Consider the following 115,343-nt stretch of genomic DNA (forward strand, 5'->3'; position numbering starts at 1 on the left):
GCGTTCTGGCCGAAGTTGGTGGGTGTCGGCCCGGGGCAGACGTAGAGCACGCGGATGTGTTTGGAGGCGAACTCAATGGCCAGAGCCTCGCTCAGGCTGGAAACGTAGGACTTCGTGGCGGCGTACACCGCCAGATCTGGGACAGGCACGGTGCTGGCCAGGGAGCTGACGTTGAGCACGGCGGCAGGTTTGTCCGCCGTGGCCTTGGCCCGGTAGGCGAAGTCGCGGGTGAGCAGGGTGAGGCCGATGATGTTCACCTCGATCTGCTGGCGGATGCGCGGCTCATCGGCATCGGCAAAGGCCCCGTAGTCACCCAGGCCGGCATTGTTGATGAGCAGGGTGGGCTGGAGGCCCAGGCCATCCACCTTTTCCCACAGGGCGATTCGGCCGGCATCCGTGGAGAGGTCACAGGCGCAGGGGATGATGCGCACGCCGGGGTGGATGGCGTTGAGTTCCTCCGCGAGCTGTTGCATGGCCTCGAAGCGACGGGCGGCCAGCACGAGCACGGAGACGTGCCGGTAGAGTTGCCGTGCAAACTCCACGCCCAGACCGGAGGACGCTCCAGTGATGATGACGGTGCCGCCCTGGTAGAACTGCAGGGCTTCATCGCTCAACAGGGGTGGGGCAGGGGTCGCCGGGCTGGAGGAGGGAGGGGCGGTGTCCATGTGGGAGAATTGAGGTGGATCCGGCTTGCAGCGGGGCGCGGTAGGCGAAAGGATGGCGCACCCGCCCATGACAATCAACCGCCTTTCCGACCAGCCGCCTTTCACCACAAAAGACGGTTCCACCATCCGCAGCATCCTGGACCGGACCAATGCGCCGGTGCAGAACCAGAGCCTGGCGGAGGCCTCCCTGCCCGTGGGCCGGGCCACGGACCGGCACTATCACAAACTGAGCGAGGAGTTTTACTTCATTCTGGAAGGGTCAGGTCGTATGGAGATAGATGGCGAAACCCGCGAGGTGGGACCGGGCGACGCGATCTTGATCCCCGCCAACGCATGGCATCAAATCACGGCCACGGTGGATCTGCGGTTCCTGTGCTGCTGTGCGCCGCCGTATGCGCATGAGGATACGTATTTTGAGTGAGTGAGGCTGCTGCCTCAGTGCACGCTGTCCCGGTAGCCGGTGGGGCTGAGGCCGACGCGTTCGCGGAACTGCTCGGCGAAGCTGCTGCCGTCCACGAAGCCGCAGCGGGTGGCGATCTCGGCGGCGGAGCGGTTGGTTTCCTCAAGCAGTTTCATGGCGGCGGCGACCCGGGTTCTCATGAGGAACTCCTGCGGGCTGAAGCCGAAGGCCTGCTGGAAGCGGCGCTGGAAGTGACGCATGGAGAGGCCGCACTTGCGGGCGACATCGGCGAGCACAATGGGGCCGGCGAACTCGCGCCGGATGATCTCGACTGCACGGGCGACGCTCTGGAGCATGGGGAGCTGCATCTCATGCTCAGCGGCGGGCCGGACCACGCCGGCGGTGCCGCAGATACGGCCGGTGTGGTCCCTGAGGGGCACCTTGCTGACGAAGACCCAGTCCGGCGTGCCCTGCTTGTCATACCACAGCTCCACGCGTTCGATGCAGCGTGACTGGCCGGAAAGGAGCCGGGCGTCATCATGCACATAGCCGGCGGCCATCGTATGCGGCACGACATCGAAATCCGTCAGGCCGATGAGCTCGCTCTCATGGCGCATTTGATGGTGCTGGAGAAAGCTGCGGCTCACGAGCATGAAGCGGCCTTGGGCGTCCTTGCAGTAGAAGCAGACCCCTGGGAGATGGTCGAAGAGCGTGTGGAAGTGGGCCGCGGGATGCACCTGGCTCAGCCATGCGTCGCGCTCCTGCTCCACCCGCTGGACGGGCGTCCGTTCGGGCGATTGCTTGGTGCGGCGTGGCGCATTTGGCATAGGCTTTGTCGTCACGGTGCGCTTCATCGTGGGATACTATCACCGCGTCAACGGCTGTCTCAATGCCCATTTCCGCCGGTCGGAAACCCATTCAACCGTCATCAGCAGTTCACCCGCAATCCTCATGTCAACGCACTTCCCCTCCATCTCCCGGATCGCCTATGAGGGTCCGAAATCGAAGAATCCGCTGGCCTTCAAGCACTACAACCCTGACGAGATCGTCGAAGGCAAGACGATGCGCGATCATCTGCGCTTCTCGATCGTGTACTGGCACACGATGTGTGGCCAGGGCGGCGACATGTTTGGCGCACCGACGGCGATCCGCCCGTGGGATGCTGGCAAGAGCGGCATTGAGCTGGCCAAGGCCCGCGTGCCGGTGTTCTTCGAGATCGCGGAGAAGCTGGGCATGCCCTACTACGCGTTTCATGATCGCGATGTCGCCCCACACGGGCAGACCCTGCGCGAGAGCAATGAGTACCTCGACACGATCGTGGCTCTCTTGAAAGAGCAGCAGCAGCGCACGGGCATCAAGCTCCTGTGGGGCACGGCGCAGCTCTTTGTGCACCCCCGTTTCATGCACGGTGCCGCCACCTCCCCCAGCGCGGAGGTCTTTGCCTTCTCCGCCGCCCAGGTGAAAAAGGCGCTCGAAGTCACCCACGAACTGGGTGGTGAAGGCTACACCTTCTGGGGGGGGCGCGAGGGGTACATGACCCTTTGGAACACGGACATGAAGCGCGAGCTGGATCACCTCGCCAAGTTCCTGCACATGGCGGTGGACTATGCAAAACAGATCGGGTTCAAGGGGCAGTTCTACATCGAACCCAAGCCCAAGGAGCCGACGAAGCACCAGTACGACAGCGACGCCGCTGCGTGCCTGAACTTCCTGCGCGAGTATGACCTGCTCCCCTACTTCAAGCTCAACCTGGAGACCAACCATGCGACGCTCGCTGGCCACTCCATGCAGCATGAGATGGAAGTCGCCGGTGCGGCCGGGGCTCTCGGCTCGCTGGACGCCAACACGGGCGATCTCCTGCTCGGTTGGGATACGGACCAGTTCCTCACGGATGCCTCTACGGCCACGCAGATGATGCTCACCGCCTTGAAGTATGGCGGCCTGACCACCGGGGGCGTGAACTTCGATGCGAAGGTGCGTCGTGAGAGCGTGGATCCGGAGGATCTCTTCTACTCGCACATCGGCGGGATGGACACGTTTGCCCGTGGTCTGAAGAACGCCGCTGCCATCCGGGCGGATGGTCGTCTGGGTGACTTCGTGAAGCAGCGCTACTCCACCTGGGACACGGGTCTGGGGGCCAGCATCGAGGCGGGGAAGGAATCCTTCTCCTCCCTGGAAGCCTTCGCCCTGGAGAAAGGCGAAGCCACGCAGGTCCCCAGCGGTCGCCAGGAATACCTCGAGAACCTGGTCAACGAGTTCATCTGAGTGCTGGGCCGGGGCTTTTTCTAGCATCCCGGGCTGAATGATCTGGGTGCCTGCCAGTGCGGCGGGCACCCCTTTTTATGCAATGGCCATGGCCGGGAACGGTGGCATTGCCGGATGGAGGCAGATGGGGGGGATGGATTTGCCCCGGTTTGTCCCAAGAGGAGCCCCCAACCCGTTGGAGAGGGGTGGGAGAGCGGCCGGAAAGTTGCTGAATGGGAATAACCTGCTTTCTTGCGCGCCCCTCACCCACGGCGCGCCAGGAATCCGAACCTGGTGCGCTCAGATTTATCTCCCCCAACCCTCCCGACATGAAATCCCCCTGGTCGCTTTGGATTCTCCCTGTGCTCCTGGTCGCAATGGCACCTGCTGCAGAACGCAGTTGGGATGGGGGCGCGATCGGGGGCGATAACAATTGGGGCACGGTCGCCAACTGGAATGGTGATACCGCGATCACTGCGGGAGACCTGCTCAGCTTCCAGAACGGTGTGGGGACCGGTACCACGACGGTGAACAACAACCTGACTGCGGGGATCTCCTACGGGCTGATCTACTTCATGAACAGCGCCAACAACCGCGCCTGGACGCTGACGGGGAACAGCATCACGCTCGGGGGGGACGTGGTGAACTCCATTGCTGCCACTCAGACTCTCAATCTGGACCTCATTCTGAGCGGCAACCGTACGTTTTACGCCAGCTCTGGAAATGTGGTGGTGGGCGGCGTGATCAGTGAGACGGGTGGAGCCCGGACGCTGACCAAGGACGGGAGCTTCACTCTGACACTGCAGAATGCCAACACCTACACGGGCACCACGACGGTGCGGGCGGGGACCCTGCAGCTGGATTTCTCCGGAACCTCCGCCCCGGCCACCAACATGATCTCCACCGCGGCACTGACGTTGGGTGGCACTGGCACCTACACGAGCGGGGCAACGCTGAACCTGCAGGGCAAGAGCGGGGCGACGAACAGCCAGACCTTCGCCAGCATGACGCTGAACGCAGGCAATCACGCGGTGACGCTGACCCAGAACGGCGCGGCCTCCCTGAGCGTCAACCTGGGGGCGATCACCCGCAATGTTGGGGCGCTGCTGGATTTCACCCTGCCCACCACCGGCACCGTCACCACCTCCGCCGGCACGGCCAATACGGTGCTGAAGGACAGCGGTGGCGTGACCTATGCCACCGTGGGGGGCAATGACTGGGCCGCACGCGGGGCAGCGGGAAACAACATTGTCGGCCTGTCCACGATCTCCGGTGGTTACACCGCAGCTACAAGCTCCACGCTGGCGGGCAATGCGGATGCCTCGACGGCGGGGGTGAACACCTCCCTGGGGGCGAACACGACCAATGACAGCGTGCGTTTCAGCGCGGCGGAGGCCCGGACGCTGAACCTCAACAACAAGACGCTGACGACAGGTGGCATCCTGGTCAGCACCACGGCGGCTCCGGCCGCGGGCTGGAACATGATCACCGGCGGCACGCTGCGGGCTCCGACCGGGCGCGACCTCGTGGTGATCCAGAACAGCACGACGGATCTGGTCATCAGTGCGAACATTGTAAGCAGCGGACTGACGAAGAACGGCAATGGCAACCTGGTGCTGAGTGGCAACAACACGATCATTGGGGCGGCAATCATCAACAGCGGCACGCTCAAGCTGGGATCATCCACGGCACTTAACGGGGTGACCACGATGACGCTGGGCAACACGGCGGTGGGTAACACCGCGAACCTGGACCTGGGCTCGAGCAGCGCCACGATCGGGGGGCTCACCATCAAGAGCCGTGCCTCGACCAGCGGTGTGGTGACCTCCACGGTGAGCATCATGGCCGGCCAGAGCCTGACGGTGAATGGCGACCTGCGCGTGGGCGCGGATCAGGGCGGCAATGATATGTACACCTCCGCCACCTTCACGGGCGGCGGCAGCATGAGTGTGACCGGCACCACGCTCCAGGTGGGGAACAACCCGATCAATACTGCCAGCGCGGCGAGCGGCAGCAGCGCCACTTTGAACCTCTCCGGTCTGAGCTCCTTCACCGCCAGTGTGACGACGCTGCGCATCGGTGACGCCACGGGGGGGGTGGGCACGGGCTCCTCCACCCTGACGCTGGCGGCCAACAACGACATCACGGCCACGAACCTGCAACTGGGCACCGGCCGCGGCGGTACGGAGACGCTCAATCTGGGTACGGGAAATAACGTGATGAAGGTGGATACGTTCAACATCGGCTTCCTGGACGGACGGTCCAGCGGGGTGGTGCAGTTCTCCAATGCGCTGGGCACACTCACCCTGGGCGGCAGGTCGGGTCAGCGGGTGAACCTGGAGGTGGGCTACGGTGTCACGGGTACCGGCGGGTCTCCCACTGGCTCCTTTGACGTGCGAAACCACGAGGTGAGCCTGATGGTGGACACTCTCACCGTGGGTGGCAGAACCACGGGTGTGGGCGGTGTGACTGGCACCTTCCAGTTCAACAAAGGGGTGCTGGACGCGAACAAAATTCTCATTGCGCAGAAGGGTGCGGCCAGCACCACCACGGCCGCCTTCACTGGCACCGTGAACCTCGGCGGTGGCACCACGGTGGTGGGCACGGGGGGCATCGCGGTCTCCACCAGTGCCTCCACCAGCGGCAACGCCTCGGGCGCGCTGAACATTTCCGGTGGCAGCGTGACGGTGGGCAAGACGGGCAACACCAGCATCACTCTCACCTCGGCCACGGCGGCGGGCGGGACCTCCACCGGGGTGCTCACCCTCACGGGTGGACTGCTGAGTGTGGCGGGCGATATCATCGATGCCGGTGGTCTGGGCACGACGGCCAGCACCTTCACGCTCAATGGTGGCACCGTGAACCTCAACGGCAACCAACTCGGCACGGTGGCGGGTGTCATTGACACCATCAACCTCCAGTCCGGCGCGATCCAGAACATCGGGGCGATCAACGGGACCAACACCGGGACCGGGCTGACGAAGACGACCACCGGCACGCTGGTGGTTTCTGGAGCCAATACCTACACCGGGCCCACGACGATCAACGGCGGCACGGTGAGTGTGGCTTCGATCGGCAATGGCGGGCAGGCCGGCACCCTGGGGAACTCTGCCAGTACGGCGGACAATCTGGTGCTCAACGGGGGCACTCTCAAGCACACGGGCGCGGCGGAAACGTCTGACCGTCTCTTCTCGCTGGGCGCGTCAAACGGGACGATCGACGCCTCCGGCAGCGGGGCGCTGAACTTGAACAACACGGGGGCGGTGGGCTTCGCCGGCGGCACCGGCACCCGGACGCTCACCCTCACAGGCACCAATGCGGCGACCAACGTGCTGGCGGCGGTTCTTGCCAATAACGGTGCGGCGGTGAATCTCCTCAAGAACGGCTCCAACACGTGGCGCATCACCTCCTCGCAAGGCTACACCGGGGCCACCACCGTGAATGCCGGGGCGCTGGAAGTGGACTTCGGCACCTCCAACACAGGCACGAGCCGGCTTGACGCCACCTCCAACCTGGCGCTGGGCGGCGGCACCTTTCGCATCCTGGGCACGAGCCAGTCTGGCCAGACGACGGGCCAGACAGTGGCAGGTACGACCTTGAACCCCGGGGCCTCGACAATCGAAGTGGTGGCCAACGGGGGCAATGCTGCCTCACTGGCGCTGGGCGGCATCACCCGGAACAAGGGCGCGACGGTGAACTTCATCCTGCCCGCGAGCGGTGCCATCAGCACCACACAGGCCAATGCCAATATCTCGGGTGGCTCGCAGACCATCCTGGGCGGCCATGCCACGGTTGGAGGAAACACCTGGGCGGTGAGCGGATCCGGGGCCACGGCGGGTGCCATCTCGGGATTGTCCGCATACAGCGCCACCTTCACGGCGGGGACGGATGTGGACGCGCCTGCTGGCACTTCCGCTCCGGGAGCCATGACGATCAATTCACTGCGGTTCAACCAAGCGGCGGGTGCGGCGGTAAACACCGGCGGCAACTTGACGGTTGCCACCGGCGGCATCCTCATGACCTCGGCCGTGACGTCGGCCGTGAGCATCAACAACAACAACCTGACTTCTGGCAACGGGCAGGACCTCATCGTGCATCAGAACAGCACGGCGGCGAATCTCACCATCGCCTCTGCCATCACGGGGAGCATCGGCCTGACCAAGTCGGGAGCGGGGAATCTGATTCTGACGGGCACGAATACGTACACAGGTGGCACGTATGTGAATGGCGGACAGCTTACGATCACGAAAGCCGGAGCACTTGGCACAGGGGCGACGGTGCTCAACGGGGGCACCCTCGCAGTTTCGACTGCTGCGGTGGACCTGGCGAACACCTATACCATGCAGATCGGTGCCAATGGCGGCACCCTGCGGCATGAAGGGTTTAGGTTTTACATTCGCGGAGTTATTTCCGATGTCGCGGGCCAGTCTGGCGTACTCACCATCACAGGAAATGGCACGGGTGATGTGGTGCTGGATGTGGCAAACACCTACACCGGTGGAACGATCCTGGCGGCGGGCAGTACCACTCTGGTGCTGAACAGTTCGGCCTTCGGGACCGGGACCGTGACGTTTGCAGGCGGGAACATCCGGACGGGCAGTGCAATCGCCACCCTGGCCAATGCCATCAACTTTGCGGCGGACACGATCATTCCCGCCACGGGCACCCAGGTGCTCACGTTCAGCGGCAAGGTGACGCTGACAGGCGGCAACCGGGTGCTGACATCGAATGCGACGGTGGACACGACCTTCTCTGGTAGCATCGGTGAGGAGGGTGGATCCTACTCCTTCACGAAGGCGGGCTCGGGACGGGTGATCCTGACTGGGACCAACACCTACTCTGGCGGAACGATCCTGAGCGGAGGCACCCTGAACATCAACAGCGATGCCAACCTGGGTGCGGTGCCCTCCACAGCGACGACGAACATCACCTTCGCGGGCGGTGCCAGCTTGCAGACAAACTATTCCACGAATGTGGAACTCGCCGCGACCCGCAACATCCAGATCAACAGCGGGGTGACCGGCAACTTCCATGCGCATGGACTGGCGAGCTTCCTTGTCGTCAATGGCCAGATCTCTGGTGCTGGCAACCTGGGTGTGGTGACCAGTGATGGTGGCATCCTGGTGCTGAACGGCAGCAACAGCTACTCCGGTGCCACGACGCTCTTTGGCGGGGCCAATACGGGGGCGTATCTGCGCCTGGGGCATGCCATTGCGCTGGGGAACACCAGCCTTGTCACCATCGGCTCCGGGACCACCACGGAGCTCAGCCGTCTGGAGCTGGCCATCGCGGGCGGGGCCACCATCGACCGGAACTTCTCCGTGTACTCCCGCAGCAACGCGAGCGCAAGTTTCCTGAACCTCAATGGAACGAACACGCTCACTGGCGGCTTCACGACGGCGGGCACGGGCACCACGCATACGATCCAGTCTGATGGCGGGCGTTTGAACCTCTCCTTCTCCAGTGTGAGCAACACGAAGGACCTGGTGCTGCAGGGGGCGGGCGATGGCTCCGTGAATGTCTCCATGTTCACCGCAGGCAGCAGCGCCACGATCACGAAGTCCGGTGCCGGCACCTGGACGGTGACGGCGGGGCAGAACACCAGTGGCGCGGTCTCCATCACAGCGGGCACGTACCTGGCCAACAATGCCACCGGCTCCGCCACGGGCTCCGGGGTGGTGACGGTGAGCGGCGGCACCCTGGGCGGCACGGGGAGAGTTCAAGGTAACACCACGATCGGCTCCGTGTATGGTCTGCGTCCCGGGGAGGTGAACAGCACGGGCAGGCTGACGTTCGGCGGAGACCTGACGCTGGCCGGGAGTGCCAGCCCGGTGACGCGTCTGGAACTGCAGCTCGGGGCCACGGGGGCCACGACGTACAATGACGCGGCGGGCATCGCGACTGCGATGGGGCTGCCGGGCGGCTTGGGCGATGCCACCACGGGCTACTATGCCACGGTGCTGGCGACGTATGAGGCCGAGACGGGCGACCATGACCGCCTTGATATCGCCGGTGTGTTGAAGCTGGACGCCAACGGCCGCATCACTGTGGGCAGCCTGGGGTACAGCCCGCAGTTCGGCGATGTGTTTGACCTGATGGACTGGGTTGGCACCTTGAACCTGGATGCGGACGCCTCTGGCGGGCAGGGGTTCAATCTCCTGACGGACCTGGAGCTGCCGACCCTTGCGGATGGCATGACCTGGGACACCACCTTGTTCGCCAGCAACGGCATCCTCGTCGCCGTGCCCGAGCCGGGGCGGGCGGTGCTGATGATGCTGGGGGTGGTGGTGCTGGGACTGCGGAGAAGGAGAAGGTAAGGGAAGCGGGGGGAGCTTCAGTCGCGCGTCTCCTCCGCGACAGAGGCCGCTTGGTGTTGTTATTACCTATTGCGTCCTCCACCTGATCCCGCTTGCGGGATTTTTGGGCTGCGGCAAGCATTGCCGCTATGGGGAGTCCAGTGCCGGTCTGGTGACGGTATGACGGGAGCGGAGGGAGGTGGGCTCCGGAGGTGCGTGTGCGGGGCTCGAACCTCACCTGGGGGGGCGAAAGCGGTGATGCACTCCGCAGCCCCAAAGCGGCTGCGCCGCCAGGTGCTGGACGCGGTGAGAGGGATGGGGTGACTTTCCGGCTTGCCATGTCGCCTGCCCTCCGACAACCCCTATCCTTCCCAATCCTCTGTGTTCTCTGTGACTCTGTGGTTAAACAGAACTCACGCCTCCAGGCTGGCCCGCAGCACATCCATCATACGCTTCATGCGGTCATCCGCCACGGCCTTGCCTTTGAGCGCCTTGGCTTTCGCAGCCGCCGGGTCGTTCACGATGGCCAGCACGGCGGGGGTGAGCCCTTTTTCGGCTTCGTCGAAGTCGTGGTCAAACAGCCATTCGCTGAGGCCGATGTCCTTCCACATGAATCCCTTGCTGGTTTGTTCCTTGTACCTGCAGACGATGGCGGGGATGCCGTGGCCGATGCACATGATGGGGCTGTGCTGCTCGTTCCCGAACAGGCCTGCGCTGCGGTTGTACACGCTCTGGGCGAAGTCGGTGAGCCAGTAGTCCTGCCGCCAGACGACCTTCTTCTTCACGTCTTCCGGAAGCTTGTCGTAGATCATCTCCTTGTTGAGCTTCATCTGGCTGGCGTCCTCTGGGCAGAGCAGCACCTTCATGGGCGTCTGCTGGACCACGGCGATCACGGCATTGCGCAGCGGGGCGATGTCGTGCTCTTTCATCTCCTCATTCCGGGCGTTTTTCTTCTCGTCGAACTTCACGCCTTTCTTGATCTCCCAGTAGGGGGTGTTCCGCAGCTTCGGGATGCAGCAGACGAACTTGCCGTCCTCCAGGCCGACCTCTTGGAGCCAGGCGGTGGCGGGTTCATCGTTTACCAGATCGCAGGCGAAGGTGGCATCCGGGCCGAACTCCATGATGGGGCAGGTGGCGCCTTTGGACTTGGCCAGCTCCAGGGAGACGGAGTCGCGGAAGAAGGCGAACTTGCCGCCGCTGATGACCTTGATGGCTTCGCCATTGTCCTTGCCGCCGTTCCAGGTGACGCCGCCAATGCCGTAGGGTTTGCCGGTCTTTTCTGCCCACTCGACAAGGGACTTCTGCCCGACAATGCCGGGGCCAGAGCCGTGCAGGAGGAAGTCGTGTGTCTCGAACGCTGTCTTCTTCGCCTCTGCGGTGGGGGTGAGGATTTTGAGCTTGGGGAATCGCTTGGTGAGCATCTCGGCCACGCCGTTTTCCACGCTGCTGGGCCAGAGGGTGACATCGTATTCTGGCAGGTGCTTTTCCAGCAGGTGCAGCATGCCCGGGGTGTGGGCAATGTCGCCAATGTTGACGGTCTGCCAGGAGGAGCGCAGAAGGATGCGCTTCTTGGCCTTTGCGTCCTGGGCTGGAACAAGGGACGGAAGGGCGGCGGTGGCCAGCGTGGTGCGAAGGAAATGACGGCGGTCCATGAACATTTGTGGGCGAGTTCGCGGCGCTTGTCCAGCATGCACCTCGCAGGTGCCGCCATCGACCGCCCCCAAACGGTGCCCGTGCACAGGTCTTGGGTTGTTCTTCGCCTGCACCCGCAATCCACGACCCCGGGCTGTAGGGCGACCGCCTAGCTCGCCACAGTGAGGAGCCGGGCGTGGCAAGCCGAGAGCTTGCCCTATCGGGTGTTGGGAAATGGAAAACCCAAGGTGGACCCGCGCGCGTCTTGCGGCTGGTCAACCTTGGGTCAGCGGGAGAGGGTGAGTTATTTCCAATTTCCGTTCCCTGCCTTACAAACGCTCGCCGGGAGGGCCGTCATTGCGGGGCCCTTCTTGACGAGGACCATCGGGGCCTGGGCCTTCATGACGAGGGCCATCACCGCGGGGGCCTTCAGGGCGGCGGTCGTCACCGCGGGGGCCTTCAGCACGAGGTCCGTCATCACGACGATCATTGCCACGGGGCTGTTCGCGGCGCGACTGGTCCTGCCGGTCAAATTCCGGGCGGTGATGGCGGTCGGGGCCGGGGCCGTCGGCGCGGTTGTCGCGGTTGTCGCGGTTGGGGAGGGAGCGGCGCAGTTCTTCCACGGCGCGCTTGAGTTGTTGCACCTCGGCGCGGAGATCGGCATCACCGGGAGCGCCGGGATTGCCGCGACGGGCGGGGCGTTGTGCCTCGAACCCGTGTTGGGGGCGCTCACCGCGAGCCTGGAAATCTGGCCGGCCGAAGGGGCCGGGCTGGCCGTCGCGGCCGGAGCCAAATCCGAAGCCTGGGCCGTAAGGAAGATGGGGGTGGTGGAAGCGGCGCGGGCCGGCATGGGACTGCCAGGGGGCTTCACGGCGGCGATCAAGGTTGCGCGGACCGCGGCGGAAGTCCTGGCGATTTTGCGGGTCCTGCGGACCTTGCGGGTTGTCCTTCAGGGCTTGCTGGATGCGTTCGGCCATGTGGCCAAGACCGGCGGCACGGAGGTGTTTGAGCGCTTCTTCAATGTGCTCGCGTTTTTCCGTTGAATCACCGGGGCGCTGTTGCGGGTTGCGGTGGGGGCCGTGGTCGTGACGGGGGCCGGGGCTCTGGTCTCCGCGCTCACCCGGGACTTCATTGTTCCTGGGTTGCGGAGGCGGGCCGGGTGGTTGATCGGCACCGGGCCCAGGGCTCTGGGAGAACGCGGCGGTGGTGAAACTGAGGGCGGCGAGAAGCGAGACGATGTGTGGTGTCTTCATGCACGAGTTGAAAACCGCCCCCGTGCATTGGTTGCAAAGTTTTTTGGAGCAACCCCTCTCACCGTCTGGAAGCCCGCCTAAGTTATTTCTGGAACCATGCTGCTGTCGTGGGTGCGGGGAAAGGCTAAACTTCGTTCAGACGATTCAGGTGGCCCCAGAGTCCGGAGATGGTCTTCTGGGCGGCGAGGATGAGTTCCTCTGCGCTTTTGTCAGGAGGGAGCGTGTCATCCACCACGGGATCCCCCGCCAGGGAGCTGAGCAGCGTGGTGGCGTCTGCACTGGTGGGGTAGAGGTAGTGCTCCTCCTGCTCGGCGTCGCTCAGCACATAGACTGCCAGGCTCAGGACCCAGGTGCCATCCTTGCGCAGGAAGTAGCGCATCTGATCCAGCGTCATGCTGCCGGGGGCGGAACCCTGCTGCCGGATGAGAAAGGGGCCGCGCCCCTGGGGCCCGACGCCAAGGTTCAGAAGCTGGCAACAATCGTAGCTGTTGGACAGGGTCGGCATGACTGCAGGGGTTGGGAGGGTGATGGGGGATGGGTGGACTTCTGGCGTCGCAGGAACCATGCGCTACTTTTTCAGCAATTCCAGCACCCAATCCAGGGTTTCCTGTTTTTGGAGGATCTCGGTGTGTTCGTGAAGCAGATGCCGGAAGGAGGTGGTGCTTTCCTTGACTCTCAGGTCGGTCTCGCTGACGACCGTGACCACGCCGTCGTTCTCACCCTTCAAGGAGAACGGACCTTTCTCAATGGCGCCGTAGATGAGATGGTGAACGGTGCCCTTGGGCAGAGGGGTGGCGTAGATGTTCAGGAGGAAGTCGCTGCCCTCGTCCTTGACGGCGTCGGTGATGGCGGTGCGGGAGACGAGGCCGCCCATGCTGTGGGCCACCACGTAGCAGACGGGGAAGTGATGACACTCACGAAGGCTGCGGAGGCCGGTGGTCAGTACCCCGGACACGCGGTCCAGGCGCATGCCGCTGGGGTGGTGAAAGTACCAGAGCTGGTAGCGTTTGCGGTCAAAGTGATCAATGAAATAACGCCAGTCCTGGGGCCGCCGCCGATGCCGTAAACGAACACCACCGGGATTCGCCCGGGATCGTAGGGTTCCGTGAAATAAAGTCCAAGGGTGTTGCCGCTGAGGAAGCCGAGAGGCCGCCAGAGGCCGCTGCCGCCCACCTCCGGGGCGGAGCGCGGCTCATCGAGGGAGGGCGATGTCGCCCAGGGCCACCTGGGTGACGCCGCCCAGCGTCTTGTTCTCCACGGGCATCTCAACGACCGTGCCTGGCGGCAGGTTGTGGTCGCGACGCAGGGTGAGCCTCCAGATCTTGATGCGTGCTTTCGGGTCACTCAGGGAGATGGGTCGCACATCCTTGACGAAGTCGAGCGGTTCACCCGCGTCGTCTTGTCTGCTGCCTGGGCCGGGGCGATGGCGCTCAACAGCGCCGCGCCGACTGTTGGCAATGACAAGCCGTAACGGGGTAGATCTTGGGTGCTTGGGGGATTCACCTCCGAGGTGGAGGGCTGGTTACCTTGCTGGCGTGTACCAAATGGGCGAGGTGTAGGCGCGCTCAGTGAGCGTCATGGCGGTCCCTGGGAGCGGCTTGACAGCGAATCGTTTCGCATCATAGGCAGTCCAGCGCGGAGTGGGGATCTCAATGACACGCACGTAGTAGAAGGCGCGCAGTTTCGCGTCGAAGTCCGGGTCCTTCCACACGGTGATGAGCTCGGATGCGCCGATGGTGTTGGTCCAGGTCGCGTTCTCCACATCCACGGTGCTGCCCACGCTGGGGAGCTTGCCCGTGGCATCCGGCTTGCGGTCGCCGCTCCACACGACGTCATAGACCTTCTCCTGCACCTCGCCCTTCGCATCGACCCATCCTTTGATGACCTGGATGCGGTCGAGGTTTGCGCCGATGGGATCCTTCATGGCTGCGATGAGGAAGTTGGGTGACCGGCCTTCGGGTGCGTTGGTCAGGTCTCCTCCCATGGGCACGCCCTTGGTGTAGCCCGTGATGGCGGGGCTGCGGGTGTCCGCATCAGCCTTCTCAAAATCCCAGCCACCGAAGAAACGCACCACGAGACGGGTGCCGGTGGTGGCATAGGTTTCCTTGCGCTGCATGGCATCCCAGAGGGAAGCGCGGGTGTTTTCCTCTGCCCACACGGCGGCATAGCCCGAGGAGCAGACCTCCCAGTCCATGATTTTCACACCGGTCTTTGCATTGTTCATGAAGGTGGCATGCAAGCGTTCGGGAGTGGGCTCACCGGGTGTGGTTTTGCCGAAGAAGTTGTCCTCCTCCATGGCAGCGAGGGCGGTGTGAGCATCACTGCTGCCGACCATGCCGAACTTATAGGGGTTCACGCCGAGCTTTTCTTCGAGCTTGAGGCCGTTTTTGAGGGCGGCACGAGCATACTCGAACTCCAGCATTTCTTTCTTCTTGGCCTCGCTGCCATCGAGATTGCCCTTGTCCCAGCGTTCCTGGTCGGCGAATTCATCATTGGGCGAAAGGAAGGGGTGGGTCTCCCCATCGCCCTTGGTCTGAGTGGCCTCGTAGAGCCGCTCCCACTTGGCGCGGGCCTCGGCATACTCGCGGTCGATGGCCTTGCCGAAGGCCTCCACGATGGGGAACATGGTGCCGTTGCTCAGGTTGCCATTATGAGCGATGGCCAGCACGCTGCCGCCGGTTTTCTTTTCATAGGCGTCCATCCATTTCCAGAGCTCGATGGGATTGGTGCTGCCCAAGGGGGGCACACAGGTGAAAGGCTCCACGAGGCTGGCTCGATCCGCATTGTCACGGAAGATGACGTTGCGGTGCAGGTTGTTGCCCTTGTCGAGCGAAGTCCACTCGTAGCCGATGAATGCGGTGAAGTGACCCGGTTCGTTGTAGGTCTCCGCAGCCGCAATGGTTTCCTGCCAGGCACCGCGGTAGGCGCGTGTGCCGGGGAGATACATCAGTTTCTCGGGAAACTGGCCTTGGGAAAACGCACCGATGATCTCCATGGCGGCCTGCCCGCCCTTGCCTGCCTGGATCAGGTCGTACCAGCGGCGACCCGACGGATCGGCGAGGATCTCAGGCTTGCCTGCGAAGAGATCGGGGAAGAAACCCATGTTGTCTGAATGATCAGCCACCACCAGGAAGTCGAGGGGGCGGGAGAGCTTGGCGGGCTGTCCGCTCGAGGCCATGACCTGCTCGCCCCGCGCAAACCGGAGTGCATCGCGGGGATTGAGCCGGCAGCCAAAGGCACCAGCGTCCATGGAGAAGGCGGTGTGCAGGTGGGTATCGCCAAAATAAGGGCGCGTGGGAAACTTGCGGTCCGCATAAGGCGAATAGGGACGCTTCTTGTGCACGGCGTCAGCAGCGGCCTTGTTGAGTGTGCCGGCATCGCTGGCGGGCGCGGCCTCCTGGGCGGAACTGGAGATGCGTGACACCCCCAGGAGGGCGAGCGCAGTGGCGGTGAGACAAAGGCGTGTTTTCATAGGGAGGGGAGCGAGGTGGAGCTGGACAGGTTAAAGAAAGGTGATGCGCTGGATGATCCAGAACATGGCGATGGAGCCAATGGCGTAGGGAGGAACCAGGGGGGCCCAACGCGGAAGCGCGGGCCTGATGCGGACTGCCAAGGCACCTGCCGCAAGTGCTGCAGCGACGAACGCAAGCTGGCCGGCCTCGACTCCGACATTGAAGAGCAACAGCGCCAGCGGAATGTCACTTTGCGGCAGACCCACTTCACTCAGCGCTCCGGCAAATCCAAATCCGTGAAGCAATCCAAAAGTGAAGGCAACGATCCACGGTGCTTTGGCCGTGAGGCCCTGCCGACCGCGCATGAATTGAATCACTTCGGAAGCGACGAATACAATGCTCAGTGCGATGACCGCCTCCACGGGGGCGGAGGGCACGTGGACGACTCCGAGTGTGGCGAGCGCGAGCGTGATGCTGTGGGCGATGGTGAAGGCGGTGATGGTCTTTACCAACAATCCAACCCCACGTACAATGAGCACCAGAGCGAGCACAAAAAGCAGGTGATCGATACCGAACAGGATGTGCTCGACACCGAGGACGAAGTACTCCTGGATGGCGGGGCCCGTATCGTGTTTTTCAATCACGAAGGAAGGATCATCCGGCCGCAGCAGGCGGGTGATCACGCGTCCGTCGGAGAATTGAATCCGCACCAGTGTGTCCACCAGGGTTGCCTGCAGGCCGTGAACGGTGATCTGCTGTCCCTCCAGACCCTGCGAGTCACTGCGAATGCCCCACCGCTTGATCTCCGCGCCCTGGAGGCGTTCGAAGCGCGGAAAGGAGGTGATTTCGACGTTCGCAGGGAGGGACGGGTGAATCGGCAGTACGCCCTGGGTAAGCTGTGCCGCCGTGGGCACGGGGCAGCCGCAGGGCATGTTCTTGGGCGCATTGGCGGCATCGGGCAGCGGCACCGGACGTTCATGAGGGATCTCCTCGCCAGCCAAGGGGATGCCACCCGGCGCAGGCACTTTCCACAGTACGTCAAATTCGCCCTTCGCGCGTTCGGTCAGCTCGAGGTAGGCAGGGCGCACCTCATGCGCAGAGGCAACGGAGCAACTCAGCACGAGGCAGACAAGGCTGAACAAAGTGGTGCGCTCGTGAGTCATGGGCTTGCGTGGGCAGTTTTCTCCGCATCGGGTGTCGCGTTCCTGAGCGCCGCGTCGTCGATGACGATCTCGTAGTTCTTCTTCATCTGTTGAAGCACTTCCTCGTTTGCGGTCCTGCGACGTTCGTCCACCAGATCGCGCAGCACTTGTTCACGCACTTTTCCGAGTTCGGTGGGTGGGGAAGCGTGACTGCCTGTGATGCGAACCAGATGCACGCCGTAGGTCGAAGCCACGGGCCCCAGCCACGTGGACTCCGGAGACTTCATCAGCGCTGCGGCAAACTCTCTTCCAAAGATGCCAGCAATGTCCGCCTCCGACTGGTTGCTGTACTCAAAGGGTTGAAGGAACGCATCTCCAAAGTCTTCGTCGGATGCATTCCCGTCTTGCAGTGCCGCTAGCGCCTCTTTGGCATTCGCGTCCAGTTTTTCGCCACGCTTTTCCCGGCTAAAATACACATGCCGGAAACTGACCCGCGCGGGCGGTGCGTAGCGGCCGGCGTTCTTTTTGAAGAATGCGTTGATCGAGGCCTCGTCGGGCGGTGCTGAAGTGGCGATGTCCTGTGTGAGGAACTCCATCTTCTGTGCCAGTCGCCGGCGCACGATGGTGTCATCACGATCCAGGCCTATGGCCAGCGCCTCGCGGCAAAGCACCTCCTCACGGATGTGGGCCTCCACCATGCCGCGCATGTCATCGGCATCTGGCGCGCGCTGGAACTGCCGCGTCCAGCCCTCCTTGAGGCGGGTGACGGTGGCGGCATTCACGGTGATGAGGTGGGTGTTGGCGCTGTCATTCTCTCCCGTGCGGCGGGTCTCCCGCCACTTGTGAATCGCGAAGATGGCCGCACCAAGCAGCAGAAAATGGAGGAGGGGTTCCTTGAGCAGTCTCTTCATGAATGGGGAACACGGAAGGTGAGGATGTGAGCCAGGGAGCCTGCCGGAAGGGATCGAGGAAATCAATACGGCCGTGCGGGCACCACCGGCACGCCATTCACGACGGTCGTGCGCACGTAAACGGTTTCGCCGTTGATGTAGTAGGGATAGTAGTAGGTGCCGCTGCAGTAGTAATACCTCACCCCGCCAAAGACCCGCGCCGTGTAGGCAGTAGGCAGACGATACATGTAGCGCATGGGATTCCTGGGATCGAAGGGGCCCCGGGGATCAAACACGCCGCGAGGGTCGGCGATGCCGCGAGGGTCGGCGATGCCGCGAGGGTCGGCGATGCCGCGAGGGTCGGCGATGCCGCGAGGGTCGGCGACGCCGCGAGGGTCAAGGGCACCACGGGGATCCGCGACGCCGCGAGGGTTCCCCGGGTTGTGCCTGGGACCTGCCATGCTGACAGGAGCCAGTGCCACCGTGCAAAGGGCGGCAAGCAGCGGCAGCAGCATTTTGCTTTGGGTCGTGAGTTTCATGGTTGAAAGAGAATGAAGTTTGAAAGAGGGGCGTGGGCGATGCGACGCGGGACGGCCTTTGTCTCAGCGGCTCTTGAGCATTTGGAGCCGCTGGGAATCCGCCGCCGGGCGTTTGGAGAACAAGCGTTCATCCACCGCTCCGTTGAGCTCCCACTTCGTGAGCCGGACATCCCAGGTGGGGCTTCCTGGAACGCTGGTGAAGGTCAGCAGATAGCGGCGGGGCAGCCGGTCCTTCTTCCCGATCCACAAGTCACCGGTGATGCCTTCCTGTTCATAGTGGAGGCGTTCACACCGCGTCCAGCCGACCCACTCCTCGCCGGAGACTTTGGCCGAGGTGACGTTGAGGAAGATCTGGGTGTCGAAGTCACTGGCGAGCAGCTCCGCCACCGGCGGGCGGAATCCGAAACGTTCGTCCACGCGGTCAGCGAACTGGCTGATGGAGCCGGCCTTGAGCGGCTCCAGGGCGTGGTGTTTCGGGCGTGGATGCATCACGCAGAGGGTGCGCCCGTCAAAGGCAATCTCCCGAGTCTCGTTGTCTGCTTGTTGCACGGCATAGAACTGATTCGGTCGTTTGACGGTGATCCCGATGGGGCCTCTTTCCAGCTTTGCGCCGACCCCCAGCCTGGGATCCAGCTTGTGTTTGGCGGTGAGCCGGATGGTCTGGGCGCTGCCGAGTTTGGCTGTGACGGCTTTGGCCAGTGCAGAGGCGGCGGGGTCGATGCCTGTTGCCTGGCCCGGGGCGGCCATGGCGGTGGTGATCCAGCCCAGCAGAACCAGAGGGACCAGGTGGCGGAGAGCAGGGGAGTCGCTTTTCATGATTGGCATTTTGGGTTGGGGATAAATGGGGGAAGAGCGAATCAAGGCGACGGGGTAGGTCGCCCCATGAAGAGAGGGGCCACCTGGTCGCGAATGAAGTCCTCCTTCACGTTGTCGAAGTGGTGGCCTTTGTCCTCATCCTTCCGGAACTCCTGGCTGTAGGGGATGGCGACGATTTTTTCCGCGTACAGGCGACGAGTGGCGGGCGAGGCTCCGGTTGGCAGTACGAATCCTTTGATGCCTGCACCAGGATCGTGGAACTTCCGGTCCGCTGTGCCGGAGAGGGGCATGAGGATCTTGAGCATGCGGTCGTGCGTGGAGGTGATGATGTAGAGGCGCTTCACGTGCTTGAGGGCCTGGGTCATGTCATAATCTCGACTGATGGATGCCCCCAGAAGCACAACATGGTCCACCTGCACGGAATCAGGCAGGGCCTCCAGAGCGAAGACCGCCTCGGCGGTGCCAGCGGAGAAGCCGAGGATGCCCACCTGGGCGTCGGGGTAGCTGGACTTGTACTTCAGGATGCTGGCTGCAGCCTGGGAGGCCTTGGCCCGCTTGTACTCTACACTCGCATCCTGGTCTGCGATGAGTCCTTTGCCGGTCTCCCAGGTGACGAGTTCCCCGGCTCCGTTGTACCCGGCATCCAGCATGCCGGCCACCACCCCCGCAGCGTAGTTGGATTTGTCCGTGCCGCCACCGGCACCGTCCATGTAGAAGATGCAGCCCCGGGTGAGACGCTGCTTGTAGTCGGGCCGGTGCTGCGGCTTCCAGACGGGCTTGGTCTGGCAGGCGGGGACGGCAAGGAACAGAGCGAGGAGCAAGACCAGGCGGGCGGACAGCGGGAGGGCGTTGTTCATGGGACCAGAGAGGGATGCCAGTGATCGGTGGGCCGCAACGAAGGGGAAGCGGATGTCCCGTGCAGTATCAACAATAAGGGCGGGTAATGGAAGGTTTTTTTTCAATGGGGTGTGGGGGTGGGTAAGAGGTGGGCAGTGGGCAGTGGGCAGTGGGCAGTGGGCAGTGGGCAGCCGGAGAAAGTAGAAGAGCCGTCCCGGCTCTTGGCAGCGGGGGGAGTGAAGGAGATGTCGTATGAAGGGCGGTGGAGCGAGTTGGGCCGGGCGCGATGAGCCGGTCCGGCGTCCCTCCGGGACGGGAGGGTAAGGGGGGGGGCAATCCGGTGGTTGTCACCACCCGCTAACGGCCGATGTCCCTTCGGGACGGGGGCGAATGTCACGCGCGTCATTCAGCGAAGTCGCCGGGTTAATGTGTGCATGCCTCGCAGTGATGGTTCGGCCCATGACGTGCTTCGCGATGGTCCCGGAGGGGCCGTGGATGCCAGCCGGTGGTGAAGGCCTGTAATCAGGCCGGGAACCACCGGATCAATAGGGAGGAATTGGTTCCGTCCCGGATGGGACGGCGGAAGTGTGCCCAACGGCACGACGGTGCTATATCGCCAGTTGTCAGGCCATTGACGAGATGAGACCGGGCGTGGACAATGCTGCGATGGCCATCGAGAATAGGTTCACGCTGCAATTCGTCTCTGTGGAGGAGTGGATGGAAGTGGCCCAGCGCTACCAGCATGAACATCCTGCGACTCCATCGACAGCCAGAATAGAGGTGGAAACTGAGCAGCGGATCTATGAGCAGTTGTGCCAGAAGTGGGTGAATGGATGGGATTTCTGTACCGCTATTGAGTTGCGCGATGGACTGGCAGGGTCTTTGGAACTGGCTTAGGGCAGAGCACGCATCGATGCCTGAGGGCGTGATGATTCAATTCGAAGTTTGGGATATCATCAGCGATGGAGCGATGACTGGCGGCGAGATGCTTCACCGGAGATTGATCTTGTCGGACGGAACCTATGCCGAGCGGATTGATGGCGGGTTGAGTGTATGAGCGATGACGTACGATCTGATGCTTGATCCCTGAAGGCCGGGCACTACAGGATGACCTCCATGAAAACCCAGTATTATACCGCGACCAGTCTTGATGGTTTCATTGCCACAGAAGACAACTCCCTTGAATGGTTGTTTCCCTTGGGCGAACTGAACGAGTCCAGCTATCCGGCGTTCATTGCAGAGGTGGGGGCGCTGGCCATGGGATCCACCACGTATGAGTGGATGCTGCGCAACGAGGAGAAGGTCGTGGCAGAGGTCGGCTCGGCGTGGCCGTACACGCAGCCGACCTGGGTCTTTACGAGCCGGGAGTTGCCCGGGATCACAGGGGCGGACATCCGCTTTGTGAAAGGGGATGTGCGCCCGGTGCATGAGGAGATGAAGGCGGCTGCCGATGGCAAGAATCTCTGGGTGGTGGGCGGCGGGGATCTGGCGGGGCAGTTCTATGATGAGGGGCTGCTGGACGAGCTGATCCTGCAGGTGGGATCGGTGACCCTGGGCAAGGGCAAGTCGCTCTTTCCTCGTACCGTGCTGAGCCCGGCGCTGCGTCTCACGGCGGTGCGCCAGATGGGGCCGAGCATGGTGGAGCTGCGGTATGAGGTGAAGAAGGGGTGAAAGTTCGAAGCTTCAAAATACAAACTTCAATCTTCAAACTCCCTGACACTGCGATGAAGAACGGACTGGCGAGATATTTTCCCAGTGCGTTCTTTATTGCCATCACATGGTTGCCAGCACTGTTGGTATTTTGGATGATCTCAGCGACACCCGACCCGACCGCTTCTGAGGGGTGGCTTGTGGTGGCAATGTTGGTCGGTGTGCATGTGATCGGGGGAGGCTTGGGCTTGATCGGGAAGCCGGAATCACAAAGCGCCCATCTGTGGGTCTTGCTGGCTCCCATCGTGTCTTTTCTCGTTTGGATCGTGATCGCAAGCGGGTGCGGAGTATTTGTCAGGGGGAGTTCCGCGGGAGATGTGCTGAGGGGGGTGGTGGTGACCTCCATCGCTGTAGCCCTCCTTTGTGCGCCCGCCGCAGGCATGGCACGGATGGTTCAGATAGTGCGGGGGCATTGTGGGCACGTGAAGGGGTAAGTGGAAGATCGCGGACAATGCTGTTCGTATTTGCGAGCTTTCCGTCCCGGATGGGACGGTGGGTCGGTGATGTGCGTCTGAGGTGGACCGTGTTCTTGCCCGGTTGCATCGCGCCATGCCGTTCCGGCGTCCCTCCGGGACGCAAGGGAAGTGGGATGGTGTGATCCGGTGGTTGTCACCACCGGCTAGAGTCCAGCGTCCCTCCGGGACGAGAAGAAGCCTCCTCATCGTGCTGCTCGATTGAGCATCTGGCATTTCGCGTGGTTTTCCAATCTTGACTTGAGCGTCCGGATTGGAGAGACTCCTGACGTTGTCGGTTGGGGAGGGCATCATGGGCGGCTTGTAGAGTGAGCCGCGTAAACGCGGTACTCCAACCCTGTTTGTGGAGCTTGTGGGGATGAGAGCGGTCGCTTTGCTTTTGAGGGGCTCCTCCGCCGAGAGCCGGAGAACCCGGTGCTTCCACCTCGAATGCATTCTTTCCTAAAACCTCTGTGCCCTCTGCGTCTCTGTGGTTAAACCTGAATCCGCAAAACAGAAAAGCATGCCCTCTTGCGAAGGCATGCTTTGGGGTGTGATTCCTGAACTGAACCAAACCGGAGTCGGCTCGTGGCCGGGGCTTATTTGTCGGCGGTTTTCGGGGCGTCGGTTTCGGCGGGGAGGGACTTGTCCTTGAGCCAGACGTATTCCTTCCAGGCGCCTTCGTAGAGTCGGACGTTGGGGTAGCCGGCCACGTGCTTGAGGTAGAAGCGCAGGAGGCTGCCTTCGCGGGAGGTGCCGCAGTAGCACATGATCTCCTTGTCCTTGGTGATGCCGGCGGCTTCGAGGTCGGCCTTCACTTCGGAGAAGGGTTTGAACTTGTGGGTGTTGTCCTTCTCGGTGAGGCGGGCCCAGTGGAAGCTTACTGCGCCAGGGATGTGGCCTTTGCGCAGCCAGACTTCGTCCTGGCCGAGGTATTCGTTGATGGGACGGGCATCGACGAGGATGACGCCTTTTTTGTCCTTTTTGGCGATCACTTCATCTGCGGTGAGGGCGACTTCGGGGTTGCCTTTCTCCGGGAGTTTCCCGGCAGGGTTGCCGAAGTATTCCTGGGTGGGCTTGAACCCGGCTGCCTTCCAGGCGGGGAGGCCACCGTCGAGGATGCGGATGTTCTGAATGCCTGCCTTCTCAAGCACGTGCACCACCATGGTGGCGCTGAGGATTTCGTCGTTGGGGAGGGCCTCACCGGTGGCGTACACGATGTGGAGGCGGTCCTTGTCGGCACCGGCGCGCACGAGGAGGGCCTTGTTCAGGTCCTCGGGCAGGTACTGCACGGGCACGGCGTGGTCGGTGCCGCGCAGGGTGTCGAAGTTGATGTGGTGGGCGGTAGGCAGGTGGCCGCGGAAGTAGTCCTTGTAGCCGCCGCGGGTGTCGAGCACGATCGGGCGCTGGGCGGGATCCGGGTTTTCGATGAGGGCCTTGGCGTCGGCGGGGCTGATGAGGCCGATCTCGGCCTGGGCCATGCCGGTGAGGAGAGTGGTGACGCAGACGAGGGCGGCAACGAATGAGGTGGGTTTCAGGGCAGGGCAGAGAGCAGCCAGGAGTTGTGTGTTCATTGTGGAGGTGTGATGCCTGTGTCAGGGATGTGATCTTATGCGCCTATATGCGCATAAGCGCACGTGAACAAACAAGCCGCTCCCTGGAAATCTTGCAATCCCTTTTCTGATCGTTCCGTTTGGAGGTGCCCCCGCAATTTTGGGGGTTGCGCCTGCGCGACAGCCGCCTTTGTTCCAACGCAGTGAGCCAAAATCCCCCCGCACGTACCAAACCCGCGCGCATCCTCGTGGTTGAAGATGCCAATATCATCGCGCTTGCCATGAGCTACGCCTTGGAGGGGGCGGGTTTTCATGTGGAACTGGCGGCGGATGGTGAGGAGTGTATCGTAAAGGTGCGTGAGGATCTGCCGGACCTGATTTTGCTGGATATCATGATGCCGAAGATGAATGGCATCGAGGCGCTGAAGATCCTGCGTGCGGACGAGAAGACGAAGGACCTGCCCGTGATCGTGTGCAGTGCGAAGGACTTCAAGACCGAGCGCCAGGCGGCGGCGGAGCTGGGGGCGCTGGACTACCTGATCAAGCCCTTCAACCCCGCGGATCTGGTGCGGAAAGTGTCTGCTGCCCTGGGCGGCACCATGGTGGCCGATGCCCGGGTGGCGGGAGCGGGTGTGCTGTCGGCCTCGGCTGTACCCATCAGCTACCAGCCGGTGCTGGATACGCGGCGCACACACTTCACCCTGTGGGGTACGCGTGGCTCCACGCCCACGGTGGGGCATCGGTTCCAGAGGTATGGCGGGAATACGTCCTGCATGTCGTTCTCGGTGGGGAATGACCTGCTCATCTTTGATGCCGGGAGCGGCATTCGCGAGCTGGGGAACCACATCCTGGAGGGCGGGCCCCGCAAGTTGCACCTCTTCATCACCCACACGCACTGGGATCACATTCAGGGTTTCCCGTTTTTCACTCCGGCGTATCTGCCGGGCTTCGACATCACCGTGTACGGTTCCACTGGTTTTGGAAAGAATCTGGAGGCACTCTTCCGGGGGCAGCTGGACCGGGACTATTTCCCCGTGCAGATGGAGGACATGCGCTCCAACCTGCGCTTCCAGCACATCTCCGACAAACCGGTGGAGATCGGCAATGTGCGGGTGACCTGGGAGTTCTCCCACCATCCGCTGCCGACGGTGGGCTACAAGGTGGAGACCGGGGAACAGTCCGTGGTGTGGATGCCAGATGACGAGTTCCTCCAGGGCTACACTGGGGCACCCCACGCCCTGAGCCGGTATCACCCCCAGGTGGCACCTTTTGAAAAGATCGTCTCCTTCCTCAATGGGGTGGACGTGGTGCTGCACGAGGCCCAGTACATGGCGGACGAGTACCCTTCCCGGATCGGCTGGGGCCACTGCTCCCTGCCCAATGCCTGCGCCCTGATGAAGCTGGCCCGGGTGCAGCGCTGGATTGTGACCCATCACGACCCCATGCATGATGACGTGTTCCTGGACCGGAAGCTGTGCCTCACCCGCCAGATTCTGGAGGACATCGGGCATGCCATCCCGGTCTCGCACGGGTTTGACGGGATGACGGAGTTTCTCTGAGGCACCCGCGGAGAGACCAGCATGAGGGGGGAGACATGAGGCCCGGTCAGGCAGGCCGGGCTTGCATCTGGCCTGAACTGGCTGCAAGAGGTGTGTGACACCCCGCCCGCTTAGACTCCGCTCCGATTCGTTATCCATGAAAGTAAAACTCCACTCCCAGACCCATGAATGGCATGAGCGGGATGAAGAACGCCGCCGTCTGCACTTCCGCGCCTGTTGGGATGCGCGGAACTGGCACTTCTTCCACACGACAAATGAGATGGAGGAATGGGAGCCTCTGCCGGAGCCCAAGCTGGAACATTATGAGGCGCTGCGGGATGTGCTGTGGCGCAAGTATCAGCGCAAGCGTCTGCCCTGGCGTTTTGTGGAGGAGATGGATACCCGTCTGGCGGAGATGCGGTTGCAGTTGGGATTGCCGCCCAAAGGGGCTGAGGAGGAGGAGGATCGGTAGGTCAGTGCGTCAGTGCGTCAGTGCGTCAGTGCGTCAGTGCGTCAGTGCGTCAGTGCGTCAGTGCGTCAGTGCGTCAGTGCGTCAGTGCGTCAGTGCGTCAGTGCGTCAGTGCGTCAGTGCGTCAGTGCGTCAGTGCGTCATTTGGGGTTCGAGGGTATTGCTAGCGTCACGAGTTCCTTACTTCCGCCCTTTTACCTCGGCGGCGGTGCCTCCGCCAAAGGGGGCTCCCAGGCGCAGGCCGACGTGGACGTTGGGGAACAGGTAGGTTTCCTCTTGAACGGCGCGTTTGTGCCGGATGCGGCGGGAGAACCACAGGGAGGCGCAGCCGAGCAGGGCAAGCACCACGATGACCACGGTGGCGAGCTGGCGGTCGTTTTTGGTGAAGACCTTCAGCCGCTGGCGGCGGATCGTTTCCAGACTGGCGATTTGCTGGGCGGAGGTCTCGATTGCGGCGACCATGCGCTCGTCCGGAATGGGGTTGCCCTGGGTGAAGACGGTGCTGTTGCGCAGGACCATGATGGTGATGTCATCCGCCGGGTAGGTGTTCCAGAGTCCGGCAGAGACGGCGATGGCGGGTTGGGAGGAGCCCCGGTCAAAGGCGAAGACGAGGCCAGGCTCCTTATCCAACCAGGCGGTGGCCAGCCGCTGAGCGCGCTGGCTGACGGTGATGCCGCTGGTGTAGGTGAAGGTGGCGACGGTGATCCGGACGCCGGTCTGTTGCTGGGTGGAGGCCAGCAGAGCGGTGAGTTTCGCGGTCTGCTCCGGGTTGAAGAGCCGGGCGTCGTCGTGGATGTTGGAAGGTGGCCGCGGTGGGATCGCCTCCTCAGCCGCGTGGCTGGGCACGGCCAGAAGCCATGCGAACAGCAGCAGGAGGATGGGGGTGCGCATGGCGCAATTGTCTCTCGTTTCTGATGGGGAGCAAGGGGGAAGTCAGTGTGTCAGTGTGTCAGTGCGGCAGTGCGTCAGTGGGCAGTGGGCAGTGGGCAGTGGGCAGTGGGCAGTGGGCAGTGGGCAGTGGGCAGTCAAGGTGTTGGGAGTGGGTTGTTTAGAGGGCGGGCCTGAGCTTGCGGGGATTGGGGCTTCGTTTGGGGGTGGAGAGAAAGCGCTGGGTGGCTTGGGACCCACCGCGTTTTTACAAACGCAGCCACTTCTGAGCTGAGGGGTGCGGTGGAGGCTGCTGGTGAATGCATTCGTGAGAATGCGTGAGGGTTGCTGGGCAGGAGTAGGTTGCGGGACGATGAATTGCAGCAGGGACGAAGAGCGCACCGCGTTTTTACAAACGCAGCCACTTCTGAGCTGAGGGGCGCGGTGGGGCAGTTATGTCATCGGTCCTGGCTTGCCGGTCCAAAAAAATGCTCCATCACCGGCGGGCGGTGATGGAGCGAGGAGTTACGGTTTAGGCAGCGGGTGGAAGGGGCCTCAGGGCTTGGCGGGGGCGGCTTGGGCCGGGGCTGGGGCGGCCGCAGGGGCGGGCTTCCACTGCCAGGCTTCGTTGAAGAAGCCGGCGTCGGTGATCTTGCCGGGCGACACCACGTTGGGGGCTTCGCTGAAGTTCACCACGGCCCAGTCGGGCAGCTTGGGCACCTGGCGGGCGTTGTTGAGGTAGTCGTACTCACGATACGTGAAGCTGCTGTTGATCACCACGTAGCGGGCGGGGTTGAGCGGGTTCGGGTAAACAAGCACGGGGGCGTTTTCACCTGCTGCATGTTTCTTGCCGTTCACTTCCAGACCTTCGGCGGTCCACTTGATGGGCAGCTTGTCGGCGATCTTCTTGAGCACGGCGTTGCTGGAGGGGTCACCCCAGAGGATGAGGTTGTGGCGGGCGATGTCCTCGTCCTTCACCTCGGTGTCCTTCTTCTGCGGGGCGTCGCCGCGGAACTGCTTCTGCCACTCGACCACAGCGTGGTTGAGCTCGCTGCCCACCCATTTTTCCACGGCGGGATTCAGGGCCGGTCCGGTGGGGGTGACAAAGAGGAACGCGTCCATGAAGGCATCGTCCACCGGGCCGCTCAGACCGTGGCGCTTGGCCAGCACCCCAGCCGGGGCGGAGGCTGTTGTTTCCGCGATCTGCCACTTGCCGTCCTTCTTCTGGAAGGCGGCGGTGAAGGAGCGGTCCAGCCTGGTCGTGCTGGTGGTGAACGGCGTGCCATCCAGCGTGACGGTTACTTTCTTCTGGAGATGGAAGGGGCTGTGCCCGGCGTCGAAGTTGAGCGTGAGCGCGGTGATCTTGCTGGTCTTCACCTCCACAGAGGCGTCGCCTTTCACCACGGCATCCACGCGGCCTTTTTCCCAGTGCTCTTCCAGTCCGTCCACCGTCACCCAGTTAATCCGGTTGTAGCGGAGCGTCTTGGTGGCGAAGTGCACCTCAGCCGGCGTGCGGTTGCGACCCAGCGCGACGATGTCGGCCAGGCGGCGCTCGATCTCGACAAGGCTGTCCGGGTGGATCTTGTGCGCGGTCTGCGGCCCGATGATGTGGGTGAGGTCCAGGCCCTCCGCTTTCAGGAAGCGGTCCATGATGTCGGCCGCCTGCTTCTGTTTATCGATCTCGCCGCTGTAGGCGACGGTGGGGCACTGCATGAGGTTCAGGGCATAATCCGTGGCGTCATACCAGCCCCAGAGCTTCTTGTGCCACCAGGGGACGGTGTTCACATCCTCTGTCTGAAAGACCTTCAGGAACTCCGCTGTCTCCGCGAAGCCGGCCCCTGGATTGGCGGCGCACCACTGGTCGGAAAAGTGGGTGGCGAACTGCCAGGCGGCCGCGCCGCCCATGCTGAAGCCGCGCATGACGATGCGGTCTTCATCGATGCGGTAGAACTTCTTCGCATGCTCCAGCGCCTCAAAGAGGTCCACCTCACCGGCGAACTTGTTGGCGCAGCAGTAGCGGCCGTAGGGATGCAGGACGATGGCGTCCTTCGGCAGGATTTGACCCTTCTGTTTCATGCGTTGGTCCACGAAGCTGAGCTCGCTGAGCGTCTCGCCGCGGCCGTGGATCCAGAAGTCGAGGCGCACCGGGGCTCCACCGCTGGTGTCGTAGCTGTCTGGAATGACCAGGCCGTAGGGCTGCACAGAGCCATCGATCCTGGAGCGATAGGCTCGAACCACGAGCCCCTTTTGACGGGTCCAGGGGGCGTCGCCTTTCTTCAGGGCTTCAGCGCGGGACTTTCCTTCAGTCAGTTGCTCAAAGGCGAGCTTGATCTCGGGGGGCTTGCTGAAGAGCTGGTAGCGCAGGGCCCAGTCCACGGCCTTGTGGAAGACTTCCACATCAGGCAACAGGTCGGCCAGTTGCGGGTTCTTGGCCTGGGCCTTCTTCGCGTCCTCGATGGCGGCCTTGAGCTCCTGCAGCCCTTTTTCAATGGCCTCGCGGTCGGCCTGCGGGACCTCGACGCCCACGGGCGGGATGGGGCGGACGTTGGTGATGATGTTGTCTTTAGGGCCGTCGGCAAAGGCAGAGCCAGCCGAGAGGGTGGCCAGCGCCAGGGCGAGGAGGATCGAGGCAGATGGTTTCATGAGTGGGAGGTAGAACGGCGCGCGCCTGGGTCCACCAAGCGCGGAGCAGTCTAACGTCCCGGCTCCGGGGTCCCTATCTGCCGCTTCGCACGTAACGGCGGAACTCAAAGCCCTCTCCGTGGCCCAAGACCTCCCGCAGGGAGAAATCCCCTTCAAACGCAGGGAAAAACGCATCGCCCTCGTAGGGTTGGTCGATCCACGTGAGCAAAAGTTCATCACAGACGGGCAGGAGCGCTTCATAGAGCTGGGCTCCTCCGATGAGGTACACGGGTGAGGTCAGGGCAGACAGTTGGGAAAGGCTGGCGAGGTGTGGGATGACCTCGACGCCTTCCTGCGGTGCCAGGGTGCTGCTGAGGACGATGTTGCGCCGGTTGGGGAGGGGCTTGCCCAGGGCGGCCACGATGGATTCGAAAGTCTTCCTCCCCATGAGCACCGGGTGGCCAGCGGTCGTTTTTTTGAAGAACTTCAGATCCTCCGGCAGATGCCAGGGCAGGGTGCCGTCCCGGCCGATCACACGGTTGGAAGCCATGGCGGCGATGGCGATGAGCTGGATGTCCGGGGCGAGCGGGGAGGGCATGGACCAATCTAGGAGGCGGGGCGTGTGGCGCAATGTCGGGTTTCCAGTGGTTGCGTGGGGCGGGACTTGCTCCAGAGTGGCTCCAGATGATTGCCACCCGTTTGGCCTTTGTGCTGTTTCTTTTAGCTATTCAAGGCTGTCGGGAGGAGCGTGTGCCCGGTGCGGAGCTGCAAGTGCTGGGAGAGCGCACGGCAGTTTCCAAGGCCAAGAAACCCATGGATGTGGTGCCCTATGATGACGCGCTGGTCTGGCATGAGTATGAGGTGAAGAGGGTCTGGTTTGGCGACTGCAAGGCGGAGAAGATCCGCGTGGCTCACTGGAGTGTGGCCGGGGCCAAAGAGGTGCCGGTGGACGAGGAGCTGGGTGGCGAACTGGCCCTGAGTCTGCGGCCTTTCGAGGCCAACTCGGCCCTCCAGGAAGTGGCGCAGAGCGATGACCTTGCCTTTGACGAGGAGGTGCCGCGCTTCATCGACCTGGGGCAGACCCTGCGCGTGGACAAGACCCCCAAGTCTCTGCGGCTGGACTACAGCGGCCTGTTTTCTGAGCAGATGACGCTCTACTGGAAGCTGCGTAGCCAGCTCCGGCTGGTGGCGATGGGGAACTCCCTGGTGACAAAGGGAATTGAAACCCGGCAGTTCTTTTCGCCTGAGAACGAGCGTACTCCGGTGGCTCTGAACCTGGCTCCGGCGGGAGCCAACAACACGCTGCAGTGCCTGATCGTGCGGGAGTATGTGCTGCCGCTGCCCAAGGTGGAGTGGGTGGTCTGGGGGGTGAGCCCCCGGGCCTTCAATGCAGAGCGGGAGGACACCATGAAGCTGGAAGTCTTCCTGGCCAGTCCCGGCTGGAACTATGATCAGGAGAATGAGAACAAGCTCTGGCCAGCCCCAGCAACCGCTCCCGTGACGGTGGAGGACCTGGCCTCGCTCAAAGTGACCCGGTTTGACGCCTGGGGATGGGAGGGGCGTGATCAAATCGCCCTGCCCAGCACCAGTGATGCGGAGACGCGCCGCGCCTTTATCACAAAGGAGTTCAAGGAGCCTGACTTCTCGTGGGAGGAAGACCGCTGGCGCGAGTTCGTGGAAACCGTACGGGCCCTGAATGCCAAAGGGGTGAAAGTGCTGCTGCTGACCACGCCCATGCACCCGGTGGTGAAGGAGACGGCGGCCGCCGACCCAGACTGGACGAGCCACGAAGGCATGGCGCAGCTCGTGAAGCGGCTGGAGGGCCTGGACCAGGAGCTCTCCCGGAGCTGGTACCGGGACTACAACCTGGCGGGCCACCATGCATTCACGCCTGACGAGTTTTATGACGCTGACCACATGAACCGGGCAGGTGCGGTGAGGCTGACCCAGCAGATCGCTGCTTGGATGGCCACCTGCGAGGGGAAGTGAGCCTACGGCCGTTTGACCGGGCTTGAATGCGGGGCGATTTGCTTCAAATTGCCCTTCAATGACTTCCCGCTTGCTCTGTTCCCTCTGGCTGCTGGCCCTGCTGATGGGGTGTCGCGAGAAAAAAAGTGTGGAGAGGGTGCCGGGGGCGGATCTTCAGGTGGTCGCTACCCGGGTGGCTCTCTCCAAGAAGAAACTGCCTGCCGACATCCTGCCATATGATGATGCACTGGTGTGGCACGAGTACGCGGTGAAAAAAGTGATCTACGGTGTGTGCGATGTGCCAAAGATCCGGGTGGCCCACTGGTGTGTGGTGGCGGCCAAGGAGGTGCCGGTGAATGAGAAGCTGGAGGAGGAGGTGACGCTGAATCTCCGGCCGTTTGCGGACAAACAGGAGCTGCAAGATGTCAGCCAGAGTGACGACCTCGACGTGACCGAGGACCTGCCCCAGTACCTGGACATGACACCGCTGCCGAAGGGGAAGGAGGCTCCCCTGGTGCTGAGGGAGGACTACGGCGGCTTCTTCTCGGAGCAGATGCGGCTCTACTGGAAGCTGCGCCCCCAGTTGCGGGTGGTGGCCATGGGGAACTCGCTGGTGACCAAGGGCATCTCCACGCGCATGTTCTACCGGCAGATCAATCAGGGTACTCCCGTGGCGCTGAATCTGGCACCGGCCGGTGCGAACAATGCCATGCAGTGCCTGGTGGTGCGGGAGTATGTGTTGCCGCTGCCCAAGCTGGAATGGGTGGTGTGGGGCGTGAGCCCGCGCAGCTTCAATGGGAAGCGGGAGGATCCGCGAAAGCTGTCGGAGTTTCTGGCCAGTCCGGGCTGGCACTATGATCAGGAGAACAAGTCCAAGCTCTGGCCCGTGCCGCCAGCCGCGAGCCCCGTGACTGTGGATGAGGTGCGCCAGCTGGAAGTGCACAACTTTGACGACTGGGGCTGGGAAGGGCGCAAACGCGGAGGCATGCCGGATGCGACGGAACCCGAGAAACTGCGGACCTACATCAACGAGACGTTCAAAACCACGAACTTCGAATGGAGCGAGGAGCGCTGGACGGAGTTCGTGGAAACGGTGAAGGCGCTCAATGCCAAAGGCGTGAAGGTCCTCCTGCTGGTGACCCCCATGCACCCCTGGGTGAAGGACGCACCGGCCGCAGATCCGGACTGGAGCACGCACGAGGCCATGGCGCAGATGGTGAAACGGCTGGAGGCGCTGGACAAGGACCTGCCCCTGAGCTGGTTTCACGACTTCAACCAAGGGGGGAATCATGACTATCCACCCGACGAGTTTTATGATGCGGATCACGTGAACCGTACAGGCTCGTTCAAGCTCACCGGGCGTGTGGTGGAGTGGATGGGGGCGGTGAGCGGTGATTCGGTGATTCGGTAATTCAGTAAACCGGTGAGTCAGTGGGCAGTGGCGAGCGGAGGGGAGGCGGACAATCCTTACACGAAGGCACAAAGGCACGGAGGTTTGATGGAGTGGGCTTCGTTGGGAGTGGTGAGGGGCTCGAACCTCACCAGGCGTCGCCAAAGCGGTGGGTTTTGGGAGAGAGTCGAGGGGCTGGTGAGGTGGGAGGGACGTTTGACTGATGGTTCTGCAAGATGCAGAAGCCGGCACGCTGGAAGCGCGCGGTCCCCACTGACCTGGGGGCAACGCAGAGGGGAAGCTTGGGGGGCGTGGGCCGCGTGCTGTTACAAGCCCAGCGCCTTCCGGGGATTTTCCACAGTGAGGGTGTGCAACTCTTCTGCGCTCAGGCCGAGGTGTTTCTCGTTGTTCTCCTGAATGCGGGGCCAGGTGACGGTGGAGCCGACGAAGTGGGAGCCATCTGGAGAGCGGGCGACGAGGTCTTCACCGATGACAATGTCCCAGCCGGCGAGGGTGAACTTGCCGGGGCCGAGACGGGAGGCGGAGATGGCGTCGGTGACCAGGATGCTATGCTCCACGCCGGCGGCGCGGAGGTAGTTCTGAAGGGCGAAGAACTCGATGTGCACGCCGTCTGGAATGAAGCAGAGCCAGAGGCGGTCGCGGAGGCTGAGGGCGCGCTGCACGATGTTGTCATGCCGGTGCATGAGCATGGGGCAGCCGTTGCCCACGTGGGTGAACATCTTGAGCCCGTGGTTCGTGGACTCACGCAGGACTTCATAGGTGGGGTTGCAATGGCCCGCGGAGACGCATACGCCCTGGAGGGTGAGCCAGGCGGTGGTGGCAAATCCGGCATCGTGCTCCGGGGCCAGGGTCACGAGTTTGGCCAGGCCCTGGGAAGCGTCGAGCAGGCGACGGGCGTTTTCCACCGTGGCGGGCTTGACCGCATGGGGAGGATGGGCCCCGACGTAGCCTTTCTCCGGATTGATGAAGGGGCCTTCAATGTGAAATCCTGCGATGATCTCCTGCGCCAGCGGATCAGCCTCACGGAGGCTCGCCAGCGTGGCGAGCCGGTTCTCCATCGCTGGCAGTTCATCGGTGATGATGGTGGCCAGAATGCCGGAGACGCCGTCGGCTCTCAGGCATTCGCAGGCGTGGTGCAGGGCTTCCGCCGTCAGGCCATCGCGGTTGAAGTCGGTGCCGGCGTATCCGTTGACTTGGAGATCGAACATGGAGGGAAAATCGGGCGATCCCGCCGGGGGTAAAGGTCAAACGTTGGAAGCGCTGGGCAAAGAATAGGAAGAAGTCATTTTTGTACCGATTGGACGGTTTCGAATGATGAATTATGAATTATGAATGATAAATTATGAATGCAATGAGGGGATGCCGTGGCAGAGAGAAGCTTGTGGATGCATTCGTGAGAATGCGTGGGAGCAAGTGGCCGGATGGGGTGGCTTGGTCTTTTGTCGTGCGGGCGACGTGTCTGACCGCGTTTTTACAAACGCAGCCACGAGTGGCTTCTGCGGCGGGGTGTGGGGGGGCGAGGCAGAGGGAAGCTTGTGGATGCATTCGTGAGAATGCGTGGGAGCAAGTGGTTGGATGGGGTGGCTTGGTCTTTTGTCGTGCGGGCGACGTGTCTGACCGCGTTTTTACAAACGCAGCCACGAGTGGCTTCTGCGGCGGGGTGTGGGGGCGAGGCAGGGAGGAGCTTGTGGATGCATTCGTGAGAATGCGTGGGAGCAAGTGGCCGGATGGGGTGGCTTGGTCTGTTGTCGTGCGGGCGACGTGTCTGACCGCGTTTTTACAAACGCAGCCACGAGCTGCTTCTGCGGCGGGGTGTGGGGGTGAGGCGGAGAGAAGCTTGTGGATGCATTCGTGAGAATGCGTGGGAGCAAGTGGCCGGGTGAGGTGGCTTGGTCTTTTAGCCGACGCTGACCTCAATCGGCAGCTCCATTCAGAATTTATAATTTCTAATTTATAATTTCTAATTTGTAACTGGCTCAGCTACTCCGCTTCGCGAACTTCGCTGATCATGAGCTGCCAGGTTTCCTGGCCGCGCCAGACCTGGCGCTGGACTTTGAGGGCGACGTCCCAGGGAGGCGGGGGAATGTCGTTGAGGGGGGCGTTGAACCACATGGCGGGGCGGGACTGGCCGCCTTGGCGGAGGGTGAGCTTCCAGTGCTTTTCCTTGAGCACCTGGCCCGGCAGGATGGGCTCCATGCCGCGGCAGAGGAAGATGGGCTCGTGGTTGCCCATGCCGAAGGGTTCGAGGAGTGTGTACTGCTCCAGGAAGCGCGGGGTAAGGTCGGACAGGGAGATCTCTGCGGAGAGATGGAGCCGCGGGGTGAGCTCGTCTGCGGTGATCTGGCTTTCCACGGCGGCGCTCATGGCGGCGCGGAAGTCGGCCAGGTTTTCCTCCTTGAGGGAGACGCCTACGGCCATGGGGTGACCGCCGCCTTTCAGCAGGAGGTGGCGGCACTGATCCAGCGCGGCCACCAGGGAAATGCCGGTGACGCTGCGGCCGCTGCCTTTGCCATGGCCATCCTGCCCAAAGGCGAGGAGCAGCGTGGGCCGGTGGTGGTCGCGCATGAGACGTGAGGCGACGATGCCGACCACGCCCTGATGCCAGGAGCGGGAGCCGAGCACAATGCAGGCGGCCTCGCCCAGGGTGGGATCGGCCGCCATCATGGCCAGCGCCTCCTTCTGGGCGACGGACTCGACGTCCTGGCGCTCGCGGTTGTGGGCGTCCAGCAGGTCGGCGCACTCGCGGGCGAACTGCGGATCCTCGCAGAGCAGGAGGTCCAGCGCGGTCTGCGCCGTATCCAGGCGACCGGCCGCGTTGAGCCGGGGACCCAGGCGATAACCAATGTGATGGGCCTGGATGAAGCCGTCCACGCCCGCGACCTGCTTCAGGGCGCACAAGCCGACGCGCCGGGTGGTGGCAAGCTTTTCCAGGCCCTTGCGAACAAGGGCGCGGTTTTCATCCTTGAGCGGCACCAAGTCCGCCACGGTGCCCATGGCGACGAGATCCAGATGCTCCTTGAGGTCGAAGGTGTCCAGCCGACGGGTCTTGAGCAGGGCGTGGGTGAGCTTGAAGACCAGCCCTACGGTGCAGAAGTAGGTGAGCCCGGTGTGGGCCTCCAGCTTGGGGTTCACCAGCGCCACACAGGTGGGCAGGCGGTGGGCGGGTTCGTGGTGGTCCACGATGATGCAGTCCACTCCTTCTTGCTGGAGCCAGTCGGTCTCTGCCACAGAGACGGTGCCGCAGTCCATGGCGATAAGGAGGGCGGGCTTGCCGTGCTCTTCAAAGCAGCGGAGGAGGCCGTCATGGCTAAGGCCGTAGCCTTCCTCCATGCGCAGAGGGAGGAAGGCGTGCGGCTGCAAACCGTAGGCCTGGAGCACCAGCGTCATGAGGGTGAGGGAGGTGACGCCGTCCACATCATAGTCCCCGTAGAGGACCACCTGCTCCTGCCGGTCCACGGCCAGGAGAATGCGGTCCACGGCCTGACGCATCTGCGGCAGGATGAAGGGGTCGCCCAGCTCGGCCAGCCGGGGTTGCAGGAAGCCCTTGGCCTGGGCTTCCGTGGCCAGCCCCCGCAGTGCCAGGAGTCGCACCAGCAGCGGTGGCAACGTGGCTCCCAGAGTCGTGCTCCTCAGACTGGCCAGAACCTCAGGATCAACGGGTTCCAGGATCCAGCGGACGGCTTTCTGAGAGGAGATGGGCATGAGGAGAGGACGGCGGCGGAGAGGGAGAGTTTTCACCCTAGCGTTTGTGGTGCCGCCGTACATGTCTTTTTTGTTTCCGAGTTGGGGAGGAGCGGCATCTTGTCGCTCGACAGAAGGGGGTTCACGCGCACCATCAGGCATGACTGACACCAAAGGAGACCGCGCCATCAAAGCAGCCATGGGACTGTTCCTTGCGGTGATGGGAGCGATTGCCACCTGGGTGCTCTGGCATGCGTACCAGCGGGCCGAGGAAACCCGGCACTGGCAGCCGGTGGAGGCCGTAGTCATCATGTCACAGTTGATCACGAACCGTCCGAGTCCGCACTCCCCCCTGGGCTACCGGGCAGAGATTCACTATCGCTATACAGTCGGCGAGAAAACCTATACGGGCACGAAGGTGGAGCGGGTGGAGGGGGCCTCAAACAAGCAGGACAAGCCCATGGCCAAGGTAAGGCAGTTTCCGGTGGGTCACGTCATCACCTGCTATGTGAATCCCGATCATCCTGAGACGGCGATTCTCCAGCACGCGTCGCGAGCGGCGTTGTACTCTTTGTGGTTCCCCCTTTTGTTTGTGGTGGGCGGGTTCGGCATGATGGTCTCCGCCTTTCTCCGGCCCAAGACTTCGCCAGGGGTCACGCCCAAGTCCGTGTCATGAGTCGTTCCGGGAATACTTCTGAAACCAAGCTCCGGGTCTGGGACCTGGTGCTGGCGATGCTCTCCATCTACCTCCTCGTGGCTCTGGGGGCGGAGATGATTCTGGATCTGGATGATGACATCCGGTGGGGGTTGAACCTCACGGATAACTTGATGTGTTTCATCTTTCTGGGGGACTTCTTTCACCGCCTGGGCACGGCACCCAACCGGCTGGCATATCTGAAGTGGGGCTGGATCGATTTTGTCTCCAGCATCCCCTCGCTGGACATCTTCCGCTGGGGGCGGTTTTTCCGCCTGTTCCGCATTTTGCGCATCATCCGCTCTGGCCGGCAGATCCTGCTGGTGCTGCGGCAGAGCCGGGCGCAGAGTCTGCTGTTGAGCGTGCTTTTTGGCTGTTTCCTCATTGTGGATGTGGGGGCGATGGCCATGCTCCACTTTGAGAAGGGCGTGACGGGCTCCAACATCCAGACCGTGCAGGACGCCTTCTGGTGGGCCGTGGTGACCATGACCACGGTGGGTTATGGCGACCACTATCCCGTGACCCCGGAGGGGCGCATGGTGGCGGCGTTTCTCATGATCACGGGCATCGGCCTTTTCGGCTCGCTGACGGCGTATCTTTCATCGAACCTCTTGAAGAAGGATGCGGAGAAGGAGGTGGGGGATTTGAATGCGGTGCTTGCCAAGCTGGAGAGCGTGGAGCGGAAGCTGGAGGCGGTGGAGGCCCGCCTGGCAGGAGAGGCTGGGCGGAAGGAGAACGGTTGAGAGGTTCCTCAATGAGCGCGTTGGAGGGGGCGGTTCCCCCATTTGAGTCCGGGAATGTCGCGCCCGTGAAGCTTGAGTCCCCGGCGAGCCGCCGGGAACGGCAGGCCAGCGGCCTGCGCTCCCCAATACAATGATGTGTTCCCGGCATCTTGCCGGGAACGTCAGTCTGTTGGGGCTCGATGAAGCGTTTTGGGTCCGCGAAAGCGGCGGTTCCCGCATGCACTCCATAGCGACTTCGTCGCCAGGTATGGGGGGTGGAGGGGGAGGAACTCCGGCTCCTGCAGGCATCCCTGGCCGTCCCGCATGCGGGACCAATGCCATCAGGGAAAACGCATCGTCTTGCTGTTTTGCCTTGGCGCGCCCCGGAGCCGCGATGGCGCAACCGCCACGACTGTAACTGGTGAGCCCCTTTCAGAAGGGCCGAAGGTCCGGGTTCATACCAGCCTGGGGCAACGCCCCAGGGATAGATGGCCAAACTACCCTTGAGGGCTGTAGGCCCGGTGTCATCAAGTCTGCCTATGACGAGCATCCCTGAATGACGTCGGGCCTACAGCCCTCAACATCTAAAACGAGCGCCCGCCTTGGGCGTTGCCCAAGGCTGCAATGATGGCGGACCTTCGGCCCTCAATACTTTCACAAAAGAGAGATGCTCGACCTCTCCACTTTTCCCTGATGGCATTGGTCCCGCATGCGGGACGGTACTCCAACCCGGTTTGCGATGGCTGGTTGTTGTTTGGTTTTTCTTCGTGCCTTTGTGTGAGGAATATCAAATTTCCGCAGGCTGAAGCCTGTACTCCGTACAACTCAGCCCCAACACCTTGACCACTGACGCACTGACGCACTGCCCACTGACGCACCGGCTACTGGCTCCTCTTCTGCTGCAAGTTCCTCCCCTCATACCGCCACAGGGCAAGAGTGGACTCCTCGTCCAGGGTCGCGAAGGTCCAGAGGTCGGCGCAGGGCATGACGGCGGTGACCCGTCTGGGAAGGTCGAACTGCCAGCGCTGGATGGAGCCAGTGTGATTGGCGAGGACGATGGTGCCCTGGCTGCCGCTGATGACGTGCAGGGCACCGTCGTTGGTGAAGGAGGTGGCGGCGGAGGGTTCGAGGTCAGACGCGACCAGCATGGCGTGGGGCTGGGCGCCGCCGAGCCAGAGGACATGGGCTTCTGCCCCGGCGGCGACGGCGACGCGGGGGCTGCTCCAGGCGGGGGCGGGCACGAGGGAGCGCACCGGGGCGTCGAAGGTGATTTCCTCGAAGTCCCGTTGCGGGGTGCTTCCCAGTGGCATGAGGATGACGCGGTTCAGGGCGGCAAGAACCACGTGTGTGGCCGTCACCACCATGGGCAGCGGTGTGGGGGGCATGGGCAGGTCGTCCAGACCTTCCACGAGCCGGTCATTGGAAATGGTGCCCTGGGGTGAGAACTGGCTGAGCCGCCAGCCCACCCGGGTGAGTCGCAGTGCCCAGAGGCAGCCGTTTGCATCATAGGCGGCTGCCCAGATGGGATCGGTGAGCCAGCCCGGGGTGCCAATCTCCACCTGGGGGTCTGTTGGCACACTGCCGGGCAGGGAGTGCAGATGCACCACCGTGGGGGACTGGGGCAGATGCACCAGATATTTCCTCGTGTTTCTGGCGGCCACCAGCAGCGGAACGGGGGTGGCGGACCAGTCATCGCTGGACAGGTTCCACTCGATCTGCCGGGCGGTGGAGGCCTCACGGAAGCCTGCGTGCAGCCCCAGAAGACGGGGATGCCTGGCATCGTAGGCCAGCAGGCAGAAGCTGTCGTGCACCGCGGCTGCCTGCACCACTTTGAGCCCCTGTTTCTTCCAGGGCAGGCTGGCGCTGAAGATGGACACCAGATCCACTCTGCCCGCAGGGGCGATCTTCGGGGTGCGTTGCGACAGGGCAGGGCGGCGTGTGGTCTGGTGCTCGTCCAGGTGGCGGCGTCCATCTCTGGCCAGCAGGGTATCGGCGGGGCTCAGGCACTGGAGCAGTCGCATGAGCGTGCTGCGCTGGCCGTCCGGCACGGTGGGCAGGAGGCGGGCGATCTCGCGACGTCCCAAGTCCTCGGCGCGGGCTTTGACGGTTCGGTCTGGATACGTGCGCTGGAGATTGCCGTACACGCTCAGCATCTGCTGCATCTTGGAGGCATCGTGATGATGGGGAAGGGATTCCAAAAGGCGGGTGGCCTCACGGTGCTCCCCTGCGGCTCCGCGGAGCTCCAGGGCGCGCTCGATGCAGTTCATGGCCAGGCGGCTGGTGGGCCAGGCGCCTTCCAGCAGCTTCAGCGCGCCAGGGCGGTCCTGCAGTTCGTTCAGGGTCAGGCTTGCTGCTTGCAGCAGATCATCTGCCCGCACCAGTTCGGCGATCCAGGTCTGGTACGCCTCGCGCATCTTTTTCTCCTCACCCAGTTCGCCATAGAGGGCGGCCAGCTTGTCCCAGCGTCGTCCTTCTTCGTAGAGTTTCACGGCCTCGGCTATCTGCCCGCCCAGGGCGAAGCATTCTGCGGCTTCCAACGGGCGGTGCAGGTGATCGCGAAAAATCACGGCGGCTTCTGCATGATGTCCGCCATTTTTCAGCACGATGGCGGCGGTGCTGAGGTCTCCCAGCAGCTCGGCGTAAATGTACGCGGCACGCCGATGGCGACCCAGTTGGACCTCGCGGCTGGCCAGTTCCATGTACTGTCTGCGCAGCTCCTGCTGGTGCTGTTGCGAGACATCCCATGCATCAATGGCGCGTCCGCCGCCCAGGCGGCCGAGGTCGAAGTTCGGCGCACGGGTGCCGAGCTTGGAGGAGGGGGGGGCCGTGCCGCGATGCATGCCGCTGCCGGTGAGAGGCAGGGCGTGTTTCAGGCCTTCATCTGGATTGTTCTTGAGCTCATCCAGCAGTCGTTGCAGAGCGCGGTTGCGGTCCTCTCCCAGACTGTGCTCCGGGCCAGACAACTTGCGGTTCACCCAGTCTTCCAGATCGTTCCAGATCGTGCGTTTCCCCCCCATGCGGGGAAGGCTCTGGACAATCTTTTGCGCCAGCCAGAGGAACGGCATGGCGAGGGCGCTGGCTGCCTTGGAGGGTGCTTTCCCAGGGGCTTTGCCAGGGGGCGCCCCGGGGGGCGGATTCTGAAACTCCGGTGCGGGATCTGAGCCGATGTCGCGGGAGTCCTCGCCAAAGAGGCTGTCGAGTGATGGGGCCTTCACCAGCACGGACTGCAGACGCGGCAGGGGGGCGATGCCGGGCAGAGGGGCGGTCCATTCCTCGATCCTCTCCGGAGGGCGGATCAAGAGATCTCCAAGGGCGAATTCCTCCCCCGCATCAAAGCCAACCGCGCCGAGTCCGGGGTGCAAAACCAGCGCGCCGGAATACGGGTTCACGGCATCCGCCTCTGCGGGTGTCACCGCTGGCAGCAGGAGGGCATCCACCGGTACAAAGAGTGAGCGGCCAATGCGGGTGAATCCCAGGGCGGAGGGGCGCACCTGGGGTGCATCCCCTGCGGCAGGGATGATAAACAACCCCGCAGGTTCACGAGACCGGATGGAGGCCGGCAGCACGTACAGCCGGAGTGCGGACTCGTCCTTGAGCTGCCAGCGCGTGATTTCATCGATCCAATGCTCTGCCTCCGCCCCGGGCAGGCACCAGGCGGTGGGGGGAGCGCCTGCGGGATGGCGGGCGGGTTCGAGGTGGAGCGTGCGGGGGATCATGTGAGGGTCTCCGTGACGAAGCGACGGATGTGGCGCTCGATGGCCTGGGCATGGCCCGTGACGGGGCGACCGCAGTCCATGGTGGCGGCGGGGCCCACCAGCAGGCCGTCGGAACTCCAGGCGGGCAGCATCATGTTGGCTGGCAGGCCGATGCTGACCTCCGCCAGGGCGGGGTTGGACGCCTGGAGGTGGAGGATGCCGCGATCATCCAGGAAGGCGCGGCTACCGCCCGGCCATTCGGCGATGCGGACCGTGCAGAAGTGTCCAGTGGGCTCCGGCTCACCGAAGGTGCGCCAGTCCTGCACGACCGCGTCTGCCTTGTGCTCCAGACGAAACCAGGTGTTGGAAAGCGTGACAATGGCGGTGCGTCCCCGTGAGGTGCGGAGGGCAACCTCTCCACCTGGAGTGAGGCCGACAGCCTCGAACCGGGTGCGCATGGAGAACTGGGCGAAGGCCGTCTTCTCCACGAAGAAGAGCCACTGGCCCTGGTCGGCGGCGTTGGAGCTGAGCTGGCCGGTCTCGAGATCCCGGGTGAAGCAGGAGCCTTGCTGGGTTCGCATCCAGACCTTCTTGCCATCGGCACTGGCCTTGGCGGCAGAGAGCCGGTGGGGGAAGGAGAGGCCCTCCATGTGGTGGTTCCCGGAAGGCGAGATGATCACGCCGTTGACTCCCACACTCCACATGCCGAGCTGCCCCTTGCGGTGGAAGGCGAGGACCGGGCGGGTGACCTTGGTGGTGCCAAAGGCGGGCAGGCTGATGCTGTTTCCTTGCACCAGGCAGTGGTGTACGGTGTACGGCTCCGCATTGCCGGAGTAGAAGTGGCGTTCCCCCAGGTGGTGGAGATGGGGTGGGAGATCCAGACTGGGAAGTTCAGCGCCGCTGCTGAGGTGCACGGCACGGAGGGTGCGGGAGGTAAGGACCACCAGGCAGTCGCCATCCACCCAGCAGGCGCGGGGATGGGAGTCCACGCCTTCCAGTACCAGGGACTTGAATGAGGGCGGTTCATCGCCGGAGGGCGAGGGGATCACCACCGCCTGCACCTGGGCGCGTTCCTGATCCCAGGAGGCTGCCACCAGGTCCTTCTCCGGCTCCTGGCGCATGCAGAATTCCAGGACCTTTCCGCGCAGGGGCTCGATGGGCATGGGGCGGGCGCCGGTGAGGAAATTACGCATGTACCAGATCTCCCGGCTCTGAGTGAGGCCAAAGGTCGTCTGGTGGCTGTCGTGTCTCAGGGTGAGAGCGGCCACGATGGGCGATGCCGGGGCGAGGAGGAAGGGCAGTTGGGCGGGGCCGAAGACGGCCGGCCAAGAGCGCATGGCGCGGAGCCGGGTGCCCGCACGGTTGTTCCCCTGGTCCAGGGACAGGAGTTTCTCCAGCTTCAAGCGGGCCTGGTGCAGGAGCTTGATGCCCTGGCGTGAGTACTGGTGCAGCGCCAGACGTCCCTCAGCATCCACGGCGACGATGTGAAGCGGGCAGCAGGCGTCCAGATGGGTGGCCAGCTCCTTGCGAAAGGCGGGGTCATGCAGGGTCGCATCGTGAATCACGATCACCAAGTCCTGGGCGCGGTCCGGATGATCTGGCAGGTAGTCGGGCAGATTGGCCAGTGCGCCGGTCAGGTCGTAGGAGGTCTCCAGGACCTTGAGCTGGTTCTTGACGCCTTCCACGGAGTCGAGATCCACTTTCTCCCAGTACACCCCTTTGGCCCGCCAGACCTCGTTGCTGGTGCCAGCCTTGGCCTTGAGCCGCAGGGCGAGCGCGGCAGAGAGGGCGAAGATTCGGGCCGCACCCCAGAGTCGCAGGCCGCTGTCCAGCACCAGCAGTTGAGTGCCCGGGGGGCGGTGAGCCGGAGGCTCCGGCTGGAGGTAGAGGGCCTCACCCAGGGCCAGCCGGGTGGCCAGCATGTCATCATCATGCGCCAGCTCAGAGAGGAGCAGCCGGTGAATGGGGCCGCGGTTGCTCAGATCCGACACGCCGGAGGTGGCGCGCTCCTCCTTCAGGGACATGACCTGTGGCAGGGTGAGTGCCGCCATGATGTCTCGGGTTAGCAGGGAGAGGCCAGCGGTCTCTGGATCCTGCGCCAGCGCGCTCATCAGCGTCTGCGGGGAGTAGCCTTCCGGCTTGGGCAGATCTGGCGCGGCCTGGACGATGCCCTCCACCCCTGTTTCCAGGCGCAACCGTAGCTGCTCAGGAGAGACGCGACTGATCGCCACGCGGATGCGCTCGCGGCTCGTGTAGCGGGTGTTTTGCCGTTGCAGACGATCTTCCACGCCCGGCCGCCAGTTGATGCGGATGAGTTGGGCGATGGTGTCCCCTGAGGCGGGCAGGGGATCCTCCAACTGGTGGAACATCAGGTCCAGCAACGCGTGCTTGGCGGCAGGAGTCTTCAGCAGATCTGCCGGCCAGTGGGGTGGGGCCTTCTCTGGGCCTGGGGGGATGGAAGGGCCGCGGCAGCCCTTCAACATGGCCAGCGCGGAGACGATGGCGGAGAGGGGCGGCGGGGGTTCATGGTGATAACGCTCGCAGATGAGCGCCAGCTCCTCCGCCATGACCACGGTTGTGTCGTCCTCCCACAGGATCGCGCCGCCATCCAGGTCCCAGTGCCAGTCCGCCTCCATGGCAGGGGTCAGCCACGCGGCGGCGTTGGCCATCTCCCCGCTGAATCCGGTTTTGGAAACCACCGTGTTCATCGCTTCAAGGGGGCGCAGTTGGCGCGGACGGTGCTGCGGCTGGCGGGCCGCCAGAGGTCCTCACTGATGCGCGCATACGTGCCGTCCTCATCGAAGAGGGCGGTCTCGCCCTCGGCCAGACGCAGCCAGGAGGCCAGGGTGGAGGGCTGGAGTGCGGGGACTGGCGCATGTCCACACGGAATGGCGGCGGGACCGTGGAAATAATACCGGCGACCCGGCAGCGGCGGCAGCGGCTCTCCGCAAACCAGCACCTGCCCCTGGTCTTCGTTGAGAACAAAGCGGAGGCGCTCCAGGCGCAGGGCCGGAGCGGTGTGGGCATATTCGTACCAGTCTGTGGCGGGCAGCATGAGCAGTGCGGCAGGGGTGGCCAGGTCGCTGCGCCGGATTTCCAGCAGCGCCCGGTTGCGCAACTCCCCGGGGAAGGAGGAGGGCGGTGCCAGCGGTACCAGTAGCTCGGCCAGGGGACGCCAAGGGCCCTCGGGCATCCTTCCCCAGGGGAGTGCCTGAGCGGACTCAAAGAGCCAGCCTTCAGGGGCGGTAGTGAAGCGGTTGTGCCATGGCACGGCGGCGTAGAGCGCCTGCTGAGACTCGGTGAGGGGGTCGCCCTTCACCCAGATCCACGCGCCAGTGAGCCGTCCCTCCAGCCCGGGTAGCAGACGCAGCGGATCCAGCGTCGCAGCCAGAGGCACGGCCAGCCTTGCCACCCAGGAACTGGCAGCAGGGGCGACAGGCGCAAAGGGCGACGCAGTCATGAGGCGGGAGGTTTTGGCGATGGGAGAGGCAATCGGTCAAGACATCAGACACCGGCCAGCGCTTCGGGTTCCTTCTCCTTCAGGGCACCCCATAGCTGATGGATGCGGGACTGGAGGAATTCGCGCTGGTCGGTCCGCTGCACCCACTGCACGCTGCCTTCCAGGATGGCCAGGCGGTCGCGCAGGTAGGCCTGGCTTGATGCGGCGGCACCGGGTTCCAGACGACCTTCCAGCCAGGTCAGGCTGCGGGCCAGGGCTTCGGCATCCGGGTGCCCGCTGGCAGAGGCTCGCGGATGATCGGTGGCATCGGAGGTGTCGTCACCCCGGCTGGTAGATTCCTGAACCAGGGAGCGCAGCACTTCCATCTGCTCATCCCGATCCCAGAGGTAGCGCAGCACCCAGAGGTCAGAGTGGCGGGCCTCCATGCGGCCACAGAGGAGGGCGCTGGCGGCCACCAGACGCTGCACTTTCACGGCGCGTCGGTCTGAGAAAGCGATGCCTGCGTGGCGGATGCGGTGGACGAGGTCCACATAGTCCTTCAGCACCGGCTTCAGGGAGACCCGGGATGTGGCCTGCTGAATGAGGCGGATGTGCTCCGGCCCCAGGGAGGACATCTCCGGCGGGGTGGACTCCAGCCGCCAGCCGGCGTCCAGCACTTCCATGAGACGGTCCTCCGGTGCAGCATCGCAGCGCACCCGCAGGAGGAAGCGGTCGAAGAGCGCTCGCAGGGCGTCCTCCTCCGGCAGGTGGTTGCTGGCACCCACGAACATGAGGGCCTGCACCTTCAGGCGCTCGCGACCGCGATGCAGCACGCGCTCGTTCAGGACGGTGAGCAGACTGTTGAGGATGGCGCTGTTGGCATTGAGAAGCTCATCCATGAACACGAGGGACGCCTCGCTGAGCATGCCCTCCGTGTTGGTCACCAGATCCCCCTCGCGCAGACGCCGGATGTCGAAGGGGCCAAAGAGTTCGTTGGGCTCCGTGAAACGCGTGAGCAGGTAGGAGAAGGTATCCCCCCGCAGCCTTTGTCCCAGAGCGTGCACAAGCGCGCTCTTGGCCGTGCCGGGCGGACCCAGGATGAAGAGATTCTCCCCCGCAGCGAGACAGACGCCCAGCAGGTCCACGACCTCATCCTTGGCGACAAACGACTGGCGGAGACCTTGCAATACCTCTGTCTGGAGGCGGGCGGCGATGTGCGACGCGTCTGAAAAATCAGGCGATGTCATGAAGATAATTTCGTTTTTTCTAATTCAAAGCGGAACGTCCATCAGTGGCAAGCGCAGATGCTGGGCCACCTTGGGACTGAGATCAGGATAAGCCCCCACGACCTCCTCTGCGGCCTGTCGGACGGCGGGCTCCTCCAGGCGCGCCAGATCGGCAGTGCGGAGGATGCGGTCGGTGTAGAGCGCGAGGAGGCAGGGGTGATTCACGATGGGTTTCACCCCGTTCCAGGACGCCAGCATCATGCCCACGGAGCTGAGCGGCCAGGCGGCTCCCAGCTTCTTGATCCGGCCCACCAGGGGATCATCGGGTGCCATGCGGCTCGCGAACTTGGCGACATCCGGCAGGTGCTGGAAGAGGAGGTCCACCGAGTAGTCCACCGGGGCGCTGCGCGGTACGGGGCAGGGCTCGGACAGGATGACCTCCATGCCGACCGCATCGACGTCGCGCGCGGCGAGCAGGTGAATCGCCTGGTAGAGCAGCCCTGCGGCCCAAGAGGCGGCAGGAAGGTCCAATGGGGGGGCTTCGTGCGCCAGGTGGTCACGCTGGCGCTGGTCAAACTCTGCCAGCACTTCCGCCAGCTCCTCGGGGGTCGCCGGGTCGGCCGGACCAAGCTTCACCACAGCGAAGCCCTGATCGAGGAGGGATTGGAGAAATTCGATCACCCGGAAAGTATCCCGCTCCGGGAGGCGGGAGGCAACTGGGCAGTTGCGGTTGTGGAAAAAAGCGAGGCTGTGCTGGGGCGGGGCGGGGAGCCAGTGCGTCAGTGGGCAGTGCGTCAGTGGGCAGTGCGTCAGTGGTCAGTGGTCAGTGGTCAGTGGTCAGTGGTCAGTGGTCAGTGGTCAGTGGTCAGTGCGTCAGTGCGTCAGTGCGTCAGTGCGTCAGTGCGTCAGTGCGTGGCGCGGTCAGTGGGCAAGGTGTTGGGGGTGGTGCGATGGGAGGATGTGGTGTTGGCTTGCGGGGGGCCGTGCTTGGTGCTTGGTGCGGTTGGCACTGGCATGAGGCAGGCATTCTGGATGCCGGAGGCATCGCAGCCATTAGCCGGACGGTTGAAGGAGCGGAGCGACTGATACCTCCGGAAGGGTAGAAAAGGACATTTCCACCCCGGTAGGGGTGGCAGCAAGGTCGCAGCTCCGGTGCGTCAAGATGTTGGGGGTGGGGTTGTGAGAAGTACGGGCTTCAGCCTGCGGGAGACTGGGCCACTGAAGTGGTTGTCGTGACCTGAAGCGGGACTTTGGGACGCCATGCCCCTGATTCAAAGCTTCCTCCCGCCTCAGGTCTTCTGTCTTGTGTCTTCCAGTCTTGTGTCTCCCGCGCAGCGGGTGATGCCGGAGGCATCCCAGCCATTAGCCGGATGGTTGAAGGAGCGGAGCGACTGATACCTCCGGTAAGCAGAAAGAAATTTGCATCCCGAAGGGGATGCCAGCAAGATCCTCTTTCTCCACGCATCGTCAAACATGTCCGGCACCTACGTCTCCCTGCACTACCATGTTGTCTTCAGTACCAAGAAGCGGGAGCCCCTGATCGGTGCCGAGTGGCTTCCCCGATTGCACGAGTATTTAGGCGGTACAGTGCAAGGACTCGGCGGATTTTGCCAGGGGGTCGGAGGCATCAATGATCATGTGCATCTGTTGATCGGCCTGAAACCCACGCATTGTCTCTCCGATTTCATGCGGGAGTTGAAAAAGGCATCCTCCATATGGGTGCACCAAGAGGTCGGACTGGGCCATTTCGCCTGGCAGGAAGGGTATTCAGCATTCTCCGTCAGCGCCACTTCACGGGAAGCGGTCAAAGAGTACATTGCACAGCAGCAGGAGCATCATCGGGTGAAATCGTTCCGGGAGGAGCTCGTGCAAATGCTGGTCAAAGCGGGGGTTGCCTTCAAGCCGGAATACCTTGATTGACAGGGCGGACGTTGCTGCGACCCGCTGCGCGGGAGACACAAGACTGGAAGACAGAAGACAGAAGACAGAAGACCTGAGACGGGAGGAAGCTCTGAATCAGGGGCATGGCATCCCAGAGTCCTGCTTCAGGTCACGACAATCTTCAGTGGCCCAGTCTCCCGCAGGCTGAAGCCTGTACTCCGTACAACTTCGGCTCCAACACCTTGACGCACTGGGCCTGCGACGTTGCTGCGACCCACTTCGGGGTCGGAAATTTCTTTCTGCTTACCGGAGGTATCAGTCGCTAGGCTCCTTCACTCTCCGGCTAATGGCTGGGATGCCTCCGGCATCCAAATGCGTCCATGACGGGGACCGCGGATGTTGTTCGTGTTGATCCCTGCCATTGGAGGGGAGGGGAGTTCTTCCTCCAACCAAGCATCAAGCATCAAGCACGGACCCGCCCGCAAGCCGACACCACATCCTCCCACGTCCGCGCCCCCAACACCTTGACGCACTGACGCACTGACGCACTGACGCACTGACGCACTGACGCACTGACGCACTGACGCACTGACGCACTGGAACTGCGACCTTGCTGGCATCACCTTCGGGATGCAAATTTCTTTCTGCTTACCGGAGGTGTCAGTCGCTACGCTCCTTCACTCTCCGGCTAATGGCTGGGATGCCTCCGGCATCCAAATGCGTCCATGACGGGGACCGCGGATGTTGTTCGTGTTGATCCCTGCCATTGGAGGGGAGGGGAGTTCTTCCTCCAACCAAGCATCAAGCATCAAGCATCAAGCACGGACCCGCCCGCAAGCCGACACCACATCCTCCCACGTCCGCGCCCCCAACACCTTGACGCACTGACGCACTGACGCACTGACGCACTGACGCACTGGAACTGCGACCTTGCTGGCATCACCTTCGGGATGCAAATTTCTTTCTGCTTACCGGAGGTGTCAGTCGCTACGCTCCTTCACTCTCCGGCTAATGGCTGGGATGCCTCCGGCATCCAAATGCGTCCATGACGGGGACCGCGGATGTTGTTCGTGTTGATCCCTGCCATTGGAGGGGAGGGGAGTTCTTCCTCCAACCAAGCATCAAGCATCAAGCATCAAGCACGGACCCGCCCGCAAGCCGACACCACATCCTCCCACGTCCGCGCCCCCAACACCTTGACGCACTGACGCACTGACGCACTGACGCACTGACGCACTGACGCACTGACGCACTGGAACTGCGACCTTGCTGGCATCACCTTCGGGATGCAAATTTCTTTCTGCTTACCGGAGGTGTCAGTCGCTACGCTCCTTCACTCTCCGGCTAATGGCTGGGATGCCTCCGGCATCCAGAATGCGTTGGTGACAGCCTTGCCCCGTCACCAGTGCCAACCAAGCGCCATGCACGAAACCCCCGCAAGCTGACATCGCATCCTCCCCACAATCTCACCCCCAACACCTTGACCACTGCCCACTGCCTACTGCCCACTGGAAGCTAAACGCGTCCGTGCCGCGCCGTGACCTCACGGAGACGCGCTTCCAATGCGGAAGTCAGCTGGTCCCAGGTGAAGCGCCAGTTCCAGAACTCGCCGCTTTTCCCGGGGATGTTCATGCGGGCTTCGCTGCCGAGACCCATGACGTCCTGGAGGGGGCAGATGGCGAGCTGGGATTGGCTTTTCCAGACGTGCTCGATGAAGTCCCAGTGGATCTCGCTGCCGTCCGTCTGGGTGTAGGTGAGGATGGTGCGGCGTTCGGCTTCGATGACCTCCGCCGTGCGGGTGCTGTCATCGCCTGCCTCGCTGCGGAAGAGACCCACTACGGTGTCGTTGTCATGGGTGCCGGTGTAGCCCACGCTATTCTCCGGGTAGGTGGAGGGATCGTAGAGCGGGGTCACGGTGTCCGGGCCAAAGGCGAACTGCATGACGCGCATGCCGGGAAGGCCATGCTTGTCTCGCAACTCCACCACATCGGGCGTGATGAGGCCCAGATCTTCCGCAATGATGGGGAGCTCTCCCATCTCCTCCTTGAGGGAGTTGAAGAGGGCATCACCGGGGGCCTCCACCCACTTGCCATTGATGGCAGTGGCCTCGCTGGCGGGGATCTCCCAGTACGCGGCAAAGCCCCGGAAGTGGTCGATACGGACCACGTCCACCAGGGCGAGCGTCTTCCGCATGCGGGACTTCCACCAGTTGAAGTTGGTCTTCAGGTGCTTGGGCCAGTCATAGAGCGGGTTGCCCCAGCGTTGACCGGTCTCGCTGAAATAGTCGGGCGGCACGCCCGCGATGACGGTGGGATTGCCATTCTCATCCAGGGAGAAGAGCTCGCGGTTGGCCCAGACATCGGCGCTGTCATGCGCGGTGAAGATGGGGATGTCGCCCACGATGGCGATGCCCAACTCCCGCGCGCGGATGCGGAGCTTGTTCCACTGGCGGTGGAAGAGGAACTGCAGGGCCTTGGCTTCCTCAATCTCCGCCTCCAGGGAGGACATGACTTGTGCCATGGCCACGTCCTCGCGCAGGGCCACCTCGCGGGGCCACTCCGTCCAGGGCTTGCTGTCGTGCTCCTCCTTCAGGGCGATGAACATGGCCCAGTCGTCCAGCCAGTCGGACTCCCGCTGGCAGAAGACCTCAAAGGCGCGAGCCAGCAGAGGGCTGGCGTTGCACTGGTTGATGAAGTGGCGGGCGGCATTCTTGAGAAAGGCCATGCGCACCTCGATCACGGAGCCAAAGTCCACCCGCTCATCGGGGAACTCCGGCATCATATGGAGGTCGGACGGGGTCACCATGCCGTCCTTCACCAGCGCATCCAGGCTGATGAGGAGGGGATTCCCCGCGAAGCTGGAGAGGGACTGGTAGGGGGAGTTCCCGTAGCCGGTGGGGCCCAGCGGGAGGATTTGCCACACCTTCTGCCCCATGCGATGGAGCGACTCCAGCCACAGCTCTGCCCCCGGCCCGATCTCACCTACCCCAAACCGGCCAGGCAGCGATGTCGGATGCAACAGGATGCCGGCAGAGCGGGAGAGTGGGAGCATAAAGTCACAAGAGCGCAACAGCCGTGCCGTGCAAGCGGCGAAAAGGGGCAGCGGCGTTGCTTTTTTTAACTCGTTCGTCTCCAGCGGGCTGGATGCGTGGGAAGATCAGGCTTCAAACTTCAGGCTGGAGTGATGGAGTGATGGAGTGATGGAGTGATGAGCGGGCCGGACCTCGAACCAAGCACGAAGCACCAAGCACTACGAACCAAGCACCTCAGTCACTGTCACAGGTGTCCAAGTGCGGATGGCCTTCGTTGGGGTTGGTAAAGTTGTCGGACTCGTCCTCGTCGCGATTCGGGTCCAGGCAGCGGAAGTCTTTTTCCACTGCCACCTTGAGGCCCCAGGGTTCGTCAAAATAGATCCCCACCTGGCTGGGGGAGTCCGCCCAGGTGGTGACCTCGGCGGCGGGGAGGATGACCGTGACGGTGGTGCCTTGGGAGTCAGCGGTATGCTGGACGGACGGGGGGCCGCTGGGGGAGGACTCGACGCGATAGGCCAGGCGCGGGCCTGAGGAGGCTCCCAGCGTGGTGGCTTCCTGCCAGAAGCCCTGGTCGCGGAGTGCCAGCACTTCCGTCTGGGTGAGCCGGAGTCGGAGCGAGTCTCCACGGAGGCGAAGTTTCATGGCCGTAGGTTATATAATCGCCTGAGTATATCAAGGCCCGCTTCGCGGGAGACACAAGACAGAAGACCTGAGACGGGAGGAGGCCTTGAAACAGGGGCATGGCGTCCCAGAGTCCTGCTTCAACTCACGACAACCGCTTCAGTTGTCCAGTCTCCCGCAGGCTAAAGCCCAATGCCATCAGGGAAAACGCATCGTCTTGCTGTTTTGCCTTGGCGCGCCTCGGAGCCGCGATGGTGCAACCGCCACGACTGTAACTGGTGAGCCCCTTTTAGAAGGGCCGAAGGTCCGGGTTCATACCAGCCTGGGGCAACGCCCCAGGGATAGATGGCCAAACTACCCATGAGGGCTGTAGGCCCGGTGTCATCAAGTCTGCCTATGACGAGCATCCCTGAATGACGTCGGGCCTACAGCCCTCAAGATCTAAAACGAGCGCCTACCTTGGGCGTTGCCCAAGGCTGCTATCATGCCGGGCTTTCAGCCCTCAATACTTTCACAAAAGGGAGATGCCCGACCTCTCCACTTTTCCCTGATGGCATTGGGCTGCAGCCTGTACTCCGTACAACTTCGGCTCCAACACCTTGACGCACTGACGCACTGGATTGGGACCTTGCTGCCACCCCTGCCGGGGTGGGATCCTCCTTGTCTCCCAACCGGAGGTATCAGTCGCTACGCTCCTTCGACCTCCGGCTAATGGCTGGGATGCCTCCGGCATCACCCGCTGCGCGGGAGACACAAGACTGGAAGACACAAGACGCCAGACCTGAAACTGAGCTGACGCCAAGGGCGTCAAACAGAGCAGCCCAGGGTAAGGCGAGGTACGAGCCGCCACCTTGGGTACATGGGCGAATGGGCTTGAACTCCGAAGTGAGTTCTACCATCCGTGATGAGATCCCTGGAGTCTCCATCGCACGCAGGACGGTTGTCTCCGGGTGATCTGGGCAGTTTTGTCACGGGCGATGGCTTTCTGGAGGGAGCACCTTCCAGCCACGTTGGGCCCGCGTATTCTGATGCTGGACGCGGTCGGGGCACAGTCTGGCGAGTCTGCCGAGGAAGGTGCCGCAGGCATTGGGGAAATAGAGGATGCGCTGGGCTTCGGAGCGGACGTCGGGGATGGCGAGGAGTTGGGCTTCCAGGTCGTTGGCCGTGCCCTCCCAGCATTCCTGCAGGTGGAGGGTGAGCAGGGCGCGGTCCACCAGGGCGAGGAAACGAACCTCTGAGGAAAGCTCGCGGATGGACTGGAGGAGCTCGGGATGGTGCCAGTGGCGGATGCCGCTGCGGCTGTCCCGCAGGGCGGCAGGGATCTCAAACTCATGCAAGAGGAAGTGCGTGAAGTGGGGCAGCTCGTTCATGAGAGTGCTCCAGAAGGCGGATTCCTCCTCCAGCGAGCCGGTAGGCATGGGCATGGGGCAGCGGGCGGCACGCAGGATCATGAGCTTGTCTTCCAGGCTGTCATCCAGGGGAGGCAGGACCTGCATGTTTTCCGGCTCTTCATTGAGAGCCACGCTCATGCGCCAGACGGGGTCCAGCAGGAGGGCATCCTTGTGCTTGCCGTGCAGGCGCTGTTCATGGCCGTAGAGCAGCTCCTTGATGCGCGCGCCGAACTGGCGGCGGGCTTTGATGTCGGTGTTGCCGTTCTCATCATCCAGACGGAGGTGCTCGCAGCCGAACATGTCGGCATTGAAGTCTGTGGCACCCGTCATGTAGCCGTAGGGGCGGCATTCGCGACCGCCCAGGAGCTGGGTGATCACTTTCTGAAACAGGGACTTGCCGCTCTTCACCGGTCCCGCCATGACGAGCACCTGGCCTGCCTTCCGCCAGTGGGCGTGGAGTGCCTGGATGGCGCATTGCAGCCAGCCGTAGAGGTACACGCGCTGGTCATGCTCTGGACTGGCGAAGAGCCCTTCGATGAGCGCATGCATGACCGGCCACGGGCCTGGCATGGGCTGGGGCAGGCAGGGATCGGTAGTGACCAGAATCATCTGGCCGTTCACCCGGCGCAGGCCTTTGCAGTGCCCGGCGAGGGGTCCGGCATAACCCACGGGGCGGTGGCTCTGCACCATGGTCGCGTATTCCTCGAACTCGGAGGCAACTTCGTGTTTGGCGGATGCTGTGAGCATGCCGCGCACCTTGCAGTGGCGGCGCAGGGTCCCGTCTTGCACGGGGAACCAGTCGCCGTTGTGATTCAGCACCAGGTATTCCTTCCGGTACGTGTCATACCAGACCTGATCAAACCAGGCGGCATTGCTCCGCCGCAGGGCCCGGTGGTGGGCGGGGCTGTTGACAATCTCCGCCGTGATGTCGCGGCGGATCTCCGGGTCCAGGGTTGGGGTTTTGGCCTTCGCTCGTGCCCTGGCTTTTGCTCTGGCATGGGCCTTGTCTTTGTCTTTGTCTTTAGCTTTGGTTTGATGGGGCTCGGTGATTGTCAGGGACATGGGATCAGGGTGATGGGAGGCGATGCAAAGTGGCTGGGAGAAGGCGACGGCAGGTGAGGACACAGGGCTCAGTCGGCAAAGAGATGCTGAAGGGTCCGGGCGTGATGGTGGGGGTCGGCCAGCAGCAGGGCCAGATCATTGCGGATGGCGGGCAGCGCGATGACATCCACCTCCGCCCCGGCCATCTTCAGTTCCGCATGCCAGGTGGCGGCGCCGTTTCTCCCGGCCTCACCCTCATCAGGCAGGATGCGCACGCGGCGACCGCGCAGCAACTCCAGGGTCTGGGGATCCCGTGTAAAGGAGGCTCCCGCCGTGACGGCGGCCAGGGGCACCCATGGGGCATCCGCCAGATCGATCACGGAGGCCGCCTCCAGCAGCCCCACGACGCCCTCCACCAGCAGGACCGGGGGGCGGTTCCGGATGAGGAAACTACGACCGAAGAAGCTGCCCCGGGAGCCCGCCAGGGTCTTGGCCTTGGTGGGGCCCTTCCCGGTGCTGAGCAGGCCGCCGTCATAGCGCCGCGCCTGGGCGAAGGTGCCCTCCACGAGGCACCAGCAGGTGTGGTCGCCCACGCGCGTGTTGCGCAGGAGCCGCTTGTTCTTGAAGAGATGCACCATGTCCGGCGTCACGTGCCGCAGCGTGGCGATGCGGCCCTCCTCCGCCGGAGTTAGAGGAAAGAAGGTGTGCCGCGCCCGCTGCTCCGCGGCGGTGCGGGCATCCGCCGGAGCGGCAGGCGGGGGGAGGGGGCGGTGGAGGAAACTACCTCGTGGGCCGGGGGGGTGACGGCGGCCGCCTGCCTCCTCATCCTCCCGCAGGAGGTGGCCGGGGGGCATCTGGCCGCTGCGGGCGGCATCGCGCAGCTTGTGGCGGAGCTCGGCCTCCGTCCAGAGCGGGCGGGAGCAGGCGCGGTTCCAGTGCTCCAGCAGCGGCGCGGCGGCCTCCGCAGAGAGATCGAACCCACGCACCAGGACCACGGCCACGCGGAAGAGCGCGGTGCTGCCGCCTTCTCCCTGGATCGAAGGCGGCATGCGGGAGATGTACTGCCAGGCCCGGTCTTCCACAGGGATAGGGGGCCGGAGGGCGGAGGGGCTGCCGGAGCGGGGGCTGGGCGCGTGAGAGGTCATCATCAAGATCAAGATGAGGTTTTGGTTTTTGCTTTTGCTGAATGGAGAACCGGGCGCGGGCCATGGGCAAAGCCATCCCATGCCCGTGCGGTGGGGTCGCCCGGGTGATGAAGTTCTGGCTGGCCCCCCGCTGTGGCCGGGTGTGGGGATAAAGGAAATATCAGACGCCGGGGGCGGTGCCGCCCGGGCTGTTCGTCGCGCCTACGGTAAGCCGCTGCTTGAACGCTTCCACCGCCGCGCGTTCGTAGCGCACGAGACGCCCAAGCTTGATGTAAGGAAGATCGCGCTGGCTCATGAACCGCTCGATCGTCTTCGATCTCACCCGCAGGAGCCGCGCGACCTCCGGTTTGGTCAGAAGCTGTTCCCCACCCTGAGATGCACTGTCAGACGCATTAACAACCATTGAGCAATGTGCGCTAAGCTCGGGTCCCGCACAAGGGGGAACTGTGAGGTGCGCGCTTTTTTTGAGCAAGGGCCTCCTGCCCGGGGGGAGGTGCGACACCATCGACACCCTTTTTGAACTTTTTGCCAAAAACGATGTTTTTAGGCATTCTGTTGCAAGTGGATGTGCGTGAGTGACTTGTGACTGAAAAATGCGAAGCCCGCCTTCGGCGGGAGACACCAGACTAGAAGACTCCAGACACAAGACCTGAGACAGGGGCAGATGGAGGGTCTGAGGCGAGACGGACAACAAGCTTCACCACGCAGAAGCATCACCTCACCCCTCCCTGGTCCGCCAGCAGGGTTGGAGTTCCGCATTTATGCGGTCAGGACACTACAACCCAACACAGCGCCCCGCCCCCGATTCCCTCAAAAGACAAGCCCCAAGCCTCCCCAGCCCTCCCAACACCTTGACGCACTGACGCACTGACGCACTGACGCACTGGACTGGGACCTTGCTGCCACCCCTGCCGGGGTGGGATCCTCCGTGTCTTCCAACCGGAGGTATCAGTCGCTCCGCTCCTTCAACCTTCCGGCTAATGGCTGGGATGCCTCCGGCATCACCCGCTGCGCGGGAGACAGAAGACTGGGAGACACCAGACACCAGACACCAGACAGAAGACCTGGGCCCGCCTTCGGCGGGAGACACCAGACTGGAAGACTCCAGACACAAGACCTGAGACAGGGGCAGATGGAGGGTCTGAGGCGAGACGGACAACAAGCTTCACCACGCAGAAGCATCACCTCACCCCTCCCTGGTCCGCCAGCAAGGTTGGAGTTCCGCATTTATGCGGTCAGGACGCCATGTCCCAATGCGACGCTCCGCCCCCGATTCTCTCAAAAGACAAGCCCCCCCCGCATCCATGCAAGCCAACCCAAGCCCCAAGCCTCCCCAGCCCTCCCAACACCTTGACGCACTGACGCACTGACGCACTGGACTGGGACCTTGCTGCCACCCCTGCCGGGGTGGGATCCTCCGTGTCTTCCAACCGGAGGTATCAGTCGCTCCGCTCCTTCAACCTTCCGGCTAATGGCTGGGATGCCTCCGGCATCACCCGCTGCGCGGGAGACAGAAGACTGGGAGACACCAGACACCAGACAGAAGACCTGGGCCCGCCTTCGGCGGGAGACACCAGACTGGAAGACTCCAGACACAAGACCTGAGACAGGGGCAGATGGAGGGTCTGAGGCGAGACGGACGACAAGATTCACCACGCAGAAGCATCACCCCACCCCTCCCCGGTCCGCCAGCAGGGTTGGAGTTCCGCATTTATGCGGTCAGGACGCCATGTCCCAATGCGACGCTCCGCCCCCGATTCTCTCAAAAGACAAGCCCCCCCCGCATCCATGCAAGCCAACCCAAGCCCCAAGCCTCCCCAGCCCTCCCAACACCTTGACGCACTGACGCACTGACGCACTGGACTGGGACCTTGCTGCCACCCCTGCCGGGGTGGGATCCTCCGTGTCTTCCAACCGGAGGTATCAGTCGCTCCGCTCCTTCAACCTTCCGGCTAATGGCTGGGATGCCTCCGGCATCACCCGCTGCGCGGGAGACAGAAGACTGGGAGACACCAGACACCAGACACCAGACAGAAGACCTGGGCCCGCCTTCGGCGGGAGACACCAGACTGGAAGACTCCAGACACAAGACCTGAGACAGGGGCAGATGGAGGGTCTGAGGCGAGACGGACAACAAGCTTCACCACGCAGAAGCATCACCTCACCCCTCCCTGGTCCGCCAGCAAGGTTGGAGTTCCGTCCCGCATGCGGGACCAATGCCATCAGGGAAAAGGTTGGGCAGAGCGATCAACGCCGTTGCATGAATGAAACTGAGGACCAACGGTCCGGAGTCATACCAGCCTGGGGCAACGCCCCAGGTTAGGGGTTGAAAGAGAATCGGAGGGCTGAAGGCCCGGCCTCATCAAGTCTGCCTATGACGAGCATCCCTGAATGACGTCGGGCCTACAGCCCTCAGCCTCTAAAACGAACGCCTACCTTGGGCGTTGCCCAAGGCTGCTATCATGCCGGGCTTTCAGCCCTCAGCTCGTTCGCCAAAGGCGAATCATCGACCTGACCAGCTTTTCCCGGATGGCACAGGCATTTATGCGGTCAGGACACTACGACCCAACACAGCGCTCCGCCCCCGATTCCCTCGAAAGACAAGCCCCCCCGCATCCATGCAAGCCAACCCAAGCCCCAAGCCTCCCCAGCCCTCCCAACACCTTGACCACTGCCCACTGACGCACCGACGCACCGACGCACCGACGCACCGACGCACCGACGCACCGACGCACTGACGCACTGACGCACTGACGCACTGCCCACTGACGCACTGACTCAATGTGTGTCGCATTTTTTACCCGTAACTCACTCAAGCACAGCAGAATACAACGATGTAAGCAAAAACATCGTTTTTGGCAAAAAGTCCAAAAAGGGTGTCGATGGTGTCGCAGGTGGGGGATAGGGAAGAGGGAAGAGCCTGGGAGTTGCTGCTTTGGCCTGCGTTTTTTCACGTTCCTGCCCCCTGGCGCAACCAGAAAGCTTGAGACCTGCGCGGCGTACTGCTTTGCTCCTCTCTTTTTCGTCCGCAACCTTGCCCACTGACCCAGAGTTTCATGAGCGCCCCTGCCCCCACCCCCACCTCCTCCCCGACCAAGGCCCGCTACATCATGATCGGCGGATTCCTTGGGGCGGGAAAAACCACGGCGATCGGCAAGCTGGCCCGCCACCTGACGGATCAGGGGCTGAAGGTGGGACTGATCACGAATGACCAGGCGGGTGGCCTGGTGGACACGAAGCTGCTACGGACGCAGGGGTTTGCCACAGAGGAGATCGCGGGCGGGTGCTTTTGCTGCCGGTTCAACACGCTGGTGGATGCCGCCGCGAAGCTCAATGATGCCACCAAGCCGGATGTCTTCATCGCCGAGCCGGTGGGGAGTTGCACGGATCTGGTGGCCACGGTGACCTACCCGCTGCGCCGCATGTACGGCGAGTCGTACTCCATCGCCCCGCTGAGCGTGCTGGTGGATCCCGTGCGGGCCCGCCGCGTGCTGGGGCTGGATGCGGGCGGCAACTTCTCCTCCAAGGTGACTTACATCTACAAGAAGCAGCTTGAGGAGGCGGATGTGATTGTGGTGAACAAGCGCGACCTCCTGACCCCGGAGCAGCTCGTGGAGCTCACGGAGGCTCTTCAGAAGGCGTTCCCCCAGGCAAAGACCGTGGACGCCTCGGCGCGTGAAGAAGGCGGTCTGGAAGGCTGGTTCGCCACGCTCTCCAGCCAGGCCCAGCCAGGCAACCGCGCGCCCATGGAGCTGGACTACGAGGTCTATGCCGATGGCGAGGCGTTGCTGGGCTGGCTGAACGCCACGGTCACGCTGGTGGCTGAAGACGAGTTCGATGCCAACGGGTACCTCCGCTGCCTGGCTGGGGCCATCCAGGAGAAGCTGGCCGTGCAGCAGGCAGAAGTGGCCCACCTGAAAATGACCTACAGCCCTGATGACGGCATCGGTGGCGAGATTGCCTCCGTGAACCTGGTGCGCAATGACAACGTGGCGGAGACGGGCATGACGCTGGATGAGCCCAGCACCGGCGGTCAGTTAATCCTGAACCTGCGGGCCGAGACTGACCCTGCGGAGCTGCTCAAGGCCGTGAAGGTAAGCCTGGTGATCGCGGGTGAAATCTATCCCGGCGTAAAGAGCACACTGGACCATGAAGAACACTTCCGCCCCGGCAAACCCGAGCCGACGCACAGAGATAGTGAAGCGCCGGGGGATTAGGAAATAAATTTGAACCACAGAGGCACAGAGAACACAGAGGAATGATTTTTTAGACAGAATTAACGGAATTAACAAAATTGGATTTCAAGCTACGGCCGTGGGTGAAGACGCCCCTCGCAGGAAGCTAAACCTAATTCCGTAAATTCTGTTAATTCTGTCTAAACCTCAGTTTCAGTCTCTGTGTTCTCTGTGCCTCTGTGGTTAAACAGAAGCTCTCTTAGGCCGCTTGCCGTGCGAATTTCTCCTCGATCCGCCGGTCCAGGGACTCGATCAGCTCCTCGTGTCCAAGGCGGCTGATGACGTCTTCCACGAACCCGATGGCGATGAGCTGGCGGGACTCCTGGTCGGGAATGCCGCGGGCCTTCAGGTAGAAGAGCTCGTCTTCGCTGATGGGGGCGCTGGTGGCACCGTGGCTGCACTTCACCTGGTCGGCGTTGATCTCCAGGCCGGGCATGGAGACGGCTTCGCTGTCCGCGCTGTTGAGCAGGTTGCGGCACTTCTGGTAGGCGTCTGTGTAGTGGGCGCCGTCGGCCACGTTGATGAGGCCGGAGAAGATGGTCCGTGTCTTGTCATACAGCGCGTTCTTGTAGAGCAGGTCGCTGTAGGTGCGGGGGGCCAGGTGGTTCTGCAGGGTGCGCATGTCCACGATCTGGCTGCTGAAGGGCAGGCTGACGCCGAGCATGTCACTGCGGGAACCTTCGCCAGCGAGATCGCTCACGCTTTCGCTGCGGGCGAAGGAGGCACCGAGCTGGAGCTGGAGGGCCTTCACCTGGGCATCCCGTGCCACCGTGGTGGAGGAGATGTGCAGGGCGCGGGCGGAGTCGGCAAGCTCTTGCGAGTTCACATAGGTGATATGGCTGCCATTGCCCGCTACAAAGTCGGCCACGGCCACGCTCTGGGCCACCTCATCACGCAGGGAGGCGTGGTGGTCCAGCACCGTCACCTGGGCATGATCGCCGGCGACAATGAGCGTGTGGGGGAAGACGAGGCTGTTAACCCCTGAAACCCAATGGAAGATCTCAATGGGGGCCTTGAGCACCGCATTCTTCGGCGCGAGGACTACGGCTCCGGCCCGCACGTGGGCCAGGTGGAGGGCGGCAAATTTCTCGGAACCCAGATCCGCCTTGCGCTTCATGAGGTACTGCTGAAGCACGTCTCCGTGCGTGCGCAGGGCCTCGGCAAAGGGCAGGACCACGACGCCGTGCTCCAGACCATCCGTCTGGCTGTGGATGAGGCGGTCGTTGAGGAAGATGAGACGGGCAGCCACGTGGCTGAGGCCCTTGGAGCCTTCCATGGCGGCCTGCTTCTCGGCCTCGGTCGTCTCACCGGCCAGATGCAGGCCGTCCAGACTGAGGTTCTTGGACTGGGAATACCTCCAGTGCTCGTCCCTGAGACCGGGCATGGGCAGGGCTTGGAACTCTTCCCAAGCGGCCCGGGCGCGCGACTGGAACCATTCCGGCGCGTCCTCCAGCTTGCTGAAGTCGGGCGTCAGTTCGGTCGGTGCGGATGACAGGGGAGGGGATGAAGGCTTCTCCATTTCTGGTTCGGCGATGGGCGCAGCAACGCTCATGGATTATGGTTGATGGGGAAAAGGGTTGGGAATGGGCGGGAGGGTGGACTGGATCAGCCTACGGAGCCTTCCATTTCGAGATCGATCAGGCGCTTGAGCTCCACGCTGTATTCCATGGGGAACTCACGCACGAGGTCGTTGATGAAGCCGTTTACGGAGAGGCTCATGGCCTCTGCCTCGCTCAGGCCGCGCTGTTGCATGTAGAAGATCTGCTCCGCGCTTACCTGGCTCACGCTGGCCTCATGCTGCGTGGCGTGCTCGTTGCCGCGCACGTTGATCGCCGGGTAGGTGTCGGTGCGGCTGCTGGAGTTGATGAGCAGGGCGTCGCACTCGGTGTTGTTTTTGCAACCCTTGAGGTGCTTCGGGATGTGGACCAGGCCACGGTAGGTGGCGCGGCCCTTGCCGATGCTGATGCTCTTGGAGATGACGTTGCTCGTCGTCTCATCCGCGGCGTGGATCATCTTGGCCCCGGTGTCCTGGTGCTGGCCGGTGTTGGCCAGGGCGATGCTGATGACCTCACCGCGGGCGCGGCGGCCTTTCATGACCACGCCGGGATACTTCATCGTCAGGCGGCTGCCGATGTTACAGTCAATCCAGCGCACCTCGGCGTCCTCATGCGCGATGCCGCGCTTGGTCACGAGGTTGAAGACGTTGCTGCTCCAGTTCTGCACGGTCACGTACTGGATCTTGGCACCCTTCATGGCCACCAGCTCCACCACGGCGCTGTGGAGCGTTGCGGTCTCGAACTTGGGGGCGGTGCAGCCTTCCATGTACATGACCTCTGCGCCCTCATCCGCGATGATGAGCGTGCGCTCGAACTGGCCAAACTGCTCGCTGTTGATGCGGAAGTAGGCCTGGAGCGGGTGCTTCACCTTCACGCCCGGGGGGATGTAGATGAACGAGCCGCCGCTGAACACGGCGCTGTTGAGCGCGCTGAACTTGTTGTCCCCGGTGGGGATGACCTTGCCAAACCACTTGCGGAAGATCTCCGGATGCTGCTGGAGGGCTTCGGTGCTGTTCATGAAGATCACACCCTGCTCCTCCACCACCTTCTTCACGTTGGAGTAGGCGGCTTCACTGTCATACTGGGCCTCCACACCGGCCAGGAACTTGCGCTCCTGCTCAGGGATGCCCAGGCGTTCGAAGGTCTTCTTCACCTCCTCGGGCACGTCGTCCCAGGAGCGTTTGGCCTTGCGGTCACCCGCGAGGTAATAGCGAAATTCCTCGAACTTGATGTTGTTGAGGTCCGTGGTGGCCCAGTGGGTGGGCATGGGCTTTTCCTCAAAGACCTTCAGAGCCTTCTTGCGGAACTCACGCACCCAGTCGGGGTCGTTCTTGACGTCGCAGATGTAGTCGATGGTCTTTTCTGAAAGACCGTAGCCCGCATCATAAACGTGATTCTCGGGGAAGTAGAAGTCTCCCACGGAATCCGCCCTGATGTCGGCGATGTCTGGTGTTTCAACACTCATGTTCGTACAGGATTTGGGGGTTCTTAGGCCGCGTGGGTGAGCTCGTAGCCCTTGGCTTCCAGCTCGAGGGCCAGTTCCGGGCCGCCGCTGCGGATGATGCGGCCCTCGACCATGACGTGGACGATGTCCGGCTTGATGTAGTCCAGCAGGCGCTGGTAGTGGGTGATGACGAGGAAACCACGCTCCGGTGAGCGCATGGAGTTCACGCCCTGGGAGACGACCTTGAGGGCATCGATGTCCAGGCCGCTGTCGGTCTCGTCGAGAATGGAGTACTTGGGCTCCAGCATCATGAGCTGGAGGATCTCGTTGCGTTTCTTCTCCCCGCCGGAGAAGCCCTCGTTTACGGAGCGGGCAGTGAAGCTGCGGCTCATTTCCAGCTCATCCATGCGGCTGTAGAGCTTTTTGTAGTAGGCCACGGCATCGAGCTCCTCGCCTTTGGGCAGGCGGGCCTGGAGGGCGGCGCGGATGAAGTTGGCGTTGCTCACGCCCGGGATCTCAAAGGGGTACTGGAAGGCCAGGAAGAGGCCGGCGCGGGAGCGGGCATCCACCTCCATGGCCAGGAGGTCTTCACCATCCAGGGTGACACTGCCGGATGTCACTTCGTAGTCTTCGTGACCGCACAGCACCTTGCTCAGGGTGCTCTTGCCGGAACCGTTCGGGCCCATGATGGCATGGACTTCACCAGGTTTCACTTCGAGGGAGAACCCTTTGAGAATTTCACGGTCGGGGATGCAGGCGTGCAGGTCTTGGATCAGGAGGCTCATGGATGGATGAAAAAGGGAACAGGAACAGGAACAGGGATGTCGGGAAGCTACTGGGCAGGCAGGTCAAACCTGGGGTTTGGCGGTGGCATTTTTCTTCACGCACTCAGGGCAAAAGCCACGGATGGCGATGTCCAGGCGGGTGACGCGGCTGCCTTCCGGCAGTTTCCAGAGGGTGGAAATGGGCAGGTTGTTGATCGGGTGGGCATCGGCCACGGCACCGCATTGGTCGCAGTGGAAGTGCACGTGATCATTCATGTTGGCGCAGAAGCGGGAGGAGGCGCGGTCCAGATTGACCTGCTTGAGCAGCCCGTGTGCCACGAGCGTGTCCAGGCAGTTGTACACCGTGGCCAGTGAGATGGCTGGCACATGCTCCTTGGCACGCATAAAGACCTCTGTGGCAGTGGGATGGTCGTGAGACGCTTTCACCACCTCATGCACCACGGCTCGCTGCGGGGTCATCCGGAGATCGGCCGGCAGCGCGGGTTCATCATGTCCTGGCAGGTTGGCTTTCATGGGCAAGCCCAGCTGCAATGGATGCAATGCTGGGACCACACGTTATTCAGTTTTGGAATGAGATCAATAATCATTCTAAGAAAGCTACGCGTGCCCGCTGTGCCGGGATGATCTGATCTGCATCGGGATTTGCCCTTTATTGGTTAGCAGGGGTTGATGGTCAGGGGGATGGACGGGATGGACGGGATGGACGGGATGGACGGGATGGACGGGATGGACTGAATGGACTGAATGGACGTGGGGAGTCAGGGGCGGTTCCGGCGCTGCTGCCGGGTGCGGTAGAGCCTCTCTGTGAAGCCGCCTTCTTTTTCAAAGGCGGCGGCCAGGGCGGCTACCTGCCGGTCCAGGAGGGAGCATGCCACCCCGATGAGGACGTGCACCGCGTTGGCGGAGGGCTCTGCATAGGTCAGGCCCTTCGGAGGGCCGGGTGGCTTCCCGCGTAGCGTCGGTCCATTCTGTCCATCAGGTCCATTTCGTCCCTTCTGCTGCACATCCTGCTGCCCACCCACCTCCTTCACCCAAGCCGCCACCTCATCCGCCGTAGTGCAGCGGCGGGCCACCAGTGCCTTTCGGCGCGGGTCATTCTCCGCCCAGAGCGTGAGGCTGCGGTGCCTGAGGTAGTCTTCGTAGTCCAGCTTCAGTTCTTCCAGACTGGCCCGGGCCACCTGGGTGAGCTTGAGCTCCATTTTCTTGGACGTGGCGCTCGCTTCACTGCCCTCGGCGATGTTCTGCACCCCGCTGCGGGCGGCCTGCACCATCTGGTCATGAGTGCGGCTGCGCTTCTCGATGTACTTGTCACAAAAGCGCACGGTGACGTCGTAGCAGAGTTGCGCGACCTGGAAGCTCTTCAGCCTTCGGTAACCGCCGTGCTTCGGGATGAGGGGCTCTTCGTTCATCGCCTCCCCTCACGGTTCCGACTTGATCTGATTCCCAGGGACGCGCTTCTTGCGGATAGCAAGGGTGCGTTCGGCGAGTTCCTCGACGATGCGAAGCTTCTCGGCGATGGGGCGTCGGGCGAGCTGGCGGCGATAGGCAGCCTTGCTTTCGAGGATTTGCTGGAGGCGGGTCATTCGAGAAATTGACGTTGGAAAGTGCGATGTCAGCCTTCCAGTGTGTCCGGCTTTTTGAGAACCCTCTTCTCATCGCTCACCAATCGGCGTTCCACCTTTTTGAGATCTTCCGCTGCGGGTAGGGACTCAGGGCGGATGCCTCGTTCAAGTAGCGTGTTGCGCACCGCTGAATTGTTGGTGATGTGTTCCTTGGAAATCGCGTGTTCGGTGCTCATCTCATGCTGGCGGGCGTTGAAAATGGTGATCTCTGTCGCAAAGTCCTTGGCTTTCAAAATGATTGTCGGGGCAAAATCAGCCAAGGGCCTGCCCTGCGGCACCTTCCAGTGGGCCTTCATCGCCTCGGTGGTTTTGCCAAACAGGGCTTGGTCGCCTTTGCTGCGAATGAGGGCGAAGTCGTCGTTTCCTCCGGTTTGCTCGTAGATGACCTGGGATAGCTCCTTCTCCGTGGCGCTTAGTTTTTTTCGCGCAGAGAGTCGCTCTGTTTCCAGCAGTCGCTGCTCGATAAGTTCCGCCCGTCGCGTCTGAATGGCAAAATAGGTTTGGGCAAAGGCGATTTCGGGCTTCCTTGGGTCGCCATTTTGGGCGATGAGATAACAGGCGTAGCGGGTGAGAAGTATGTCTTCGATCTCCCGCTGGCTGCCTGAGCCGAGTTCGACCATTTTGTTGACGCCAACAAAATGGTCGGAAACCCGATGACTGGAGACTTCACAAGCCACTTTGGCCTTTGAGATAACGGCTGAAAAGTTGCGCCATTCATCATAGCCGAGAAGGTGCTGCACATCCCGGGCCAGCCAATATTCCACGCCGGTTTCGGTCTTCTGTGCGTGGCCCTCAAAGGTTTCAGTCAGGGAATGAACGAGATCCGTGTTCATAGATGGGCTTTAATGTGAAAAATGCTCTTCGTCACGGGCTTGATAGGGTAAAAAGCTCGCATGAACCGGTCGCTATCGCAGTAGCCCCTAGCCAATCTCGCGGGAGGCCTTTCGTTTGAGCTTTTAAAGCATCATAACGCCGCACACGGCAAATGATTGAAAAACGCTAGTCGGAAGGGTATTGGAGGCGTGCAAACTGTTGATTGTGAGGGCGTTGAGCTGCTTTGATCAATCAGTGAAGGCAGGTTGTGTTGGGGAAGAAATGGGCAGTGCAGCCATCATTCATGCGACGTGGGCTGAATCGCGACAAAGGTGCCAGAGTCTTCGCCGCGGAGAAGAGTTCCCTCCCGCCTTTCTCGCTTGGCATTCCGCAGTTCTCTTCCAAGATGCCGTCACAAATGAAAATTGGACTGATCGGTTGCGGGAAAATGGGTGGAGCCTTGCTGCGCGGGGCGCTCAAGGCAGGTCTGGCTGAGGCCAGGGGCGTGATCCTCTACGACAAGGTGCCTGCCGCCGTGGCGGCGCTCCAGGAAGTCTCCGCCGAGGTGCAGGTGGCCCAAAGTCCCACCGAAGTCGCGGAAAATGCGGATGTGGTGATCCTCGCGGTGAAGCCGCAGGACATGAAGCCGCTGCTGGAAGGCCTCTCCCAAAGTGATTCCGCCCCGCTGTACCTCTCCATCGCCGCCGGTCTGACGCTGGCGCAACTCGAAGGCTGGCTGGGTGGAAAGGCCCGGGTGGTGCGCTCCATGCCGAATACTCCCGCCCTGCTGCTGGCCGGTGCCTCCGCCTACTCTCGCGGTGCGCAGGCTACCGATGAAGATCTGGCATTGGCCAAGGCCGTGCTCGGGGCCGTCGGCTCCGCTCAAGAAGTGCCGGAAAACCTGCTGGACGCCGTGACTGGCCTGAGCGGCAGCGGCCCGGCCTATGTGTACACGGTGATCGAGGCTCTGGCTGATGGCGGCGTTTTGATGGGCCTGCCCCGCGCCACCGCCCTGCAATTGGCCGCCCAAACGGTCGCCGGAGCCGCCCAGATGGTGCTGGAAACCGGCAAGCATCCCGGGGTGCTGCGCGATGAGGTGACCAGTCCCGGCGGTACCACTATCGCCGGGCTGGAGCAGCTTGAGGCTCAAGGGCTTAGGAATGCACTGATTCAGGCCGTACGCAAGGCCACCGAGCGCAGCAAAGAGCTGGCGGCACGATAGACTCAGGGGTAGATCCTGATGCGGCATTCGCCATCTCCAGACGGTGATGGCGAATTCCGTTTAGCCGGGCCTAAAGCGGCCTGCGGCAGGGGAAGGGCGAATCAGGGGAAACAGGAAAGACGGAACATCTGGATGAATAAACCTTCATCTGGCCCGTCGAACGGGAAGCAACCCAAACCCCTGAAGAACTATGAAAACGCTTCTAGCCTTCCTCGCCGTTGCCGTAACGCTTGGCTTCGCCGCGCCTCAGTCAGCGGATGCGCGTGATCACCGTCACCGCCATCACAAGCATCATCATCACAAGCACCATCGACATTATCATCCGTACCACCACCATCATCACCATTACCCGCGCTACTACAGCACGCCCAGATACTACGGCTCGGGGTACTACAATCGGTCCTACTCCCGTCCATACTACCGGGACTACTGCTACCCGCCCCGTGCTCGCGTGTATCTGCCCGGGATTGGCATTGTGGTGAGGTAGTGGAGGAGTGAAGTGAAAAGTTGAGAGTGAAAAGTAAAAAGTGGTGAGCGGTTAGAGGAAAGTAAAGTTTGGCGGTGAGTCGGACGCAGAGGTGTCTGGCTCACCGCTTTTTCATGGTCCGGCAACCGAAGCGGTCGCCCTACAAGTTGACTCCTGAGCCGACTGAAGTCGGTACTCCAACCCAGTTTGCGATGGTTGGTTGTTACTGGGTTTTTCTTTGTGCCTTCGTGCCTTTGTGTGAGGAATATCGAATCTTCGCAGGCTGAAGCCTGTACCCCGGACAGCATCGGCTCCAACACCTTGACCACCGACTCACCGACGCACCGACGCACCGACGCACCGACGCACCGACGCACCGACCTACTGGCCCCAAGAGCGCAGCTTCACATGCACCTGGGCCACCTTGCCCATGTAGTGGTCCATCTTGTATTCCGTGGCGGCTTTCAGCATGTGGGCCTTGGCCTTGTCCACGTTGCCGAGGGCTTCTTCGTACAGACCCAGATAGAGATGGGCGTAGCACAGTTGATTGCGTCTGGCTTCGCTGCCTTTCTCGCCAGTGGCGGCGGCCTTGAGCACCTCTGCCTCGCTGCCTTTTCCGGCAAAGAGGTCGTGCACCTGCTTCATGGGCACGCGGGTGTCGCCCTCAATCGGGATCAGCACCTTGCGGGCGACTTCGGCACCGTCCTTTTTGGCCACGCAGATGAAGTGCCACGCGGCATTCTCCACGTCATTGGGGTTCACGGTCTGGTGCAGTTCGAATTGTTTCCTGCCACCCGCGTAGTCCTCCGCATAGTACTGCGCCAGCCCCCGCTGCCAGAGCTGCGGGGCGATGCCGGGCTGGAGCTTGATGGCCTGGTCAAACGCCTCCACGCTTTCCTTCGCCTTCCCGGCAAAGAAGAGCGCCACGCCATCGCCAAACCACGAGTCTGACTGTGCCTCCAGACTGCTGGCAGCGCTATCCTGCGCATGGAGGGCGCAGGGCAGGGCCAGAGGGAGTGCCAGCAGGCCTCCCAGGAAAACGCGGAGTACCAGAGGGCGGATGAACTGAGGCAGATTCATAAGAGGACGGGGGCAGAGGAAAAGGTGTTACTCAGGCTTGTAGTAGCGCCCCATGTATTTGAGGATGGCGTCGCGCATCTCTTCACCATCCACCTCGCCGTTGTGACGCCAGATGATGTCGCCATTCGGAGCCACCAGGACGGTGTGTGGCGTGGGCCCCTGCCACTCGGGATCCAGAGCCTTGATGAGGTCTTCATGGCTGCCGGTGTAGATGTAGCTGTTGGTGGTGCGGCCCTCCGCCTTCACGCTGGGTTTGATCTTGTCCGGGATCGCCGCGCCCTGGGATTCGAGAAACTCCTTCACCTTGTCCTTCGCTTCCGGCTGGTCCAGGCTCAGGGTGATGAGCTCAAAGTCACGCAGGCCGAACTTGCGGGCTGTCTTGGCGAGTTCAGGAAACTCCTCCACACACGAGATGCACCACGTGGCCCACACGTTGATGAGGCGCACCTTCTTGGTGCCGTTCTTCCGGATCGCGGCCACACCGGCGGCATCGATGTTCTCCACATCCACCGGGGCATGGGCCCACTTCTTGTCGTCCTCAGCGACATTGGCCTTCTTGCCCAGCCACTTGGTGGAGCAGCCGTGCACCTTGGTGGTCTCCACGGCCACCGGCTTGCCTGCCAGCAGTGCCTCCACGGCATTGCGGGCATCGTGGGTCTTCACCGTGGCGGGATCGGCAAAACGGGAGTCGTCAAAAGCGCCCTTGTAGCGGAGCTTGCGATCGGCATCGAAGAGGAACACATGCGGCGTGGCCAGGCAGCCATAAGCCTTGGCGGCAGTCTGCGCCTCACCGTCGTAGAGATACGGGAAATTGAAGCTCTGTTCCTTGGCGTGGAGCTTCATCTCATCGAAGCTGTCGTTGTACTTGGAGTACCCCAGCTCATCCGGCCGCAGCGAGGCCGGGTTGTTGGGGTTGATCGCCACCAGGGTAAAGCTCGCGCCCTTCTCCTTCAGGTCTGCCACCAGCTTCTTGATGCGCTCCTCAGAGGCCTGGGAATCCGGGCAGTGGTTTGAGATGAACGCGACCATCAGCAGCTTGGCGTCCTTGTAGTCTGCCAGCGTGTGCGTTTTGCCATCGATGCCTGGGAGCTTGAAATCCGGGGCCGGACTGCCGATGGCCAGTTCCTGCGCATCTTCAGGCAGCCCGTTGGACTTCTTGGGCTTGGCGGCATCGGGTGCGGCAGAGGCGAGCCCGGCAGTGAGAATGAGGAAGGTGAGGAGGAGCTTCATGGGAATTCTAAATGATAAATTAGAAATGATAAATGAATGCAGAGCCGCGGCGGGTGAGGATCCGGGGGCAATTTCTAATTTCTAATTTTCAATTTATAATTCGCCTGCTTCGACTTCAAACTCGTCTGCCGGGTCAAACGGCGGCATGGGCACGTTGATGATGCGAAGTTTCCCCACGGCGCGATGCACGCAGCCGGGGCGGATCATCACAGAGGTCATGGGCTTGAGGGGGACGATCTGGCCGTCGATCTCCAGGTGCCCTTCGCCCTCCAGCACGATGTAGATCTCCGTCATCTTCTTGTGGTAGTGCAGCTTGCTGTCCACGTGAATGTCCGTGAGGTGCACGCTGGCGAGGGTATTCCACGGCTCCTTGAACGCCCGACGTGCCTGGCCGCAGGGGCAGGGGGTCGGCGGGATCTCATCCAACTGGGCGACGGCAAAACGGGGCTCTGTGGTGGGGGCGGGGGCTGTGACAGACTCGGCGACGGACATGATGATGAAACGAAGCGAGGTGGGTGGTTTGGACAAGCTTTTCCAGTGCGTCAGTGCGTCAGTGCGTCAGTGCGTCAGTGCGTCAGTGGGCAGTGGGCAGTGGTCAAGGTGTTGGGAGGGGGAGGGGTCTTGGGGCTTGGGTTGGCTTGCATGGATGCGGGGGGTTGTCGTTTGAGGGAATCAGGAGCGGAGCGTCGTGTTGGGTCGTAGTGTCCTGAGCGCATAAATGCGGAACTCCAACCCTGCTGGCGGACCCTGGGAGGGGTGGGGTGATGCTTCTGCGTGATGAAGCTTGATGTCCGTCTTGCCTCAGCCCCTCCATCTGCCCCTGTCTCAGGTCTTGCGTCTGGAGTCTTCTAGTCTGGTGTCTCCCGCCGAAGGCGGGCTCATGTCTTGTGTCTGGAGTCTTCTAGTCTTCTGTCTCCCGCCGAAGGCGGGCAAGGGTTCAAGTCTTGAGTCTTGTGTCTTGAAGTCTTGAGTCTCCCGCCGACTGTTGGCGCGCCATGCCTGACGCCCCCGCTCTTGAGGTTCACAATGTTCACCGCCGCTACCGCCTTGCCGGACATGAGGTGCATGCGCTCAAGGGCGTTTCCCTGACCGTGGCCCATGGGGAGAGGCTGTTCCTCTGCGGGGCCTCGGGCTCAGGAAAGACGACGCTGCTCTATATTCTGGGCGGGCTGGAGAAGCCCTCGGAGGGGGATGTGTCCGTCGGTGGCACTTCCCTGTACAAGGGGTCAACCAACACTCGGGCGATGGTGCGGAACAAGGGGCTTGGGTTCGTTTTCCAGAACTACCACCTGCTGCCGGAACTGACGGCGATAGAGAATGTGGTTCTGCCGTCCTTGATCGGCGGCGCCCCAGCGGATTCTCGTGCCAAGGAACTCCTCACCCGCGTCGGTCTTGGCGAGCGTCTCTACCACCTGCCTACAGAACTCTCCGGCGGCGAGCAGCAGCGCGTGGCCCTGGCCCGTGCCCTCATCAATGATCCGCCGATCATCCTCGCCGATGAGCCCACGGGCAACCTGGACGCCGCCACCGGCAAGCAGATCATGGACTTGCTCTTCGAGGTGGTGGCCGAGTCCAAGAAGACCCTGGTCGTAGTGACCCATGACGCGAACCTCGCCGAGCGCGGCGACCGCAAACTGGTGCTGAACAAGGGGGAGCTCGCCGCGTAGCGGCGGGGTGGCCGCAAGCGGCCTGTTGAGACGGCTTCGCTGGTTGAGACGCTGCGCTGGTTGAGACGCTGCGCTGGTTGAGACGCTGCGCTGGTTGAGGCGGCTGCGCTGGTTGAGACGCTGCGCTGGTTGAGACGCTGCGCTGGTTGAGACGCTGCGCTGGGTGAGACGCTGCGCTGGTTGAGACGCTGCGCTAGTTGGTCATACTGCCCTCTGACACACCGACGCACTGGGTCCCGCGGGTCCTGACCGCATAAATGCGGAACTCCAACCCTGCAGGCGACAACGAAGGGCGTTGGAGTTCCGCTTTTAAGCGGTCAGGCTACAATGTCCGATGACGTTGCTTCTAGATACAGTCGCCGCCCACCGCCCACCGCCCACTGCCCACTGCCCACCGCCCACTGCCCACCGCCCACTGCCCACCGCCCACCGCCCACTGCCCACCGCCCACCGCCCACCGCCCACCGCCCACCGCCCACCGCCCACCGCCCACCGCCCACCGCCCACCGCCCACCGCCCACCGCCCACTGCCCACTGCCCACTGCCCACTGCCCACTGCCCACTGCCCACCGACGCACCGGCTCCCGAATTGCTTGCACTTCCGCGCTAATCAGGCATGCTGCGCGCTCTCCATGTCCCAGGCTCCCCTCATCTATCTTGACGGCAAACTCCTTCCCGAATCGGAAGCGAAGATCAGCGTGTTCGACCACGGTCTTCTGTATGGGGACGGCGTCTTTGAGGGGATTCGCTTTTACAACGGTCGTGTCTTCCGCCTTACCGAGCACTTGGTGCGCCTTTTCGAGTCTGCTCGCTCCATCTGTCTGAACATGCCCCTTACGTTTGAGGAGCTGGAGAAGGCCACGCTGGATACGGTGGCGGCCAACAATTTGCGCGATGGCTACATCCGCCTTGTGGTGACCCGCGGCGTGGGCTCCCTGGGCCTGAATCCTTACCAGTGTCCCAAGGCCAGTGTGTTCATCATCGCGGGCTCCATCAGCCTGTATCCCGCTGAGAAATACGAAAAAGGCCTCACCATGGTGACCTGCGCGACCCGTCGCCCGGCTCCCGCGGCGCTCAGCCCGCAGGTGAAGTCCTTGAATTATCTCAACAACGTCATGGCCAAGATTGAGGCCATCCAGGGCGGCGGTGAGGAAGGCGTGATGCTCAATGAGCAGGGCTACGTGGCCGAGTGCACTGGGGACAACCTTTTCATCGTGAAAAAAGGGAAGGTTTACACCCCCCCGATCTCCGCAGGCGGACTGGACGGCATCACGCGCGGGGTGGCCATTGAGCTCCTTGCAGAGCTGGGTGTGCCCGTCATTGAATCCAACCTCACCCGCCATGACATCTTCGTGGCAGAGGAGTGCTTCCTCACGGGCACCGCTGCTGAGGTGATCGCCGCTGTGGTGCTGGATCGCCGCGTCATCGGCGATGGCAAGCCCGGCCCCCTCACGCAGAAGTTGGTGGCCAAATTCAAGGCCCTGGCCAACTCCACCGGCACTCCGGTCGTCTATCCTGCGTAATGAATAGTTGAGGAAGCGCCCGCTTTCGGTCAAAAATCAGAAATTAGATCCGGGCGCTCCCACCTCTCCTGTTCCCCCTCCTCCGGCCATGAAGTGCGACATGTGCGACAACGAAGCGACCGTTTTCCTGACCCAGATCGTGGACGGGAAGATGACGCAGGTGAATTTGTGCGACAAGTGCTCCAAGGAAAAGGGGGTCACTGACCCAACCGGATTTCAATTGGCGGACTTCCTCCTGGGGAATGCCGCGCAGAAAAAGACCCGCCAGAGCTCAGCGGAAGACGACACCCTGGCCTGCCCCGAGTGCGGCTTCACCCGTGCGCATCTCAAGAAGATCGGCCGCATGGGCTGCCCGGAGTGCTATCTGACCTTCGGCGACGACATGGACAACATGCTGCGCGCCATGCACAAGGGCACCCGCCATGTGGGCAAGGTGCCGGGACGTCAGGTCGCTCCGACTCCGCACGCCTCGTCTGGGGCCGCTCCCGCGCCTGCCCCCAAGGCAGAGCGTCCTGCGCCCCCCGCCACCCCGCCTCCGCCGCCTGCTCCTGCGCCCGTGAGCCCCAAGAAAAAACTTGCTGACCTCAAGGCCGCCATCGATCGGGCGGTGATGGAGGAGCGCTATGAAGATGCCGCCCGCCTCCGTGATGAGGTGAGGGCCATCGAAAGCAAGGCCTGACTTCCTGCCTGACCTCAGAGCCAGATTGCTCCGGCTGGGAGTGATCTGACGCAAAGTTGCGTCGGGAGACATTTCGTTCTGGCGTCTTGGCGTTATGGCTGCTCTCCTGACTCTGAAAGGCAACTTTGCAAGCCTCGCAGTAGATTTCTTCTCATCGCTTTGCCATCGTGCGTAGTCTATATTTGTAGAGCAACGTTTCTTTCACCTGACATGCGATTTACCACCCTCCTGAAGAACCCCGCAGACTGGATGCAGGGCCGCGGACCGCACTCCGACATCGTCATGACGTCGCGGATCCGGCTGGCGCGCAACCTGCGCGGCTGGTCGTTTCCGGGCTGGTCTTCAGAGCGCCAGCGGGTGGACCTCATGAACGAGGTGCGCCCCATTGTGGCAGGACTGCCGGAGATGAAGGACGGCTTCAATGAGGAGTACCCCAATCTCACAAAAACCAAGAAGCAGGTGCTCGTAGAGCGCCACCTCGTGAGCCGGGAGCACGCCGCCCGGTCCACAGGGTGCGCCATCCTCATCGACCGCCGCCAGAGCCTGGCCATCATGGTCAACGAAGAAGACCATTTCCGCATGCAAGGGATCCGGGCGGGTCTGGACCTGCGCACCGCCTATGAGCTGGTGAACCGGGTGGACTCGGAGCTGGAGAACTTCCTGCCCTATGCCTACGATTCCCGTCTGGGCTACCTCACCGCCTGCCCCACCAACGTCGGCACCGGCATGCGCGCCTCTGCCATGCTGCACCTGCCCGCGCTCGTGCTTACGGAGCAGATCAAGCAGGTGATGAACGCCGTCAGCAAGATCGGTCTGGCCGTGCGCGGCCTCTATGGCGAGGGCACCGAGGCCCTGGGCAACCTTTTTCAGGTCTCCAACCAACATACGCTGGGGGAAACTGAGTCCGAGCTCATCAGCCGCATCGAAGGCGTGGCAGAGCATATCGTGCAGGCAGAGAACAACGCCCGCGAGAAGCTCCTCCACGAGAGCCCCACCATGCTGCGGGATCAGGTGGGCCGTGCCTATGCAACGCTGCGCTTCGCCCATATTCTGAATTCCAAGGAAGCACTCACCCAGCTCTCCTTGTTGCGCTTGGGGGCCGATCTGGACCTCGTCACCACGTGTGACCGCGGCCTGCTGGATGCCCTGTTGCTGGAGATCCAGCCTGCGCACCTGCAGCTCGCCGCCCAGCGTGAGCTCTCCCCGGAAGAGCGGGACACGCGTCGGGCTGAAATTACCCGTCAGCTATTGAAATCCGTTCCTGAGCCTCTTAACGTATCCTTAGACAGCGCTGAAAATGCGCCACCCCCTGAATCCGATGATGAATAACTTTACCCCTCGCGCCCAGCAAGTGCTGGCGCTGGCCCGCAAAGAAGCGGACCGCTTCAACCACAATTATGTGGGGACGGAGCATCTCCTGCTCGGCCTGATCAAGCTAGGGCAGGGTGTCGCTGTCAACGTACTCACCAAGCTGGGTGTGGACCTGGACACGGTCCGCATGCAGGTGGAGCAACAGGTGGGAAGCGGCCCTGACACCAAGATGGTGGGCAACATTCCCTACACGCCCCGTGTGAAGAAAGTGCTCGCCCTCGCTTCGAAAGAGGCCAAGGCGCTGAACCACTCCTATGTGGGCACGGAGCACCTCCTCCTCGGCCTTCTGCGTGAAGGTGAGGGCGTGGCCGCGCAAGTGCTGCGCAGCCTCGACGTGAATCTCGAGAAGGCCCGCAACGAGATCCTCAAAGAGCTCGACCCCAACTTTGGCAACGAAGAGGAAGAGGAAGAGAGCGAAAACGCCCCCTCCGTCGGTGGTTCCAAGAAGGACAGCAAGACCCCGGCTCTCCGCGCCTTTGGCCGTGACCTGACCGAGCTCGCCCAGAAGGGTGAGCTGGATCCGGTGATCGGCCGCGCCGGGGAGATTGAGCGCGTCATTCAGATCCTGTGCCGCCGTACCAAGAACAACCCCGTGTTGATCGGTGAGGCTGGCGTGGGCAAGACCGCCATTGTGGAAGGTCTGGCTCAGGAAATCGCCCAGGGCAACGTGCCCGAAATTCTGCGCGACAAGAAAGTGATCGTCCTGGACCTCGCCCTCATGGTGGCGGGCACCAAGTACCGCGGTCAGTTTGAAGAGCGCATCAAGGCCGTGATGGACGAGATCCGCCGCACGAAGAACGTCATCCTCTTCCTGGACGAGCTGCACACCATCGTGGGTGCGGGCAGTGCAGAAGGCGCGATGGACGCCAGCAACATTTTGAAACCCTCCCTCAGCCGTGGTGAGCTGCAGTGCGTGGGCGCGACCACCCTTAACGAGTACCGCAAGTACATTGAGAAGGACGCCGCCCTCGAGCGTCGCTTCCAGCAGGTGAAGGTGGATGAGCCCAGCGTGGAAGACGCCATCCGCATCTTGGAAGGTCTGAAGGGCAAGTACGAAAGCCACCACAAGGCCAAGTACGGTCCCAAGGCCCTTGCGACGGCGGTGCATCTCAGCAGCCGCTACCTGCCCGCGCGCTTCCTGCCGGACAAGGCCATCGACATCATGGATGAAGCAGGCGCCAAGGCCCGCATCTCCGCCATGACCCGGCCGCCAGAGTTGAAAGTCATCGAAGCCGAGATCGAAGAGATCCGCGGCGAGAAGGAAGTGGCCATCAAGGAGCAGGACTTCGAGAAAGCCGCGCACCTGCGCGACAAGGAGAAGGCTGCGAAGAAGCGCCACGACGATGTGCTCGACAAATGGCGCACCAACAACACGGAGCGCATCGTGGATGTGACCGAAGAGGACATCATGGCCGTGGTGAGCAAGTGGACCGGTGTGCCGCTTCAACGCATGGAGCAGGCCGAGGCCGAGAAGCTCCTCCGCATGGAAGAAGAGCTCAAGAAGCGTATCATTGGCCAGGACGAAGCCGTCATCGCCATCAGCAAGGCGCTGCGCCGCAGCCGTGCGGATCTCAAGGATCCCAAGCGCCCCATCGGGTCGTTCATCTTCCTGGGCCCCACGGGCGTGGGCAAGACCTTCCTGGCGAAGAACCTCGCCGAGTTCATGTTCGGCTCCGCAGAGTCGCTCATCCAGCTCGACATGTCCGAGTACATGGAGAAACACACCGCGAGCCGCCTCATCGGAGCGCCTCCCGGGTATGTGGGGTATGAAGAGGGCGGTCAGCTCTCTGAGGCGGTTCGTCGCCGCCCCTACAGCGTGGTGCTCTTTGACGAAGTGGAAAAAGCCCACCCGGATGTGATGCACCTGCTGCTTCAGATCCTGGAAGAAGGCCAGATCACGGACAACTTCGGTCGCAAGATCGACTTCCGGAACACAGTCATCATCCTCACGTCCAACATCGGTGCTGAGACCATCAAGCGCCAGACCAGCCTCGGCTTCGGTGCCATCCAGCAGGATGTGGCCGACCACGGCGGGATGAAGGACAAGGTGATGGAGGCCGCCAAGAAGTTCTTCAAGCCGGAGTTCATCAACCGTCTGGACGACATCGTGGTGTTCCACATGCTGGAGCGCACAGAACTCAGCCAGATCGTGGACCTGGAGATCTCCAAGGTGCTTGCCCGTCTGAAGAACAAGCGTATCACGCTGACTCTGGACGACAGCGCCCGCGAGTTCCTCATGAAAGAGGGCTATGATCCTCAATACGGAGCCCGCCCCATGCGCCGCGCCGTGGAGAAGAACATCGAAGACCCCCTCGCTGAAGCCCTGCTGCGCGGTGAAGTGAAGGAAGGCGACACCGTCAAGGTCATCAATGAACCAGGAGCCAAACTCCTCAAGTTCATCAGCCTCGGCGAGTCTGGCCCCGAAGAGCACGCCGCCGCCTCCTCCAATCCAGAGGGGAATGCGTAAGACTTCAGGTCAAAGAACATTGATTTAGCGAAAAGGGCACCGGTCACTCCGGTGCCCTTTTTGCGTCCCGCTGCGCGGGAGACAGAAGACTGCCAGACACCAGACGCCAGACATGAGGAGTGGATTGGGTGTCGGGGGCAGGGCGGGGTGATGGAACGTTTGGGGCGTGAGCCGTCTCAAGACAGTACTCCAACTCGCTTCGTTGACCTTTTGGGATGGGAGGGGCGCAGACAGGGGTGGAACCCCTCATCCAAAATCCCTCGAAGCCTCGCCTTTCCAGCGCCTTCAAACCACCCACCCCTCAAAAACCCAATTCCGTTAATTCTGTTAATTCTGTCCAAACCCAGCCCACCCACACCCAGACATCCCGTTCACATCGCCTCGCTTCAGTCTCAAGTCTCAAGTCTGGAGTCTGGAGTCTGGCGTCTTGAAGTCTCGTGTCTCCCGCGAAGCGGGCTCCCATCTTGTTAATCCTTCAAAAATCTTGTTAATCCTGTCTCAAAATTGGTGGCACCCCCTCGGCTCCCGCCCACGTTAGCGCATGCTTCCGTTTTCCCTCACAGGTCAGACCGCCATTGTCACCGGTGGTGGCACTGGGCTAGGTCTCGGCATCACCCGCTGTCTGGTGCAGGCAGGGGCACGGGTGGTCATCACCGGGCGGCGTCCAGATGTCCTCCAGGACGGTGCGGCCCAGCTCGGCGACGCGGTGGTGCCCATGGTCGTAGATGTGACTGACACCAAGGTTCTGCCGGATTTTGTCCGTGAAGTGGAAGCCAAAATCGGCACCCCGTCCATTCTGGTGAACAACGCTGGCGTGCATGTGAAGAAACCCGCGCTGGAGATGACGGATGAAGATTTCGACTCCGTTTTGCGCACGCACCTGACCGGTGCCTTTGCCCTCACCCGCGCCGTCGCCCCTGGTATGCTCGCGCAGCAGCGGGGCAGCCTCGTTTTCGTCAGTTCCATGACGGCCTACATGGGCATGCCCCTGGTCACCGGCTACGCCACGGCCAAGACTGGCGTCATCGGCATGGTCCGCACCCTGTCTGCCGAGTTCGCCCCCAAAGGTGTGCGGGTGAATGCCGTCGCCCCGGGCTGGATCGATACCCCCATGCTGCGCAAGGCCATCAGCGCCGATGCCGAACGTGAGCGCAAGATCCGCGGCCGCATTCAGATCGAAGGCTTTGGCGCTCCGGAAGACGTTGGATGGGCCGTGGTGTACCTCTGCTCTGAGGCTGCTCGTTATGTCACCGGCGTGATTCTCCCCATTGATGGAGGTGGACACGCCAGTTTTTAGGCGAAGGTTTAGCTCCCTTCCATTCCGCATCGTTTTTTGTCCTCATGAAGGCTCTTTCTCTTTCCGCCCCTCGCAAGTTTGACGTGATCGACCTCCCGGAGCCCGCCGAACCGGGGCCGTACGAAGCGCTGGTGAGGATTCACGCCGTAGGCGTATGCGGCACAGATATCAGCGGCTACCTGGGAAAGATGCCCTTCATCGAGCATCCCCGCATCCTCGGTCACGAACTCGGTGTGGAAGTAGTGGCCGTGGGGGATGAGGTCACGCACGTGAAAGCCGGTGACCGTTGCGCCGTAGAGCCCTACCTCAACTGCGGCGAGTGTCATGCCTGCGCCCGCGGTCACACCAACTGCTGTGAGAACCTCAAGGTCCTCGGCGTGCACATTGATGGCGGCCTGCGTTCCCACTTGGTGCTTCCCGCAGACAAGTTGCACCCCGCGGAAGGCCTGAGCTACGAGCAGCTCGCCCTCGTGGAGACCCTCGGCATCGGCTGTCACGCGGTAAATCGCGTGTGCCCGCACTCTGATGAAAGCGTGTTGGTGCTGGGTGCTGGCCCCATCGGGCTGAGCGTCATGGAGTTCGTCCGCCTGGCAGGGGCAAAGATGCATGTCATTGAGCCAGATGAAACCCGTCGGGCGTTTGTGTCCAAGAATCATCCCAAGGCCAAGGTGCATGCTCCTTTGGAGCCGGAAGCCTTTTTTAAACAAAACGACGGTCGTGGTGCCGACATCGTCTTCGATGCCACCGGCAACGCCGACAGCATGGCCCGCAGCTTTGAATACGCCGCCTTCGCCGGTGCCCTGGTCTGGGTCGGTATCACCGCGAAGACGGTGCCGTTCGATGACGCCCTGTTTCATCGTCGTGAACTCACCCTCCTCGCCTCTCGCAACGCCATCCCCAGCGACTTCAACCGCATCCTGCGGCTCATGAAGGAGGGCCACCTCGACACCACGCCCTGGATCACGCACCGCGCCAGCTTTGAGGAAGCCCCGAAGAAATTTGCCTCCTGGAGCAAGCCCGGCAGCGGCGTGGTGAAGGCCGTGGTGCAGGTCTAGTAGGTCAGTGCGTCAGTGGTCAAGGTGTTGGATCCGAAGCTGTACGGAGTACAGGCTTCAGCCTGCGGAGATTTGAGATTGCTCACACAAAGGCACAAAAATCTGGCAAACCAAAACGAAGGCATCGCAAGCCGGGTTGGAGTACCGACTTCAGTCGGCTCAGGACGCAAGCCCCCATATCGTCCAACCCGCTCATCTCCCACCTTCAACCCCAGCATTCGAACAAAGCAGGTTGGAGTTCCGCTTTTAAGCGGTGAAACTCCTCGTCCATCTTACCCCGGAGAAACCTTCGCCAACCCAGCTCACATCTCTGCCCGATGCGTGACGCGCAAGCCCCCAGCACACCCGGCAAACGGCGGTTCTCCTGCGGGGTCAGCCTGCTGATGCTGGGCCTCGCCCTCCTCGTCGGCCTCATCTCTCTGCCCAGCATCATCGTCGGTTTTTCTGGGGGCTTTTCTTCCAGCCCGGTTTACTCTCAAAGGTCGCCTGACGATCGGAGCAAGCTCGTCGTCACAAAGCGGGTCATCTTTCCCGCCAACGAGATGGTGGACCCCAGCATCCTTGTTAAAGTCCAGCTTCAAGACCATGCCGACGGCCGGGTTCTTGACTCCACTAGCCAGGAGCTTCTCGAAGACAGTGACCTGAAAGAACCTGATGTCGAATGGACGCCCGGGAAAGTGCTTATTAGCGGTATTGATCGCCGCAAAGAGCTCACACTCACACTCCGTCGGGGACAGTGAGCGTATGCAACCTTCCTCACACAAAGGCACGAAGGCACAAAGAAAAACCAAGTTACAACCAGCCATCGCAAGCCGGGTTGGAGTACCGACTTCAGTCGGCTCAGGACGCAAGTGCCCATGTCGTTCAGTTCGCGAACTTCTCATCTTCGACCCCGGCACTTGAACGGAGCGGGTTGGAGTTCCGTCCCGCATGCGGGACCAATGCCATCAGGGAAAAGCTGGTGAGGTCGATGATTCGCCTTTGGCGAACGAGCTGAGGGCTGAAAGCCCGGCATGATAGCAGCCTTGGGCAACGCCCAAGGTTGGCGTTGGTTTTAGAGGTTAAGGGCTGTAGGCCCGGGGTCATTCAGGGATGCTCGTCGTGGGCAGGATTGATGAGGCCGGGCCTTCAGCCCTCCAATTCTCTTTCAACCCCTAACCTGGGGCGCTGCCCCAGGCTGGTATGACACCGGACCGTTGGTCCTCAGTTTCATCATGCAACGGCGTTGATCGCTCTGCCCAACCTTTTCCCTGATGGCATTGGCTTTTAAGCGGTCAGGGCATTGTTGCTAGACGTTCTGCTTCGTCCATGATGCTCCCTCCTTCAAGCGGTGCTTTGTGCCGCCATGGCAGAGACTCGCCAAAAGCGACCCGTCTTGAATTGGCAAGTTCCTTGCCCTCAGATCTGCTTCACACTACCGTATGCATAAACAGGGATTGATCCGCCGTGAAGAACGAAAGCCTGGACGCGAAGATTCACCTAGGAAAGATCGTCATCAGCACGGTGGCATCTTGCCGCTCTGTGTGGTGGTGGGAGGCCATGTCACTCATTGCTCTGTTTCTGGGGATTGCGAGTTTCCCGTTGGGCATCCTGTTTATCGCCCTGGCGGCGCTCGGAGTATTGTTCCTCTACAGCATGGCAACCAGCTTATGGTTTGACCATCGAGATGGGTTCACGATTTTCGGATTGCTTGCTGGGACCTTGTTGTTGGGGATTGGTGCTTACAACATCGTGGATGATGCCATGAGGCGCTCATTCTCTGGGATTGAGTGGACGACCAAGAACTACGCGGAGACGTACGGCCTTGGGCCCTTGGCTGCCGCTGGCATCTTGCTGTCATTCTTCTTGCTTCTCCGCCTCCTCCCGCAAGATCTCGTGGCCGCTGGCACATTGCCTCCCGCTACGGTGTGGCGGGTTTCCTTGTTGCCAGGAGCATGGTGCTGGCGTCAGCTCGAGAACACTCTCGTCTGGAGCCACCATCGCAGCCGCGAGTAATAGACTTCACAACAAATCATGCGTGATGAACCCCGAACATCTCAAGCTCGTCAATTCCGTCCGCTATTTCTCGCCGTACGGCCTCCCTCGCGAATCTCTTCATTCGCTGCCACTGATCCAGGAAGCGCTGGAACGCTGGCCCAAAATCCTTCGTGTTGTCTCCGATGCCCTTGTGGACGCAAGAGTTGCGACGAGCTACGATGAAGCGCTCTGGTTGGTCAAATGTTGGAATGAGGTGGAGTTTCCAGAGGGGGAGACGGGACGCGCTATCATGATCGGCTTCGACGGTGGTCAGGAGATCGGAGCGATCCGGGTAGACTTCTCCGATTGGCAACTTGCCAGCATTGACGTCGATCACACCGAGCACTTCTTCTGTCCTCTGTCGGACAAGTTTCAGCAGATCAATCTTCTGCCCTTGTAGGGAGATTGCGCCTACTCCGTTCGATACCGCCAACCAGGTTGGAGTACCGAACCTTCGCGGTCAGGGCGGTGCGATAGGTCTCGCTGCCGCATTAGCCGCAGACGCCGACAAGGTCCGCAGGTTGCAGGTTCACTGAGCCGCCTAAAGGCCAATGCCATCAGGGAAAAGTGGAGAGGTCGAGCATCTCCCTTTTGTGAAAGTATTGAGGGCCGAAGGTCCGGCATCATTGCAGCCTTGGGCAACGCCCAAGGCAGGCGCTCGTTTTAGAGGTTGAGGGCTGTAGGCCCGACGTCATTCAGGGATGCTCGTCATAGGCAGACTTGATGAGACCGGGCCTACAGCCCTCATGGGTAGTTTGGCCATCTATCCCTGGGGCGTTGCCCCAGGCTGGTATGAACCCGGACCTTCGGCCCTTCTGAAAGGGGCTCACCCGTTACAGTCGTGGCGGTTGCACCATCGCGGCTCCGAGGCGCGCCAAGGCAAAACAGCAAGACGATGCGTTTTCCCTGATGGCATTGGTCCCGCATGCGGGACGGTACTCCAACCCTCTCCGTTCCACCTTCAAAGGAGGAGTTTCACATCCACTGGACTCAGGCAGTCCACTGAACTGCTGAATTACCGAATCACTGAGTCACCGAACTACCGTCCCTCAGCTTTCCTTCATCAGATAGGCAAAGAAATCCCGAAGATCGGCATCGCTCATGCCTCCGAACAAGCCTTCTGGCATCATTGACATCGGAGACGCTTCGAGGCTCTCCAGTTCCTCGGTCCTGGCGGTATGGCGCTGGCCCGCCATGTCCTTGAGGGTGACCCCGCCGGCGTCCTGCTTCTCCATGATGCCCATCATCACCTGGCCGTTCTTGAGTTTGGCGATGTACGCGCCGAACCCTTCGCGGATCTCGATGCTCGGTGCGAGCACGCCGGTGAGCCAGAACTCGACATTGCCGCGTTCATAGCCGGTAAGGTCGGGACCAATCTTGCCGCCTTCATTGAAGAGGGTGTGGCAGACAGCGCAGCGTTGGGCGTAATGCACCTTGCCTTTCTCGACATCCCCGGACCCGCCTGCGAGTGCGGTCTTGATGCGCTGCAGGTCCGCCTGCTTCTGGCTGTCCGTGAGTGCTGCGCTCTTCGGTGGCCAGTGTTTCTTGATGGAGGCGTCGAATTCCGGTGCCGAATACGCCGCGAGCTGGCTTACCACGTCAGGGGCTACATCGGCGCTCTTGATGCGCCATTCATCCACTTCCTTGAGGAAAAGGCCAGCCCAGTCGCGTCGGCTGATGAGCATGCGGTGCGCGGCATCGCGCAGGGTCTTGTCACCGGCATAGCGGGACTCGTAGCCCTTGATCACCGCCTGCGGCAAACGACGCTCGTCAAACTTCGCTGCCAGGGGGAGTACGGCCTTCTTCAGACCAGTGCTGCTCGCGTCACTCAGAATGCTCAGCATTGCGGGCACCACCGCCGCGTTGCCGGTATCGGCCAGCACCTGGATCAATGCCGCGCGTTTCTCCGTTGGCGCGGTCTTGTCCTGCACAATCATCAGCGCCTTGGCGGCAGCCTCCGCATTCCCTGCCTTTACTGCCAGGCTCAAATCCGTATCCAGACGGCTCTTGAGGAAGGCTTGCATGGGTTCCTGAATAGCGGGAGGAAGCTCTGGCATCTTGCCGCCTTCAAACGCGGCTGCGATGCCCTCCACCACAAGCGAGCGATTCTTCTCGCCCTTGGCCAGGGTCAGCAGTTTGGCACAGGCATCATAGTTCTCCGGGCCTCCGGCCATCGCCCAGCGTTGGGCGAGATGGGAGATCACCTGTTTCTGGGCCACGGGCAAGTTCCAGAGCTGGTCATCCTTCAGCAGTGCCAGCACCGCCTCGCGATCTGACACCGCCTTGCTCTCCACCGCCCACCAGATCATGAGCGGCAGGCGTGCATCTTCTGCGGCGTCGGGCCGCAGCAGGCTTGCGTGGGTGATGGCCAGGCAGGCTTCCGCCGGCAACCGCTTGGCGCTGCTGACGAGCTGGGTGCGTACCTCGGGGTGGGGATCCGTCGTGGCGAGTTGTTTCATCGCTGCCACCGTCTGTGTGCTCAAATTCCCGCGATCGCCGAGGCTGTGTACCGTCCAACGGCGCACATAGGGATCAGGGTGGCGCAGCAGATCCAGGGCCGTTTCCTCGTCCAGACCGCCCAGCATCAGCAGCGCAGACAGAGCGTCAAAGGCATGCGCATTCTTGGGATCGAGGGCCTTGGCCTTCACCGCTGCCAGCACGCTGCTCTCCTTCCTCCAGCCCAACTCCAGCGCCGCCTGCTGGCGGAACCAGCGGTTCGGGTGGTCCAGCTTCGCCACCAGATCAGAGGCCGGGAGGGTGTGCAAATCGAACGGCTTCAGCGCTGGCTTCTTGTCCTCAGGGCGGATGCGGTAGATGCGCCCGCTGGTCTTGTGCCAGTCATCCACTGGTCGTACGTGGCTCAGGCGGGTGTCATACCAGTCGGCCAGGTAGATGCCGCCGTCGGGGGCCACCTTGCAGTCCACGGGGCGGAACCAGCGGTCCGTGCTGGTGAGCAGGGGCGGTTCATCCTCGGCGCGATACGTGGAGGTTGCAGGAATCAACTGGCTCACATAGATCATGTTCTGGAGTGAGTTGGCCGCGATGTAGCGGCCACCCAGCGTGTCGGCCATGAGGTCACCATCGTACACGCAGATAGCCTGGGAAAAGCGCTTCCCATCGCCCTTGGTCTCCATGTGGGGGAACCAGCCAAAGGCGTACGAGTTCGTGAGGGGCCCGTGTTTGCCGAAGTTCTTCTCCCCGTACATGCCCTGGTCATAGTGCATGCCGCGCTGGCTGCCATTGGTGCTGGCAAAGTAGCGCCCCTTGGCATCAATCTCCAGGCTGAAGGGGTTGCCCGAGCCTTCGCCGTAGATTTCAAAGACATGCGTGCCGGGGTGGTAGCGCCACAGGCACTGGCCCTCCCATTTCACGTTCTTGGTCACCTTGCTGCTGACATTGCCCGTGGTCGTGCTGCCGTTTGCGCCGTAGAGCCAGCCATCAGGGCCAAAACGCAGGCTGTTGGCCACCGCATGCGTGTCCTCCAGGCCGAAGCCACTCAGGTGCACCTCGGGATCGCCATCGGGCACGTCGTCCCGGTTCGCATCCGGGTAGAAGAGCAGGTAAGGTGGATTCATCACCCAGATGCCGCCATTCCCCGCCAGGGCGGAGGTGGCGATGTTCAGGCCCTCGATCACGGTCTTCTGGGAGTCCAGCTCCCCGTCGCCATTGGTATCCTCCAGCACCACCACCTTGTCGGCCCCCTTGGGTCCCTTCGGTGGCGGTTCGGGCACGCGGTCAAAAACGGCCCGGAGGTGCTGGTCGTATTTCACGATTTTGAGCCCGGCGGGGAACTGGTACTGGCGGTAAAGCGTGACCCAGAGCCGGCCGCGGGAGTCCCAGGTCATGCAGAGAGGTTGCTCCACACCCGGCTCGGAGGCCATGAGATCGATCGCGAGCCCCTTGCGGAGCTGGAACTTGCTCAGGGCCTCCTTGGGAGGCGTCGGGGGCGAGCCGTCCTTGAGCGTCCCTCTGCCGGTGAAGGTCTCCATGATCTTCCGCACTTCGTCATTGCCTGCGGGGGGCTGGCCGTCTGGATCAGCGGCGGGGGCCTGCGCCAGGAGCGCGGCAGTCAAAAGGGGAGTGCAAAGGAGAAACGGAACTAGTCTCGGCATGGCAGGGATACGCCAGACGCCGAGCATTCTTGTATCAGAATACGGAATGTGAGAATTTGATCAGGGCCGGGCACTTTGGCACCGTCAGTTCAGGAATCTTGCCCGCAGTTCCGGGGTCGGCATGAGACAGGAATCCTTTTTGCCAAACCACCGGTAGCGGTTGCGGGCGATGAGGCGATACAGGGGATCGCGCACAAAGTGCGGCAGGATGATACAAATATGACAGATGGGCCAGAGGCCGGAGAGATGTCGGCTCACCTTCAGCGCCGCAGTGCTCTCCGTGTAGGACCGGCCATTCTCCACCAGCACAAAGCTGTCGAGCTGCCCGGGGTTCAGGCCGTGCTCTTCCATCAGGCGGCGGCCCGTGTCAGATTGCAGTGAGGCGAAGCGGAACTTTCCAGCGGGATCGCGGCTGATGATGAACTGCACCGCCCAGGCGCAGAGATTGCAAACACCATCGAAGAGGACCACCGGGCTGGCAGATTGTCCGGCGGGAACGGGAGGGGGGGAGTCACTCACGAGAAGCCAGGATCGCCCGCTTTTATCGATTCTGCAAATCAATCTGCCGGGAGAGGGGTTGTAAACGATTCTGCGTCAACCCTTGAACAACTGGAAGCGTTCTCCCGTCCAACATGCCGAAGAAATCTGGCATACCCCATGCTTGAGAACTTCGTGTCTAACCAATTCCATCCATATGATGAGGTTTCCTCGAACTGGTTGTTGGTATCGTTTCACCCCGTCGGACTGGGAGTTCATCGGACGTTGTCTGGCCCTCACCGAAGGCAGCCGCAACAGTCTCGCCTCCCTGGCTGACGATCCGGACGCGGTACGTTTCGTTGTGGATCAACCCCGGCTCTTTGAGGCTCTGTTGATGGGACGACAGGCGGCCATGGTCTCCCCGGAGCTCTTCTTCCTGGTGACGGTGCGACACACGTTGAAGCGCATCGGGGTGGATGACATTGAAGTGGCCGACTACATGGCGGTGGTCTGTTCCGACTTCGGCCTCTCGGGATCCCGGGGGTGTGCGGAGAAAGCCGAGGCCGAAGGGCTCTACAGCATCGACTATGTGCAGGCGCTGGAGAATGCCCGCAGCCGCGAGAAGTTCTTCATCCACATCCAGTGCGCCAACCAGTTCCTGGTGCTCACGTGCCTGTTCCCTTCGTTCCTGCACCGGCGAGCTGAGCGTCGCGGCGCTCCGGATGTGAATTACTATGAGCAAGTCGTGGTGAGCCACCTTGATGCCGCAGGCCGGCATGTGCTGTCGCAGGAGTTCGCCCTGCATGATGTGCTCCTGCGCCTGGCCGGGAACTTCCCGCCCGTGCGGAGGGCGATGAATTACACGCTGAGCGAGTATTTGAATCTCGGGAATTGAGGGAGAGAGATTTTTTAGACAGGATTAACAAGATTTGGATCAGATTTACAAGATGGGGAGAGAGTGACGTCTCTCCCTGTCTTGGCGTTCTGGCGGGTGAGCGAGTTCCGCGGCTGGGTTGGAGTACCGCCTTTAGGCGGAATCAGGAGGTTTGCTTGTTTTCGATTTCCTTTAACCCAGCATCCCGTGCGTGCTGATTCCGCTTAAAAGCGGTACTCCAACCCTGTTTGCGGACCTTGAAGGAAAGGGGTTCCAGTTGCGCGCCGGAGGACCTTCTTCCACCCCAATGCGTTCGCAAGCCGACGTGACGCTCAGGCATCCCAGATCGCTCAACATCTTGAGGAGGGAAGAGGATTCTCCCTGTCTTGGTGGTCTGGCGGGTGAGTGAGCTCCGCAGCAGGGTTGGAGTACCGCCTTTAGGCGGAATCAGGGGGCTTGCTTGTTTAAGATTTCCTTTAACCAAGCATTCCGTGCGTACTGATTCCGCTTAAAAGCGGTAATCCAACCCTGTTTGCGGACCTTGAAGGAAAGGGGTTCCAGTTGCGCGCCGGAGGACCTTCTTCCACCCCAATGCGTTCGCAAGCCGACGTGACACTCTGCCATCCCAGATCGTCCAATATCTTGAGGGGACAGAGGATTCTCCCTGCCTGGGTGGTCTGGCTGGCGAGTGAGTTCCGCAGCAGGGTTGGAGTACCGCCTTTAGGCGGAATCAGGGGGCTTGCTTGTTTTCGATTTTCTTTAACCCAGCATCCCGTGCGTGCTGATTCCGCTTAAAAGCGGTGCTCCAACCCTGTTTGCGGACCCTTGAAGGAAAGGGGGTTCAAGTTGCGCGCTGGAGGCCCTTTTTTCCGACCCCAATGCGTTCGCAAGCCGACGTGACACTCTGCCATCCCAGAGCGCTCAACGCCTTGACCACTGACGCACTGACGTACCGACGCACCGGCTACTGAATCCCCAGTTCCTTCGCTAAAAACGCCCAGGCGTCCGCGGTCTCGTCCATCACCTTCGTGAGCGCGGTGCCCGCACCATGGCCGGCGCTGGTTTCGATGCGGATGAGCACGGGTGGGCCGTCTTTGGCCTGGCATTCTTGGAGGCGGGCGGCGAACTTGAAGCTGTGGGCGGGCACAACGCGGTCATCGTGATCGGCGGTGGTCACGAGAGTGGCGGGGTAGCGGGTGCCGGGCTTCAGGTTGTGGAGCGGGGAGTACGCGTACAGGGCTTTGAACTCCGCAGGATCCTCGCTGCTGCCGTAGTCGGATTTCCAGGCCCAGCCGATGGTGAACTCGTGGAAGCGCAGCATGTCCATGACGCCCACCGCTGGCAGCGCGGCTCCGAAGAGATCCGGACGCTGGGTCATGCAGGCACCCACCAGCAGACCGCCATTGCTTCCGCCCTGGATGGCCAGTTTGGCGGGGCGGGTGTAGCCTTCTTTCACCAGCCATTCGGCGGCACTGATGAAGTCATCGAACACATTCTGCTTCTTCAGCTTGATGCCAGCGTCATGCCACTCTGAGCCATACTCGCCGCCACCGCGTAGGTTCGCCAGGGCAAAGACGCCGCCCATCTCCAGCCACACGGCACGGCTCACGGAAAAGCCGGGGCTGAGGCTGATGTCGAAGCCGCCGTAACCATAGAGCAGGGTGGGGTTGGAACCATCCATCTGGATTCCTTTTTTGTGCACCAGGAACATGGGGACCCGCGTGCCGTCCTTGCTGGTGAAGAAGATCTGCTTCGTCTCATAAGGGCTGCCGTCGAAGTCCAGCTTGGGCACGCGATACGGCGTGCTGGTGCCGCTGGCCACGTCATAGCGGTAGATCGTGGAAGGGGAGGTGAAGCTGGAGTAGGCGTAGAAGGTCTCCTTGTCCTCCTTCCGGCCGCCGAAGCCGCCCACACTGCCCAGTCCTGGCAGGGCCACATCGCGCAGCCACTTGCCTTCAAGGTCGTACGCCTTCACCATAGACCGGGCATCCTGCAGGTACTCGCAGATGAGCTGGCCACCCACCACGGAGGCGCCTTCCAGTTTGTTCTCGGTTTGAGGAATTACCTCGCGCCAGCCGGTCTTCCCGGGCTTGGTGGTGTCGATGGCGATCACACGATAACGGGGGGCATCCAGATCTGTGTGGAAGTAGAAGACGGGGCCGACGTTCTCGATGAAGCCGTAGGCGGCGTCGAAGTCGTTGAGCAGCTCCACCACCGGGCCGTCCGTCTGGAGGTCCTTGTAGTACACCCGTGACTTGGGATCCGTCCCCAGGGAGATGTGGAAGATCAGGTAGCGTCCGTCATCCGTGACCCCGGCATTGAGCCCCCAGTCCGGCTGGTCCGGGCGGGCATACACCAGCTTGTCCTCTGACTGCGGGGTGTTCAGTTTGTGGAAATAAACCGTCTTGTTCTTGTTGGCCTGCGTCAGTGCGGCCCCGGTCTTGGGTTCGGGGTAACGACTGTAGTAAAAGCCGCTGCCGTCCTTCGCCCAGGAGGCTCCGCTGAACTTGATCCACTTCAGGGTCTCGGGCAGGTCCTCACCGGTGTCGATGTTCTTGATGCGGAACTCCTGCCAGTCGCTGCCGCCGCCGGAGGTCCCCCACACGAGCATCTTGCCATCCTCGCTGGGGGCACTCTCCGTGAGGGAGACCGTGCCGTCTTTCGAGAGGGTGTTGGGATCCAGGAGGACTTTCGGCTCGGCGGTGAGGGAGTCTGCCACGTACAGCACGCTCTGGTTCTGCAGGCCGCTGTTGCGGGAGAAGAAGTAGCGGTCGCCGCGCTTGTACGGCACGCCGAAGCGCTCGAAGTTCCAGAGCTTCTGCAGGCGTTCACGCAGCGCGGCGCGGCGCGGCAGTTGGTTCAGGTAGCCAAAGGTTACCTCATTCTGGGCCTTCACCCAGGCCTTGGTCTCCTCGCTGTTGTCATCCTCCAGCCAGCGGAAGGGATCGGGCACCTTCACACCGTGATAAGTGTCCACCACGTCAGCGTGGCGGGTCTTGGGGTAGGTCAGCGGGGAATCCGCTCCTGCACCGTGGAGGACCGAAAAGGAGAGAGTCAAAGACATGACAAGAGGGAGCGTCAGGGAGGGCGCGATGGCTCGCATGAGGCCCAATCACCGGGGCGCTCGTAGGCGAGTCAAGCACTTGTACGGATCGGATTACGCAGGTGGTATTCCCAGATGACGCCGGTTTGCACATCTTTTTCGATGCAAGGTTTAAGAATATAGGGGAAAATGCCAGTCAATAGGGTGAAGATCCCTGATGGTGCTGCGTAGGTACACAAAGACGAGTTCCCCCCTCTGATTGCTCATGAAAACGCCCATTGCCCTCCTTGCTGTCTGTTCTCTCGCCGCCATCTGGGTGAGCCCCATCTGTGCCCAGGCGACTGGAGGAGGGCTGGCTCCGCCCAAACTGCCCTCACTCAAGGTCCAGCCCAAGGTGGCCACGAAGCGCGACCAGCAGGCCAATTCCTCCTATATGCAGACGATGACCATTTCTCCTGAGGTCGTCATCGAGGGAGCCGCCACCCAGCCGCTCCCGGCTCTGGAAGCCACCATGCTGATTGTCACCATGGACACTGAGGCCAAATACCGGAAGCGGTTGGAGAAATACGATGTGCACGCCAGGGAGACCGTCACCATCCCCGCCGTGGACAATGGTGCCCGGCGTACCATTGAATTCAAAGAATCCAGAACCTCCTTCGACGCCTGGCGGGACAAGACCAATGTCGGCGGAGCCGTTTACAAGTACTTCGTCTTTGGCCTGAGGGATTCCGCCAGCAAGATGATTGTGTACTTTGAGACCAACAACCCTCAGCTGGATCGCATGGTGAAATTGAAGCCGGAAAAGCGCGAGGAAATCCTCAAGCTGGCAACAGGGGCGGAGTTCCCGAAAGACTTCAACTGAGCAGGGGGAGGGCCGGTGGGCAGTGCGTCAGTGCGTCAGTGGTCAAGGTGGAGGATGTTCCGTGTTGGTCGGACGCGAGGTCGGCTTGTGGGTATGAACTGTACCGCTCTTAGGCGGCTTTAAACGCGTGCCGATTCGCGTCGTGATGGGAGCCGTTCAGGTCTTTTGTCTGGCGTCTTCTAGTCTGGTGTCTCCCCGCGAAGCGGGGCCGAGTTTTAAAATTTATATCCTTCCCGGGCTTGCCAAAGGGCATCTTTTAAAGAAAATAGTGTTCATGTGAACACTTTGCTTTTGCCTGCCAATGTCATCGCCTTCCGGGAACTCTTGCAGAGCAAGTTTCCCGGAGCGCATCCCACCCGGAAGGAGGGGGAGGCGTTGATCACCGGAGTAGCCTGTGTGGACGCGGTGCGATTGCCCCGGGGGGCGGTGATGGAGATTGTCGGGGAAAAGGCATCATCCGGCGTGGGGCTGCTGCTGGCGGCACTCCTGCAACGGGAGTCTGCGGTGGCGGAGTACACGGCCATGGTGGATGGCTGTGATGCATTTGACCCCTGGAGCGTGCCTGCCCTGAGTCTGGACCGGCTGCTCTGGGTGCGGTGCCAGCAGGTCACCCAGGCCATCAAGGCGGCGGATCTGCTGCTGCGGGATGGCAATATTTCCCTGGTGCTGCTGGACCTGCAGCTCTACGCCGCGCGGGATCTGCTGCGGCTGCCCTCCAGCGTGTGGCATCGGCTTCGCATGCTGGGGGAGCAGAGCGGCGTCACCACCTGCATCTTCACGCCAGGGCCTCTCATCTCTTGTGCGGCGTCCCGGCTGGTCCTGGAGCCGTCGCTCGCTGCTGATGATCAGTACCGGGACAGGGAGGAGCTGGTGAGCGCCCTGCGGACGAGCACGGAAGGTGCCCGGTACCATGGCCGGAGGGCGGGGTGAGTTGGATGAAACCTCAAACCCCAAAAAATCAAAACTTCAACCCTCAGCAGTCATCACGTTCATGTTTGCCGCCATCCATCTTCCGTGTTTCCAGTTTCAGGCCATCACTCTTGGGGGGGCTGCCGGGCCGGCGGCACTGCTGGATGAGGTGGTCACCGGCACCCCCCTGGCGCGGGAGCAGGCCTGTGTGTTGCAGGTGAATGCCCAGGCGGAGCGCCTGCTGGTGCACCCGGGCATGACCGCCAGCATGGCACGGGCCCGGTGCGCGACTCTGCAGTTCCTCTATCGTGATGCCGGGGCGGAGCTTGCCGCCCAGGAGGTGCTGCTGCAATGTTCCTCGAACCGGACCCCCTTTTATGAATCCACTTCACCCGGGCTCTGCGTGCTGGATCTTTCCAGCCTGCCTGGGGTGAAGGGGGCGGAGCTGGCTTATGGGAGAGCCATCTGCGAGGAGCTGGCCCGGTCAAAACTGACAGCCCGTGTTGGCTTTGCCCGGCGTGCGGATCTTGCCATCCTGGCGGCTCATACGGCCGCGCCCATCCGGGTCATGCTGGGGGAGGAGGTTGACCGCGCGTGTCTGGGAGCCCTGCCTTTGGAGGTCCTGCAGCCTGCCTGGCAGACCGCGGAGGTGTTTGCCCTGTGGGGAGTGAAGACGGTGGGGGATCTTTGCAAGCTGCCCCGCGCCGGGGTGACGGAGCGGCTGGGCAGGGAGGGCATGTTGCTCTGGGATCTGGCCACCGGGGGGCGGGACCGTCTGCTCAAGCTGGTGCGGCCTGTCCCGGGCTATCGGGTGGAGGAGGACTTTGAGCATTCGATTGAATGCCTGGAGCCGCTGCTTTTCATTTTGAGGCGTCATTTGCAGAGCCTGTGCGACCGTCTGGGGGCCACCTGGCGGGTGGCGGCCGCTGCCGTGGTGGAGCTGCATTTTGAAGACGGCTCCCGGCACCTGCGGGAATTGAGGATCGCGGAGCCAACTCGGGATGTGGAGCTGCTCTTCCGCGTCATTCACACTGCGCTGGAAGGGGTCTCTGCGGCGGCCCCCATCCGCGGGGTGGTCCTGGAGTTCCGGGCCGTCACGCCGGCGGGCAGCCAGAGCCTGCTGTTTGAGAGGACACTCAAGGACCCCAACCGGTTCGCGGAAACGCTGGCTCATCTGGAGGCCGTGGTGGGGTCTGGCAATGTCGGCAGGGTCCGGTTGCTGCCCAGCCGCCGTCTTGACGCCTTCGCGGTGACGGGTTTTTTTGAGAATGAGAAATCCACCGTGCCACTCCGGGCGCTGGAGGAGTCCACCTGCTCAGGCCTGCCTCTGCGGCGTCTGCGGCCTGCCCCGGTGACCCAGGTGTTTCTGGTGGACCGGAAACCGGCCGCCTTTCGCAATGCCCGGTACAGCCAGGCGGTGACAGCCTGCGACGGCCCGTGGCTGGTGTCTGGTGACTGGTGGGACGTCACCCAGGCCTGGCGGCGCGAGATCTGGATCGTGACCGGGGAGGATGGCGGGCTCTATCAACTGGCCCGGCACCGGAATGGTGAATGGGTGATGGAGGGCCTGCTGGGCTGACGCGCATGTCGTTTGTGGAACTCCATGCGCGCACGGCCTTCAGCTTTTTGCGCGGAGCCTCCTCACCAGAGGAGATGATGACCCGGGCCGCGGATCTGGGCATGGACTGCGTGGCCATCACTGACCGCGACGGCTACTACGGCTCAGCCCGCGCCCACTACAAGGGCAAAGAGCTGGGGCTGCGGGCCATCACAGGCATGGAAATAACCATGGAGGACGAGACGGTGCTGCCGCTGCTCGTGGCCACGCGGCAGGGGTATCAAAACCTGGCCCGTCTCATGACCCGGGCCAAGCTGCGCACCACCAAGGGGCAGAGCCGCGTGCTCTGGAGCGAGCTGCCGGAGCACGCGGAGGGGGTGGTGGTCTTGAGCGGGGATGAGGAGGGGCCCGTACAGCGGGCGTTGCAACAAAACGCCGCGGAGGCACCGGCCGTGGTGGAAAAGCTCTGCCGCATCTTCGGCCGCAACCAGGTGTGGATGGAGCTGCAACGCCACCGGATGCGGGGTGAGACCCTGCGCAACCGTCAGATCAGGGATCTGGCGGAGCTGTGCAAACTGCCCCTGCTCGCCAGCAACGGCCCTTGTCACGCCCGGCAGGAGGGGCGCATGCTCATGGATGCCTTCACCTGCCTGCGGCATCACACGCATCTGGATGCGGCAGGCCTGCTGCTGGCCCCCAACTCCCAACGTCATCTCAAAAACCACGGCGACATGAAGGCGCTCTTTGCCGACCTGCCGGAGGCGATGGACAACACGCGGCGTCTCTCCGACCAGCTTGAGTTCGGCCTGGAGCACCTGGGCTATGAATTCCCATGTTACGATGTGCCGCCCGGCCATGACCAGGACTCCTACTTGCGGGAGCTGACTTATGAGGGGGCCCGCAGGCGATTTCACGGCGGCGTGAACGCGCAGGTCAGGGCCCAGCTCGAGAAGGAGCTTGACCTCATCTCCAGATTGAAATTTTCGGGTTATTTCCTTATTGTATGGAGCCTCGTCAAGTATGCCTGTGACAGCGACATTCTCGTCCAGGGCCGGGGCAGCGCGGCCAACAGCGCTGTCTGCTACAGCCTGGGCATCACCCATGCCGACCCCATAGCAGGCAAGCTTCTCTTTGAGCGGTTTTTGAGTGAGGGCCGCAACTCCTGGCCGGACATTGATCTGGATCTGCCCAGCGGCGACCGCCGTGAGCAGGTCATCCAGGAGCTTTATCGCCGCTATGCCCCCTATGGGGCCGCCATGACGGCCAACGTCATTACGTACCGCGGCCGCAGTGCCATGAGGGAAATGGGCAAGGTGCTGAACCTGCCTGAAGACGTGATGGGGCGTTTCAGTGATCTTTATGCCAACGGGGACTTCCCTCACACGCTGCAGCTCAAGGACCAGATCCGCCAGGCGGGGTTGCCCATGGATCACCCCCGGCTTGTCGCCATGGTGCGCCTCTACCACCAGGTGTATGGGCTCCCCCGCCATCTGGGCCAGCACAGCGGGGGCATGGTGCTGTGCACGAAGGGGCTCGACAGCATTGTCCCTCTGGAGCCTGCCACCATGCCGGGCCGGGTGGTGGTGCAGTGGGACAAGGACGACTGTGAAGACCTCGGCATCATCAAGGTGGACCTGCTGGGCCTGGGCATGATGGCGGTGCTGCAAGACTCGCTCACCCTTTGCAAAGCGCGCGGCAGGGAGGGGCCTTATGGTCTGCATGAGATTCCCAAGGATGATCCTGCCACTTACGAGATGATGCAGAAGGCGGACACCATTGGCGTCTTTCAGATCGAGAGCCGGGCCCAGATGGCCACCCTGCCGCGGCTTAAGCCTGAGTGCTTCTACGATCTGGTCATTGAAGTCGCCATCATCCGCCCCGGCCCCATCGTCGGGAACATGGTGCATCCCTACATCCGACGACGTCAGGGGAGGGAGAAGATCGATTTCATCCACGCGGAGTTCGAGGACATTTTGCAGCGCACGCTTGGCGTGCCCCTGTTTCAGGAGCAGTTGTTGCGTATGGCCATGGTCATAGCCGGGTTCTCGGGCGGCGAGGCGGAGGAGCTGCGGCGGGCCATGAGCTTTCACCGCTCTGAGGAGCGCATGCACAAGGTCATGGACAAGCTGCGGGCCGCGATGGAGGAGCGTGGGGTGGCGCAGGAGGTTCAGGAAAAAATCACCGCCTGCATCTCCTCGTTTGCCCTCTATGGTTTTCCAGAATCGCACGCCATCAGTTTTGCCATCCTTGCCAACGCCAGTGTGTGGCTGAAGGCGCACCGTGCAGTGGAGTTCTATGCTGGGCTGCTCAACAACCAGCCCATGGGCTTCTACTCCACGTCCACCCTCGTGCGGGATGCAAAGCAGCATGGCCTCCGCATTCGCCCCGCGTGTGTGGTGGTTTCAGATGTCCTCTGCACGGTGGAGGATGACCAGACTCTGCGGCTGGGGTTGAACCAGTTTCGCGGGCTCAGCAGGGGCAGTCAGGAGCGCATCATCGCCGAGCGGGCCGTGCGGCCGTGGCGGGATCTGGATGACTTCCTGCGTCGCAGTGGTCTGGACAAGAAGGAGCGTCGCGTGCTCGCAAAGGCGGGGGCTCTCAATCAGCTCGGTCTGCATCGTCGCAGCGCCTTGTGGCAGGTGGAGCTGGCCCGTCAGGAGGAGGATCTTTTCACCCCCAGAGAGGTGCAGCAGGAGATGCCGCTTTTCCCCATGAACGCCATGGAGCGGCTGAATGCCGACTACCAGACACAGCGTCTGACCACCGGGCCGCATCCCATGGCCCACCACCGGGTACGTTTGCCGCATCTCTGGCCTGCTTGCGAACTGGCAAACGGCAGGCATGGTCAGCGGATTTTTGTCGGGGGGCTGGTGATCTGCCGCCAGCGTCCGGGCACGGCCAAAGGGCACATGTTCATCAGCCTGGAAGATGAGACCGGCATTGCCAATGCTTTTGTGCCCTCTGCCGCCTTTGAAGCCAACCGTCTCGTGATCACCCAGGAGCCTTTCCTGCAAATCCACGGCCGCCTTCAGATCGTGGACAATGTCATTTCCATTTACGCGCTGAAGATCGAGGCCCTGCATTTCGAAGTCATGCTCCACGCTCAGTCGCATGACTTCCGCTGAAGGCGGGCAAGTGCGTCTGGCCTCTTTTCCTTTGAACCGCAAAACCGCCGCCCCCGCGAATCATCATTCAATGGATATAGCCCAGAAACTCTCGATCCTGGCGGATGCTGCCAAGTATGACGCCTCGTGTGCCAGCAGCGGCACCAGCAAGCGCAACTCCCGCGAGGGGGGGCTGGGCTCCACCACAGGCGCCGGGATCTGCCACAGCTACACGCCGGACGGGCGCTGCGTCTCGCTGCTCAAGATCCTCCTCACAAACTATTGCATCTACGACTGCCAGTACTGCATCAACCGCGTCTCCAGCGATGTGCGGCGGGCCCGGTTCACCGCGGAGGAGGTGGTGAAGCTCACCATGGATTTTTACCGGCGGAACTACATCGAAGGGCTCTTCCTCAGCTCCGGCATCATTCGCAATGCCGACTACACCATGGAGCAGGTGGTGAGGGTGGCGCGGCTTTTGCGTGAGGAGCAGGGGTTCAAGGGCTACCTGCATCTCAAGACCATTCCAGAGGCCTCACCGGAGCTGATCGCCGAGGCGGGCAGGTGGGCGGACCGCATCAGCATCAATGTTGAGCTGCCCACCCCGGCCGACCTGGAGCGTCTGGCTCCGGAAAAAAACCTGGGGCGCATCCGCGGCGCGATGACGACCATCCAGAGACGTATCGACCAGGCCAAGGCGGAGGTTAAGGAAACGACCAAGGCACCGCCCTTTGCTCCGGCCGGGCAGAGCACCCAGATGATCATTGGTGCCACGGCGGCGCAGGATCGGGAGATCCTGGACCAGTCCTCCTCGCTGTACCGGCACCACAAGCTGCGGCGGGTGTATTACTCGGCCTTCAGCCCCATTCCGGATGCCTCACAGCGTCTCCCGCTCATGGCCCCGCCCCTGGTGCGCGAGCATCGTCTTTACCAGGCAGACTGGCTCATGCGCTTCTACGGCTTTCAGGCGCAGGAGTTGACCACTCCGGATGCTCCTCAGTTGTCCCTGGAGATGGATCCGAAGCTGGGTTGGGCCATGCGTCATCCCCAGAGTTTTCCCGTGGATGTCAACACCGCTTCCCGGGAGATGCTCTGGCGCATTCCCGGCCTGGGCGTGCGGAATGTGGATCGGATCCTGCAGATTCGCCGCTGGCACCGCGTGACGCTCGCGGACCTGCAGCGCCTGCGTGTGTCTTTAAAAAAAGTGCTCCCCTTTGTGCAGACTGCTGATCACCATCCCCGCGAGATCGGCTCCGCCCCATGGCAGCAAACGCTGAAGCCGGCACAGCAACTGGAACTCTTTGCCCCGGCCACAGGCGTGGTGACTGGCGAACTCTGAATGAACACAGTAGTTGGCTGAACTCTCCAACCCTTATGCACCTGCTCACGCTCGAGCCCAGTTTTGCCGCCTGGCATCGGGTGGCGCGGCGGGCACTACAGGCGGAGTGGGCCTGGGACACGGTGCTCTGGGAGGATGCCTCTGACAGCCAGCTGGCGCTGGGACTGCTGGATGAAACGCCCGCGAGCGTCGCGCAGGCAGCCGTCTCCGCCCCCACCTACAGCGTGCCCAAGGCCTTCATGGATATGGCGCGCACGGTGGCCTGTCATCGCTCCGCGCATCGCTGGAGCCTCCTGTACCGCGTGCTCTGGCGGATCACGCATGGGGAGCACCACCTGCTCAAGGTGGCGGTGGACCCGGATGTGCATGAGTTGCACACGATGGAGAAGTCCGTGCGTCGGGATGTGCACAAGATGCGGGCCTTTGTCCGCTTTCGCGAGGTGGTGCATGAGGGGCAGGTGCTGTACGTTGCGTGGTTCGAACCTCAACATCACATCCTGGAGCTCAATGCCCCCTTCTTCATTGACCGCTTCGCCGGCATGCAGTGGTCCATCCTCACGCCGGAGCGCTGCCTCCACTGGGATGGCGTGAAGGCCACCTACACACCGGGGGTGAGCCGCCATGAGGCCCCCACCGGAGATGCCATGGAGTCTCTCTGGCTCCAGTACTATGCGCACATTTTCAATCCCGCCCGCGTCAAGACCCACGCCATGCTGGCGGAGATGCCGATGAAATACTGGCGAAACCTGCCCGAGGCCGCCATCATCCCCACCCTGCTGGAGCAGGCTTCACCCCGTGTGGAGGTCATGATGGAGCGCAGTCATGCCCTGCAATCGCAACTGAAAGAGGCGCATCCCGCTGACGTGCCGAATACGAATGACCTGGAGGTGCTCCGTGATGCCGCGGCCACCTGCAAGGCCTGCCCGCTGTACAAGGACGCCACGCAGACCGTCTTTGGCGAGGGGCATGTGTCCGCAGAGATCGTCTTCCTCGGCGAGCAACCGGGGGACCAGGAAGACCTCGCGGGCAAGCCCTTCGTTGGTCCCGCCGGCCGGTTGCTGGATCAGGCCCTGCAGGAGGCGGGCATTGATCGTGAGACCTGCTACGTGACCAATGCCGTGAAGCACTTCAAGTGGAAGCGGCAGGGCAAACGCCGTCTGCACCAGACACCGGTGCAGGCAGAGATCCATGCGTGCAAGCCCTGGTGGAGGGCGGAGCTGGCCATCATCAAGCCGCGCATCCTCGTCTGCCTGGGAGCCACCGCCGCCAGGACGGTGCTGGAGCATGCCGTGAAGATAGGCGACGTGCGAGGCGAGTTCATGGAAACCACCTGGTGTGAAAAGACCCTGGTGACCGTGCATCCCTCCTCCCTCCTGCGCCAGCCGGATCCGGAGATTCGCGCGGAGGAGATGGCGCGTTTTGTCGCTGACTTGAAGCTGGTGGCCCGGGCGCTGGCCAGCCGTTGACGGGAATGGTAAGTTATTTCAAAGTCATGAGGAATGCCTTCACATCCTCCAGCTCCTGGGGCTTGAGCACCAGGCCCAGAGGCGGCATGGGGGATGCGCCCAGCGCTTCGAACCCCTTGGCCAGCACCTTGCCGGGCTCAAGCAGGCTTTCATGGATGTAGGCGGCGGGGAATCGACTGGCGATGCGGTCCAGAGCCGGGCCCACAGTGCTGCCCTGCCCCCGGAGGGTATGGCAGAGCACGCAGACGGCTGCGGCGTGGTCACAGGCCGTTGCATGAGAACCCACGCACGCAGCGTTTCATTGTTTGCGATTCTGCTTTGCACGCACCCTTTTCACTCCATGGCTTCTTTTGTAACCTCCTGCGGATCTTTGCTTTGGCTTTCGACAGCGCTGGCTGCTGCGGAGTGGAACCAGTGGCGCGGTGCGGCGCGCAACGGCATCAGTGACGACCGGACCCCGTTGGTGCGATCCATGCCTGATGCAGGGCTGCCTGTGCTCTGGCAGAGCGATGCCATCCCCAGTGATCATGATGGCGGTCACGGCAGTCCCGTGGTGGCGGGAGGCCGTATCTATCTGAGCCTGGTGTGGCATGTGCATGTGCCATCCACCCAGCGCGTGATAGAGGACGAGCATCTGGTTTCATTGGGCTATCGCGATACCAAGCTCCTGGGGCCGACGTTGACGGCGGAGCTGGAGCAAGTGCGCAAGACGCTGCCGGCCGGTCTGCGGGGAGAGGCCTTGAACACGAAGGTCCGGCAGTGGGTGCAGGAGCACTTCAATGACGAACAGCGGCTCATCCTCGGCTCGTGGGCGGAGTGGCGGCTCGGGCAAAAATCCGCAGCGGTGGATCTGGAGGTCCTGGGCAGGATTCGGCCCAAGGTGGATCAACCCTTTGCTTCTCACGAAGAGATGGTGCAATGGCTGACGGATGCCGGGATCACGCCGGAGGTTCAGGAAAAACTCTTGAAGCTCGTTCCGGCCACCGTCAAGGAGGCGCAGGATGTGATCCTCTGTCTGGATCTCGCCACTGGCAGGACCCTGTGGAAATACGCGGCCCCCGGCAAGCCGGTGGATCGGGCTGCATCCTCCACCTGCACGGTGGTGGACGGCACGGTGTACGCGCTAGGCAGCACGCATCTACATGCGGTGGACGCACAAAGCGGAGCGGTGTGCTGGAGGCGGGAGGTGGGGAAGAGCCAGGGCAGCTCGCCTCTGGTGGTGGGAGACCGGCTCTGGTACGTGGCCGAGGGATTGCACTGCCTCTCCACGCGGGATGGGGCCGTGCTCTGGCAGAAGCCCAAGCTCAAGGGCGGGCACTCCAGCCCGGTGTTGTGGAATGGGGGAGCTCCGGGAGAGGTGCTGCTCTGCGCATCGGGAGACAAGCTGGCCGGAGTGGATCCCAACACTGGGGACGTGCGTTGGGAGTTACCCGGCGGTGGACCGTCCACACCAGTGGTCGAGGGGGAGTGGTTGGTGTTTTTGAGTGATGACAAAGAGGCCGGGCTGCAGGCTTTCCGTGCCCAGGTGGGAGGTCCGCCGCAGCGGCAGTGGAGCCAGTTTTGGCTCGCCTCGCGCTATTCGTCATCCCCCGTGATCCAAGACGGACACGTCTATCTCATGGAAGGCGGACGCCACCTCTGCGCCAGTCTGGCAGATGGAGCGCTGCGCTGGGACGAGAAAGTGGAAAGCACCATCTCCTCTCCCGTGCTGGCAGACGGCCGCCTCTGGAGCCTGGAGCAAAACGGGATGTTCCTGCGCGGGATCCGGGCTGACCCTGCTGCCTACAGCCTTTCGGCGCGCACGAAGGTGGAAGCCCTCTGGTGCCCCACTCCCTTGATCGCGGAAGGCAGGCTCATTCTGCGCCGGAAGGACCGCGTTGTCTGTCTGGATCTTCGTCAGAGGTGACCGCTTGTTCAAGCGGTGAGGGGCTGCTTATAATGGACCAGAAGGAGGAGGGGTAAATGGCGTCCCAATTGGGATTTGCTGGCAATTTGTCGTGGCATGCCATTTAATTGCGGAAGGGGCGTCTCACGGTGGGACAACGAATGTCGTTGTCGTGCTGGAGACTGTCCGCTCATTGTCATGAAAGCCAATCCAAGTGCCGCAGAACCTGCCAAGAAACCCAGCCATCCGGGAAACGGTCTTACTCCCCGCTCTTTCCAAGCGCGCTTTTTCAAGCGCATGGGCTCCACTCAGCAGTTCCGCGCCATGCTGGAGTTTCTGCCTGAGGTGGAGTACTTCGCCAAGGATGCTGATGGCCGTTTTGTCGCCATCAGTGCTGGGATGTTGAAGCGGTTTGGCGGGGAGAGGGAGGAGGATTATCTCGGAGTGTTGGACTCCACCATCCACCCGCCTTACATCGCCCAGGCAATCCGCGAAGATGATCTGCAGGTGATGCGTACGGGCAAGCCCATCGTGGACCGGGTGGAGGCGCTCTTTGCCCGTACTCGGGCCAAGGACTGGTTTCTTACCACCAAGCTCCCGGTCTATGACGAGCGTGGCCATATCATCGGGGTGATGGGCTTTGTGCGGCCCTATCGCGGTGGAGCCCGCCGCGGGGTGGAGGATCAGCAGCTTCAGCGTGTGGTGGAGCACATTCACGAGAACTACCGGGAGCGGCTGCCCGTCTCCACCCTGGCCAGGATCGCCCACCTCTCCGACCGCCAGCTCAACCGGAGGTTTCAGGAAACTTTCCGCATGAGCGTCCAGGAGTTTGTCATGCGCACCCGCATCCAGGCGGCCAGTGATGAGCTGGTGGTGTCGGACAAGTCCGTGGCCCAGATCGCGGGTGAATACGGATTCTGTGACCAGAGCGCCTTCACCCGCCAGTTCCGCCAGCACACCGGTGAGACGCCCCTGGCGTTTCGGCGGCGGCGGCGGATCACGGGGTAGGTACTGGCCAAAGCTTCTTCAGGCCCGCTCCCGCCTTTCGTTCGCAATTCCCTCCAACCGCAATGTGTCTGACTTAGCCAACGACTTGTCGGAATTCGCCAAGAAACGGGTCTGCTTTCCCCTCAAGGTGGTGACATGCCCGGGCTGTTTGTTCAGCAGGTTCGCGGCAGAAAGCCCCAGATGAAGAGACTGCCTGATGAAACCATTGTAGGTAGGAACCCTCGCCGCGTTTCTCCGGAGGAGGACGGGCTGGCGTTCCAGTCCCGCTTTTTCAAGAGGCTGGGCAACCCCCGGCAGCTTCTCGATCTTCTCGAGTACCTGCCTGATGTGGAGTACTTTGCCAAGGACCGCGAGGGCCGCTTCGTCGCCATCAGCCGGGGCATGTTGAGGCGCATCGGAGCCTCGGCGGAGGAGGAGTATCTGGGCATTGCGGACTCCGTCATTCACCCGCCCTCCGTGGCTCGGAGCATCCGGGAGGACGACCTTCACGTCATGCGCACCGGCAAGCCGATCGTGGACCGCGTGGAGGCCCTCTTTGCGCGGACGCGGGCCAAGGACTGGTTCCTCACCACCAAGCTCCCTGTCTATGATGCCGCGGGGGAGGTCATCGGGGTGATGGGCTTTGTGCGGCCGTATCGGCCCGGGACCAGCAGCGGCGTGCAGGATGTGCAGGTGCAGCGGGTGGTGGCCCACATCCATGAGCACTATCGCGAGCGCATCCCTGTGTCTGAATATGCGCGCATTGCCCATCTCTCAGAGCGGCAGCTCAACCGGAGGTTTCAGGAAACCTTCCGGATGAGCCTGCAGGAGTTCATCATGCGCACCCGGATCCAGGCAGCCAGTGACGATCTGCTGGTGACGGACAAGGCGGTGGCGGAAATCGCGCATGAGCACGGCTTCTACGACCAGAGCTCCTTCACCAAGCACTTCCGCAACCACACAGGGGAGACCCCGCTGGCCTTTCGGCAGTACCGCCGGCTTTCCCGGGAACTGAAGCGCGGGCGGATGGCGGAGGCGATGGCATCCAGTGCCGCTACCGGTGGCCCAGGTACTTGATGACCGCCTCCGTACGGGTCTGCACGTGCAGCTTGCCGTAGATGACATGCAGGTGCCCGCGCACCGTGCTGGTGCTGATGCCGAGCTGGTCGGCTATTTCCTTGTACTGGAGCCCCTTGGCCAGCTGGGTGAGGATCTCAAACTCCCGCGGGGTGAGCCCGGAGAACTCAGGGCGGTCCCGTACATCGCGTCGGCTCTCGTTGTGAAAGTGGGAGACCACCTTCCGGGCGATGGGGACGGACATCGGCGCGCCGCCATTGTGGATCTCCATCACGGCCTCTACGATGCCCGCCGCCGGCGTGCGCTTCAGGATGTAGCCGCTGGCCCCGGCGCGCAGGGCTTCGAAGATCATCTTCGTGTCATCATAGGTGGTCACCATCAGCACCTGGAGCTTGGGCAGCGTGGACTTGAGCACGGCGGTGCACTCAATGCCGGAGCGTCCCCCCAGATTGATGTCCACCAGCAGCACGTCGGGCGGGTCGTCGGGGACCTCACGGATGGCATCCTCAGCGGAGTTGTAGGCACGGGCGCACACGAGTCCCTCGCCGCGGTTGATGATGGACATCAAGTGTTCCCGGGTGGTTTTGTCGTCCTCAACGATGGATACTTGGATGGGCATGACAGTGACAGGTCGGGGGTGGCTCATGTGAGTGATGGTCGTTGTGGCCAGGGCAGTTCGAGCTGGATGGCGGTGCCGCCATGCGTGGCGCTGGAGATCTTCAAAGTGCCGCCAAGGGCCGCAGTACGGGAGGTCATGTTCTTGAGCCCGTTGCCCGGTGCCGCCAGAGGTTGAGAGGGCGTGCCCCGCCCGTCGTCTGTGATGGAAAGGGTGAGTGACCGCCCCCCCAGAGCGGCCTGAATACGGATCTCCGTGGCCTGGGCATGCTTGATGGCATTGTTCACGGCTTCCCTGACAATAAGCAGGGTATGATGGCGAAAATCCGCTGTGAGAGGCCGGTTGGGGGCGGCTTCTGGAATGTCCAGCCGGCAGCGCAGCCCGGCAGGGCCGGTCTGGTCCAGTGCCTGCTGGGCGATGTAGTCCAACAGGCTGGCCAGATCATCGTGCTCAGGATTCACCGCCCAGACGATCTCATCCATGTCCGCCACTGCCTTGCGTGCAGTGCGAGCCAGGCGGTCCAGATGGGTGGGATTGTTCCGGTCCTCCTGGGCCAGATCAGACAGCATGCAGAGCTCCGTGAGACTGGCACCCACCTGGTCATGCATGTCGCGCGCGATACGGGCCCGTTCTTCCCGCAGGCCGACCTCATGCCTGAGAAGTTCATTCTGCCGACGGATGCGCCAGGTGCTGATCGCATTGGCCACGAGTGCCAGCATCGCTGCCGCCACCGTCCCGGCCAGAAGCTGGATCCATGTCCGCTCCCACAGCGCGGGCGCGATGATGACGCTCATGACGGCGTTCTGCCGGCTCCAGACACCGTCGTTGTTCATTGCCCGGGCTTCAAAAGTGTAGTTTCCTGCGCCCAACCTGCGGTACACGGCGACCCGGTTGCGAGGGGTGCTGACCCAGTCCGCGTCCACCCCAGACAGGCGGTGCTGGAGCAGCACATTGTCCGGGGCGGTGAAGCTCTTTGCGCTCAGCTGCACCCGCAGACTCTGGATGTTCGGGCCGATGTGCACCGCCTGACCGGCGGCATGGCCGTTCTCCCACGCCAGGGCGCCGTTGGCGGCTATTTCCTCGATGCCAACCGGTGGAGGAGCCGTGTTGCCACCCGGGATGGAGGGGTCGGCAATGACCACGCCGCTGCGGGAGGCGAACCAGATGCGCCCGTCGGCATCCGTCAGGGTGTTGGGATGATAACCACTGTTGGCCTGCATGCTGGGGATGCCATCGTCCGTGCCAAACGCCAGACAGCGCACCGTGGGTTTCACACCATCAGCGACGGCGTTGAGGTCCTCCATCGACAGGAGGAAAATCCCCCGGTCTCCCGCCGCCCAGAGACGGTCCCTGTCATCCAGCACCATCTGGGAGACGACTTCGTGGCGCAGCCCCTGGTCGGGGCCGATCACAGAGAGCCGGCCGCCCTTCCACCGGCAGATGCCGCTGCCGTCCGTCCCCATCCACAGCGCGCCATCCTGAGCGCTCAACAAGGTGCGCAGGGAGTTGCCAGCCAGGCCGGGAGGGGTGGCATCTGCCACCCCGGTGGGCGTGAGCTTGAGCAGCCGCCCTTTGTTCGTGCCGCCCCAGAGAGCCTCACCCCCCGCCTCGACCAGGGAGGTGACATCCCCACAACCGCCGGGGGTGAGGAACTGCTGCCATCGTCCCGGCCAGCCTGTGACCAGGGCATCGATGCGGAGGATCCAGAGCCGGCCGGAGGCAGAAGCGTGGATGGCACGAATGCGCGACTTCCCCGGCAAGGCCGGGGGAAGTTGCTCCACGTGATACTGGCCATTGTTCCATCGAACCAGTCTGTCCTGGCTGGAGGCGATCCAGACATTGCCTGCTGCGTCCGCAGTGACGCAGGTGGCCAGGGGCCCGGGCCAGTCCTGGGGTGCGGTCAGATGATTCCACCGCCCTGCCTGCCGGGTGTAGAGCTCTCCCGTCTGCATGGCCATCCAGATGTTGCCCTGGCGGTCCAGGCACATGCTCCGCGCGGTCTGGGAGATGGGAGAACCTGGCTCATTCAGCAGTTCCAGCAGCCGCTGGTGCACCAGGCACACGCCTCCACCGCCGGTGCCCACCCAGATGTTTCCTTCGTGATCCTCTTTCAAGGCCCACACGTCCGAGTTGGAGATGGGAACCTTCTGGAGTTTGGCGTCTGCCCAGCAGGAAAGTCCTCCCACATAGCTGCCAATCCATACCCGGTGCCGTGCATCTTCCAGCAGGGCAAACGGGCGGTAACCGGGAGGCTGGGATGTCAGCCGGGTGACCGGGGTGAGGCCCTGCTTTTCTGTGAACCGAAGCAAGTCTCTCCGGTTGACGATCCACGCGCCTCCCTCCCTCGCTCCGGCGATGGCGCTGGGCCCCGCAGGCAGAGTCGCGACCTGCACGAACCTGTCCCCGGCCCACTTCGATACGGCCTGCGGCCCGATGGCCCAGATGGTGCCGTCCTGCCCCTCGGCCACCATGGATACGGGCGGCTGAGGTTGGGGCTGGGTGTAGCCAAGCGCGATGGCGGCCACGTGGAGCTGCCCTTCCTCCACCCGGAAGACCCAACCATTCTCGTAGCTTATCCAGATCGTGCCGTCCGCGGCCTCGAAGAAGGCGTTTGGCCCCCGCGCGGAGCCCACATCCTGCTTGCCGATGATGATGGTCTTCCCATCCTGATGACGGCTCAAATCCCGCCGAATGATCCACAAGGCGCCATCTCTGGCCGTGAGCAGGCCTTTCACCCCGGATCTGGGGATGTCCTCCAGCAGGCTGGTCTTGTCCTGCATGCGCCAGCCATCGTAGCGGGCCAGGCCGTTGGGCGTGGCAAAGAGCATGGCTCCGTCCGCCGCCTGGGCCACGGCCGTCACATCATTGTTTGGCAGGCCGTCATCCACCTTCCACACACGGGAAAGCCATGGCGAGTCCCCGGCCATGGGGAGCTGTGCCTGCATGGCACCGGGCAGCCCTCCCATCACCCATGCCACTCCCAACAGCATCAAGAAGGAAGGGCGGTGGAAAAGATTTTCCGGCATGGCGGCTGGGCAAATAAAGAACATCAATTCTGCATCATATCAGACTTCGAAAAAACAGAACATTCGTTCTGTAGAGTCCCGCAGCAGGTCAGCGTACGCTGGTGACCGGACCTGTCGGGCGCGGGTTGGAAGGGAGGGCCCGAAGGCACCCAAGTCGCCCCGCACCCAGCAGTCGCATGCGCATCAGCCTGACTTCTCCTCCCTTCCGCAGCCATGAAGCCTGCGCCGACTCACGCAGGTCAGCCAAGATGTCGCCTCGCGATTTTCAGGCGCGATTCCTGGCCCAGCCCGGGGTGGCACGGCAGTTGGGCAACCTGTTTGAATACCTGCCGCACACGGACTTCTTTGCCAAAGACCGCGAGAGCCGTTTCATCGCCGTAAGCCGGGGCACGTTGGACCGCATCGGAGTGCGGGATGAGGAGGAGCTCCTGGGGGCCAGGGATGAGCGCATCCATCCCGTCACCGTGGCCCGTGTCATTCGTGAGGATGATCTTCGCGTGATGCGCACCGGGCAGCCCATCATCAACAAGGTGGAGGCCTTGTACGCCCGCACCAGGGCCAAAGACTGGTTCCTCACCACGAAGCTGCCCATCTATGATGCGGCTGGGGCAGTGGTGGGGGGCATGGGGATCGTTCGTCCCTACTTTGGCGCACCGGGAAGCGCGGCGACTGACTTGCAGGTCCAGAGGGTGGTGGCCTATGTGCATTCGCACTACCGGAATCGCATCCCCGTGGAGGAGATGGCCCGTCTTGCCAGCATGTCCGAGAGGCAGCTGAACCGGAGGTTTCAGGAGGTCTTTCGCATGAGCGTCCAGGAATTCATCATTCGCACCCGCATCCAGGCGGCCACTGATGAACTGCTGGCCTCTGACAAGACCGTGGCAGAGGTGGCCCAGGACAACGGGTTCTACGACCAGAGCGCCTTCACGCGGCAGTTTCGCATCCATACGGGCGAGACACCGATGGCCTTCCGCAAGCGCCGGTGTCTGGCGTCTTAGATCCTATGATGCAGAGGGGGGCGGCATGTGCGGGCGCGTGAGTTAAAGGAAACAATATGCTGGTATGCTTTGGGCGGGCTGTCTGTCGGAGGAGGCGGATCCATACCAAAAGTGGACTGACGGGTCCAAGCCATTTCGAAACGGGGCCGCGATGATCGTGTTATGCAAGCATTCACATCCTTACAGGGCGTTCGCCATCTGGGTGCGGTGTGGTGCCTGCCGCTCCCGAGCCCGGTAGAACATATGTTCTAGAGACGGACCGGGCCTGGTTTCCCTATGATCCAGGTCACTTCACTGAATCTTCAAGGAACGACTCCAACCTGCCCTTCAATGCTCTTCCGCAGTTGCCAATGTAATGATGATGCCATGACGAGCCTGACAACGGTCGGGAATCGCGATTGGCGAAATGATACCACGCGGCGTCCTCTGCGCACAGCGTTGGCGATTCTTCTCGCGACGACGCTGGGCGCTGCGGAGCTCGCCCAGGCGGCAACAGGTGTGTGGGACGGTACTCAGGACAACACCTGGGCAGGCGTTGCGAACTGGGATATCAATGCCGCCCCAGGAGCAGGAGATGTCGCCACCTTCAATGGTGCGGGCAGCGGCAATACTGTCATTGATCTCGGTGCGGGCGCGACGATCCTGTCGGTGCTCTTCGATACGAATCAGGCTTCCGCCTATGTGCTGGGGTCAGGCGCAGTGGGCAGTCAAACCCTCACGCTGGGCAACGGCGGCAGCATCACGATGAATGCCGCCCTCATCAACAACCAGCTCATCAATGCCTCCCTCCTGCTTGGCACGGATGCCACCCCCCAGAGCTACACCTTCACCAACAACAGCACGACGAACCTGCTCAACTTTTCAGGGGCGATCAGCGGCGGTACGGGCGGCACAGCCGGGGTGAAGACCCTCACGTTGACCGGGGCGGGTGGCGGTACTTTGAGTGGAGTTATTTCCAATGGCGGCACCACCTCCGTAGCGGTGACAAAGACCGGCGCGGGCACTTGGGTGCTGGCTGGCGCGAATACTTACACAGGAGCCACCACCATCTCCGCAGGTGTGCTCCGGCTCGCGAATGCCAATGCTGTGCAGAACAGCACCCTGACCAACAACGTGGCCAACGGCGTGATCTTTGGCGGGGGCGTGCTGAACTTTAACGCGGGGGGTCTGGCAGGAAGTGGCGCTCTTGCGCTGACGGATGTGAACGCCGCCAACGTGAATCTGACGGTCGGGGCCAACAACGCCTCCACGACCTTCACGGGGGTGATCAGTGGAGCGGGAAATCTGATCAAGACGGGCTCAGGCACCTTGACGCTCAACGCTCTTAGCACGTTCACCGGCAACATTGTGGTGGATGGGGGCACCCTCACCACCACGCTGAACCGCAATGCTGGAAATCCCACCAACACGGCCCTCGGCAATACTCAGGCCGCTGGACGTATCTTAACCGTCAACAGCGGAGGCACCTTGATCCTCGCCAACGGCAACACCATGGGCAACGCGACCTCTACCCCGCAAATGCGGATCGTGATCAATCAGGGGGGCGTGGTGCGAACGGCTGTGACCACGGTTGGCGGGGGCGTGAGTGGCGGGGATGCCAATTCCCTCGGGCCCATCACGATGAACGGAGGCACGCTGACGACGGGCAATGGATTCAGCAATCTGTATCAGGGCATCATCCTGTCCAGCACCGTCACGGTGGGAGGCAGCGTGGTTTCCACCATCAACACCGACGTGGCTGACACGACCGCCAATGGAGTGATGCTGAACGGAACCATCACGTTCGATGTCGCAGACGCAACGGGGAATGCCAACACTCACCTTCTCGTCTCGGCCAGGCTGGTGTGGGCACCGGGCGTCACGACGGGTGGATCGCTTAACAAAACCGGTGCAGGGACCATGCAGCTAACCGGGGCAAATGCCTACACCGGCGCCACCACCATCCGGGGTGGACTGCTGAAAGTGGGCAATGGTTCGACGGGATCCCTGAACGGGACCACTGGTACGGCCCTGACATTTGCAGGAACCGGCGGGATTGAGTTCAATGAAACTGCGGGCAGCAGCCAGGGCATGGGAGCGCTGGCTTTCACCGTGGGTGAGGGGACGGTCACTTCCACCTATGGCGGGAGTGGCAACACCACCCTCACGTTCGCTTCCTTCACCCGAACGGCCGGGGCCACGGCCAATTTTGTGACCTCTGGAGGTGCCAATGGCACGACCAACAAGATTGTCCTTTCCAGCGGCGTCACCGCCGGGGCGTTCATCGACCAGGGCACGTTCTTTGGCGGCAGCGCATACGCCTTCTATGACGCCTCGGGCTATGTTCGTGATCTTCAATATGGCGTTGACTCTGGGGCATCCACCTTTGCGGGCGGCACCACCCTGACCGGAACGCATGTGCAGACGACGGGAGCCGTGACGGCCCAGGACACGGCCACGTTCACCACCCTGAACCTCAGCGGGAACACCAACTTCGCCCTCAATACCGGTGCCACCCTGACGGTCAATGGCATCCTGAAGTCAGGCAATGTCGCCGGTGGAGCCACGATCTCTGGCGGCACAGGCATCCAGGCCGCCAGTGGTGCAGAGCTCGTGATTCGCGCTGACCAGCTCAATGACAGTCTCGCCATCACCGCGAACATTCTGGCCAACGGGGCCAGCTCGCTGACCAAGAGCGGGCTCGGCACACTGACGCTTTCAGGAGTCAACACCTACTCGGGGGGCACCACGGTGAACGCCGGCGTGTTGCGCGCGACCACCAACGCTTCTGCACTGGGAGCAGGCGTTCTGACGCTGGCAGGCGGGGAGCTGCAACTTGCCAACGACACCCTCTTGAACTTCGGCCGCAACACGACGGTGACCGGCGATGCCAGGGTCACCTCGGATCGCCTCACCGCCGGTGCCGGGGTGACTCACACGCTCGGCACCCTTTCCATCGGGGCGCAGCGCCTCGTGGTGGCGGGCGGCGCGAATGTCAGCAGCGGCACGGCGGGCATCACCTTCGGCACCACCACCTTCACGGCGGCTCCCACCTTTCACATCGTGAATCCCACCACGGGCGGTACCACGTTGCTGACCCTGGGAGCGGTGACCAATGGAGGCTTCGGCGTGACCTTCACGGGCAACGGGAATGTGGCGCAGACCGGAATTATCAGCGGTGCGGGCGGTGTAACTTTTGGCGTGGCCGGTGGGGATGCCTTCAGCGGCGTGGCTACGTTCAACCAGATCAACACCTTCACCGGAAACACGGTGGTGAACTCCGGCACGCTGGTACTCTCAGCCGGCGGTGCGGCCGGTGGGGTTCGAGGAACTATTACGGTGAACTCCGGTGCCCGGCTCAACCTCTCCGCAACAGATTCTCTGGGGTACAACAATGATTCAACCCGGGTGGGCACGGTCAATGTGGTGGGCGGAATGGTGAACAACACGGTGGCGGGCAACCAGGCGTACCGGACGAACTTTAACCTCACCGGGGCCACGATGTCCTCCACCGGTGGGGGATCCTACAACTTCACCACGGGCTTCGGCATCACCAGCCTGGCCAGCACTCTCACCTCCACCGTCAGCGGGAACGTGGTGGCGCGTGACGCCGGCCCTATGATTTTCACCACGGCGCAGGGCGCGACCGCGTCAGGCGTCGATCTTCTGGTCTCCGGTGTCCTGAGCGGGAACGGCATCACCAAGGCCGGCGCGGGAACCCTTCATCTCAGCAACACCAACACTTTCACGGGTGTCATTAATCTCAATGGTGGCATCCTGCGCGCCGCCACCGCCGGGATCAACGGCGGGAACACCACCAACGGCATCGTCTTCAACGGCGGCACGCTACAGGCCGCGACGGGAGGCATCACCACCGCCAAGGCCATCACCCTCACCGGGGCTGGCACTTTTGACACGAATGGCAATGCCTCCACGCTCTCTGGGAACATCACTGGTGCAGGGCTCTTCACCAAGACCGGTGCGGGCACGCTCACGCTTAGTGGCGCGGCGAACACGTACAGCGGCGGCCTTGCCATCACCGGCGGCAGCGTGATCGTGAACAACGCGAACTCCGGGGTACTGGGCACCGGTACGGTGGCCATGGGGGCGGGTACCACGATGGATCTCAACGGAAACAGTCAGACCACGGGCCTGCTGAAGACCTATGACGACGCCTCGGCCATCACCATCACCTCCAACGCGGCTGGCGGCACGCCAGTGTTGACGCTCTCCGGCACGGGCACCGAGACCTTTGGCGGGGTGATCAGCAACGGACTGGCGACGTCCATCGGCATCATCAAGGCAGGCACGGGCGTCCAGACCTTCTCAGGAAACAACACGTACACTGGTGCCACCCAGGTCAACGGGGGCCTGCTGCGCATCACCGGCCGTCTCGGCAACACGGCCGTCACTGTGGCCACCACCGGGGCGCTGGGGGGCAATGGAAGCATTGGCGGCCTCGTGTCCCTGACCGGGGCCGGATCTGCCATCAATTTGCAGGACGGCCAGTCGGGAACACTCACCCTTGCGGCGGGATTGTCGCTGAGCGGGGGAAGTGTGCTTTCCTTTGACCTTGGCACCACGGGTGATCAGGTCGCGCTCACCGGCGGGACCTACACTTTCACCAGTGGGGTCGCCACCATCAACCTGGTGAACATTGCCGGCTACGGAGCGGGCAGTTACCAGCTCATCACCGGCGCCTCTGGCATCAGTGCGTCCAACTTCGAGCTCTCGGCCGCCTCCCTGGGGGGATTCAACCTGTCTCTCAGTGTGACAGGCGGGAATACGCTGACGCTGAATGTCTTCACCAGCACCTCTCCGGCGGCGGCCTACTGGAAGGGGGATGTGAGCGGTGTCTGGACCGTCCTCAGCGGCGGCAACTCCAACTTCACCAGTGACGCGGCCGGGACCACGGATCCTGGTCAGGCGCTCGATGGCACCTCGGCAGTGATCTTCTCCGCAACCGGGGCGGCCAATGAGAGCAGCACCACGCTCGGGGCAGACATCTCCATCAAGTCACTCACCATCAATTCCGCGAGTGCTGTCGGCATCGGCGGGGCGAATGTGCTCACGATCGTTGATCCTGCCGGTATCACGATCAACTCAGGGGCGGGTGCCCTGACGCTCTCTGCCCAGGGCGTCGCGCTGGGGGCGAACCAGACGTGGACCAACAACTCGGCCAATGCGGCGGTGATATCCTCGATCATCAGCGGGGCTCGCACCCTCACCCTGGCTGGCACGGGGACCTTCACTCTGTCCGGGAGCAGCACCTTCTCCGGCGGTCTCACCCTCTCAGCCGGCACCACCTTGAACATCAACCAGGGAGGCACGGGCGCAGGCAGTTCCGCTCTGGGTACCGGCACCTTTACCATTAATGGCGGCACGATCAACAACACCAGTGGCGGCGCGGTGACGGTGGGCACGGACAACGCCATGGTGTGGAATGCCAACTTCGCCTATGGCGGCACCAATGACCTGAACTTGGGCACGGGCAGCGTCACGCTGTCCGCCACCCGCACGGTCACCACCAACGGCTCTGGTACCCTGAACGTGGGCGGGGCGATCAACGGCGTGGGTTTCGGTCTGGTGAAGAACGGGACGGGAACCCTCAGCCTCTCCGGGCAGAGCACCTTCACCGGTACCCTCAGTGTCAGCGAGGGGACGCTCCGCCTGCTGGGCGCGGTCAATGCCCTCAACACGGCCAACATCGGCCAGGTCACCGTCGGTGATACCGCGAACCTCAATGCCATCCTGAATATTGAAGGTGGCACACTGAACGCCACAAAGAACACAAGCCCAAGCATAGCGGTGGGCTCCGTGGCCAACAGCCGCGGCTTTGTGAAGATGTCCTCGGGCAGCATCACCACCACGAGTGAGATTCATCTGGGGCGTGGTGCCGGAGCCTTTGCCGCCATGTCCATGAGCGGCGGCACCGTCACCTCCGGCAGCTGGATGGTGGTTGGGTTCAACAACGACCGCGCCATCTTCAACCAGACCGCTGGTGATGTCTTTGTGAATTCAAATCGCATGACGATCGGGGCAGGGGGCACGGGCTCCATCGGCGTGTACAATCTCAGCGGCTCCGCCACTTTCTCCGCTTTGAGCGGGTCCGGAGGAATGTTCGTGGGTGAGAACGGCGTTGGCGTCTTGAACCTCTCCGGCTCCGCTGCCGTTAATCTGGCGACCAATGGTCTTGCCCTGGGGCAGACCGGGGCGGCATCCAACGGCACGGTCAACCTCCTTGGAGGAACCCTCACGACCAACCGGGTGACCAAAGGTGCAGGCACAGGCCTTTTCAACTTCAATGGCGGCACACTCAAGGCCAATGCTGCCAACACCACTTTCATGACCGGGCTGACCAACGCCTTCGTCTATGCGGGCGGGGCGAAGATCGACACCGCAGGTTTTGACATCACGATTGGCCAGGCTCTGCTCGCGCCCAACGGCAGCGGCGTCAGCAGCATCGCCGTCAGCAGCGGCGGCACCGGCTATGTGGACACCCCGGTGGTGGTCATCAGCGGAGGTTCCGGCACTGGAGCCACCGCAGTGGCCACGGTCGTGAACGGTGTGGTCACGGGTTTCACCATCACGAATCCCGGTACCGGCTATGTGGATGGGGATGTGCTCACCGTTACGTTGCACGGGGGTGGTGCCACCACGACCGCCAGCGCGGGCACGGTGGCTCTCAGCAGCAATACCAGCGGCGGGCTGACCAAGAGCGGGGCGGGCGTACTGACGCTTTCAGGAGCCAACACCTACACGGGTGGCACCACCATTCTGGATGGCACGCTGGCGTTGGGGGCGGCCGGAGTGCTCGCCGATGCCGGGGCCGTGACGGTCGATGGAATCGGTGCGGTTTTCAGCCTGGGGGCCAACAACGAGACCGTTGCCGAGGTGACACTGGCAGATGGCCGCATCGAAAGCTCCACAGGCGTACTGACCGCCACTTCCTATGATCTGCGCAACGGGAGTGTAACCGCCATCCTGGATGGCAGTGCGGCGGTTGCGAAAAGCACCTCTGGGTCGGTGACGGTTTCCGCCGCCAGCACCTATACCGGTGGCACGACTGTCACTGGTGGGACTTACCTGGTGCAGAACACTACGGGAAGCGGCACCGGCACGGGGCATGTCACGGTCCAGTCAGGGGCACGATTTGGTGGTGTCGGTTCGGTCGTGACCG

General features: G+C 62.4%; 83 protein-coding genes (2 of these 83 only partly in view). 38 read left to right on the top strand and 45 right to left on the bottom strand.

Annotated elements, in window-relative coordinates; all coding sequences use genetic code 11:
* Positions 1-665, bottom strand: partial view of an SDR family NAD(P)-dependent oxidoreductase gene (locus tag VSP_RS05230; protein ID WP_009959224.1) — the 5' portion only. Its footprint begins 226 nt before the window's first position; the window shows 665 of its 891 coding nt (coding positions 1-665); its start codon is at positions 663-665; the stop codon falls past the left edge of the window.
* A 67-nt stretch (positions 666-732) separates the two neighbouring features.
* On the opposite strand from VSP_RS05230, the gene VSP_RS05235 reads away from it, so the two are divergent.
* Positions 733-1,086, top strand: a complete 354-nt coding sequence (locus VSP_RS05235) for a cupin domain-containing protein (RefSeq protein WP_029190199.1) — start codon at positions 733-735, stop codon at positions 1,084-1,086.
* A 14-nt stretch (positions 1,087-1,100) separates the two neighbouring features.
* On the opposite strand, the gene VSP_RS05240 is transcribed toward VSP_RS05235, so the two are convergent.
* Entirely contained in the window at positions 1,101-1,907 is an 807-nt protein-coding gene (locus VSP_RS05240) for an AraC family transcriptional regulator (protein ID WP_198141319.1), read from the bottom strand.
* Positions 1,908-2,016: 109 nt separating this feature from the next.
* Between VSP_RS05240 and xylA the strand changes: the two genes are divergently transcribed.
* Together xylA and VSP_RS05250 are read left to right on the top strand one after the other, a co-directional pair.
* Positions 2,017-3,330 (top strand): xylose isomerase, encoded by a 1,314-nt coding sequence (gene xylA, locus VSP_RS05245; RefSeq protein WP_009959227.1) that lies wholly within the window; start codon positions 2,017-2,019, stop codon positions 3,328-3,330.
* A 308-nt stretch (positions 3,331-3,638) separates the two neighbouring features.
* Positions 3,639-9,626 carry an autotransporter-associated beta strand repeat-containing protein gene (locus tag VSP_RS05250; RefSeq protein WP_009959229.1) on the top strand — a complete coding sequence of 1,996 codons (5,988 nt, stop codon included), beginning with the start codon at positions 3,639-3,641 and terminating at the stop codon, positions 9,624-9,626.
* Between the two features lie 392 nt (positions 9,627-10,018).
* Here VSP_RS05250 and VSP_RS05255 read toward each other — a convergent pair whose 3' ends face one another.
* The gene (locus VSP_RS05255; RefSeq protein ID WP_009959230.1) at positions 10,019-11,263 is read right to left on the bottom strand and encodes a polysaccharide pyruvyl transferase family protein; all 1,245 of its coding nucleotides are present in this window, start codon (positions 11,261-11,263) and stop codon (positions 10,019-10,021) included.
* 375 nt (positions 11,264-11,638) lie between these two features.
* On the opposite strand from VSP_RS05255, the gene VSP_RS05260 reads away from it, so the two are divergent.
* On the top strand, positions 11,639-12,280 hold the full coding sequence (locus VSP_RS05260) for a hypothetical protein (protein WP_157210746.1): 642 nt from the start codon (positions 11,639-11,641) through the stop codon (positions 12,278-12,280).
* 334 nt (positions 12,281-12,614) lie between these two features.
* On the opposite strand, the gene VSP_RS05270 is transcribed toward VSP_RS05260, so the two are convergent.
* The 9 genes from VSP_RS05270 to VSP_RS05310 form a co-directional block, all read right to left on the bottom strand.
* A complete protein-coding gene (locus VSP_RS05270; RefSeq protein ID WP_009959233.1) occupies positions 12,615-12,995 on the bottom strand; it encodes a hypothetical protein in 381 nt (126 codons plus the stop codon).
* A gap of 63 nt (positions 12,996-13,058) precedes the next feature.
* The gene (locus VSP_RS05275) at positions 13,059-13,460 is read right to left on the bottom strand and encodes a hypothetical protein (RefSeq protein ID WP_009959234.1); all 402 of its coding nucleotides are present in this window, start codon (positions 13,458-13,460) and stop codon (positions 13,059-13,061) included.
* Positions 13,461-13,682: 222 nt separating this feature from the next.
* Complete coding sequence (locus tag VSP_RS41950) at positions 13,683-13,853, bottom strand: hypothetical protein (protein WP_009959235.1); 171 nt, start codon at positions 13,851-13,853, stop codon at positions 13,683-13,685.
* Between the two features lie 159 nt (positions 13,854-14,012).
* A complete protein-coding gene (locus VSP_RS05285; RefSeq protein ID WP_009959236.1) occupies positions 14,013-15,962 on the bottom strand; it encodes a DUF3604 domain-containing protein in 1,950 nt (649 codons plus the stop codon).
* A 30-nt stretch (positions 15,963-15,992) separates the two neighbouring features.
* The gene (locus VSP_RS05290) at positions 15,993-17,105 is read right to left on the bottom strand and encodes a HupE/UreJ family protein (protein ID WP_009959237.1); all 1,113 of its coding nucleotides are present in this window, start codon (positions 17,103-17,105) and stop codon (positions 15,993-15,995) included.
* Positions 17,102-17,995 (bottom strand): peptidyl-prolyl cis-trans isomerase, encoded by an 894-nt coding sequence (locus VSP_RS33990; RefSeq protein ID WP_009959238.1) that lies wholly within the window; start codon positions 17,993-17,995, stop codon positions 17,102-17,104. The genes VSP_RS05290 and VSP_RS33990 overlap by 4 nt, the downstream gene beginning before the upstream one ends.
* 62 nt (positions 17,996-18,057) lie before the next feature.
* A complete protein-coding gene (locus tag VSP_RS41955) occupies positions 18,058-18,513 on the bottom strand; it encodes a hypothetical protein (RefSeq protein WP_009959239.1) in 456 nt (151 codons plus the stop codon).
* A gap of 63 nt (positions 18,514-18,576) precedes the next feature.
* Entirely contained in the window at positions 18,577-19,329 is a 753-nt protein-coding gene (locus VSP_RS05305; protein WP_029190202.1) for a DUF2092 domain-containing protein, read from the bottom strand.
* A 41-nt stretch (positions 19,330-19,370) separates the two neighbouring features.
* Positions 19,371-20,186, bottom strand: a complete 816-nt coding sequence (locus tag VSP_RS05310) for an alpha/beta hydrolase family protein (protein WP_009959241.1) — start codon at positions 20,184-20,186, stop codon at positions 19,371-19,373.
* 619 nt (positions 20,187-20,805) lie between these two features.
* On the opposite strand from VSP_RS05310, the gene VSP_RS05315 reads away from it, so the two are divergent.
* Together VSP_RS05315 and VSP_RS05325 are read left to right on the top strand one after the other, a co-directional pair.
* Positions 20,806-21,063: a hypothetical protein gene (locus VSP_RS05315; protein ID WP_009959242.1), complete on the top strand. Its 258-nt coding sequence runs from the start codon at positions 20,806-20,808 to the stop codon at positions 21,061-21,063.
* 219 nt (positions 21,064-21,282) lie between these two features.
* Positions 21,283-21,837, top strand: a complete 555-nt coding sequence (locus VSP_RS05325; RefSeq protein ID WP_029190203.1) for a dihydrofolate reductase family protein — start codon at positions 21,283-21,285, stop codon at positions 21,835-21,837.
* Positions 21,838-22,927: 1,090 nt separating this feature from the next.
* On the opposite strand, the gene VSP_RS05335 is transcribed toward VSP_RS05325, so the two are convergent.
* The gene (locus VSP_RS05335; protein WP_009959246.1) at positions 22,928-23,902 is read right to left on the bottom strand and encodes a sulfurtransferase; all 975 of its coding nucleotides are present in this window, start codon (positions 23,900-23,902) and stop codon (positions 22,928-22,930) included.
* Between the two features lie 182 nt (positions 23,903-24,084).
* On the opposite strand from VSP_RS05335, the gene VSP_RS05340 reads away from it, so the two are divergent.
* Both VSP_RS05340 and VSP_RS05345 read left to right on the top strand, forming a co-directional pair.
* Positions 24,085-25,440 carry a response regulator gene (locus VSP_RS05340; protein WP_198141321.1) on the top strand — a complete coding sequence of 452 codons (1,356 nt, stop codon included), beginning with the start codon at positions 24,085-24,087 and terminating at the stop codon, positions 25,438-25,440.
* A 136-nt stretch (positions 25,441-25,576) separates the two neighbouring features.
* Positions 25,577-25,891 (top strand): hypothetical protein, encoded by a 315-nt coding sequence (locus tag VSP_RS05345; RefSeq protein WP_009959248.1) that lies wholly within the window; start codon positions 25,577-25,579, stop codon positions 25,889-25,891.
* Positions 25,892-26,068: 177 nt separating this feature from the next.
* Here VSP_RS05345 and VSP_RS05350 read toward each other — a convergent pair whose 3' ends face one another.
* The 3 genes from VSP_RS05350 to VSP_RS05360 form a co-directional block, all read right to left on the bottom strand.
* Entirely contained in the window at positions 26,069-26,779 is a 711-nt protein-coding gene (locus tag VSP_RS05350; RefSeq protein ID WP_009959250.1) for a TPM domain-containing protein, read from the bottom strand.
* Between the two features lie 531 nt (positions 26,780-27,310).
* Positions 27,311-29,398, bottom strand: coding sequence for a prolyl oligopeptidase family serine peptidase (locus VSP_RS05355; protein WP_009959251.1), 2,088 nt, complete (start codon positions 29,396-29,398; stop codon positions 27,311-27,313).
* 73 nt (positions 29,399-29,471) lie between these two features.
* A complete protein-coding gene (locus tag VSP_RS05360) occupies positions 29,472-29,975 on the bottom strand; it encodes a dihydrofolate reductase (protein WP_009959253.1) in 504 nt (167 codons plus the stop codon).
* A gap of 86 nt (positions 29,976-30,061) precedes the next feature.
* Here VSP_RS05360 and VSP_RS05365 point away from each other — a divergent pair, with 86 nt between their 5' ends.
* Positions 30,062-31,366: an SGNH/GDSL hydrolase family protein gene (locus VSP_RS05365; protein WP_009959254.1), complete on the top strand. Its 1,305-nt coding sequence runs from the start codon at positions 30,062-30,064 to the stop codon at positions 31,364-31,366.
* Between the two features lie 58 nt (positions 31,367-31,424).
* Positions 31,425-32,756, top strand: a complete 1,332-nt coding sequence (locus VSP_RS05370) for a hypothetical protein (protein ID WP_009959255.1) — start codon at positions 31,425-31,427, stop codon at positions 32,754-32,756.
* A 305-nt stretch (positions 32,757-33,061) separates the two neighbouring features.
* Here VSP_RS05370 and VSP_RS05375 read toward each other — a convergent pair whose 3' ends face one another.
* Both VSP_RS05375 and recJ read right to left on the bottom strand, forming a co-directional pair.
* Entirely contained in the window at positions 33,062-33,964 is a 903-nt protein-coding gene (locus VSP_RS05375) for an N-acetylglucosamine-6-phosphate deacetylase (RefSeq protein ID WP_009959256.1), read from the bottom strand.
* 772 nt (positions 33,965-34,736) lie between these two features.
* Complete coding sequence (gene recJ, locus VSP_RS05380; protein WP_029190204.1) at positions 34,737-36,458, bottom strand: single-stranded-DNA-specific exonuclease RecJ; 1,722 nt, start codon at positions 36,456-36,458, stop codon at positions 34,737-34,739.
* A 139-nt stretch (positions 36,459-36,597) separates the two neighbouring features.
* On the opposite strand from recJ, the gene VSP_RS05385 reads away from it, so the two are divergent.
* Both VSP_RS05385 and VSP_RS33995 read left to right on the top strand, forming a co-directional pair.
* The gene (locus tag VSP_RS05385) at positions 36,598-37,113 is read left to right on the top strand and encodes a DUF3592 domain-containing protein (RefSeq protein WP_009959258.1); all 516 of its coding nucleotides are present in this window, start codon (positions 36,598-36,600) and stop codon (positions 37,111-37,113) included.
* Positions 37,110-37,874: an ion transporter gene (locus tag VSP_RS33995; RefSeq protein WP_009959259.1), complete on the top strand. Its 765-nt coding sequence runs from the start codon at positions 37,110-37,112 to the stop codon at positions 37,872-37,874. The genes VSP_RS05385 and VSP_RS33995 overlap by 4 nt, the downstream gene beginning before the upstream one ends.
* A gap of 860 nt (positions 37,875-38,734) precedes the next feature.
* On the opposite strand, the gene VSP_RS05395 is transcribed toward VSP_RS33995, so the two are convergent.
* Genes VSP_RS05395 through VSP_RS05415 form a run of 5 tightly spaced genes read right to left on the bottom strand, consistent with a single transcriptional unit; the run spans position 38,735 to position 46,894 of the window.
* On the bottom strand, positions 38,735-41,569 hold the full coding sequence (locus VSP_RS05395) for a hypothetical protein (RefSeq protein ID WP_009959260.1): 2,835 nt from the start codon (positions 41,567-41,569) through the stop codon (positions 38,735-38,737).
* Complete coding sequence (locus VSP_RS05400) at positions 41,566-44,256, bottom strand: hypothetical protein (RefSeq protein ID WP_009959261.1); 2,691 nt, start codon at positions 44,254-44,256, stop codon at positions 41,566-41,568. Before VSP_RS05400 ends, VSP_RS05395 begins: the two co-directional genes overlap by 4 nt.
* Complete coding sequence (locus VSP_RS05405) at positions 44,253-45,008, bottom strand: hypothetical protein (protein ID WP_009959262.1); 756 nt, start codon at positions 45,006-45,008, stop codon at positions 44,253-44,255. Before VSP_RS05405 ends, VSP_RS05400 begins: the two co-directional genes overlap by 4 nt.
* 44 nt (positions 45,009-45,052) lie before the next feature.
* The gene (locus VSP_RS05410; protein WP_009959263.1) at positions 45,053-46,234 is read right to left on the bottom strand and encodes an AAA family ATPase; all 1,182 of its coding nucleotides are present in this window, start codon (positions 46,232-46,234) and stop codon (positions 45,053-45,055) included.
* Positions 46,235-46,258: 24 nt separating this feature from the next.
* The gene (locus tag VSP_RS05415; protein ID WP_009959264.1) at positions 46,259-46,894 is read right to left on the bottom strand and encodes a hypothetical protein; all 636 of its coding nucleotides are present in this window, start codon (positions 46,892-46,894) and stop codon (positions 46,259-46,261) included.
* A gap of 792 nt (positions 46,895-47,686) precedes the next feature.
* Here VSP_RS05415 and tnpA point away from each other — a divergent pair.
* Positions 47,687-48,133 (top strand): IS200/IS605 family transposase, encoded by a 447-nt coding sequence (gene tnpA, locus VSP_RS05420; protein WP_009959265.1) that lies wholly within the window; start codon positions 47,687-47,689, stop codon positions 48,131-48,133.
* Positions 48,134-49,609: 1,476 nt separating this feature from the next.
* Here tnpA and malQ read toward each other — a convergent pair.
* The 5 genes from malQ to VSP_RS34005 form a co-directional block, all read right to left on the bottom strand.
* Entirely contained in the window at positions 49,610-51,145 is a 1,536-nt protein-coding gene (malQ, locus tag VSP_RS05425; protein WP_009959266.1) for a 4-alpha-glucanotransferase, read from the bottom strand.
* A 214-nt stretch (positions 51,146-51,359) separates the two neighbouring features.
* On the bottom strand, positions 51,360-51,767 hold the full coding sequence (locus VSP_RS34000) for a DUF7009 family protein (protein WP_009959267.1): 408 nt from the start codon (positions 51,765-51,767) through the stop codon (positions 51,360-51,362).
* Between the two features lie 947 nt (positions 51,768-52,714).
* Positions 52,715-54,199 carry a hypothetical protein gene (locus VSP_RS05435; protein WP_009959269.1) on the bottom strand — a complete coding sequence of 495 codons (1,485 nt, stop codon included), beginning with the start codon at positions 54,197-54,199 and terminating at the stop codon, positions 52,715-52,717.
* Positions 54,200-54,267: 68 nt separating this feature from the next.
* Positions 54,268-55,326, bottom strand: coding sequence for a hypothetical protein (locus tag VSP_RS05440; RefSeq protein WP_157210748.1), 1,059 nt, complete (start codon positions 55,324-55,326; stop codon positions 54,268-54,270).
* Positions 55,327-55,483: 157 nt separating this feature from the next.
* Entirely contained in the window at positions 55,484-55,726 is a 243-nt protein-coding gene (locus VSP_RS34005) for a helix-turn-helix domain-containing protein (protein ID WP_009959271.1), read from the bottom strand.
* Between the two features lie 2,653 nt (positions 55,727-58,379).
* On the opposite strand from VSP_RS34005, the gene VSP_RS05450 reads away from it, so the two are divergent.
* On the top strand, positions 58,380-59,540 hold the full coding sequence (locus tag VSP_RS05450; RefSeq protein WP_009959272.1) for a GTP-binding protein: 1,161 nt from the start codon (positions 58,380-58,382) through the stop codon (positions 59,538-59,540).
* 217 nt (positions 59,541-59,757) lie between these two features.
* Here VSP_RS05450 and sufD read toward each other — a convergent pair whose 3' ends face one another.
* The 7 genes from sufD to dinD all read right to left on the bottom strand — a co-directional run bounded on the left by sufD (position 59,758) and on the right by dinD (position 65,798).
* Positions 59,758-61,110, bottom strand: coding sequence for a Fe-S cluster assembly protein SufD (gene sufD, locus VSP_RS34010; protein WP_009959273.1), 1,353 nt, complete (start codon positions 61,108-61,110; stop codon positions 59,758-59,760).
* Positions 61,111-61,163: 53 nt separating this feature from the next.
* Positions 61,164-62,579, bottom strand: a complete 1,416-nt coding sequence (gene sufB / locus VSP_RS05460) for a Fe-S cluster assembly protein SufB (protein WP_009959275.1) — start codon at positions 62,577-62,579, stop codon at positions 61,164-61,166.
* Between the two features lie 23 nt (positions 62,580-62,602).
* Positions 62,603-63,343 carry a Fe-S cluster assembly ATPase SufC gene (gene sufC, locus VSP_RS05465; RefSeq protein WP_009959276.1) on the bottom strand — a complete coding sequence of 247 codons (741 nt, stop codon included), beginning with the start codon at positions 63,341-63,343 and terminating at the stop codon, positions 62,603-62,605.
* Between the two features lie 63 nt (positions 63,344-63,406).
* The gene (locus tag VSP_RS34015) at positions 63,407-63,856 is read right to left on the bottom strand and encodes a Fur family transcriptional regulator (RefSeq protein WP_009959277.1); all 450 of its coding nucleotides are present in this window, start codon (positions 63,854-63,856) and stop codon (positions 63,407-63,409) included.
* A gap of 245 nt (positions 63,857-64,101) precedes the next feature.
* Positions 64,102-64,752, bottom strand: a complete 651-nt coding sequence (locus VSP_RS05475; protein WP_009959279.1) for a four helix bundle suffix domain-containing protein — start codon at positions 64,750-64,752, stop codon at positions 64,102-64,104.
* 9 nt (positions 64,753-64,761) lie between these two features.
* Positions 64,762-64,926, bottom strand: coding sequence for a hypothetical protein (locus tag VSP_RS41960; RefSeq protein WP_009959280.1), 165 nt, complete (start codon positions 64,924-64,926; stop codon positions 64,762-64,764).
* A gap of 29 nt (positions 64,927-64,955) precedes the next feature.
* Positions 64,956-65,798 carry a DNA damage-inducible protein D gene (dinD, locus tag VSP_RS05485; protein WP_009959281.1) on the bottom strand — a complete coding sequence of 281 codons (843 nt, stop codon included), beginning with the start codon at positions 65,796-65,798 and terminating at the stop codon, positions 64,956-64,958.
* Positions 65,799-66,196: 398 nt separating this feature from the next.
* On the opposite strand from dinD, the gene proC reads away from it, so the two are divergent.
* Both proC and VSP_RS41965 read left to right on the top strand, forming a co-directional pair.
* Positions 66,197-67,000, top strand: a complete 804-nt coding sequence (proC, locus tag VSP_RS05490) for a pyrroline-5-carboxylate reductase (protein ID WP_029190205.1) — start codon at positions 66,197-66,199, stop codon at positions 66,998-67,000.
* Between the two features lie 190 nt (positions 67,001-67,190).
* Positions 67,191-67,487 (top strand): hypothetical protein, encoded by a 297-nt coding sequence (locus tag VSP_RS41965; protein WP_044133435.1) that lies wholly within the window; start codon positions 67,191-67,193, stop codon positions 67,485-67,487.
* Positions 67,488-67,847: 360 nt separating this feature from the next.
* On the opposite strand, the gene VSP_RS34025 is transcribed toward VSP_RS41965, so the two are convergent.
* The 3 genes from VSP_RS34025 to VSP_RS05510 all read right to left on the bottom strand — a co-directional run bounded on the left by VSP_RS34025 (position 67,848) and on the right by VSP_RS05510 (position 70,268).
* Positions 67,848-68,546, bottom strand: coding sequence for a tetratricopeptide repeat protein (locus tag VSP_RS34025; RefSeq protein ID WP_009959286.1), 699 nt, complete (start codon positions 68,544-68,546; stop codon positions 67,848-67,850).
* Between the two features lie 27 nt (positions 68,547-68,573).
* On the bottom strand, positions 68,574-69,776 hold the full coding sequence (locus VSP_RS05505) for a redoxin family protein (RefSeq protein ID WP_009959287.1): 1,203 nt from the start codon (positions 69,774-69,776) through the stop codon (positions 68,574-68,576).
* A gap of 93 nt (positions 69,777-69,869) precedes the next feature.
* Positions 69,870-70,268, bottom strand: a complete 399-nt coding sequence (locus tag VSP_RS05510; protein WP_009959288.1) for a cupin domain-containing protein — start codon at positions 70,266-70,268, stop codon at positions 69,870-69,872.
* A 503-nt stretch (positions 70,269-70,771) separates the two neighbouring features.
* Here VSP_RS05510 and VSP_RS05515 point away from each other — a divergent pair.
* Positions 70,772-71,443, top strand: a complete 672-nt coding sequence (locus tag VSP_RS05515) for an ABC transporter ATP-binding protein (protein ID WP_009959289.1) — start codon at positions 70,772-70,774, stop codon at positions 71,441-71,443.
* A 317-nt stretch (positions 71,444-71,760) separates the two neighbouring features.
* On the opposite strand, the gene VSP_RS40675 is transcribed toward VSP_RS05515, so the two are convergent.
* Entirely contained in the window at positions 71,761-72,042 is a 282-nt protein-coding gene (locus tag VSP_RS40675) for a hypothetical protein (RefSeq protein WP_157210749.1), read from the bottom strand.
* 33 nt (positions 72,043-72,075) lie between these two features.
* Between VSP_RS40675 and ilvE the strand changes: the two genes are divergently transcribed.
* The 9 genes from ilvE to VSP_RS05560 all read left to right on the top strand — a co-directional run bounded on the left by ilvE (position 72,076) and on the right by VSP_RS05560 (position 82,251).
* Positions 72,076-72,966 carry a branched-chain-amino-acid transaminase gene (ilvE, locus tag VSP_RS05520; protein WP_009959290.1) on the top strand — a complete coding sequence of 297 codons (891 nt, stop codon included), beginning with the start codon at positions 72,076-72,078 and terminating at the stop codon, positions 72,964-72,966.
* Between the two features lie 88 nt (positions 72,967-73,054).
* Entirely contained in the window at positions 73,055-73,645 is a 591-nt protein-coding gene (locus tag VSP_RS05525; protein ID WP_009959291.1) for a UvrB/UvrC motif-containing protein, read from the top strand.
* A 210-nt stretch (positions 73,646-73,855) separates the two neighbouring features.
* On the top strand, positions 73,856-74,974 hold the full coding sequence (locus tag VSP_RS05530) for a protein arginine kinase (protein WP_009959293.1): 1,119 nt from the start codon (positions 73,856-73,858) through the stop codon (positions 74,972-74,974).
* Positions 74,967-77,483 (top strand): AAA family ATPase, encoded by a 2,517-nt coding sequence (locus VSP_RS05535; RefSeq protein ID WP_198141412.1) that lies wholly within the window; start codon positions 74,967-74,969, stop codon positions 77,481-77,483. The genes VSP_RS05530 and VSP_RS05535 overlap by 8 nt, the downstream gene beginning before the upstream one ends.
* A gap of 541 nt (positions 77,484-78,024) precedes the next feature.
* Positions 78,025-78,780 (top strand): SDR family NAD(P)-dependent oxidoreductase, encoded by a 756-nt coding sequence (locus VSP_RS05540; RefSeq protein ID WP_009959295.1) that lies wholly within the window; start codon positions 78,025-78,027, stop codon positions 78,778-78,780.
* 44 nt (positions 78,781-78,824) lie between these two features.
* Positions 78,825-79,835, top strand: coding sequence for a zinc-binding alcohol dehydrogenase family protein (locus VSP_RS05545; protein WP_009959296.1), 1,011 nt, complete (start codon positions 78,825-78,827; stop codon positions 79,833-79,835).
* A 317-nt stretch (positions 79,836-80,152) separates the two neighbouring features.
* Entirely contained in the window at positions 80,153-80,575 is a 423-nt protein-coding gene (locus VSP_RS05550; protein ID WP_009959298.1) for a hypothetical protein, read from the top strand.
* 706 nt (positions 80,576-81,281) lie between these two features.
* Positions 81,282-81,830, top strand: coding sequence for a hypothetical protein (locus VSP_RS05555; RefSeq protein ID WP_009959299.1), 549 nt, complete (start codon positions 81,282-81,284; stop codon positions 81,828-81,830).
* Positions 81,831-81,855: 25 nt separating this feature from the next.
* On the top strand, positions 81,856-82,251 hold the full coding sequence (locus tag VSP_RS05560) for a hypothetical protein (RefSeq protein ID WP_009959300.1): 396 nt from the start codon (positions 81,856-81,858) through the stop codon (positions 82,249-82,251).
* A 649-nt stretch (positions 82,252-82,900) separates the two neighbouring features.
* Here the strand turns inward: VSP_RS05560 and VSP_RS34030 are convergent.
* A complete protein-coding gene (locus VSP_RS34030; RefSeq protein WP_198141322.1) occupies positions 82,901-85,963 on the bottom strand; it encodes a PVC-type heme-binding CxxCH protein in 3,063 nt (1,020 codons plus the stop codon).
* An 84-nt stretch (positions 85,964-86,047) separates the two neighbouring features.
* Entirely contained in the window at positions 86,048-86,482 is a 435-nt protein-coding gene (locus VSP_RS05570) for a thiol-disulfide oxidoreductase DCC family protein (protein WP_044133437.1), read from the bottom strand.
* A 175-nt stretch (positions 86,483-86,657) separates the two neighbouring features.
* Between VSP_RS05570 and VSP_RS05575 the strand changes: the two genes are divergently transcribed.
* Entirely contained in the window at positions 86,658-87,335 is a 678-nt protein-coding gene (locus VSP_RS05575) for a hypothetical protein (protein ID WP_009959305.1), read from the top strand.
* A gap of 943 nt (positions 87,336-88,278) precedes the next feature.
* On the opposite strand, the gene VSP_RS05580 is transcribed toward VSP_RS05575, so the two are convergent.
* On the bottom strand, positions 88,279-90,378 hold the full coding sequence (locus tag VSP_RS05580; RefSeq protein WP_009959306.1) for a prolyl oligopeptidase family serine peptidase: 2,100 nt from the start codon (positions 90,376-90,378) through the stop codon (positions 88,279-88,281).
* A gap of 244 nt (positions 90,379-90,622) precedes the next feature.
* Between VSP_RS05580 and VSP_RS05585 the strand changes: the two genes are divergently transcribed.
* The 6 genes from VSP_RS05585 to VSP_RS05610 all read left to right on the top strand — a co-directional run bounded on the left by VSP_RS05585 (position 90,623) and on the right by VSP_RS05610 (position 99,595).
* Positions 90,623-91,219, top strand: a complete 597-nt coding sequence (locus tag VSP_RS05585) for a hypothetical protein (protein WP_009959307.1) — start codon at positions 90,623-90,625, stop codon at positions 91,217-91,219.
* A gap of 276 nt (positions 91,220-91,495) precedes the next feature.
* The gene (locus tag VSP_RS05590) at positions 91,496-92,149 is read left to right on the top strand and encodes a RecA domain protein (RefSeq protein ID WP_009959308.1); all 654 of its coding nucleotides are present in this window, start codon (positions 91,496-91,498) and stop codon (positions 92,147-92,149) included.
* 61 nt (positions 92,150-92,210) lie between these two features.
* Entirely contained in the window at positions 92,211-93,707 is a 1,497-nt protein-coding gene (locus VSP_RS05595; RefSeq protein ID WP_157210750.1) for a DNA polymerase Y family protein, read from the top strand.
* A 5-nt stretch (positions 93,708-93,712) separates the two neighbouring features.
* Complete coding sequence (locus VSP_RS05600) at positions 93,713-96,811, top strand: DNA polymerase III subunit alpha (protein WP_009959310.1); 3,099 nt, start codon at positions 93,713-93,715, stop codon at positions 96,809-96,811.
* A 70-nt stretch (positions 96,812-96,881) separates the two neighbouring features.
* Entirely contained in the window at positions 96,882-98,129 is a 1,248-nt protein-coding gene (locus VSP_RS34035) for a putative DNA modification/repair radical SAM protein (RefSeq protein WP_044134005.1), read from the top strand.
* A gap of 35 nt (positions 98,130-98,164) precedes the next feature.
* Complete coding sequence (locus tag VSP_RS05610) at positions 98,165-99,595, top strand: UdgX family uracil-DNA binding protein (protein WP_009959312.1); 1,431 nt, start codon at positions 98,165-98,167, stop codon at positions 99,593-99,595.
* A 13-nt stretch (positions 99,596-99,608) separates the two neighbouring features.
* On the opposite strand, the gene VSP_RS05615 is transcribed toward VSP_RS05610, so the two are convergent.
* Positions 99,609-99,881, bottom strand: a complete 273-nt coding sequence (locus VSP_RS05615; protein WP_009959314.1) for a c-type cytochrome — start codon at positions 99,879-99,881, stop codon at positions 99,609-99,611.
* A 54-nt stretch (positions 99,882-99,935) separates the two neighbouring features.
* Here VSP_RS05615 and VSP_RS05620 point away from each other — a divergent pair, with 54 nt between their 5' ends.
* The 3 genes from VSP_RS05620 (at position 99,936) to VSP_RS34040 (ending at position 103,544) form a co-directional block, all read left to right on the top strand.
* Positions 99,936-101,501 carry an outer membrane protein assembly factor BamB family protein gene (locus tag VSP_RS05620; protein WP_009959315.1) on the top strand — a complete coding sequence of 522 codons (1,566 nt, stop codon included), beginning with the start codon at positions 99,936-99,938 and terminating at the stop codon, positions 101,499-101,501.
* 177 nt (positions 101,502-101,678) lie between these two features.
* Positions 101,679-102,488: an AraC family transcriptional regulator gene (locus tag VSP_RS05625; protein WP_009959316.1), complete on the top strand. Its 810-nt coding sequence runs from the start codon at positions 101,679-101,681 to the stop codon at positions 102,486-102,488.
* Between the two features lie 180 nt (positions 102,489-102,668).
* Entirely contained in the window at positions 102,669-103,544 is an 876-nt protein-coding gene (locus VSP_RS34040; RefSeq protein WP_156345605.1) for a helix-turn-helix transcriptional regulator, read from the top strand.
* On the opposite strand, the gene VSP_RS05635 is transcribed toward VSP_RS34040, so the two are convergent.
* Positions 103,522-104,163: a response regulator transcription factor gene (locus VSP_RS05635; RefSeq protein ID WP_009959320.1), complete on the bottom strand. Its 642-nt coding sequence runs from the start codon at positions 104,161-104,163 to the stop codon at positions 103,522-103,524. The two genes, VSP_RS34040 and VSP_RS05635, sit on opposite strands and share 23 nt — an antisense overlap.
* Positions 104,164-104,186: 23 nt before the next feature.
* On the bottom strand, positions 104,187-107,186 hold the full coding sequence (locus VSP_RS05640; RefSeq protein ID WP_009959321.1) for a sensor histidine kinase: 3,000 nt from the start codon (positions 107,184-107,186) through the stop codon (positions 104,187-104,189).
* Positions 107,187-107,434: 248 nt separating this feature from the next.
* Here VSP_RS05640 and VSP_RS05645 point away from each other — a divergent pair, with 248 nt between their 5' ends.
* Entirely contained in the window at positions 107,435-108,184 is a 750-nt protein-coding gene (locus VSP_RS05645) for an AraC family transcriptional regulator (protein WP_232289548.1), read from the top strand.
* 366 nt (positions 108,185-108,550) lie between these two features.
* On the top strand, positions 108,551-115,343 hold the 5' portion of the coding sequence (locus VSP_RS05650; protein ID WP_009959323.1) for an autotransporter-associated beta strand repeat-containing protein. 533 nt of this gene lie beyond the right edge of the window; only the first 6,793 of its 7,326 coding nucleotides appear in the window; it begins with the start codon at positions 108,551-108,553; its stop codon lies beyond the right edge, outside the window.

Origin of the sequence: Verrucomicrobium spinosum DSM 4136 = JCM 18804, from assembly GCF_000172155.1 — a bacterium.
In the GTDB taxonomy this organism is placed as follows: domain Bacteria; phylum Verrucomicrobiota; class Verrucomicrobiia; order Verrucomicrobiales; family Verrucomicrobiaceae; genus Verrucomicrobium; species Verrucomicrobium spinosum.

Excerpts from the sequence above, each read along its gene's own strand:
- VSP_RS05275 (WP_009959234.1), bottom strand. The coding sequence starts at position 13,460 with ATGCGCCTGGACCGCGTGTCCGGGGTACTGACCACCGGCCTCCGCAGC.
- VSP_RS41955 (WP_009959239.1), bottom strand. The coding sequence starts at position 18,513 with ATGAAACTCACGACCCAAAGCAAAATGCTGCTGCCGCTGCTTGCCGCC.
- VSP_RS05560 (WP_009959300.1), top strand. The coding sequence starts at position 81,856 with ATGAACCCCGAACATCTCAAGCTCGTCAATTCCGTCCGCTATTTCTCG.
- VSP_RS34035 (WP_044134005.1), top strand. The coding sequence starts at position 96,882 with ATGGATATAGCCCAGAAACTCTCGATCCTGGCGGATGCTGCCAAGTAT.
- VSP_RS33995 (WP_009959259.1), top strand. The coding sequence starts at position 37,110 with ATGAGTCGTTCCGGGAATACTTCTGAAACCAAGCTCCGGGTCTGGGAC.
- VSP_RS05600 (WP_009959310.1), top strand. The coding sequence starts at position 93,713 with ATGTCGTTTGTGGAACTCCATGCGCGCACGGCCTTCAGCTTTTTGCGC.
- VSP_RS05645 (WP_232289548.1), top strand. The coding sequence starts at position 107,435 with ATGTCGCCTCGCGATTTTCAGGCGCGATTCCTGGCCCAGCCCGGGGTG.
- VSP_RS05450 (WP_009959272.1), top strand. The coding sequence starts at position 58,380 with ATGAGCGCCCCTGCCCCCACCCCCACCTCCTCCCCGACCAAGGCCCGC.
- VSP_RS05405 (WP_009959262.1), bottom strand. The coding sequence starts at position 45,008 with ATGACTGCGTCGCCCTTTGCGCCTGTCGCCCCTGCTGCCAGTTCCTGG.
- VSP_RS05270 (WP_009959233.1), bottom strand. The coding sequence starts at position 12,995 with ATGCCGACCCTGTCCAACAGCTACGATTGTTGCCAGCTTCTGAACCTT.
- VSP_RS34030 (WP_198141322.1), bottom strand. The coding sequence starts at position 85,963 with ATGCCGAGACTAGTTCCGTTTCTCCTTTGCACTCCCCTTTTGACTGCC.
- VSP_RS05400 (WP_009959261.1), bottom strand. The coding sequence starts at position 44,256 with ATGAACACGGTGGTTTCCAAAACCGGATTCAGCGGGGAGATGGCCAAC.
- VSP_RS41965 (WP_044133435.1), top strand. The coding sequence starts at position 67,191 with ATGAAAACGCTTCTAGCCTTCCTCGCCGTTGCCGTAACGCTTGGCTTC.
- VSP_RS05640 (WP_009959321.1), bottom strand. The coding sequence starts at position 107,186 with ATGCCGGAAAATCTTTTCCACCGCCCTTCCTTCTTGATGCTGTTGGGA.
- sufC (WP_009959276.1), bottom strand. The coding sequence starts at position 63,343 with ATGAGCCTCCTGATCCAAGACCTGCACGCCTGCATCCCCGACCGTGAA.
- VSP_RS05250 (WP_009959229.1), top strand. The coding sequence starts at position 3,639 with ATGAAATCCCCCTGGTCGCTTTGGATTCTCCCTGTGCTCCTGGTCGCA.
- proC (WP_029190205.1), top strand. The coding sequence starts at position 66,197 with ATGAAAATTGGACTGATCGGTTGCGGGAAAATGGGTGGAGCCTTGCTG.
- VSP_RS05515 (WP_009959289.1), top strand. The coding sequence starts at position 70,772 with ATGCCTGACGCCCCCGCTCTTGAGGTTCACAATGTTCACCGCCGCTAC.
- VSP_RS34040 (WP_156345605.1), top strand. The coding sequence starts at position 102,669 with ATGAAGAGACTGCCTGATGAAACCATTGTAGGTAGGAACCCTCGCCGC.
- VSP_RS05290 (WP_009959237.1), bottom strand. The coding sequence starts at position 17,105 with ATGACTCACGAGCGCACCACTTTGTTCAGCCTTGTCTGCCTCGTGCTG.
- recJ (WP_029190204.1), bottom strand. The coding sequence starts at position 36,458 with ATGCCCATCTCCTCTCAGAAAGCCGTCCGCTGGATCCTGGAACCCGTT.
- VSP_RS05625 (WP_009959316.1), top strand. The coding sequence starts at position 101,679 with ATGAAAGCCAATCCAAGTGCCGCAGAACCTGCCAAGAAACCCAGCCAT.
- VSP_RS05440 (WP_157210748.1), bottom strand. The coding sequence starts at position 55,326 with ATGATGACCTCTCACGCGCCCAGCCCCCGCTCCGGCAGCCCCTCCGCC.
- VSP_RS05260 (WP_157210746.1), top strand. The coding sequence starts at position 11,639 with ATGACGAGGGCCATCACCGCGGGGGCCTTCAGGGCGGCGGTCGTCACC.
- VSP_RS05350 (WP_009959250.1), bottom strand. The coding sequence starts at position 26,779 with ATGCGCACCCCCATCCTCCTGCTGCTGTTCGCATGGCTTCTGGCCGTG.
- VSP_RS05585 (WP_009959307.1), top strand. The coding sequence starts at position 90,623 with ATGAAAACGCCCATTGCCCTCCTTGCTGTCTGTTCTCTCGCCGCCATC.
- xylA (WP_009959227.1), top strand. The coding sequence starts at position 2,017 with ATGTCAACGCACTTCCCCTCCATCTCCCGGATCGCCTATGAGGGTCCG.
- VSP_RS05540 (WP_009959295.1), top strand. The coding sequence starts at position 78,025 with ATGCTTCCGTTTTCCCTCACAGGTCAGACCGCCATTGTCACCGGTGGT.
- dinD (WP_009959281.1), bottom strand. The coding sequence starts at position 65,798 with ATGAACACGGATCTCGTTCATTCCCTGACTGAAACCTTTGAGGGCCAC.
- VSP_RS05365 (WP_009959254.1), top strand. The coding sequence starts at position 30,062 with ATGATTGCCACCCGTTTGGCCTTTGTGCTGTTTCTTTTAGCTATTCAA.
- VSP_RS05635 (WP_009959320.1), bottom strand. The coding sequence starts at position 104,163 with ATGCCCATCCAAGTATCCATCGTTGAGGACGACAAAACCACCCGGGAA.
- sufD (WP_009959273.1), bottom strand. The coding sequence starts at position 61,110 with ATGAGCGTTGCTGCGCCCATCGCCGAACCAGAAATGGAGAAGCCTTCA.
- VSP_RS05435 (WP_009959269.1), bottom strand. The coding sequence starts at position 54,199 with ATGTCCCTGACAATCACCGAGCCCCATCAAACCAAAGCTAAAGACAAA.
- VSP_RS05550 (WP_009959298.1), top strand. The coding sequence starts at position 80,153 with ATGCGTGACGCGCAAGCCCCCAGCACACCCGGCAAACGGCGGTTCTCC.
- ilvE (WP_009959290.1), top strand. The coding sequence starts at position 72,076 with ATGTCCCAGGCTCCCCTCATCTATCTTGACGGCAAACTCCTTCCCGAA.
- VSP_RS05345 (WP_009959248.1), top strand. The coding sequence starts at position 25,577 with ATGAAAGTAAAACTCCACTCCCAGACCCATGAATGGCATGAGCGGGAT.
- VSP_RS05315 (WP_009959242.1), top strand. The coding sequence starts at position 20,806 with ATGAGACCGGGCGTGGACAATGCTGCGATGGCCATCGAGAATAGGTTC.
- VSP_RS05355 (WP_009959251.1), bottom strand. The coding sequence starts at position 29,398 with ATGAAACCATCTGCCTCGATCCTCCTCGCCCTGGCGCTGGCCACCCTC.
- VSP_RS05235 (WP_029190199.1), top strand. The coding sequence starts at position 733 with ATGACAATCAACCGCCTTTCCGACCAGCCGCCTTTCACCACAAAAGAC.
- VSP_RS05325 (WP_029190203.1), top strand. The coding sequence starts at position 21,283 with ATGAAAACCCAGTATTATACCGCGACCAGTCTTGATGGTTTCATTGCC.
- VSP_RS05395 (WP_009959260.1), bottom strand. The coding sequence starts at position 41,569 with ATGATCCCCCGCACGCTCCACCTCGAACCCGCCCGCCATCCCGCAGGC.
- VSP_RS34000 (WP_009959267.1), bottom strand. The coding sequence starts at position 51,767 with ATGAAACTTCGCCTCCGTGGAGACTCGCTCCGACTCCGGCTCACCCAG.
- tnpA (WP_009959265.1), top strand. The coding sequence starts at position 47,687 with ATGTCCGGCACCTACGTCTCCCTGCACTACCATGTTGTCTTCAGTACC.
- VSP_RS05255 (WP_009959230.1), bottom strand. The coding sequence starts at position 11,263 with ATGTTCATGGACCGCCGTCATTTCCTTCGCACCACGCTGGCCACCGCC.
- VSP_RS05535 (WP_198141412.1), top strand. The coding sequence starts at position 74,967 with ATGAATAACTTTACCCCTCGCGCCCAGCAAGTGCTGGCGCTGGCCCGC.
- VSP_RS05580 (WP_009959306.1), bottom strand. The coding sequence starts at position 90,378 with ATGTCTTTGACTCTCTCCTTTTCGGTCCTCCACGGTGCAGGAGCGGAT.
- VSP_RS05545 (WP_009959296.1), top strand. The coding sequence starts at position 78,825 with ATGAAGGCTCTTTCTCTTTCCGCCCCTCGCAAGTTTGACGTGATCGAC.
- VSP_RS05305 (WP_029190202.1), bottom strand. The coding sequence starts at position 19,329 with ATGAAAAGCGACTCCCCTGCTCTCCGCCACCTGGTCCCTCTGGTTCTG.
- VSP_RS05385 (WP_009959258.1), top strand. The coding sequence starts at position 36,598 with ATGACTGACACCAAAGGAGACCGCGCCATCAAAGCAGCCATGGGACTG.
- VSP_RS05525 (WP_009959291.1), top strand. The coding sequence starts at position 73,055 with ATGAAGTGCGACATGTGCGACAACGAAGCGACCGTTTTCCTGACCCAG.
- VSP_RS41960 (WP_009959280.1), bottom strand. The coding sequence starts at position 64,926 with ATGACCCGCCTCCAGCAAATCCTCGAAAGCAAGGCTGCCTATCGCCGC.
- VSP_RS33990 (WP_009959238.1), bottom strand. The coding sequence starts at position 17,995 with ATGAAGAGACTGCTCAAGGAACCCCTCCTCCATTTTCTGCTGCTTGGT.
- VSP_RS05505 (WP_009959287.1), bottom strand. The coding sequence starts at position 69,776 with ATGAAGCTCCTCCTCACCTTCCTCATTCTCACTGCCGGGCTCGCCTCT.
- VSP_RS05510 (WP_009959288.1), bottom strand. The coding sequence starts at position 70,268 with ATGTCCGTCGCCGAGTCTGTCACAGCCCCCGCCCCCACCACAGAGCCC.
- VSP_RS05310 (WP_009959241.1), bottom strand. The coding sequence starts at position 20,186 with ATGAACAACGCCCTCCCGCTGTCCGCCCGCCTGGTCTTGCTCCTCGCT.
- VSP_RS05370 (WP_009959255.1), top strand. The coding sequence starts at position 31,425 with ATGACTTCCCGCTTGCTCTGTTCCCTCTGGCTGCTGGCCCTGCTGATG.
- VSP_RS05530 (WP_009959293.1), top strand. The coding sequence starts at position 73,856 with ATGCGATTTACCACCCTCCTGAAGAACCCCGCAGACTGGATGCAGGGC.
- VSP_RS05475 (WP_009959279.1), bottom strand. The coding sequence starts at position 64,752 with ATGAACGAAGAGCCCCTCATCCCGAAGCACGGCGGTTACCGAAGGCTG.
- VSP_RS34015 (WP_009959277.1), bottom strand. The coding sequence starts at position 63,856 with ATGAAAGCCAACCTGCCAGGACATGATGAACCCGCGCTGCCGGCCGAT.
- VSP_RS34025 (WP_009959286.1), bottom strand. The coding sequence starts at position 68,546 with ATGAATCTGCCTCAGTTCATCCGCCCTCTGGTACTCCGCGTTTTCCTG.
- VSP_RS05610 (WP_009959312.1), top strand. The coding sequence starts at position 98,165 with ATGCACCTGCTCACGCTCGAGCCCAGTTTTGCCGCCTGGCATCGGGTG.
- VSP_RS05575 (WP_009959305.1), top strand. The coding sequence starts at position 86,658 with ATGATGAGGTTTCCTCGAACTGGTTGTTGGTATCGTTTCACCCCGTCG.
- sufB (WP_009959275.1), bottom strand. The coding sequence starts at position 62,579 with ATGAGTGTTGAAACACCAGACATCGCCGACATCAGGGCGGATTCCGTG.
- malQ (WP_009959266.1), bottom strand. The coding sequence starts at position 51,145 with ATGCTCCCACTCTCCCGCTCTGCCGGCATCCTGTTGCATCCGACATCG.
- VSP_RS05595 (WP_157210750.1), top strand. The coding sequence starts at position 92,211 with ATGTTTGCCGCCATCCATCTTCCGTGTTTCCAGTTTCAGGCCATCACT.
- VSP_RS05335 (WP_009959246.1), bottom strand. The coding sequence starts at position 23,902 with ATGAACACACAACTCCTGGCTGCTCTCTGCCCTGCCCTGAAACCCACC.
- VSP_RS05285 (WP_009959236.1), bottom strand. The coding sequence starts at position 15,962 with ATGAAAACACGCCTTTGTCTCACCGCCACTGCGCTCGCCCTCCTGGGG.
- VSP_RS05620 (WP_009959315.1), top strand. The coding sequence starts at position 99,936 with ATGGCTTCTTTTGTAACCTCCTGCGGATCTTTGCTTTGGCTTTCGACA.
- VSP_RS05410 (WP_009959263.1), bottom strand. The coding sequence starts at position 46,234 with ATGACATCGCCTGATTTTTCAGACGCGTCGCACATCGCCGCCCGCCTC.
- VSP_RS34005 (WP_009959271.1), bottom strand. The coding sequence starts at position 55,726 with ATGGTTGTTAATGCGTCTGACAGTGCATCTCAGGGTGGGGAACAGCTT.
- VSP_RS05375 (WP_009959256.1), bottom strand. The coding sequence starts at position 33,964 with ATGTTCGATCTCCAAGTCAACGGATACGCCGGCACCGACTTCAACCGC.
- VSP_RS05360 (WP_009959253.1), bottom strand. The coding sequence starts at position 29,975 with ATGCCCTCCCCGCTCGCCCCGGACATCCAGCTCATCGCCATCGCCGCC.